Source organism: Streptomyces sp. NPDC055287 (assembly GCF_053646035.1).
This window is the reverse complement of record NZ_JBSHNE010000010.1, coordinates 1-115343: the sequence shown is the minus strand read 5'-3', so window position 1 is coordinate 115343 and position 115343 is coordinate 1. Positions and strand designations below refer to the sequence as shown.

93 protein-coding genes, 4 tRNA genes and 1 pseudogene (1 of these 98 running past the window's edge) are annotated in these 115343 nt (G+C 70.6%); 29 read left to right on the top strand and 69 right to left on the bottom strand.

The window, feature by feature from the left end; genetic code table 11:
- The 10 genes from ACWIHY_RS18080 to hrcA form a co-directional block, all read right to left on the bottom strand.
- Nucleotides 1-355, bottom strand: the 5' portion of a protein-coding gene (locus ACWIHY_RS18080; protein WP_454376758.1) for a carbohydrate kinase family protein. It extends 713 nt beyond the left edge of the window; the window shows 355 of its 1068 coding nt (coding positions 1-355); the start codon lies at nucleotides 353-355; the stop codon falls past the left edge of the window.
- Nucleotides 356-538: 183 nt separating this feature from the next.
- A complete protein-coding gene (locus tag ACWIHY_RS18075; RefSeq protein ID WP_454376621.1) occupies nucleotides 539-1840 on the bottom strand; it encodes an enolase C-terminal domain-like protein in 1302 nt (433 codons plus the stop codon).
- Nucleotides 1841-1959: 119 nt separating this feature from the next.
- Nucleotides 1960-2949 (bottom strand): adenosine deaminase, encoded by a 990-nt coding sequence (locus ACWIHY_RS18070; protein WP_454376620.1) that lies wholly within the window; start codon nucleotides 2947-2949, stop codon nucleotides 1960-1962.
- 15 nt (nucleotides 2950-2964) lie between these two features.
- Complete coding sequence (locus ACWIHY_RS18065) at nucleotides 2965-3870, bottom strand: ribonuclease Z (RefSeq protein WP_454376619.1); 906 nt, start codon at nucleotides 3868-3870, stop codon at nucleotides 2965-2967.
- A 9-nt stretch (nucleotides 3871-3879) separates the two neighbouring features.
- Nucleotides 3880-4239, bottom strand: coding sequence for a histidine triad nucleotide-binding protein (locus tag ACWIHY_RS18060; RefSeq protein ID WP_454376618.1), 360 nt, complete (start codon nucleotides 4237-4239; stop codon nucleotides 3880-3882).
- Between the two features lie 107 nt (nucleotides 4240-4346).
- Nucleotides 4347-4622, bottom strand: a complete 276-nt coding sequence (locus ACWIHY_RS18055; protein ID WP_454376617.1) for a hypothetical protein — start codon at nucleotides 4620-4622, stop codon at nucleotides 4347-4349.
- A gap of 398 nt (nucleotides 4623-5020) precedes the next feature.
- Entirely contained in the window at nucleotides 5021-5764 is a 744-nt protein-coding gene (locus ACWIHY_RS18050; protein WP_454376616.1) for a 16S rRNA (uracil(1498)-N(3))-methyltransferase, read from the bottom strand.
- Nucleotides 5761-6843, bottom strand: a complete 1083-nt coding sequence (locus ACWIHY_RS18045) for a nitronate monooxygenase (protein WP_454376615.1) — start codon at nucleotides 6841-6843, stop codon at nucleotides 5761-5763. Before ACWIHY_RS18045 ends, ACWIHY_RS18050 begins: the two co-directional genes overlap by 4 nt.
- 97 nt (nucleotides 6844-6940) lie before the next feature.
- Nucleotides 6941-8074, bottom strand: a complete 1134-nt coding sequence (gene dnaJ, locus ACWIHY_RS18040) for a molecular chaperone DnaJ (protein ID WP_454376614.1) — start codon at nucleotides 8072-8074, stop codon at nucleotides 6941-6943.
- Nucleotides 8075-9091: a heat-inducible transcriptional repressor HrcA gene (gene hrcA / locus ACWIHY_RS18035; RefSeq protein WP_069935334.1), complete on the bottom strand. Its 1017-nt coding sequence runs from the start codon at nucleotides 9089-9091 to the stop codon at nucleotides 8075-8077.
- Between the two features lie 198 nt (nucleotides 9092-9289).
- Between hrcA and ACWIHY_RS18030 the strand changes: the two genes are divergently transcribed.
- Nucleotides 9290-10018 carry an MBL fold metallo-hydrolase gene (locus ACWIHY_RS18030; RefSeq protein ID WP_454376613.1) on the top strand — a complete coding sequence of 243 codons (729 nt, stop codon included), beginning with the start codon at nucleotides 9290-9292 and terminating at the stop codon, nucleotides 10016-10018.
- Nucleotides 10019-10045: 27 nt separating this feature from the next.
- A complete protein-coding gene (locus ACWIHY_RS18025) occupies nucleotides 10046-10876 on the top strand; it encodes a DUF3097 domain-containing protein (RefSeq protein ID WP_454376612.1) in 831 nt (276 codons plus the stop codon).
- A gap of 199 nt (nucleotides 10877-11075) precedes the next feature.
- On the opposite strand, the gene hemW is transcribed toward ACWIHY_RS18025, so the two are convergent.
- From hemW to lepA, 4 genes are all read right to left on the bottom strand, one after another.
- Nucleotides 11076-12308, bottom strand: a complete 1233-nt coding sequence (gene hemW / locus ACWIHY_RS18020) for a radical SAM family heme chaperone HemW (RefSeq protein ID WP_454376611.1) — start codon at nucleotides 12306-12308, stop codon at nucleotides 11076-11078.
- Between the two features lie 22 nt (nucleotides 12309-12330).
- Nucleotides 12331-14325, bottom strand: a complete 1995-nt coding sequence (locus ACWIHY_RS18015; RefSeq protein ID WP_454376757.1) for a SpoIIE family protein phosphatase — start codon at nucleotides 14323-14325, stop codon at nucleotides 12331-12333.
- A 227-nt stretch (nucleotides 14326-14552) separates the two neighbouring features.
- Nucleotides 14553-16442, bottom strand: coding sequence for an AMP-dependent synthetase/ligase (locus ACWIHY_RS18010; protein ID WP_454376610.1), 1890 nt, complete (start codon nucleotides 16440-16442; stop codon nucleotides 14553-14555).
- Between the two features lie 242 nt (nucleotides 16443-16684).
- A complete protein-coding gene (gene lepA, locus ACWIHY_RS18005) occupies nucleotides 16685-18550 on the bottom strand; it encodes a translation elongation factor 4 (protein ID WP_454376609.1) in 1866 nt (621 codons plus the stop codon).
- Nucleotides 18551-18743: 193 nt separating this feature from the next.
- Between lepA and rpsT the strand changes: the two genes are divergently transcribed.
- On the top strand, nucleotides 18744-19010 hold the full coding sequence (rpsT, locus tag ACWIHY_RS18000; protein WP_454376608.1) for a 30S ribosomal protein S20: 267 nt from the start codon (nucleotides 18744-18746) through the stop codon (nucleotides 19008-19010).
- 272 nt (nucleotides 19011-19282) lie between these two features.
- Here the strand turns inward: rpsT and holA are convergent, their stop codons facing one another.
- Complete coding sequence (gene holA / locus ACWIHY_RS17995; RefSeq protein WP_454376607.1) at nucleotides 19283-20266, bottom strand: DNA polymerase III subunit delta; 984 nt, start codon at nucleotides 20264-20266, stop codon at nucleotides 19283-19285.
- 57 nt (nucleotides 20267-20323) lie between these two features.
- On the opposite strand from holA, the gene ACWIHY_RS17990 reads away from it, so the two are divergent.
- Together ACWIHY_RS17990 and ACWIHY_RS17985 are read left to right on the top strand one after the other, a co-directional pair.
- A complete protein-coding gene (locus ACWIHY_RS17990) occupies nucleotides 20324-20569 on the top strand; it encodes a hypothetical protein (RefSeq protein ID WP_454376606.1) in 246 nt (81 codons plus the stop codon).
- 61 nt (nucleotides 20570-20630) lie between these two features.
- Nucleotides 20631-21089, top strand: a complete 459-nt coding sequence (locus ACWIHY_RS17985) for a pyridoxamine 5'-phosphate oxidase family protein (RefSeq protein ID WP_454376605.1) — start codon at nucleotides 20631-20633, stop codon at nucleotides 21087-21089.
- 40 nt (nucleotides 21090-21129) lie between these two features.
- Here the strand turns inward: ACWIHY_RS17985 and ACWIHY_RS17980 are convergent, their stop codons facing one another.
- From ACWIHY_RS17980 to leuS, 5 genes are all read right to left on the bottom strand, one after another.
- The gene (locus ACWIHY_RS17980) at nucleotides 21130-23637 is read right to left on the bottom strand and encodes a ComEC/Rec2 family competence protein (protein ID WP_454376604.1); all 2508 of its coding nucleotides are present in this window, start codon (nucleotides 23635-23637) and stop codon (nucleotides 21130-21132) included.
- On the bottom strand, nucleotides 23634-24332 hold the full coding sequence (locus tag ACWIHY_RS17975) for a helix-hairpin-helix domain-containing protein (RefSeq protein WP_454376603.1): 699 nt from the start codon (nucleotides 24330-24332) through the stop codon (nucleotides 23634-23636). The genes ACWIHY_RS17980 and ACWIHY_RS17975 overlap by 4 nt, the downstream gene beginning before the upstream one ends.
- Before the next feature lie 808 nt (nucleotides 24333-25140).
- Nucleotides 25141-25986 carry a DegV family protein gene (locus tag ACWIHY_RS17970; protein ID WP_454376602.1) on the bottom strand — a complete coding sequence of 282 codons (846 nt, stop codon included), beginning with the start codon at nucleotides 25984-25986 and terminating at the stop codon, nucleotides 25141-25143.
- Between the two features lie 78 nt (nucleotides 25987-26064).
- Nucleotides 26065-26883 (bottom strand): hypothetical protein, encoded by an 819-nt coding sequence (locus tag ACWIHY_RS17965; RefSeq protein WP_454376601.1) that lies wholly within the window; start codon nucleotides 26881-26883, stop codon nucleotides 26065-26067.
- Nucleotides 26884-27026: 143 nt separating this feature from the next.
- Nucleotides 27027-29891 carry a leucine--tRNA ligase gene (gene leuS, locus ACWIHY_RS17960; protein WP_454376600.1) on the bottom strand — a complete coding sequence of 955 codons (2865 nt, stop codon included), beginning with the start codon at nucleotides 29889-29891 and terminating at the stop codon, nucleotides 27027-27029.
- Nucleotides 29892-30411: 520 nt separating this feature from the next.
- On the opposite strand from leuS, the gene ACWIHY_RS17955 reads away from it, so the two are divergent.
- Together ACWIHY_RS17955 and ACWIHY_RS17950 are read left to right on the top strand one after the other, a co-directional pair.
- Complete coding sequence (locus ACWIHY_RS17955; protein ID WP_454376599.1) at nucleotides 30412-31839, top strand: hypothetical protein; 1428 nt, start codon at nucleotides 30412-30414, stop codon at nucleotides 31837-31839.
- Nucleotides 31836-33413 (top strand): NADH-ubiquinone oxidoreductase-F iron-sulfur binding region domain-containing protein, encoded by a 1578-nt coding sequence (locus ACWIHY_RS17950; protein ID WP_454376598.1) that lies wholly within the window; start codon nucleotides 31836-31838, stop codon nucleotides 33411-33413. Before ACWIHY_RS17955 ends, ACWIHY_RS17950 begins: the two co-directional genes overlap by 4 nt.
- Before the next feature lie 55 nt (nucleotides 33414-33468).
- On the opposite strand, the gene ACWIHY_RS17945 is transcribed toward ACWIHY_RS17950, so the two are convergent.
- Nucleotides 33469-33541, bottom strand: a tRNA-Ala gene (locus ACWIHY_RS17945).
- Nucleotides 33542-33674: 133 nt separating this feature from the next.
- Here ACWIHY_RS17945 and ACWIHY_RS17940 point away from each other — a divergent pair.
- Complete coding sequence (locus ACWIHY_RS17940; protein WP_454376597.1) at nucleotides 33675-34877, top strand: glycosyltransferase 87 family protein; 1203 nt, start codon at nucleotides 33675-33677, stop codon at nucleotides 34875-34877.
- Here the strand turns inward: ACWIHY_RS17940 and ACWIHY_RS17935 are convergent.
- Entirely contained in the window at nucleotides 34846-35079 is a 234-nt protein-coding gene (locus ACWIHY_RS17935; RefSeq protein ID WP_454376596.1) for a hypothetical protein, read from the bottom strand. The two genes, ACWIHY_RS17940 and ACWIHY_RS17935, sit on opposite strands and share 32 nt — an antisense overlap.
- A 174-nt stretch (nucleotides 35080-35253) precedes the next feature.
- Nucleotides 35254-36717, bottom strand: coding sequence for an MFS transporter (locus ACWIHY_RS17930; RefSeq protein ID WP_454376595.1), 1464 nt, complete (start codon nucleotides 36715-36717; stop codon nucleotides 35254-35256).
- 102 nt (nucleotides 36718-36819) lie between these two features.
- Here ACWIHY_RS17930 and ACWIHY_RS17925 point away from each other — a divergent pair, with 102 nt between their 5' ends.
- On the top strand, nucleotides 36820-37707 hold the full coding sequence (locus ACWIHY_RS17925) for a helix-turn-helix transcriptional regulator (protein ID WP_454376594.1): 888 nt from the start codon (nucleotides 36820-36822) through the stop codon (nucleotides 37705-37707).
- 3 nt (nucleotides 37708-37710) lie between these two features.
- On the opposite strand, the gene ACWIHY_RS17920 is transcribed toward ACWIHY_RS17925, so the two are convergent.
- The 6 genes from ACWIHY_RS17920 to ACWIHY_RS17895 all read right to left on the bottom strand — a co-directional run bounded on the left by ACWIHY_RS17920 (nucleotide 37711) and on the right by ACWIHY_RS17895 (nucleotide 41549).
- A tRNA-Ala gene (locus ACWIHY_RS17920) sits at nucleotides 37711-37783 on the bottom strand.
- 69 nt (nucleotides 37784-37852) lie between these two features.
- Nucleotides 37853-38521 carry a histidine phosphatase family protein gene (locus ACWIHY_RS17915; RefSeq protein ID WP_454376756.1) on the bottom strand — a complete coding sequence of 223 codons (669 nt, stop codon included), beginning with the start codon at nucleotides 38519-38521 and terminating at the stop codon, nucleotides 37853-37855.
- Nucleotides 38518-38955 (bottom strand): ribosome silencing factor, encoded by a 438-nt coding sequence (gene rsfS / locus ACWIHY_RS17910; RefSeq protein ID WP_454376593.1) that lies wholly within the window; start codon nucleotides 38953-38955, stop codon nucleotides 38518-38520. Before rsfS ends, ACWIHY_RS17915 begins: the two co-directional genes overlap by 4 nt.
- A gap of 68 nt (nucleotides 38956-39023) precedes the next feature.
- Nucleotides 39024-40676 carry an LCP family protein gene (locus ACWIHY_RS17905; RefSeq protein WP_454376592.1) on the bottom strand — a complete coding sequence of 551 codons (1653 nt, stop codon included), beginning with the start codon at nucleotides 40674-40676 and terminating at the stop codon, nucleotides 39024-39026.
- Nucleotides 40677-40728: 52 nt separating this feature from the next.
- A complete protein-coding gene (nadD, locus tag ACWIHY_RS17900; protein WP_454376591.1) occupies nucleotides 40729-41343 on the bottom strand; it encodes a nicotinate-nucleotide adenylyltransferase in 615 nt (204 codons plus the stop codon).
- 38 nt (nucleotides 41344-41381) lie between these two features.
- Nucleotides 41382-41549, bottom strand: a complete 168-nt coding sequence (locus tag ACWIHY_RS17895; protein ID WP_454376590.1) for a hypothetical protein — start codon at nucleotides 41547-41549, stop codon at nucleotides 41382-41384.
- A 192-nt stretch (nucleotides 41550-41741) separates the two neighbouring features.
- On the opposite strand from ACWIHY_RS17895, the gene ACWIHY_RS17890 reads away from it, so the two are divergent.
- A complete protein-coding gene (locus ACWIHY_RS17890; RefSeq protein WP_454376589.1) occupies nucleotides 41742-42806 on the top strand; it encodes a M48 family metallopeptidase in 1065 nt (354 codons plus the stop codon).
- On the opposite strand, the gene ACWIHY_RS17885 is transcribed toward ACWIHY_RS17890, so the two are convergent.
- The 25 genes from ACWIHY_RS17885 to folC form a co-directional block, all read right to left on the bottom strand.
- Complete coding sequence (locus tag ACWIHY_RS17885; protein WP_454376588.1) at nucleotides 42803-43924, bottom strand: SCO2583 family membrane protein; 1122 nt, start codon at nucleotides 43922-43924, stop codon at nucleotides 42803-42805. The two genes, ACWIHY_RS17890 and ACWIHY_RS17885, sit on opposite strands and share 4 nt — an antisense overlap.
- A gap of 111 nt (nucleotides 43925-44035) precedes the next feature.
- Nucleotides 44036-44632 carry an SCO2584 family spore wall biosynthesis protein gene (locus ACWIHY_RS17880; protein ID WP_454376587.1) on the bottom strand — a complete coding sequence of 199 codons (597 nt, stop codon included), beginning with the start codon at nucleotides 44630-44632 and terminating at the stop codon, nucleotides 44036-44038.
- 77 nt (nucleotides 44633-44709) lie between these two features.
- Nucleotides 44710-46005, bottom strand: a complete 1296-nt coding sequence (locus tag ACWIHY_RS17875) for a glutamate-5-semialdehyde dehydrogenase (protein ID WP_454376586.1) — start codon at nucleotides 46003-46005, stop codon at nucleotides 44710-44712.
- A gap of 120 nt (nucleotides 46006-46125) precedes the next feature.
- Nucleotides 46126-46611, bottom strand: a complete 486-nt coding sequence (locus ACWIHY_RS17870; RefSeq protein ID WP_454376585.1) for a hypothetical protein — start codon at nucleotides 46609-46611, stop codon at nucleotides 46126-46128.
- Nucleotides 46612-46744: 133 nt separating this feature from the next.
- Complete coding sequence (gene proB / locus ACWIHY_RS17865; protein ID WP_454376584.1) at nucleotides 46745-47872, bottom strand: glutamate 5-kinase; 1128 nt, start codon at nucleotides 47870-47872, stop codon at nucleotides 46745-46747.
- Between the two features lie 248 nt (nucleotides 47873-48120).
- Entirely contained in the window at nucleotides 48121-49350 is a 1230-nt protein-coding gene (locus ACWIHY_RS17860; RefSeq protein WP_454376583.1) for a glycosyltransferase family 2 protein, read from the bottom strand.
- A 185-nt stretch (nucleotides 49351-49535) separates the two neighbouring features.
- The gene (locus tag ACWIHY_RS17855; RefSeq protein ID WP_454376582.1) at nucleotides 49536-51650 is read right to left on the bottom strand and encodes a hypothetical protein; all 2115 of its coding nucleotides are present in this window, start codon (nucleotides 51648-51650) and stop codon (nucleotides 49536-49538) included.
- A gap of 135 nt (nucleotides 51651-51785) precedes the next feature.
- Nucleotides 51786-53285, bottom strand: a complete 1500-nt coding sequence (locus ACWIHY_RS17850; protein WP_454376581.1) for a D-ribitol-5-phosphate cytidylyltransferase — start codon at nucleotides 53283-53285, stop codon at nucleotides 51786-51788.
- A gap of 228 nt (nucleotides 53286-53513) precedes the next feature.
- The gene (gene obgE, locus ACWIHY_RS17845) at nucleotides 53514-54947 is read right to left on the bottom strand and encodes a GTPase ObgE (RefSeq protein WP_454376580.1); all 1434 of its coding nucleotides are present in this window, start codon (nucleotides 54945-54947) and stop codon (nucleotides 53514-53516) included.
- 132 nt (nucleotides 54948-55079) lie between these two features.
- Nucleotides 55080-55337, bottom strand: a complete 258-nt coding sequence (gene rpmA / locus ACWIHY_RS17840) for a 50S ribosomal protein L27 (protein WP_069928781.1) — start codon at nucleotides 55335-55337, stop codon at nucleotides 55080-55082.
- 11 nt (nucleotides 55338-55348) lie between these two features.
- Complete coding sequence (rplU, locus tag ACWIHY_RS17835; RefSeq protein ID WP_028813461.1) at nucleotides 55349-55669, bottom strand: 50S ribosomal protein L21; 321 nt, start codon at nucleotides 55667-55669, stop codon at nucleotides 55349-55351.
- A gap of 260 nt (nucleotides 55670-55929) precedes the next feature.
- Nucleotides 55930-58734, bottom strand: coding sequence for a CDP-glycerol glycerophosphotransferase family protein (locus ACWIHY_RS17830; protein ID WP_454376579.1), 2805 nt, complete (start codon nucleotides 58732-58734; stop codon nucleotides 55930-55932).
- A gap of 168 nt (nucleotides 58735-58902) precedes the next feature.
- Complete coding sequence (locus ACWIHY_RS17825; protein ID WP_454376578.1) at nucleotides 58903-62946, bottom strand: Rne/Rng family ribonuclease; 4044 nt, start codon at nucleotides 62944-62946, stop codon at nucleotides 58903-58905.
- A gap of 230 nt (nucleotides 62947-63176) precedes the next feature.
- Nucleotides 63177-63959: a TIGR03936 family radical SAM-associated protein gene (locus tag ACWIHY_RS17820; RefSeq protein ID WP_454376577.1), complete on the bottom strand. Its 783-nt coding sequence runs from the start codon at nucleotides 63957-63959 to the stop codon at nucleotides 63177-63179.
- Nucleotides 63960-64089: 130 nt separating this feature from the next.
- On the bottom strand, nucleotides 64090-65358 hold the full coding sequence (locus ACWIHY_RS17815) for a hypothetical protein (RefSeq protein ID WP_454376576.1): 1269 nt from the start codon (nucleotides 65356-65358) through the stop codon (nucleotides 64090-64092).
- Between the two features lie 138 nt (nucleotides 65359-65496).
- Entirely contained in the window at nucleotides 65497-67422 is a 1926-nt protein-coding gene (locus ACWIHY_RS17810; protein WP_454376575.1) for a TIGR03960 family B12-binding radical SAM protein, read from the bottom strand.
- 51 nt (nucleotides 67423-67473) lie between these two features.
- Nucleotides 67474-69021 (bottom strand): CYTH and CHAD domain-containing protein, encoded by a 1548-nt coding sequence (locus ACWIHY_RS17805; RefSeq protein WP_454376574.1) that lies wholly within the window; start codon nucleotides 69019-69021, stop codon nucleotides 67474-67476.
- 39 nt (nucleotides 69022-69060) lie between these two features.
- Nucleotides 69061-70260 (bottom strand): rod shape-determining protein RodA, encoded by a 1200-nt coding sequence (gene rodA, locus ACWIHY_RS17800; RefSeq protein ID WP_454376573.1) that lies wholly within the window; start codon nucleotides 70258-70260, stop codon nucleotides 69061-69063.
- Nucleotides 70260-72428, bottom strand: coding sequence for a penicillin-binding protein 2 (gene mrdA, locus ACWIHY_RS17795; RefSeq protein WP_454376572.1), 2169 nt, complete (start codon nucleotides 72426-72428; stop codon nucleotides 70260-70262). Before mrdA ends, rodA begins: the two co-directional genes overlap by 1 nt.
- 37 nt (nucleotides 72429-72465) lie before the next feature.
- The gene (gene mreD / locus ACWIHY_RS17790; protein ID WP_454376571.1) at nucleotides 72466-73137 is read right to left on the bottom strand and encodes a rod shape-determining protein MreD; all 672 of its coding nucleotides are present in this window, start codon (nucleotides 73135-73137) and stop codon (nucleotides 72466-72468) included.
- A gap of 12 nt (nucleotides 73138-73149) precedes the next feature.
- A complete protein-coding gene (gene mreC / locus ACWIHY_RS17785; RefSeq protein ID WP_454376570.1) occupies nucleotides 73150-74103 on the bottom strand; it encodes a rod shape-determining protein MreC in 954 nt (317 codons plus the stop codon).
- A gap of 101 nt (nucleotides 74104-74204) precedes the next feature.
- Nucleotides 74205-75224: a rod shape-determining protein gene (locus ACWIHY_RS17780; protein WP_093800865.1), complete on the bottom strand. Its 1020-nt coding sequence runs from the start codon at nucleotides 75222-75224 to the stop codon at nucleotides 74205-74207.
- Nucleotides 75225-75512: 288 nt separating this feature from the next.
- A complete protein-coding gene (gene ndk / locus ACWIHY_RS17775) occupies nucleotides 75513-75926 on the bottom strand; it encodes a nucleoside-diphosphate kinase (protein WP_454376569.1) in 414 nt (137 codons plus the stop codon).
- Between the two features lie 91 nt (nucleotides 75927-76017).
- Nucleotides 76018-76380 carry a DUF4233 domain-containing protein gene (locus ACWIHY_RS17770; RefSeq protein ID WP_454376568.1) on the bottom strand — a complete coding sequence of 121 codons (363 nt, stop codon included), beginning with the start codon at nucleotides 76378-76380 and terminating at the stop codon, nucleotides 76018-76020.
- A 5-nt stretch (nucleotides 76381-76385) separates the two neighbouring features.
- Complete coding sequence (gene folC / locus ACWIHY_RS17765) at nucleotides 76386-77900, bottom strand: bifunctional tetrahydrofolate synthase/dihydrofolate synthase (protein WP_454376567.1); 1515 nt, start codon at nucleotides 77898-77900, stop codon at nucleotides 76386-76388.
- A gap of 130 nt (nucleotides 77901-78030) precedes the next feature.
- Between folC and mreB the strand changes: the two genes are divergently transcribed.
- Nucleotides 78031-79056: a rod shape-determining protein MreB gene (gene mreB, locus ACWIHY_RS17760; protein ID WP_454376566.1), complete on the top strand. Its 1026-nt coding sequence runs from the start codon at nucleotides 78031-78033 to the stop codon at nucleotides 79054-79056.
- Nucleotides 79057-79137: 81 nt separating this feature from the next.
- On the opposite strand, the gene ACWIHY_RS17755 is transcribed toward mreB, so the two are convergent.
- Nucleotides 79138-81762 carry a valine--tRNA ligase gene (locus ACWIHY_RS17755; protein ID WP_454376565.1) on the bottom strand — a complete coding sequence of 875 codons (2625 nt, stop codon included), beginning with the start codon at nucleotides 81760-81762 and terminating at the stop codon, nucleotides 79138-79140.
- 136 nt (nucleotides 81763-81898) lie between these two features.
- Here ACWIHY_RS17755 and ACWIHY_RS17750 point away from each other — a divergent pair, with 136 nt between their 5' ends.
- Entirely contained in the window at nucleotides 81899-82876 is a 978-nt protein-coding gene (locus tag ACWIHY_RS17750) for a hypothetical protein (protein WP_454376564.1), read from the top strand.
- 81 nt (nucleotides 82877-82957) lie between these two features.
- Here ACWIHY_RS17750 and clpX read toward each other — a convergent pair whose 3' ends face one another.
- The 5 genes from clpX to ACWIHY_RS17725 all read right to left on the bottom strand — a co-directional run bounded on the left by clpX (nucleotide 82958) and on the right by ACWIHY_RS17725 (nucleotide 87617).
- Nucleotides 82958-84253: an ATP-dependent Clp protease ATP-binding subunit ClpX gene (gene clpX / locus ACWIHY_RS17745; protein WP_069928765.1), complete on the bottom strand. Its 1296-nt coding sequence runs from the start codon at nucleotides 84251-84253 to the stop codon at nucleotides 82958-82960.
- A 148-nt stretch (nucleotides 84254-84401) separates the two neighbouring features.
- Nucleotides 84402-85073: an ATP-dependent Clp protease proteolytic subunit gene (locus ACWIHY_RS17740; RefSeq protein WP_285439341.1), complete on the bottom strand. Its 672-nt coding sequence runs from the start codon at nucleotides 85071-85073 to the stop codon at nucleotides 84402-84404.
- 42 nt (nucleotides 85074-85115) lie between these two features.
- On the bottom strand, nucleotides 85116-85721 hold the full coding sequence (locus ACWIHY_RS17735) for an ATP-dependent Clp protease proteolytic subunit (RefSeq protein ID WP_138894507.1): 606 nt from the start codon (nucleotides 85719-85721) through the stop codon (nucleotides 85116-85118).
- 249 nt (nucleotides 85722-85970) lie between these two features.
- Nucleotides 85971-87356, bottom strand: coding sequence for a trigger factor (gene tig / locus ACWIHY_RS17730; protein WP_454376563.1), 1386 nt, complete (start codon nucleotides 87354-87356; stop codon nucleotides 85971-85973).
- A gap of 184 nt (nucleotides 87357-87540) precedes the next feature.
- Nucleotides 87541-87617 (bottom strand) — tRNA-Pro (locus tag ACWIHY_RS17725).
- Between the two features lie 139 nt (nucleotides 87618-87756).
- On the opposite strand from ACWIHY_RS17725, the gene ACWIHY_RS17720 reads away from it, so the two are divergent.
- Nucleotides 87757-87830: transfer RNA gene (locus ACWIHY_RS17720), tRNA-Gly, on the top strand.
- 98 nt (nucleotides 87831-87928) lie between these two features.
- On the opposite strand, the gene ACWIHY_RS17715 is transcribed toward ACWIHY_RS17720, so the two are convergent.
- The gene (locus tag ACWIHY_RS17715; RefSeq protein WP_037649254.1) at nucleotides 87929-88123 is read right to left on the bottom strand and encodes a hypothetical protein; all 195 of its coding nucleotides are present in this window, start codon (nucleotides 88121-88123) and stop codon (nucleotides 87929-87931) included.
- Nucleotides 88124-88640: 517 nt separating this feature from the next.
- Here ACWIHY_RS17715 and ACWIHY_RS17710 point away from each other — a divergent pair.
- Nucleotides 88641-89825, top strand: coding sequence for an acyltransferase family protein (locus ACWIHY_RS17710; protein WP_454376562.1), 1185 nt, complete (start codon nucleotides 88641-88643; stop codon nucleotides 89823-89825).
- Here the strand turns inward: ACWIHY_RS17710 and ACWIHY_RS17705 are convergent.
- From ACWIHY_RS17705 to ACWIHY_RS17695, 3 genes are read right to left on the bottom strand one after another with little or no spacing between them, the layout of a single operon-like run.
- Complete coding sequence (locus ACWIHY_RS17705; protein WP_454376561.1) at nucleotides 89822-90283, bottom strand: HD domain-containing protein; 462 nt, start codon at nucleotides 90281-90283, stop codon at nucleotides 89822-89824. The two genes, ACWIHY_RS17710 and ACWIHY_RS17705, sit on opposite strands and share 4 nt — an antisense overlap.
- 42 nt (nucleotides 90284-90325) lie before the next feature.
- On the bottom strand, nucleotides 90326-90718 hold the full coding sequence (locus ACWIHY_RS17700) for a DUF6086 family protein (protein ID WP_454376560.1): 393 nt from the start codon (nucleotides 90716-90718) through the stop codon (nucleotides 90326-90328).
- A 45-nt stretch (nucleotides 90719-90763) separates the two neighbouring features.
- A complete protein-coding gene (locus ACWIHY_RS17695; protein ID WP_454376559.1) occupies nucleotides 90764-91582 on the bottom strand; it encodes an ABC transporter ATP-binding protein in 819 nt (272 codons plus the stop codon).
- 136 nt (nucleotides 91583-91718) lie between these two features.
- Here ACWIHY_RS17695 and ACWIHY_RS17690 point away from each other — a divergent pair.
- Nucleotides 91719-92101: pseudogene (locus tag ACWIHY_RS17690) on the top strand (cation:proton antiporter domain-containing protein); the annotation flags it as partial.
- 16 nt (nucleotides 92102-92117) lie between these two features.
- Here ACWIHY_RS17690 and ACWIHY_RS17685 read toward each other — a convergent pair.
- Nucleotides 92118-93263: a PP2C family protein-serine/threonine phosphatase gene (locus ACWIHY_RS17685; RefSeq protein WP_454376558.1), complete on the bottom strand. Its 1146-nt coding sequence runs from the start codon at nucleotides 93261-93263 to the stop codon at nucleotides 92118-92120.
- A 106-nt stretch (nucleotides 93264-93369) separates the two neighbouring features.
- On the opposite strand from ACWIHY_RS17685, the gene ACWIHY_RS17680 reads away from it, so the two are divergent.
- Entirely contained in the window at nucleotides 93370-94602 is a 1233-nt protein-coding gene (locus ACWIHY_RS17680) for a GNAT family N-acetyltransferase (RefSeq protein ID WP_454376557.1), read from the top strand.
- Between the two features lie 69 nt (nucleotides 94603-94671).
- On the opposite strand, the gene ACWIHY_RS17675 is transcribed toward ACWIHY_RS17680, so the two are convergent.
- Together ACWIHY_RS17675 and ACWIHY_RS17670 are read right to left on the bottom strand one after the other, a co-directional pair.
- The gene (locus ACWIHY_RS17675) at nucleotides 94672-95478 is read right to left on the bottom strand and encodes an Fpg/Nei family DNA glycosylase (protein ID WP_454376556.1); all 807 of its coding nucleotides are present in this window, start codon (nucleotides 95476-95478) and stop codon (nucleotides 94672-94674) included.
- 320 nt (nucleotides 95479-95798) lie between these two features.
- Entirely contained in the window at nucleotides 95799-96287 is a 489-nt protein-coding gene (locus tag ACWIHY_RS17670; protein WP_454376555.1) for a ribose-5-phosphate isomerase, read from the bottom strand.
- Between the two features lie 181 nt (nucleotides 96288-96468).
- On the opposite strand from ACWIHY_RS17670, the gene ACWIHY_RS17665 reads away from it, so the two are divergent.
- Nucleotides 96469-97947 (top strand): amino acid permease, encoded by a 1479-nt coding sequence (locus ACWIHY_RS17665; protein ID WP_454376554.1) that lies wholly within the window; start codon nucleotides 96469-96471, stop codon nucleotides 97945-97947.
- A gap of 79 nt (nucleotides 97948-98026) precedes the next feature.
- On the opposite strand, the gene ACWIHY_RS17660 is transcribed toward ACWIHY_RS17665, so the two are convergent.
- The gene (locus ACWIHY_RS17660) at nucleotides 98027-98629 is read right to left on the bottom strand and encodes a biotin transporter BioY (RefSeq protein WP_454376553.1); all 603 of its coding nucleotides are present in this window, start codon (nucleotides 98627-98629) and stop codon (nucleotides 98027-98029) included.
- 284 nt (nucleotides 98630-98913) lie between these two features.
- Here ACWIHY_RS17660 and ACWIHY_RS17655 point away from each other — a divergent pair, with 284 nt between their 5' ends.
- Entirely contained in the window at nucleotides 98914-100287 is a 1374-nt protein-coding gene (locus ACWIHY_RS17655) for an amino acid permease (protein WP_454376552.1), read from the top strand.
- Nucleotides 100288-100407: 120 nt separating this feature from the next.
- The gene (locus ACWIHY_RS17650) at nucleotides 100408-102042 is read left to right on the top strand and encodes an amino acid permease (RefSeq protein ID WP_454376551.1); all 1635 of its coding nucleotides are present in this window, start codon (nucleotides 100408-100410) and stop codon (nucleotides 102040-102042) included.
- Nucleotides 102043-102201: 159 nt separating this feature from the next.
- Here the strand turns inward: ACWIHY_RS17650 and ACWIHY_RS17645 are convergent, their stop codons facing one another.
- Nucleotides 102202-103704, bottom strand: coding sequence for an FGGY-family carbohydrate kinase (locus ACWIHY_RS17645; protein WP_454376550.1), 1503 nt, complete (start codon nucleotides 103702-103704; stop codon nucleotides 102202-102204).
- 148 nt (nucleotides 103705-103852) lie between these two features.
- Here ACWIHY_RS17645 and ACWIHY_RS17640 point away from each other — a divergent pair, with 148 nt between their 5' ends.
- From ACWIHY_RS17640 to ACWIHY_RS17595, 10 genes are all read left to right on the top strand, one after another.
- The gene (locus ACWIHY_RS17640; RefSeq protein WP_454376549.1) at nucleotides 103853-105271 is read left to right on the top strand and encodes an ABC transporter substrate-binding protein; all 1419 of its coding nucleotides are present in this window, start codon (nucleotides 103853-103855) and stop codon (nucleotides 105269-105271) included.
- 7 nt (nucleotides 105272-105278) lie between these two features.
- Nucleotides 105279-106238, top strand: coding sequence for a carbohydrate ABC transporter permease (locus ACWIHY_RS17635; protein WP_454376548.1), 960 nt, complete (start codon nucleotides 105279-105281; stop codon nucleotides 106236-106238).
- A complete protein-coding gene (locus ACWIHY_RS17630) occupies nucleotides 106235-107077 on the top strand; it encodes a carbohydrate ABC transporter permease (protein WP_454376547.1) in 843 nt (280 codons plus the stop codon). Before ACWIHY_RS17635 ends, ACWIHY_RS17630 begins: the two co-directional genes overlap by 4 nt.
- Complete coding sequence (locus ACWIHY_RS17625) at nucleotides 107077-108213, top strand: ABC transporter ATP-binding protein (RefSeq protein ID WP_454376546.1); 1137 nt, start codon at nucleotides 107077-107079, stop codon at nucleotides 108211-108213. Before ACWIHY_RS17630 ends, ACWIHY_RS17625 begins: the two co-directional genes overlap by 1 nt.
- Complete coding sequence (locus ACWIHY_RS17620; protein WP_454376545.1) at nucleotides 108210-109064, top strand: DeoR/GlpR family DNA-binding transcription regulator; 855 nt, start codon at nucleotides 108210-108212, stop codon at nucleotides 109062-109064. The genes ACWIHY_RS17625 and ACWIHY_RS17620 overlap by 4 nt, the downstream gene beginning before the upstream one ends.
- Complete coding sequence (locus tag ACWIHY_RS17615; protein WP_454376544.1) at nucleotides 109057-110148, top strand: ABC transporter ATP-binding protein; 1092 nt, start codon at nucleotides 109057-109059, stop codon at nucleotides 110146-110148. Before ACWIHY_RS17620 ends, ACWIHY_RS17615 begins: the two co-directional genes overlap by 8 nt.
- Entirely contained in the window at nucleotides 110145-111158 is a 1014-nt protein-coding gene (locus tag ACWIHY_RS17610; protein WP_454376543.1) for a 2-hydroxyacid dehydrogenase, read from the top strand. Before ACWIHY_RS17615 ends, ACWIHY_RS17610 begins: the two co-directional genes overlap by 4 nt.
- 52 nt (nucleotides 111159-111210) lie before the next feature.
- Nucleotides 111211-112659: an FGGY family carbohydrate kinase gene (locus tag ACWIHY_RS17605; protein WP_454376755.1), complete on the top strand. Its 1449-nt coding sequence runs from the start codon at nucleotides 111211-111213 to the stop codon at nucleotides 112657-112659.
- 430 nt (nucleotides 112660-113089) lie between these two features.
- A complete protein-coding gene (locus tag ACWIHY_RS17600; protein WP_454376542.1) occupies nucleotides 113090-114187 on the top strand; it encodes a glycerophosphodiester phosphodiesterase family protein in 1098 nt (365 codons plus the stop codon).
- A 96-nt stretch (nucleotides 114188-114283) separates the two neighbouring features.
- Nucleotides 114284-114925 (top strand): superoxide dismutase, encoded by a 642-nt coding sequence (locus tag ACWIHY_RS17595; RefSeq protein ID WP_454376541.1) that lies wholly within the window; start codon nucleotides 114284-114286, stop codon nucleotides 114923-114925.
- Nucleotides 114926-115343 lie beyond the last annotated feature (418 nt).

The window sequence follows — 115343 nt, the reverse complement described above, 5'->3', positions numbered from 1 at the left end:
ACACCATGGTCCGCTCGCCCTCGTACGCCATGGAGACGGTGACGGGCGAGTGCCAGCCGGGGACGGTGCGTGACATGGTCAGGTCGATGCCCTCGCCGTCGGCGAGCGCGTCCCAGCAGTACTCGCCGTAGTGGTCGTCGCCGAAGGCCGCGGCCAGTGACGTACGCAGGCCGAGGCGGGCCAGGGCGGTGGCCATGTTGGCCACGCCGCCGGGGCTGGAACCCATGCCCCGCGCCCAGGACTCGGTGCCGCGCACCGGGGCGCTGTCGAGGCCGGTGAAGATGATGTCGAGGAAGACCGTGCCGGTGAGGAAGACGTCGCAGCAGGGGCCGTCGGGGGCGCGGAGCCCGTCCAGCGGGTCGACGTGGGTCGGATCGCCCTGCTGACCGGTGCCGTCTTCGGCCGCTGACGTGGCCGCTGCGTACTTTCTCACCGTGCTCACCCTGCGCTCCTGTGGTGTGGTGCGGATTCAGGCCAGTGTGCCCGATACGCGCCCCCAGAGGCTCGCGGCGATACGACGGCGACTTCCGCCCCGGCCCTACCAGCGGGGCAGCGCGGGCGCGGTCCAGCTCTCGTGGCCCTCCGCCCGCCGCATCGCGGCGGCGTCGTCGCGGTCCCGCATCGCGCCGTACGCCGCCTCGTCGAGCCAGCGGCCGTGGAGCCGCTCCATGGCCTCGCGGTCCAGCTCGACGCCGAGCCCGGGGGCGTCGGAGACGGTCAGCCGGCCGCCGGTGAACGTGTGGCGCCGGGTGATGACGTCCTCGGTCTGCCACGGGTAGTGGCTGTCGCAGGAGTGGTCGAGGTGGGGGACGGTGGCGGCGACCTGGGTCATCGCGGCCAGGCTGATGCCCATGTGGGTGTTGGAGTGCATGGACAGGCCGACGCCGAAGGCCCGGCATACGGCGGCCAGTTCCCGGGTGGCCCGCAGCCCGCCCCAGTAGTGGTGATCGGAGAGGACGACCTGCACGGCGTCGGTGAGGAACGCCTCGCGGATCTCCGGAACGGTCGTCACGCACATGTTGGTGGCGAGCGGAACGTCCGTCCCGGCCGACACCTCCGCCATCGCGGCCGTCCCGGGCGCCGGGTCCTCCAGGTATTCGAGTACCCCTTGCAGCTCCCCCGCGACCTTCAGGGATGTCTCCGGCGTCCAGGCTCCGTTGGGATCGAGCCGCAGGGGCTGTCCCGGGAACGCTTCGGCGAGCGCCCGTACGGCGGCGATCTCCTGCCCGGGTTCGAAGACGCCGCCCTTGAGCTTGAACGAACGGAACCCGTGCTCGCGCGCGAACCGCCGCGCCTGCGCCACGATCCCCGGCGGGTCGAGCGCGGCCCCCCAGTCGTCGCTCTCGCCCGCGCCGCCGGGGTGCCGCTCCCAGCGGTAGAAGAGGTAAGCGCTGTACTCGACGTGGTCGCGCACCTTGCCGCCGAGGAGCACGTGCACGGGCTGCCCGTACACCTTCCCGAGCGCGTCCAGGCAGGCCACCTCGAAGGCGGAGACGACGGACAGCCGCAGCTTGTCCGCGGTCTGCGCGCCGCGCAGCCCGCCGACGTCGACGCCGTGCTCCACGCGCGCGTGGCCGACGCCGACCCGCTGCGCGAGCGTGAACAGTCCGTTCAGATCCGCGACCGAGTGACCGGGCAGCAGGTCGGCGTACGGGCGGGCCAGTTCCAGGTACTTCGTATCGCCGTACGTCTCACCGACGCCGGTGACGCCGTCCGCCGTGACCACTTCGACGACCAGTCGCGGGGTGTACGGCTGGTGTACGCCCTGGACGTTGAGGAGGGGTGGGTCGGAGATCAGGACGGGGGTCAGCCGGACGTCGGTGATGGTCAGGTCCGCCACAACTACTCATCTCCGTATGCAGACGGTGTCCACGTATGAGAATGCAGCGTAGAGAGGCGCCCGCACGGGCGTCAACGGGCCCGGCACGGGCGGAGTCGCGCGCGGCCCCGGAAGCCGGCTCAGAAGACGTAGGCGTCGACCTCGGCGAGGTACGCCTCCCTGCGCTTCTCGTCGTGATCGAGGAAGGCCGCGCGGAAGGAGTTGCGGGCCAGCTCACGCAGTTGCTCCTGGCCGAGGCCGAGCGCCTCGTGCACCGCGTGGAAGGTGTCGCCGACGTACCCGCCGAAATAGGCGGGGTCGTCGGAGTTGACGGTGACCAGCAGCCCGGCCTCCATCATCTCCCGCAGCGGGTGGTCCTCCAGGACGTCGATGGCGCGCAGCCGTACGTTCGACAGCGGGCACAGCGTCAACGGCACCCGGTCGCGCACGAGCCGCTTCACGAGCTCCGGGTCCTCCATGGAGCGCAGCCCGTGGTCGACGCGCTCGACGCCGAGGATGTCCAGCGCCTCCCAGATGTACGCCGGAGGGCCCTCCTCCCCCGCGTGCGCGACCTTCCGCAGCCCCAGGGCCTCGGCGGCCTCGTACACCGCACGGAACTTCGACGGCGGGTGCCCGACCTCCGCCGAGTCCAGGCCGACGGCCGCGATCCGGTGCAGATACGGCCTGGCGGCCTCCAGCGTCTCCAGCGCGGACTCGGCGGACTGGTCGCGCAGGAAGCACATGATCAGCTGCGTCGAGATCCCGTGCCGCTCCTCGCTCCGGTCCAGGGCGCGGGCCAGTCCTTCGACGACCGTGCCGATCCCGACTCCGCGCGCGGTGTGCGCCTGCGGGTCGAAGAAGATCTCGGCGTGCCGTACGCCCTGAGCAGCCGCCCGCGCCAGGTAGGCGTCGGCGAGCCGGTCGAAGTCGTCCTCGGTGCGCAGGACGGCCATCAGCGCGTAATACAGGTCGAGGAACGACTGGAGGTCGTCGAAGAGGTAGGCGCGGCGGAGCTCTTCGGTGGTGGAGTACGGCAGCACCACGGCGTTGCGCGCGGCGAGCTCGAAGGCCAGCTCGGGTTCGAGGGTGCCTTCGATGTGGAGGTGGAGTTCGGCCTTGGGGAGGTGCATGAGGGGTCTTCTCGTTCAGGGGCGCTTGGGGAGGGGGACTCGCAGCAGGTCGGCGGCGACGGTCAGCTCGCCGTCGAAACCGGCTGACCGCGCCTGGTGTTCGAAGACCTGAGGATCGCTGTAGCGCTGCGAGAAGTGGGTGAGGACCAGGTGGCGTACGCCGGCTTCCCGTGCGACGCGGGCGGCCTGGCCGGCCGTCAGATGGCCGTGCTCGGCGGCGAGCCGCACGTCCTCGTCGAGGAACGTCGACTCGATGACGAGCATGTCGCAGCCCTCCGCGAGGGCGTACACGCCGTCGCAGAGCCGGGTGTCCATGACGAACGCGAAACGCTGCCCGCGACGCTCCTCGCTGACCTGGCCGAGCGTGACATCGCCGAGCCGGCCGTCGCGCTGGATGCGGCCGACGTCGGGGCCCTTGATGCCGTGTTGGGCGAGCAGCGAGGGCAGCATGCGGCGCCCGTCCGGCTCGGTGAGCCGGTAGCCGTACGACTCGACGGGGTGCGACAGCCTGGCCGCGTCCAGGACGTACGAGCGACCGGTGGCCAGAGGCCCGTCGGCGGCGACCGGCGCTTCGGTCAGCCGGACCGTCTCGCGGTAGGCCGTGGCGTACCGCAGGCGGTCGAAGAAGCGCTGCCCGCTTGCCGGGTAGTGCGCGGTGACGGGGTGCGGGACGCGGTCGAGGTTGATGCGCTGGATCACTCCGGCGAGGCCGAGCGAGTGGTCACCGTGGAAGTGGGTGACGCAGATCCGGTTGATGTCGTGCGCGGCCACGCCCGCCCGCAGCATCTGGCGCTGGGTGCCCTCGCCGGGATCGAAGAGGATGCCCTCGCCGTCCCAGCGCAGGAGGTAGCCGTTGTGGTTGCGGTGCCGGGTGGGGACCTGGCTGGCGGTGCCGAGGACCACCAGCTCTCGTGCGGACACAGATCTTCCTTAGCCGGGGGGCCAGTTGAGGCCGCGGCCGCCCAGGACGTGGGCGTGCGCGTGGAAGACGGTCTGGCCGGCTCCGGAGCCGGTGTTGAAGACGACGCGGTAGCCGGTGCGGTCGACCTTCTCGTCGGCGGCGACGTTGCCCGCCTCGGTCAGCACGTCCGCGAGGATCTGCGGCTCGGCGGCGGCCAGCGCGGCGGCGTCCGCGTGGTGCGCCTTGGGGATGACCAGGACGTGCGTCGGAGCCTGGGGGTTGATATCGCGGAACGCGACGGTCGTGTCCGTCTCACGGATGACCGTAGCGGGCACCTCCCCCGCGGCGATCTTGCAGAACAGGCAGTCTGCCTGCGGTTGTCCCGTCATGGTCCTGGCCTCCTCGAATGCGGCTGGATCGGGATGTTCCGATACCGATCAAGTATGGCCGCATGCTATCCGCCGCCGTGACGGACGGGGCTGACGAGGTGTTGCCGTCACTTGGCGGGAGCGCAGGTGCACGTCGGGCCGGGGGCGACGGTGACGGTGGCCGTGACGGTCACGGTCGGGCGGCCGGGGCCGCTCGGCAGGGGCGGCGCCGGGTGTGTTCCGGGGTTGCCCGGTGCGGTCGGTGTGCGGGGTGTGCCAGGTGCGCCGGGCGTGCTCGGTGCGGCATGGCAGTCGCCGAGCACATCGGCCCGGAACACGGTCCTTCCGCCCGTCTCGGCCGTCAGGTCACCGCGCACGCACCGCCCGTAGCGCTCCTCGGTCACCTTGCCGTCGATACGGATCGCCTGCCCGTCCCTGGTCTCGCCCTCGCAGTCGACGGAGGCGACCGCGCGGCTCGGTCCGGTCGCCGTGGCCCGGCGGGTGTCGCTGGTTGCCCTGCCGGCCCCGGCCTCGCCGGGCTGTCGACGTACAGCTCATCCACCGTACGTCGATGCCCGCCCGTTCCAGGGCGCGGGTGCCGGCCCGATCGGTGGTCATGTCGACGGTCACCGCACTCAGCCCGTCGGCTCCCGGTTCGCAGGCCGGGATTCCCGCAACTGCCGCACCGGCGAGGCCGATCGCCACCAGGGTCCGCTCGATTGCCCCCACGAACGGCAGCCTCGCACCGCTCCCCCGCCCGAGAAAGAGGAGTTGCGGCCACGCTTGTCAGGACCGGCGGCTGTCAGGACCAGCGGCCGGTGCGGCCCAGCAGCAGCGCCGCCGCCGCGGTCCCGGCGGTCGACGTACGCAGCACACTGCTCCCCAGCCGGTACGGCTTCGCCCCGGCCTCCGCGAACACCGCCAACTCCTCGGGCGACACGCCTCCTTCCGGCCCGACCACCAGCACGACGGACCCCGTCACGGGGAGTCCGGCGGTGGCGAGCGCCCCGCTGCCCACGGACGCGTCCTCGTGCAGTACGGCAGCGAAGTCCGCCGTGGCCAGCAGCGCGCCCACCTGCTTCGTCGTCAGCGCCTCCCCCACCTCGGGGAAGCGCAGCCTGCGCGACTGCTTGCCCGCCTCACGGGCCGTGGCCCGCCACTTCGCGAGGGACTTCGCACCCCGGTCGCCGCGCCACTGCGTGATGCAGCGGGACGCCTGCCACGGCACGATGGCGTCGACGCCGGTCTCCGTCATCGTCTCGACGGCCACTTCGCCCCGGTCACCCTTGGGGAGCGCCTGTACGACGGTGATGCGCGGGGCCGGTTCCGGTTCGACGGTCACGTCCGTCACCTCGACGACGAGCCGGTCCTTGCCCTCGGCCGCCACCACGACGGCCGCCGCTCCTGTACCGAGCCCGTCCGTCAGGACGACGTGCTCCCCGGCGTTCAACCGCCGGACCGAGACGGCGTGCCGCCCCTCGGGGCCTTCGAGCACGTACGGGCCCTTCGCCGGTACGGCGTCGACGACGAACACCGGCGCCGTCATGCCGCACCGCCCGTGCCCCGCAGGTCGAGTGCCGCGCGCGCCGCGTCGGACTCGGCCGCCAGGACCTCGACCAGCTGCCCGGCCGGCATCTCGCGCGCCATCCGGTGCCCCTGCCCGGCCCACAGCGCCATGCCCTGGGCGTCGCCCGCCTTGGCGGCGGCCTTGCGCAGGCCGGAGGTGATGTGGTGCACCTGGGGATAGGCGGCCGGGGCGTACGGGCCGTGCTCGCGCATGAAGCGGTTGACGAGACCGCGGGCGGGACGTCCCGAGAACGCCCGGGTGAGCTCCGTGCGTACGAACAGCGGATTGGTCATGGCCTGCTTGTGCAGGACGTTCGCGCCGGACTCGGGGCACACCAGGAACGCCGTGCCGAGCTGCGCCGCGTCGGCGCCGAGCGCGAGGACCGCGGCGACCTGCGCGCCACGCATCAGGCCGCCCGCCGCGACGATCGGCAGCTGCACGGTCTCGCGCACCTGCGCGACGAGGGACAGCAGTCCGATGCCGGTGCCGTCGTTCTTGGGGTCGTCGCGATGCGTTCCCTGGTGGCCGCCGGCCTCGACGCCCTGGACGCACACGGCGTCGGCTCCGGTCCACTGGGCGATCTGTGCCTCTTCGGGCGTGGTGACGGTCACGACGGTCAGCGTGCCGGCCTTGGCGAAGGCGTCGAGGACGGGACGGGTGGGACAGCCGAAGGTGAAGGAGACGACGGGGACGGGGTCGTCGATGAGGATGGCCAGCTTGGCTTCGTAGCCGTCGTCGGCGCAGTTGTCGGGTTCACCGAGGGGGGTGTCGTACCAGTCGGCCTCGCCGGCGAGCTGATGCCGGTAGACCTCCACGGAGGCGGGGTCTGCCTGGCTCGGCTGCGGCATGAAGAGATTGACGCCGAACGGCCGGCCCGTCAGGCCCCGCAGCTGCTTGATCTCCTCGTACATGCCGTCCGCGGTCTTGTACCCGGCGGCAAGAAACCCGAGACCACCGGCTTCGCAGACAGCGGCGACGAGCTGAGGACAGGAGGCGCCACCCGCCATGGGGGCCTGCACGATCGGATAACGGCAAAGATCGGTCAGTGCGGAGGACATGAACGCATAGTTTCATGCCCTCCGCACTGCACCGAATCGAGGCTTCGGCCGTCGCGGAGGCGAGCGCCTCCAGGACCCCGGCCGGGCCCGCGAGCGCCTAGCGCCCGTTGAAAGCGTCCTTCAGGCGCGAGAACAACCCCTGCTGCCCCGGCTGGAACTGACCCGTCGGGCGTTCCTCGCCGCGCAGCTTCGCGAGCTGGCGCATCAGGTCTTCCTGCTGCGGGTCCAGCTTCGACGGAGTCAGCACCTCCACGTGCACGATCAGGTCGCCGCGACCGCCGCCCCGCAGGTGCGTGATGCCACGCCCGTGCAGCGGGATCGACTGCCCGGACTGCGTGCCCGGACGTACGTCGATCTCCTCGACCCCGTCGAGCGTCTCCAGCGGGCACTTCGTACCCAGTGCCGCCGCCGTCATCGGGATCGTGACCGTGCAGTGCAGGTCGTCTCCGCGCCGCTGGAACACCGCGTGCGGCAGCTCGTGGATCTCGACGTACAGGTCACCGGCCGGGCCGCCACCCGGGCCGACCTCGCCCTCGCCCGCGAGCTGGATCCGCGTGCCGTTGTCGACACCGGCCGGGATCTTGACCGTCAGCGTCCGGCGCGAGCGCACGCGCCCGTCACCGGCGCACTCCGGGCACGGAGTCGGTACGACCGTGCCGAAGCCCTGGCACTGCGGGCAGGGGCGCGAGGTCATGACCTGCCCCAGGAAGGACCGGGTGACCTGCGAGACCTCGCCGCGGCCGCGGCACATGTCACAGGTCTGGGCGGAGGTGCCGGGTGCGGCGCCCTCGCCCGAGCACGTCGTACACACGACGGCCGTGTCGACCTGGATGTCCTTCGTCGTGCCGAAGGCCGCCTCGTTGAGGTCGATCTCCAGCCGGATCATCGCGTCCTGGCCGCGCCGCGTCCGCGACCGCGGGCCGCGCTGCGACGCCGTACCGAAGAACGCGTCCATGATGTCCGAGAAGTTCCCGAAGCCGCCCTGGCCGAAGCCGCCGGCTCCGCCGCCCGCCTGCGAGAGGGGGTCGCCGCCGAGGTCGTAGACCTGCTTCTTCTGCGGGTCCGACAACACCTCGTACGCGGCGTTGATCTCCTTGAAGCGCTCTTGCGTCTTGGGATCGGGATTCACGTCCGGGTGGAGCTCACGCGCCAGCCGCCGGAATGCCTTCTTGATCTCATCCTGGGAAGCGTCGCGGCGTACGCCGAGTACGGCGTAGTAGTCGGTGGCCACTTACGACTCCGCCAGGATCTGTCCGACGTAACGTGCCACTGCGCGTACCGCTCCCATCGTTCCGGGGTAGTCCATGCGGGTCGGTCCGACCACGCCGAGTTTGGCGACTGCTTCGTCGCCCGAACCGTAGCCGACTGCGACGACGGACGTGGAGCTGAGCCCTTCATGGGCGTTCTCGTGCCCGATTCGTACGGTCATGCCTGAGTCCGTTGCCTCACCCAGCAGCTTGAGGAGCACGACCTGCTCCTCCAGTGCCTCCAGCACGGGCCGGATGGTGAGGGGGAAATCATGCCCGAAGCGGGTGAGATTGGCGGTGCCGCCGATCATCAGCCGCTCCTCGGTCTCCTCGACCAGAGTCTCCAGGAGGGTGGACAGGACCGTCGAAACGGTTCCTCGGTCCTCCTTGTCGAAGGATTCGGGGAGGTCCTGCACCAGCTGAGGCACGTCCGCGAAGCGGCGCCCCACGACCCGGCTGTTGAGCCGGGCACGCAGGTCCGCGAGGGACGTCTCACCGAAGGGCGCGGGGCAGTCGATCATGCGCTGCTCGACCCGTCCGGTGTCCGTGATGAGCACGAGCATCAGGCGGGCGGGGGCCAGTGAGAGAAGTTCCACATGCCGAACCGTCGACCGGGTCAGCGACGGGTACTGCACCACGGCGACCTGCCGGGTCAGCTGCGCGAGCAGCCGCACCGTACGGGCCACCACGTCGTCGAGGTCGACCGCACCGTCCATGAAGTTCTGGATGGCGCGGCGCTCGGGCGACGACAGGGGCTTGACGCCCGCGAGCTTGTCGACGAACAGGCGGTAGCCCTTGTCCGTCGGGATGCGGCCGGCACTCGTATGAGGCTGGGCGATGAAGCCCTCGTCCTCGAGGGCCGCCATGTCGTTGCGGACAGTGGCCGGCGAGACGCCGAGCTTGTGCCGCTCGGTGAGCGCCTTGGAGCCGACGGGCTCCTCGGTGCCCACATAGTCCTGAACGATGGCGCGCAGCACCTCGAGTCTGCGTTCGCTGAGCATCGCGCACCACCTCCAGCTGGTCGGTCGTTCGGTGTCTGCCTGGCACTCACTGCGGGCGAGTGCCAGCAGCCCCCGGCCCAGTGTACGGCGGGCAGGTACGCCCCTAGCAAGGGCGGCCGGTCACGTTGTCGCGCGAGTCACCGCGCGACGGCCCTGTTCAGCGGGCGGAAGCCCCGGGGATGGGTCTAGCGTCGCGGTATGGACGTCAGTTGGGAAGAGGCAGGCTGGGAGCGGCTCGCACCGGGGGTGGGGCGGCGGCGTATGCCCGTCTGGGACGCCACTGTGGGCCTGGTGGCGGGGGGCGACGGCGGCGCGCTGCTCGTCGACACAGGGGCGACTCTGCGCGAGGGCGCGGAGCTGCGGGCCCAGGCGCAGCGGCTGCTCGGTCCCGGCCGGAGAGTGACGCACATCGCCCTCACCCACCCACATTTCGATCATGTGCTGGGTACGGCGGCGTTCTCGGGCACCGAGGTGTACGGAGCGGTGGGAATCGACGACCTGCTGCGGCGGGACCGCGACGCGCTGCGGGACGACGCGGTGCGGCACGGGGTGGAACGGGGCGCGGCGGCGGAGGCGGCGGACGTGCTCGTCGCGCCGCACCACACGGTGTGCGGCGAGTGGACGCTGGACCTGGGCGGCCGTCAGGTGCTGCTCGCGAACGTCGGTCCCGGGCACAGCGGCCACGACCTGGCGGTGCTGGTGCCGGGCAGCCCCGAGGTCGTGTTCTGCGGCGACCTGGTGGAGGAGTCGGGTACGCCCCAGGCCGGCCCGGACGCCCACCCGTCCCACTGGCCGGCGGCCCTGGACCGGCTGCTCGCGCTGGGCGGCGAGAACGCGGCGTACGTGCCGGGGCACGGGGCGGTGGTGAACGCGGCGTATGTACGTGCGCAGCGCGACGCGTTGGCGGCGCGATTCGACGTGTCGTGACGTGGGCCCGGCGCTATCGTCGGCGGAATGCGCAGCCGACAGTACGGGCCGGACCTCACCCCGCCCTGGAAGAAGACCGCCCCTGTTCCCGAAGTCCCCGCCGAGGCCGATCTGGTCGTGGAGGAAGTCACCACCGGTTTCTGCGGTGCGGTGATCCGGTGCGAGAAGACGGCGCAGGGGCCGACGGTGACCCTGGAGGACCGCTTCGGGAAGCACCGGGTGTTCCCGATGGAACCGCGCGGCTTCCTGCTGGAGGGCCGCGTCGTGACCCTGGTACGTCCGTCCTCCGCCGCGGCGACGCGGCCCGCCCGTACGGCGTCGGGCTCGGTGGCCGTGCCGGGGGCGCGGGCGCGGGTCGCGCGGGCCGGACGGATCTACGTCGAGGGGCGCCACGACGCGGAGCTGGTCGAACGGGTGTGGGGTGACGATCTGCGCATCGAGGGCGTGGTCGTGGAGTACCTGGAAGGCATCGACGACCTGCCCGCGATCGTCGCGGACTTCGCCCCGGCGCCGGACGCGCGGCTGGGCGTGCTGGTCGACCACCTGGTCCCCGGTTCGAAGGAGTCCCGCATCGCGGCGCAGGTCACGGACGCGAGTGTGCTGGTCGTCGGACACCCGTACATCGACGTGTGGGAGGCGGTGAAGCCGTCCGCCGTGGGCATCCGGGCCTGGCCGAAGGTGCCGAGGGGGCAGGACTGGAAGACGGGCGTGTGCCGGGGGCTGGGCTGGCCGGAGAACACGGGGGCGGCGTGGCAGCGGATCCTGGGGTCGGTCCACTCGTACCGGGACCTGGAGCCCGCGCTGCTGGGGCGGGTGGAGGAACTGATCGATTTCGTCACGGCGCCGACCGGGGGGTGACGGCAGGCGGTACCGGGGCGGGTGCGAGGGCCCCGCAACGGGCGATTCCATCCCGTCCGGCGTTTGAGGACACGCCCGCTGGGCGTCGCGGGGGCTCGCCCCCGGTTCGGACAGGGGCGGGTGGGGGAACAGCACCGCCGCAGGCAACCGCACAGCGCCGCGCCCGCCCGTCGGCACCGCCCCGACCCGCACCGCCCGGTCAGTCCACCAGGTCCCGGACCACCGCGTCCGCCAGCAGCCGGCCCCGCAGCGTCAGCACCGCCCGCCCTCCCGCGAACGGCTCCGGCGCCAGCAGACCGTCCGCGAGCGCCCGCTCCGCCGCCGCGAGCCCCGCGGGGGCCAGCAGCGACAGCGGGCAGCCGTCCGCGAGGCGCAGCTCCAGCAGGATGCGCTCCACGCGCCGGTCCTCCGCCGGGAGCACCTCACGCCCGGCGCCCGGCGACCGTCCGTCCCCCAGCGCCTGCGCGTACGCGCCCGGGTGCTTGACGTTCCACCACCGGACCCCGCCGACATGGCTGTGGGCGCCGGGGCCCGCGCCCCACCAGTCCGCTCCGCGCCAGTACAGCTCGTTGTGCAGGCATCGCGCCGCGTCCGAAGTCGCCCAGTTCGACACTTCGTACCACTCGAAGCCCGCCGCCGAGAGCGCGGACTCCGTCATCAGGTACCGGTCGGCGTGTACGTCGTCGTCCGTCATCGGCACCTCGCCCCGCCGGATCCGCCGCGCCAGCTGCGTCCCCTCCTCCACGATCAGCGCGTACGCGCTGACGTGGTCGGGACCGGCGCCGATCGCCGCGTCAAGCGACGCCTGCCAGTCCGCGTCGGACTCACCCGGAGTGCCGTAGATGAGGTCGAGGTTGACGTGCTCGAAGCCCGCCGCCCGTGCCTCCGCGACACACGCCTCGGGCCGGCCGGGCGTGTGCGTACGGTCGAGGATCTTCAGTACGTGCTGCTTCGCGCTCTGCATGCCGAACGAGACCCTGTTGAAGCCACCGGCCCGCAGCTCCGCCAGATACTCCGGGTTCACCGACTCCGGATTCGCCTCCGTCGTGACCTCCGCGTCGTCCGCGAGCCCGAACTCGTCCCGGATCGCCCCCAGCATCCGTACGAGATCACCCGCCGCCAGCAGCGTCGGCGTACCGCCGCCCACGAAGACGGTCCGTACCGGACGGGGATCGTCGCCGAGCACCTTCCTCGCGAGGCGGACCTCCTCCACCAGCGTGTCCGCGTAGTTGTCGCGCGAGGCCAGCGCACCGCCCGAGCCGCGCAGCTCGGTCGCCGTGTAGGTGTTGAAGTCGCAGTAGCCGCAGCGCGTCGCGCAGTACGGAACGTGCAGGTAGAAGCCGAGCGGCCGCTCGGCCGCGCCGGCCAGGGCGTGCGGTGGCAGCGCCCCGTCTTCGGGCATGGGCTCACCGTCGGGCAGTACAGAAGGCATGCCCCCATTGTCACAGCTCCGGTCACATTGCCTGGAGGACCAGCAGTGCCACGTCGTCGTCGGGCGGTGTCGGCGAGAAATCGTGCACCTCGCGCATGATCCTCTCTGCGACACCCTGCGCGCTCAGCCCCACGCACCGCCCGAGCGCCGCCGCCAGCCCGTCGGCGTCGTCGAACATGCGCCGCCCGGAGCGCCGCTCGGTCACGCCGTCCGTGACGCACAGCAGGGTGTCGCCCGCCCGGAGGACGAAGGTCTCGCTCTCGTACGTCACGTCGTCGACGACGCCGAGCAGCATCTGGGAGACGGCGGCCGGCCGTACGCTCCCGTCGGGCCGGAGCACGAGCGGCAGCGGGTGCCCCGCGCAGGCGAGCGTGCACCGCACCCCGCCGCCGTCGTCGGGCGCGAGCGGCACCAGTTCGCCGTACAGGAGCGAGAGGAAGCGGGGCTGCGGCGCGGCGTCCAGCAGGCTGAGCGGTCCGGGGGGCCCGGCGGGGCCGTCGCCGGCTCCGGCCGAGACCACCGCCATCCTCGCGGTCGCCTCCGCCGCCTCCACCGCGTCGTCGAGCAGCAGCCCGTTGAGCCGCCCCAGTACCTCGCCGACCGCCCGGCCCTCGCGCGCGAGCAACCGCAGCCACGGTCGGACGAGGCCGGTGACGACCGCCGCTTCGGGGCCGTTGCCCTGGACGTCGCCGAGGGAGAAGGACCAGCTGCCTCGCGCGCCGGGGAAGACGTCGTAGAAGTCGCCGCCCGCGACGCCCTGCCCGCGCGGCTCGTAGACGAGGGCCTTGGCGACGCCGGGGATGTCGGCCATCTGACCCGGCAGCAGCGCCCGCTGGAGGACGTGGCTGATGGTGGCCTGGCGGGTGTACTGGCGGGCGGCGGCGACGGCCAGGGCGACCCGGCGTACGAAGTCCTCGATGAGGCCGGTCACCTCGTCGGGCATCCGCGTCAGCGCCGCCCGCCCCAGCATCAGCGTCCCGAGCCCGCGGCCGCCCGCGATCAGCCGGTACGCGACCGCGGCGCCGCCGGTGCCGTGAGTACCGTCTGCGCCCTCAGCTCCCTCGGCGCCCTCAGCCCGCTCCGTACCGTCGGCGCCTTCGCCGTCCGCCATTCCTGGCCACGGCACGGGCACGGGGCCGCCGCGCGCGGAGTCCGGCAGGACAGGCGGCTCCTTCTCGACGTGTCCGCGCAGGTCCTCGATGCTGGACTCGCGCTGGTGCCAGACGCGGGCCAGACGGGGCACCGCGCCCTCCTCCTCCAGCCACACCGCGCACCAGTCCGCCAGCCTCGGCACCAGAAGCTGCGCGGCGAGCGCCGCGATCATGTCCTCGTCGAACTGGCCCGTCAGCAGGTCGGACGCCTCGGCGAGGAAGGACAGCGCGCCCCGGTTGATCCAGTCGCTGTCGTACTCGCGCGCCGTCCGCCGGGGTACGGGCGCCAGAATCTCGGCGGCGCGCAGCCCGCGTTGCAGCGCCTGCTCGGCGCTGTCGGCCGGCCCGGCGGGCACGATCGGGTGTGCGCCCTCGATGGCGATCCGGGCCCAGACGGTCTTGAGGCCGGCGCGGTAGGTGACGCCCCAGCACGCGGAAAGGGCGGCGACCAGGTGCAGGCCGCGCCCGAACTCGTGGCCGCCCGCCGCTGACGATCCGCCGGGTTCGTTGCGGATGACGCGGGCGGGGTGGTGGTCGGAGACCTCGACGACGAGAGCGGCGGGGTCGTGCTCGGTCGCCTCCTCCAGGTGGCACACCAGCTCGACGTTGGTGCCCGCGTGGACGACGGCGTTGGTCACCAGCTCGTTGACGACGATGACGGCGTCGTCGGCGACACGGTCGGTGAAACCGTCGGCGGCCGGCAGGCCGAGCCCGGTCCATTCTGCGAGCGCGGCCCGGACGAAGCGCCGCGCGGCGGCCGGCGCGAGGGGGTTCCCGGGCAGGCTGGTCCAGGCGGCCGACTGCGCGTCAGGCAGACCGCCCGTCAGGTGCGTTGAGCGGAAGGTAGTCTTCCGCTGCCTCGGAATGGACCCCACTGTGCGGCTCCCCGTCGGTTCTCTGCTTACGCCGCTGGCGACATGGAACAGAGTGACAGACGGACGCCGCACATAAGCGCGGAGTGACCGAAGTGGCCATAACGAGTCCCGGGAGATGGGGAAGGCCCGGGGCCGGGAAGGCGCCGAGCGGGCGGAGCCACTGCCCGCACCGCCCGCACCGCCTCCCTACGCCTCGCGCCCTGCCCGCGCCTCGCGTCTCACGCCTCGCGCGATCCGGCGTACATCTCCTCGATGAGGTTCTTGTACTCGCGCTCGACGACCGGCCGCTTGAGCTTGAGGCTCGGCGTCAGCTCGCCGTGCTCGATGTCGAGGTCGCGCGGCAGCAGACGGAACTTCTTGATCGTCTGCCAGCGCTGCAGCCCCTCATTGAGCCGCTTGACGTAGCCCTCGATGAACTCCTCGGTCTTCTTGGACGCGACGACCTCGGCGTACGACTTGCCCCCCAGGCCGTTGTCCTTGGCCCAGCCCAGGATCGTGGGCTCGTCGAGCGCGATCAGGGCGGTGCAGTAGTTGCGGTCCGCGCCGTGCACCAGGATGTTGGAGACGAACGGGCACACCGCCTTGAACTGGCCCTCGACCTCGGCCGGCGCGATGTACTTGCCGCCCGACGTCTTGATGAGGTCCTTCTTGCGGTCCGTGATGCGCAGGTAGCCGTCGACGGACAGCTCGCCGATGTCCCCGGTGTGGAACCAGCCGTCCGGCTCCAGCACTTCCGCCGTCTTCTCGGGCAGCTGGTGGTAGCCCTGCATGATGCCCGGGCCGCGCAGCAGGATCTCGCCGTCGTCCGCGATGCGCACCTCGGTGCCGGGGAGCGGCTTGCCTACCGTGCCGGTGCGGTAGGCCTCGCCTGGGTTCACGAAGGAGGCGGCGCTGGACTCGGTCAGTCCGTAACCCTCCAGGATGTGGATGCCGGCGCCGGAGAAGAAGAAGCCGATGTCGGGCGCGAGCGCCGCCGAGCCGGAGACGCAGGCGCGCAGCCGGCCGCCGAAGGCCTCGCGGATCTTGGCGTACACGAGCGTGTCGGCGATCTTGTGCTTGGCGGTCAGCCCGAAGGGCGCGGAGGCCGTGCCCGTGCGGCGGAAGTTGTCCTGCGTGACCTTGGCGTACTCGCGGGCGACGTCGGCCGCCCACTGGAAGATCTTGTACTTCGCGCCGCCGCCGGCCCGCGCCTTGGCCGCGACACCGTTGTAGACCTTCTCGAAGATGCGCGGCACCGCGGCCATGTACGTCGGCTGGACCACCGGCAGATTCTCGATGATCTTGTCGACCCGGCCGTCCACGGCGGTGACGTGCCCTGCCTCGATCTGCCCGGAGGTCAGCACCTTGCCGAAGACGTGCGCGAGGGGCAGCCACAGGTACTGCACGTCTGTCGTGCTGATCAGACCGGTCGCCACCGTGGCCTTCGCCATGTACGACCAGCAGTCGTGCGGCAGCCGTACGCCCTTGGGGCGGCCCGTGGTGCCGGAGGTGTAGATCAGCGTCGCGAGCTGGTCGGAGGTGATGGCCTCCACGCGCTCGGTGACGGCCTGCGGGTGCTTCTCCAGGTACGCCGCCCCGCGCGCCTCAAGCTCGGCGAGCGTGAGCAGCCACCCCTCGGGGTCGTCCTCGGCCGGCTCGACGCCCGTGGCGTCGACGACGACGACGTGGGCGAGGTTCGGCAGATCAGAACGTCGCTCGCGCGCCTTGGCGAGCTGCGACGCGTCCTCCGCGATGAGCACCCGGCTCTCGGAGTCGGCCAGGATGTACGCGGACTCCTCGGCGTTGGTCGACGGGTAGACCGTCGTCGTCGCGGCGCCTGCGCACATGACGCCGAGGTCGGCGAGGATCCACTCGACCCGGGTGTTGGAGGCGAGCGCGACGCGCTCCTCGGGCTGTACGCCGAGGTCGATCAGGCCGGCGGCGATCGCGTACACGCGCTCGGCGGCCTGTCCCCAGCTCAAAGACTTCCAGGCGTCGGGCCCCTGCCCGGCGGCGGCCGGTACGGGGTACCGATAGGCCTCGGCATCGGGCGTGGCGGCCACGCGCTCAATGAAGAGGGTCGCCACCGACGACGGCCGGTTCTCGATCAAGGTCTGTGTGTCGCTCACGACGTCCTCCGGGCCTGCGGCATGCTGCACGACTGGCTGGTATTTAACTGGCGAGTAACCTTCGAGTGGTGATCAGAGTAAAGCGCGAGGGGCCGGGGCGTAAGGGGCTGCGGCGCGCGGCTTCATAACGGAACGGAACCGCTGGCCACGCCCGTCCCCTCACACGCGAAAGCGCCCGTCCGTGAGTACGGAGGGCGCTCTCGCATGCGGTTCTGTGCTGCCCCGTGGGCAGTCCGCCGCGGCTACTTCTTCTTGGCTCCGGAGTCGTCGCTGGACAGCACCGCGATGAAGGCCTCCTGCGGGACCTCCACGTTGCCGACCATCTTCATCCGCTTCTTGCCTTCCTTCTGCTTCTCCAGCAGCTTCCGCTTACGGGAGATGTCACCGCCGTAACACTTGGCGAGGACGTCCTTGCGGATGGCGCGGATGGTCTCGCGAGCGATGACGCGGGAGCCGATGGCGGCCTGAATGGGGATCTCGAAGGCCTGGCGCGGGATGAGCTCGCGCAGCTTGGCGACGAGCCGCACGCCGTACGCGTACGCCGCGTCCTTGTGCGTGACGGCGGAGAAGGCGTCGACCCGGTCGCCGTGCAGCAGGATGTCGACCTTGACGAGGGAGGAGGCCTGCTCGCCGGTGGGCTCGTAGTCCAGGGAGGCGTAACCGCGCGTCTTGGACTTCAGCTGGTCGAAGAAGTCGAAGACGATCTCCGCGAGCGGGAGGGTGTAGCGGATCTCGACGCGGTCCTCGGAGAGGTAGTCCATGCCCAGCAGCGTGCCGCGGCGGGTCTGGCAGAGCTCCATGATCGCGCCGATGAACTCGCTGGGGGCGAGGATCGTGGCCCGTACGACCGGCTCGTACACGTCCGAGATCTTGCCCTCGGGGAACTCGCTCGGGTTGGTGACCGTGTGCTCCTTGCCGTCCTCCATCACGACGCGGTAGACCACGTTGGGGGCGGTGGCGATCAGGTCGAGCCCGAACTCGCGCTCCAGGCGCTCACGGATCACGTCGAGGTGCAGCAGGCCGAGGAAGCCGACGCGGAAACCGAAGCCGAGCGCCGCGGAGGTCTCCGGCTCGTACACCAGCGCGGCGTCGTTGAGCTGGAGCTTGTCGAGCGCCTCACGCAGGTCGGGGTACTCCGAGCCGTCCAGCGGATACAGACCCGAGAAGACCATCGGCTTCGGGTCCTTGTAGCCGCCGAGGGCCTCGGTCGCGCCCTTGTGCAGGGAGGTGATCGTGTCACCGACCTTGGACTGACGGACGTCCTTCACGCCGGTGATGATGTAGCCGACCTCGCCGACGCCGATGCCGTCGGACGGCGTCATCTCCGGGGAGGAGACGCCGATCTCGAGGAGCTCGTGGGTGGCGTTGGTGGACATCATGCGGATGCGCTCGCGCTTGTTGAGCTGCCCGTCGATGACACGTACATAGGTGACGACGCCACGGTACGAGTCGTACACCGAGTCGAAGATCATCGCGCGGGCGGGCGCGTCCGCGGCGCCGACCGGGGCCGGGACGTCGCGCACCACGCGGTCGAGGAGCGCGTCCACGCCGAGGCCGGTCTTCGCCGAGACCTTCAGCACGTCCTCGGGCTGGCAGCCGATGAGGTTCGCCAGCTCCTCGGAGAACTTCTCCGGCTGGGCGGCCGGCAGGTCGATCTTGTTCAGTACCGGAACGATCGTGAGGTTGTTCTCCATCGCCAGGTAGAGGTTGGCGAGGGTCTGCGCCTCGATGCCCTGGGCGGCGTCCACGAGGAGCACCGTGCCCTCGCAGGCGGCGAGCGACCGCGAGACCTCGTACGTGAAGTCCACGTGTCCCGGCGTGTCGATCATGTTCAGGATGTGGGTGTTCCCCACGTCCGGGCCCTCGTTGGGCGCCCAGGGCAGCCGGACCGCCTGGGACTTGATCGTGATGCCGCGCTCGCGCTCGATGTCCATCCGGTCGAGATACTGAGCACGCATCTGCCGCTGGTCGACCACACCGGTCAGCTGGAGCATCCGGTCGGCGAGCGTGGACTTGCCGTGGTCGATGTGCGCGATGATGCAGAAGTTGCGGATCAGCGCCGGGTCGGTACGGCTCGGCTCGGGCACGTTGGTAGGAGTCGCGGGCACGCAGGGTCTCGTCTCGGGGCGATGTTGGATCGATACGTAGCTTCCATGGTCCCACGGACGGCGGCCGGGCCTCGGTTTGGGCCGCCCGGCGGGCCGCTGGTACGCTGAGCAGCTGTGTCTCACAACCCTCGGAGTAGCTCTCCGGCCGGCGGGACACTCATCGAAGATCCAACGAACCTGTAGAGGCTCTTTCGTGGCGAACATCAAGTCCCAGATCAAGCGGAACAAGACGAACGAGAAGGCGCGCCTGCGCAACAAGGCCGTCAAGTCCTCGCTCAAGACGTCGATCCGCAAGGCCCGCGAGGCTGTCACCGCTGGTGACCTCGAGAAGGCCACCGTGGCCGTCCGCGAGGCTTCCCGCAAGCTCGACAAGGCAGTCTCCAAGGGAGTCATTCACAAGAACGCCGCCGCCAACAAGAAGTCGGCGCTGGCGAACAAGGTTGCCTCCCTGCAGGGCTGAGCATTCGCTTGTACGACCCGCACGACCGCCGGTAGGGACTCAGCGGGCCCTCTCTTCCGCTCCTGATCCGGCAACCTCGCGCCGCACGCGGCCTGCGTTCGCCACGCGGGTGCGGCGCATCAAAGCTTTGACAGGCTTCAGGGCTTCACACGAAGGCCCCGGCCTCCGTCCTCCCCAGGACGGAGGCCGGGGCCTTCGCGCTGCTCGGGCCTGGCGGTGGTGGGTGGGGGCGGCGACTGCCTTGCGATGGCGGGCCGCGCGGCGGCGACCGCCTAGCGGTGGCGGGCCGCGCGGGCGACCGTGACGACCGCCTTCTCCAGCGCGTACTCCGGGTCGTCGCCACCGCCCTTGACGCCGGCGTCGGCCTCGGCGACGGCCCGCAGCGCGATCGCCACGCCGTCCGGTGTCCAGCCGCGCATCTGCTGCCGCACGCGGTCGATCTTCCAGGGCGGCATGCCGAGCTCACGGGCGAGGTCGGCGGGGCGGCCGCCGCGGGCGGAGGACAGCTTCCCGATGGCGCGCACGCCCTGGGCCAGGGCGCTGGTGATCAGGACGGGCGCCACGCCGGTGGACAGGGACCACCGCAGGGCCTCGAGCGCTTCGGCCGCCCGGCCCTCCACCGCGCGGTCGGCGACCGTGAAGCTGGAGGCCTCGGCGCGGCCCGTGTAGTACCGCCCGACGACGGCCTCGTCGATCGTCCCCTCGACGTCGGCGACGAGCTGGGAAACAGCGCTGGCCAGCTCGCGAAGGTCGCTGCCGATGGAGTCGACCAGGGCCTGGCACGCCTCGGGCGTCGCGGAGCGGCCCAGCGCGCGGAATTCCGACCGTACGAACGACAGGCGCTCGGCGGGCTTGGTCGTCTTGGGACAGGCGACCTCTCGGGCGCCGGCCTTGCGGGCGGCGTCGAGCAGCCCCTTGCCCTTGGCGCCACCCGCGTGGAGCAGTACGAGCGTGATCTCCTCGGCGGGGGCGTCGAGGTAGGCCTTCACGTCCTTGATCGTGTCGGCGGAGAGGTCGTGCGCGTTCCGGACGACGACGACCTTGCGCTCGGCGAAGAGCGAAGGACTGGTCAGCTCTGCGAGGGTGCCGGGCTGGAGCTGGTCGGGCGTGAGGTCGCGTACGTCGGTGTCGGCGTCGGCGGCGCGGGCGGCCGCCACCACCTGCTGCACGGCGCGGTCGAGCAGCAGGTCCTCCTGCCCCACGGCGAGGGTCAGGGGGGCGAGCGGATCGTCGGTCGAATTCTTCCTGGTGGCCATCGCGGTCCAGCATCCCATGAGCCACTGACAGTCCTTTCCGTGTTGGAGAATGGGCAGGTGAGCGATGTGAGACACGTACTGGTACTGCCCGACCGGGAAGCCGCCGAGGAGGTGGCCGTAGCCGTGTGCGAGCGCTTCGGAGCCGTCGAAGAGCCGCAGCTCGTACGGGATTCCCTGGCCGGTGAGGACGATGCCGAAGACGCACAGTGGCTGGTCGTGGTCGACGACCCGGGCGGGCGGCTCGACGACGATGCGCTGCACGCGCTGGCCGGCGAGTACGAGGGCTGGCTGGAACGGCCCTGACCTCCGGTCCTAGGTCGGTTGGCCGAGGCGCGCGGGGGTGAGCCGTCGGTAGCGTGCGGGCATGACGATCACGGAACCGGCGCGCAGCCGCGAGCAGCGCAAGCAGGACGTACTCGACCGCCTGGCGAAGGACGACGACATGTGGGTCGCCACGGCCTCGCCGGACGGTGAGCCGTGCCTGGTGCCGCTGTCGTTCGTCTGGGACAGCGGCACCCTCCTGATGTGCACGCGGCGGACGAACCCCACCGCACGGAACCTGACGCCTTCCGGGGAGGTGCGGGTCTCGCTCGGCCACACCAGGGACGTGGTGCTGATCGAGGGCACCGCCGAGGCCGTGGAGGGGACGGAGCTGGCGACGGAGGCGGCCGACGCCTTCACGACGAAGCTCAACGGCTGGGACCCGAGGAACCAGACATCCTGGTTGTACTTCCGCATCACGCCGCGAGCGGTGAAGACCTGGCGCGAGGAGAACGAACTGCCCGAACGCGAGCTGATGCGGGACGGCGCCTGGCTCGTGTGACCCGCACCCCGCTCGTGCGACGCACACCTGGCACACGCCCCTACAGGGCGTCCCGCCCCGCCGGCACCGCGCGCAGCCCTGGCCCGTCCCCCGTCACCGCGATCGCCCCGTCCGTGTCCGTGCGCAGCACCGTGGCCCCGCCCGTGCGCAGTGCGGTGAGCGTACGGGGCGAGGGGTGGCCGTACGAGTTGTCCCGGCCGCAGGAGACCAGGGCCAGCCGGGGGCGGGCGCGGGCGAGCAGGGCTGGGTCCTGGTACGCGGAGCCGTGGTGGGCGACCTTCAGGACGTCCACGGGACGGAGTGTCGGATGGGCCCTCAGCAGGGCTTGCTGCGCCGGTGGTTCGAGGTCTCCCAGAAGCAGCAGGGTGAGGGCTCCGGAGCGGACGAGGAGCGTGACGCTGGCGTCGTTGGGCCCCTCGGGGACCGGGACGGGGAAGGGCTGCGGCCACAGGGCCCGCCAGGACAGACTTCCGATCCGGCGCCGCTCCCCCGGTGCCGCCTCGAGCAGCGGCACGCGTGCGGCGGCCGCGGTCCTGCGGACGAACGCGCTCTGTTCCGGCGGTTCCTGCAGTGTCGTCGTCCGGATTTCGCCCACCGACCGGCCGCGCAGCACACCCGGCAGGCCTGCCACGTGGTCCGCGTGGAAGTGGGTGAGCAGGACCAGCGGGACGCGGGTGACGCCGAGCGCGCGCAGGCAGCGGTCGACGCGCTGCGGGTCCGGTCCGGCGTCCACGACGACGGCCGTTCCTTCGCCCGCCGCGAGGACGGAGGCGTCTCCCTGGCCGATGTCGCACATGGCGAACCTCCAGCCCGGCGGCGGCCATCCGGTGACGATCCGGGTGAGCGGCGCAGGCCGCAGGATCGCGAGCACCAGGAGGAGCGCGCAGGCCGCGCTCAGCCACGGGTGGCGCAGGAGCCGACGGGCCGCGAAGACGGCCACCACTGTCACTGCCGCCAGCAGCAGCCCGCCGCGCCAGCCGCCCGGCCAGTCGGCCTCCGCGCCGGGAAGCGCGGCCCCGGTGCGGGCGACGGAAGCGATCCACCCGGCCGGCCAGCCCGCACAGCGGGCCAGCAGCTCGGCGACGGGCATCGCCACCGGTGCCACGGCCAGGGCCGCGAAGCCGAGCACGGTCGCGGGGGCGACCGCGAACTCGGCGAGCAGGTTGCAGGGGATCGCCACCAGGCTCACCCTGGCCGCCATTATGGCGACGACCGGCGCGCACACCGCCTGGGCGGCGCCTGCCGCGGCCAGCACCTCCGCGAGCCTCGGCGGCACACCACGCCGTCGCAGCGCGGCGCTCCAGCGCGGGCCGATGGTGAGAAGGGCGCCCGTGGCCAGTACGGAGAGCAGGAATCCGTAACTGCGGGCCAGCCACGGGTCATACAGGACGAGGAGCAGGACGGCGGCTGCCAGGGCCGGAACGAGCTGCCTGCGGCGGCCCGTGCCGATCGCGAGCAGCGTGATGAGCCCGCAGGCCGCGGCCCGCAGCACGCTGGGCTCCGGTCTGCACACGACGACGAAGGCGAGCGTGAGCGCCCCGCCGAGCAGCGCGGTCGCCCGCAGGGGGATGCCGAGACGCGGGGCGAGCCCTCCGCGTTCGGCGCGCAGAGCCGTGCCGGGCGGTCCGATCAGCAGGACCAGGATGATCGTGAGATTGCTTCCGGATACGGCGAGAAGGTGGGTGAGGTCGGTGGCCTCGAATGCCTCCTGGAGCTCGGGCGGCACCCTCGATGTGTCGCCGACAACGAGCCCGGGCAACAGCGCCCTGGCGTCCGGGGACAGTCCGTCGGTCGCCTCGCGGAGTCCGGCCCTCAGACCACCGGCCGTGCGCTGCACGGCAGTCGGTGGCCGCACGGTCTTCGGGGAGTCGCCGTCCCGCACCCGCAGCGCCCCCGCGACGCGGTCACCACCGCCGCCGGTCGGCGGGGCGAGCCGCGCAGTGATCCGCAGCCCGGTGGACGGCAGCAGCCCCTGCCACCGGGCCGCCGCCGGGCCCCGGGCGGGTGCGATCACCAGGACCGGCGTACGGACGTCGGTCGTGATCCGGCCCCGCCCGGTGACGCGGGTGACGCGGGTGACGTCGGCGTTGAGCACGAGCGCCGTCGGCAGCGTGTGGTCGCCACGTACCCGGGGCCGGGTCGTGCGGGCGTCCGAGGTGACCGTCAGCTCCGCCGTGACGAGCGCGTACTGGTTCGCCAGACCGGGCACCGGGCCACGATGGACGTCGGCCGCGTGCAACCCGGCCGAGGTGGCCCCCGCCGCCGCACACAGCACCGCGGCGGCGACGGCCGTGACGCTCAGCCCGCGCCGGACCGAGGCCCCCCGCCTCTCCCGCAACGCCCGGACCACGAGCAGAGTGGCCGCCACGCCCACGCACACCACCGAGAACCAGGCCGTCCAGCGGCCCGATGCCCCCACCGCCACCGCGGCCGCACCCCACGCGGCCAGCGCGGGCGGCACCAGACGCAGATCCGAGGGCCCCTCCTGCCAGGGGTCGGAGGCGCCCAGCCGGTGCCCGGACGCGGCGTGAACCGCCGTGCGCGTCATGGCCGTACGAGCGGCTGGAGGTCCGCGAACCGGCGGTCGCCGATCCCCTTGACGTCACGGAGCTCTTCGACGGAGCGGAATCCGCCGTTCTCCGTGCGGTAATCGATGATGTGCTGCGCCAGTACGGGACCGACACCTGGCAGCGTCTCCAACTGCTCGGCGGTCGCGGTGTTCAGGCCCACCGGAGCCGCTGTCCCGCCGGACGCCCCCGTCGCGCCGCCGGATCCGGCAGCGGGTCCTGCGCCGGGTGGTGCGGGAACCCCGACGACCACCTGCTCGCCGTCCATGAGCAGGCGCGCGCGGTTGAGCCCGGCGGTGTCCGCTCCCGCCTTGACGCCGCCGGCGGCTCGCAGTGCGTCCGCGACCCGCGACCCGGCCGGCAGCCTCTGGAGGCCCGGCTGCCTTACCTTGCCGCTCACGTCGACGACGATGCGCCCCTCGACCGGCCCGGCGCCCGGCGCCGTACCCGTCTCACCGGTGGGCGTCGTCGGAGGCGGCCCCGTTGACGGTTCCGGTCGCGCCGCGGCCTGGCCCTCGCCGACGACTTGCGGCGGCTGTACGGGCTGTGGCCGCCCGGTCCAGAAATGCTGGGCGGCGAAGGCAGCGCCCATCACGAGCACGACGGCGAGCGCCGCCAGCGTCCTGGGTTCGAGGCCGCACCGCGCCTGCACCCAGACAGGCAACCGCTCTCGCACGGCCGACCGCACCCGCCCCAAGCCACCGCCGGGGCCCGGAGCACCGCCGTCCGTACCGCCCGCTTCGGGCAAGGGCGCGGGAACGTCCGGCTCCGGGCGATCTGCCCCGGTGACGCCCGCTCGAACGCCCCCACCAGCCGCGCGCGGCCCTTCCCCCCGCGGACGAACCCGGTTCGATCCCTGCACCAAGGCGGCCGGACTCGGCCGATCCGGGCCCGGATCGGGAGCGGCCAGAGGAACAGGAGCACGCAATGGGGCGGGAGCCCCAGGGCTCGGAGCCGGATCGGGAGCGGCCGGAGCTGAAGGAGCGGGAGCAGGAGCAGGAGCCGCCAGGTCGTCGGCGGGTAGCGGGCGCCGCCGTGGCACCGTCTCGAAGAGCGCCTCCGCGCGGCGGCGCAGTGCCAACGACGCGGCGGATTCGGGAACGCGACGGCGCAGGCGCCGCCCGCCACGGCCGTGCCCGGGGCGGACCCGGTCACCGGTCGGAAGAACCTCGGGAGGCCCGGTACCGGCAGGCCCGGTACCGGCAGGCCCAGTACCGGAAGGCCCAGTACCGGAAGGCCCGATGCCCGAAGACCGAGCACCGGAAGACCGAGCGCCGGCAATGGGAGCGCCGGTGGACCGGCGGGACCGGCCGTCGGAGGCCGGGGCGCGGCCCGGGCCACTGGTTGCGGAGTAGGAGCGTGAGCGTGATCGGAGAGCCATGTCACGAGACGGTAGGCACATCCACCCCTTCCCGCTGATCACGGTCAATTCCCGTGGAAAACCCACCGGTTGTGGATATCCCGGCCGTCCGTACGGGGGATTGTCAGTGGGGCGCGACCACAACGCCCAGCAGCCCCGGCCCCGTATGCGCGCCGATCACCGCACCCACCTCGCTGACATGCAACTCCGCCAGCCCGGTGAGCCGGACACGCAGCCGCTCCGCCAGCCGCTCCGCCCGCTCGGGAGCCGCGAGGTGGTGCACCGCGATGTCCACGCGGCGCGTGCCCGCCTGCTCGGCGACGATCTCCTCCAGACGCGCGATCGCCTTGGAGGCCGTACGTACCTTCTCCAGCATTTCGATGCGGCCGCCGTCCAGCTCCAGCAGCGGCTTCACGGCGAGCGCCGAGCCCAGCAGCGCCTGCGCGGCGCCGATGCGCCCGCCGCGGCGCAGGTAGTCCAGTGTGTCCACGTAGAAGTACGCCGACATGCCCGCCGCGCGCTTCTCCGCGGCGGCCACCGCCTCGTCGGCCGTACCGCCCGCGTCGGCGACCTCCGCCGCCGACAGCGCGCAGAAACCGAGGGCCATCGCGACCATCCCCGTGTCCACCACTCGGACCGGCACCGGGGCGCCCTGGGCGGCGAGCGCGGCCGCGTCGTACGTACCGGAGAACTCTGAGGACAGGTGCAGGGACACGATGTCGGTCGCGCCGGCCTCCGCCGCCGCGCGGTAAGCCGCGGCGAATACCTCGGGGCTCGGCCTCGACGTCGTCACCGACCGGCGTTTCTGCAGGGCGAGGGCCAGCGAGCGGGCGGAAATCTCGGTGCCCTCCTCAAGGGCACGATCGCCGATGACGACGGTCAGCGGCACCGCTGTGATGCCGTGCCGCTCCATCGTCTGCTGCGGCAGGTAGGCCGTTGAATCGGTGACGATCGCGACATGGCGGGACATGAGCGGGAGGTTACCCGGCGGGGGCGCCCGGCGGCAGTCCGGCCCCGCCCAATGACCCTCCCCGGCCACGTGACCGTGTCAGACAGTGCCCTCCGGGCGGGCCGTCTTCTGCCACGGGTACGTCGTCTGCGCGCGGGGATCACGCGCCGTGATCGCCTCGGGGCCGGCAGCCGCCCGGCGCGCCGTGTCGGCCTGCTCAGCCCGGTCCGCCTCGGCCCCGGCCGCCCCAGTGGCCCCCGCAGGCCCAGCAGTCCCGTCAGCCTTCCCTTCCGGCCACGTCTGCGCCGCGGTACCGCCGCCCGCGGCGTCCGCCGCCGGCCACGCGGACAAGGCGTCAGCACCCGGGCCCGTGGCCCAGTGCCGCAGCGCCCCCGACTCCACCTCGATCTGCGCGCTCAGCGACGCGAGATCGTCGTTCGCGAACTGCTGCGCCCGGTCCCGCGCCGCCCACCGCAGGGAGTCCGCCGCATGGGTCACCCGTTCCGTACGCTCCCGCAGGTCCGGCAGCCGCTCCGCGACCCGCGCCTTGTCCGGCTCGCGCTCCATCCGCTTCAGGTCGTCGTCCAGCTCGTGGCCGTGTGCGCTCAGCCGTTCGAACAGGCCGAGCGACTCCGACAGCGAGGCGTCGTCCGCGACGCCAGCGTTCAGCGCCTCCCGGGTGGCCCTCATCGACGTACGCAGCGAGAGCCTGAGCTGAGCCAGCTCGCCGGCGACGCCCACCTGCCCGAAGCTCTTCGCCCGCAGGGTGGTGTCCTCGACGGTGCGCCGCGCCTGCGTGATCTTCCGGTCAACGCCGCGCTTGGCCGCACCGATCGCCTTGACGCTCACGTACACCCCCGTGGCCACGAACGCCACGCAGAGCAGCGCCAGGATGAGGATCAGGGTGACGGCTTCCATGAGCGCCCCTCCGTTGTCGGTCCACTCGGTCGGTCCACTCGGCTCGCGTGGTCTCTCCACCGTAAACGGAACGGGCAGGCCAGGGGTTCCATCGGAACCCCCAACCTGCCCGTAGGGGAAAGCACCTATCCCGGCGCCCGGAGTTACGCCGGAACGATATTCACCAGCTTGGGCGCCCGCACGATCACCTTCCGGATCCCCGCGCCGCCCAGCGCCGCGACCACCGCGGGGTCGGCCAGCGCCAGCTTCTCCAGCTCCTCGTCGGTGATCGACGGGGAGATCTCCAGCCGCGCCTTGACCTTGCCCTTGACCTGCACCACGCAGGTCACGGTCTCGTCCACGACGTACGCCGGATCGGCGACCGGGAAGTCCTGGTGCACGACGGAGTCCGTGTGCCCCAGCTTGCGCCACAGCTCTTCGGCGATGTGCGGCGCCAGCGGCGCGATCAGCAGCACCAGCCGCTCGGCGACGGACCGCGACAGCGGGCCGCCGGCCTTCGTCAGGTGGTTGTTCAGCTCGGTGACCTTGGCGATGGCGGTGTTGAAGCGCATCCCCGCCATGTCCTGGCCGGCGCCGTCGATGGCCTTGTGCAGGGCACGCAGCGTGTCCTCGTCCGGCTCCGTGTCGACGACCGTGACCTCGCCCGTCGTCTCGTCGACGATGTTGCGCCACAGCCGCTGCAGCAGCCGGTACTGGCCCACCACCGCGCGCGTGTCCCACGGCCGCGACACGTCCAGCGGACCCATCGCCATCTCGTACAGCCGCAGCGTGTCCGCGCCGTACTCGGCGGAGATCTCGTCCGGAGTGACGGCGTTCTTCAGGGACTTGCCCATCTTGCCCAGGACGCGGCTGACCTTCTCGCCCTGGTACCAGTACGCGCCGTCGCGCTCCTCGACCTCGGCCGCAGGCACCGCGATGCCGCGCGAGTCCCGGTAGACGAAGGCCTGGATCATGCCCTGGTTGTACAGCTTGTGGAACGGCTCGGACGACGAGACGTGGCCCAGGTCGAACAGCACCTTGGACCAGAACCGCGCGTACAGCAGGTGCAGTACGGCGTGCTCGGCGCCGCCGACGTACAGGTCGACGCCGCCGTGCGGCATGCCCTCGCGCGGCCCCATCCAGTACTGCTCGATCTCGGGGTCGACCAGCTTCTCGCTGTTGTGCGGGTCCAGGTAGCGCAGCTCGTACCAGCAGGAACCGGCCCAGTTGGGCATGGTGTTGGTCTCGCGCCGGTACTTCTTCGGGCCGTCGCCCAGGTCCAGGGTGACGTTCACCCAGTCCTCATTGCGCGACAGCGGGGTCTCCGGCACGGTGTTCGCGTCGTCCGGGTCGAAGGTGCGCGGCGAGTAGTCCTCGACCTCCGGCAGCTCCAGCGGCAGCATCGACTCGGGCAGCGGGTGGGCCACGCCGTCCTCGTCGTAGACGATCGGAAAGGGCTCGCCCCAGTAACGCTGCCGGCTGAACAGCCAGTCGCGCAGCCGGTAGTTGACCGTGCCCTCGCCGATGCCGCGCGCGGCCAGCCACTCGGTGATCTTCGTCTTGGCCTCGACGACACCCAGCCCGTCCAGCGAGATGTCCTCGCCCGACGAGTTCACGGTCTTCGCGTCGTACGAGGCGAACGCGTCGTCCCACTCCGCCGGGTCCGTGCCGCGACCGTCCGAAGGCTCGACGACGCAGCGCATCGGCAGCTCGAAGGCGCGCGCGAACGCGAAGTCGCGGGAGTCGTGCGCCGGTACGGCCATGATCGCGCCGGTGCCGTAACCCATCAGCACGTAGTCGGCGATGAAGACGGGCACCTGGTCGCCGCTGACCGGGTTCACGGCGTACGCGCCGGTGAAGACGCCGGTCTTGTCCTTGGCCTCGGCCTGCCGCTCGACGTCCGACTTCGAGGCGGCCTGCTTGCGGTACGCCGCGACGGCGTCGGCCGGGGTGGCGTGACCGCCGGTCCACACGTCGTGCGTGCCCTCGGGCCAGGCGGCCGGGACGATCTTCTGGACCAGGTCGTGCTCGGGCGCCAGCACCATGTACGTCGCGCCGAACAGGGTGTCCTGACGCGTGGTGAAGACGGTGATCGCGTGATCGCCGACGGAGAAGTCGACGCGCGCGCCCTCACTGCGCCCGATCCAGTTGCGCTGCTGCAGCTTGATCGCCTCGGGCCAGTCCACGCCGTCCAGGTCGTCCAGCAGACGGTCCGAGTAGGCCGTGATGCGCATGTTCCACTGACGCAGCTTGGCCTTGAAGACGGGGAAGTTCCCGCGCTCGGAGCGGCCGTCGGCGGTGACTTCCTCGTTGGCCAGTACGGTGCCCAGGCCCGGCGCCCAGTTCACGGGCGCGTCGGAGGCGTATGCCAGGCGGTACCCGCTCAGGACGTCGGCGCGCTCGGCGGCGCTCAGCTCACCCCAGGGGCGTGCGTCCGGCGTCGCGCGCTCCCCGCTCTCGAACTGCGCCACCAGCTCGTCGATCGGCCGGGCGCGGTCCGCCTCCTTGTCGTACCAGGAGTTGAAGATCTGCAGGAAGATCCACTGGGTCCACTTGTAGTAGTCCGGGTCGATCGTCGCGATCGAGCGACGCTTGTCGTGGCCCAGGCCCAGCCGGCGCAGCTGCTGCTTCATGTTCGCCATGGCGGCCTCGGTCGACACCCGGGGGTGCGTGCCGGTGGCGACCGCGTGCTGCTCGGCGGGCAGGCCGAAGGCGTCGAAGCCCAGGGTGTGCAGGACGTTGTGGCCGGTCATGCGCTGGTAGCGGGCGAAGACGTCGGTGGCGATGTAGCCCAGCGGGTGGCCGACATGCAGTCCCGCACCCGAGGGGTACGGGAACATGTCCATGATGAACTTCTTGGGCTTGGCGGCCAGCGCCGGGTCGCCCGCCAGATCACCGCCGGGGTTCGGCGCCTCGTACGTACCCTCCGCGTCCCAGAAGTCCTGCCAGCGTGCCTCGATGTCAGCGGCCATCGCGGCCGTGTAGCGGTGCGGTGCTGCCACCTCGGCAGCAGTATTCGTCTCGCTCATGATCCTCAAAGCTCCATCGATCGTCTCTGCTCAGCGGCTGCGACATTCAGGCTGTGACGTTCAGCGAATGAAAAATCCCCTCGCACAGGAGGGGACGCCGCGCCGATTCCGACCGGATCTTTCATCCGTCGGGACTGATCAGCGCGGCTCGCTAAGCAGAAGGCGTACGGCACGCATGGCGCCAGGGTACCGCAGCGCCCGAGAGGGCCGCATCGAGCATCCGGACGGCGGACTCGGACACTCCCCGGTCGCCGGTCACCGCCACGAAGCCGGACTTGCCATAGGGGTTACTCCGCGTATCGGCCCTATCCGGGGCACCGATCGAGCAAGTTTTCCCACAGTCTCCGCGCTAAACCCTCAAACGGCGCACTACCTGGTAGGGGTCGACCTAGCATGCGGCAACGGGACCACTTTGCCGAACCATTCGGAGTCGCCCCCCATGAACCGTCGAAAAATAAGTTCCTCCCTCGCTTTCCCCTCATTGAGCCGCCCAGCACAAGGAGTCGTCACAGCCGTCGCGTTGATCCTCATACCGCTGATCGCCGTCGCGGGCAGCGACAGTCTGCGCGCCGCGCTCGACTTCACCACCGGAGTTCTCTCCCTGGTCTCCCTGACCGCCGCCGTCGCCTGGGGCCTCCTCGCGACCGACAGGCTGCTGCTGCGGCCGCGCCACCGCCTCCTCGCCCAGGGCATCCACCGCGCCACGGCGGTCGCCTCTCTCGGCTTCCTGCTACTGCACGTGACGGTCAAGGTCTCGCTGGGGCACGTCGCGCTCCTGGGAGCCCTGATCCCCTTCGGTCTCGGAGTCAGCGGTACGTCCGGCCTCATCGGATTCGGCTCGCTGGCCGGATTCCTCATGGTCGTCGCGGCCTCGACCGGCGCCCTGCGCAGCGCGTTCGCCACCCCGGGCCGAACAGCGGGCCGCTGGCGGTCGCTGCACATGGTCGCCTACCCGGCCTGGGGGTCGGCCCTGGTCCACGGCCTGTTCACCGGACGGCCCGCCGCGGGCTGGGTCGTCACGATGTACGCCCTGTCCCTCACGGCGGTCGTCGGCGCCCTCTCGCTGCGCCTGCTGCCTCCGCCGCTCAAGCGGACCGTCGCCGAGCGCCTGGTGGCGCTGGCCACCTCCGGGTCGCTGGCCGCTGCGCCGGAACCGGCCGTCCGCGACGCCGCGACCTCCCCGCTGCCGGGCGGCGGGTTCGCACCGCCGCCGGAGCCGCCAAGGGCGCAGCGCCGGCCCGAGCAGTTGTTCCGCGACGACGCGCAGGCCCAGCCGCGTCTCGCGGCTCCCGCCCCGCCCCTGTACGAGGCCGGACGCTCCGCCGAGGGTCTTCGCGCGGCGCCGGACACCGGCATATCGGCGGCGTACCGCGCCGTGTCGGCGTCGTCCGCCTCCGCACCCACCGAACAGATCCCCCTGGCGGAGCAGATCCCCATGACGGAGGAGATCCCCGTCCAGGCGGCGCCTCCGCCGCCCCGCTGGCCCACTCCGTCGCCCCCGCCGCCGGCTCAGGCCGTCCGCCCGCCCTACGACCCGGACCGCGCGGCGTACGGCCCGGGAGCGGTCCCCGCACCGGACCTTCCCGGGTACGGCCCCGACCCCGGAACGGACGTTTTCTGGAACGGCGAGGCGACCGCCGGAACCGACGCCCCTTGGAACGGCTCCAACGCCGGAGCCGAGGTTCCCTGGAACGGCCCGAACCCGGAAACCGACGTTCCCTGGAACGGCCCGAACTCCGGAGCCGACGTTCCCTGGAACAGCCCGAACCCGGAAACCGACGTTCCCTGGAACAGCCGTAACGGCGTACCCGACGCTCCGGCGTACGCCCCGGACGCCCCCACCGGAGCGCTCCCCCACCCCCTCGACGACACCGAGCCCGCGCCGGGTCCGCTCTACCGGCCCGCCGCCGGAGAGCCCTGGCACGCACCCGCAGGAGACCGACGTTGAACGTCCCCCTTCCCGACGTCCCCGAAGTACGCGTGGTCGGCCTTCCCCAGCTGACGACCGGCTTCGACCTGGTCGAGCGCCTCGACCTCGGCATGCACCTGAAGGTGCACGGCCCACTGGAGCCGATGGGCGGAGAGCGTCTGGCCGAACTCGCGGACTTCATCTCGCTGCGCGGCCGCGGCGGCGCCGGCTTCCCCTTCGGCAAGAAGCTGCGGGCGGTCGCGAAGGCCTCCATCCGGCGCGGGGTGCGGCCGGTGGTCGTCATCAACGGCAGCGAGGGCGAGCCCGCCTGCCGCAAGGACACCGTCCTGCTCAACCGCGCCCCGCACCTCGCGCTCGACGGCGCCCTGCTCGCCGCCGAGGCGCTCGGCGCCCGCACCCTGATCGTCGGCGTCACCCGGAACTCGACCGAAGCCTCCATACGCGCGGCTTTCGCCGAGCGGGGCCTGTCGGACCGGCGCGGCCAGCAGTTGCGCGCACGGATCGTACGCACCCCGGAGCGCATGGTCTCCGGTGAGGCGTCCTCCCTGATCCGTGCCGCGAACGGCGGCCCCGCGCTCCCGCCCGGACGCCGCGAGCGCGCCGCGGAGACGGGCGTGGGCGGCGCACCGACGCTGCTGTCGAACACGGAGACCTTCGCGCAACTGGCCGTCGCCGCCCGCATAGGCGCCCGCCGCTACGGCCACACCGGTCTGGAGAACGAGCCGGGCACGGTCATGCTCACCATCTCCGGCGCCGTCTCGCGCCCCATGGTCGTGGAGGTGCCCACCGGGGTGCCGCTGCGTTACGTCCTCCAGATGGCCGGCGCCCCGCCGCTCCCCCAGGGCGTGTTGACGGGCGGCTACCACGGCAACTGGATCGACGCGGTGGCCGCGCACGACGCCGTGATCTCCCGCGAGTCACTCGCCTCGTTCGGCGGCGCGCTGGGCGCGGGCGCGATCCTCCCGATCGGTCCCGAGACCTGCCCGCTCGGCGAGTCCCTGCGCGTCGCGAACTGGCTGGCCGCCGAGACGGCGGGCCAGTGCGGCCCCTGCCGCCTCGGCCTGCCCGCCGCCGCGGGCGGCCTTTCCGACGTACTCAACGGGGGTGGTCAGGCCGCCCTGGAGGCGCTGCGCGAGGTGACGCAGGCCGTGAAGGGCCGGGGTGCGTGCAAGCACCCCGACGGCTCGGTGCGCTTCTTCGTCTCCACCCTCAGCGCCTTCACGGACGACCTGGCGGCGCACGTTCTGGGCGGCGGCTGCGGCCGCGAGACGATGGGTGTACTGCCGCTGCCCGGCCCCGGTTACGAGGAAGAGGGCGTCCCGAGCGGCGAGAAGTTCGCGGTCGACTGGACGCTGTGCAAGGGCCACGGCCTGTGCGCGGACATCGTCCCCGAGCTGATCCGGCTCGGCCCGGACGGCTTCCCGGCGCTGGCGGACGCGCCGGTCCCGGTGCACCTGCGGGGACGTGCGCAGCGCGCCGTCCGCCGCTGCCCCGCCCTGGCACTGCGCCTCGAGGAGGAGGCTCCCGAGCGCCCCGCGCGGCCCGCGCTGCCGCCCGGCGGCCGGAAGGCACTGGGCAGCGGCAGAGGCTGAGCCGCCGGAAAAGGAAAGGTCCCCCGGTCGATTCGACCGGGGGACCTTCGTCCTGTGGAGCTAAGGAGAATTGAACTCCTGACCTCCTGCATGCCATGCAGGCGCTCTACCAACTGAGCTATAGCCCCTTGCGTTCTGCCGCTTCGCGGGTTTCCCCGGCGGCTCCGCCAACATTACACGGTCCCCCGGGCCCTCCACCAAATCCTTTGCCCGCACACCCGTTCTGTCCCCATACGCCCGGTACTGTCAGCCTGCGTGACCGTGACCGCGCAGACCGCAGCCGCCCGCCCCGCCCTCGCCCGGCGGCCGATAATCGTCGCCGCCTCGGTCTGCCTACTCTCCTTCGCGGCCTTCTGGGCCGCCCAGCGCGCCGCCAACGTCTCGCTGATCGACCTGATGGTCTACCGGGCCGAGGGCGAGACCGTCCGGGCAGGCCAGGACCTCTACGCGATGCGCGCCACCGAGGCGAACCTGCCGACCACCTATCCCCCTTTCGCCGCCCTTCTGTTCACCCCGCTGACTCTCCTCGGGGTGCCCGAGATGCGCACGCTCGCGACGGCCGGAAATCTCCTCCTGCTCGTCGCGCTGGTCCGGCTGTCCCTGCGGCTGGTGGGCCGCGAGAGCGCCACCGCCGTCCTGCTGACCGCCGCGTTCGCGGTCTGGTGCGAGCCGGTGTGGACGACGCTGCGGTACGGGCAGATCAATCTGCTGCTCGCGGCGGCGGTGCTGTGGGACTTCACCCGCCGTGACGGTCACCGGTGGGCCGGCGCGGGCATCGGCCTCGCCGCTGCGGTGAAGCTCACACCCGCGCTCTTCGCCGTCTTCCTCCTGGTCACCGGTCTCGTACGGGCACGGGGAGCCCTGGGCCGGACCCGCAACCTCTGGCTCCGGCAGGCCGGGACGGCGGCCGCGGTCTTCCTCGCGGCCACCGCGACGGCCGCGGCCGTCCTGCCGTACGACTCGCATCGCTACTGGACGCGGATGGTGTTCGAGGCGAGCCGGGTGGGCCACGCCGAGGACACCGCCAACCAGTCCCTGCGCGGCGTACTGGCCCGGCTGCTGCATGCCGGCGACCCGGGCCCGTGGTGGGCCGTCACCGCCGCCCTGGCGGCCGTGGCGGGCCTCGCCCTCGCGGTGGTCGCAGAACTGCGCGGCGAGCGGGCGGGGGCGGTGGTCGCGTGCGCGGTGACCGCACTCCTCGTCAGCCCCGTTTCCTGGTCGCACCACTGGGTGTGGTGCGTGCCCGTGGTGCTGTTCCTGGCCACGCGCGGCCGTACGGTGGCCGCGGTGGCCACGGCGGCGGTGTTCTGTTCGTACGCGCTGTGGTGGGTGCCGCACGGCCCGGGACGGCTCGAACTCGGTCAGAACTTGGGCCAGATGACGCTGTCGGCGCTCTATCCGCTCACGGCGCTCGCCGCGCTGTTCACCCTGTTCACGCTGTGGCGAACGAATAGAAGCGTTTGAGCGTGCAGTGCTCGTCGAGCAGCCGTCCGTAGATCGGCTCCCCTTCGAGTTCGCGGTACGTCTCGATGGGGTCGCCTTTTATGATCAGCGCCCGGGCGCATTCCTCACACCAGTACTGGTAGTCGGTGTTGACCGGTTCCATGTCCCTGACGATGGGCGTGCCACTGCCGCACCAGTCGCATTTCCGCCTGTGCGCGCCCATCACTCAGCTCCAGCTGTGGCGGCAGGCCGTGCACACGTACGCGATACCTCCGTTGTCGCTGCCGGGCAGACCACGGACCGCATCGAGGATGCTCGCGGGCATCGCGCTCTCCCTCCCCATCAGACCGTCGTCCCCCTCCGGCGGTCCGATTCTGCCATGGCTCCGCAAGGGGGGTCAGTGACGTGGGCGAAGGAGGCCCGCCGCCGCTCCGAAGATCGACGCCGCAGCCAGCGCAAGAGCGCATACCCACAGCGCATCCGCGTACGCATGCACCCCCGGCGCATTCAGCCGGTTCAGGAAAAGAGTGCCGAATGTCGCGACCCCGAGCAACTGACCCAGCTGCGTGACCGTGACGAGCAGCCCGCTGGCGTCCGCCGCGTCCTGTGGCCGTACGGTCGCGAGCGCGCCCGTGAGCGTCGGGCTGAAACCGAGTGCCAGGCCCGCGCCGACGCCCGCGAAGGCGGCGTACATCCCGGCCCCTCCACCGCCCCCGTCCCGGAACACCAGACCGACGGCCACCGATGACAGCCCGGCCAGCAGGAAACCACCGGGAACCAGCACCCCTTGCAGCCGGGCGGGCCAGCGCCGCCAGGTCAGCCCGACCACTCCGAAGACCACCGCGGTCGGTGCGAAGGTGAGCCCCGCGCGGAGGGCCGAATACCCGAGGCCGCCCTGCACGTGCAGGGTCAGCACGAACAGGAAGCCCGCGTTGACCGCCATCACCACGGCGATCCGCAGGGCCGCGAGCCCCATGCCCGGGATCCGCAGCACCCTCGGCGCGACCAGCGGCGCGCCCCCGCGTGCGGCCAGCCGTGATTCGAAGGCCAGGAAACCCGCGAACAGTGCCACCGAGGCCCCCAGGGACAGCCAGGACCACAGCGGCCAGTCCTGCTCCTGCCCGAGCACCAGCGGCACCGTGAAGAGCGTCACAGCGGCGGCGAGCAGCACCAGGCCCGGCAGGTCGAGACCGCGCGCGCGTTCCGGCTCACTGCGCCGGTCGCGCGGCAGCAGGCGCGCGCCGAGGAACAGCAGGGCGAGGCCGATCGGCACGTTCACCAGGAACACCGGGCGCCAGCTCGTACCGAACAGGTCGGCGCTGACCAGCACTCCGCCCGCCACCTGTCCTGCGGCGGCCCCGGTGGCGAGCACGGCCGAGTACGCACCCAGCGCACTCACCCGCGCCTCGCCCTCGAAGTTGCGCTGGATCAGGCTGAGCACCTGCGGGATCATCAGCGCCGCGCCCGCGCCCTGGACCAGCCGGAACGCGATCAACTGGCCGGGGCCGGCCGCCAGTCCGCAGGCGAGCGAGGCCACGGTGAACAGCGCGAGGCCGCCCAGGTAGGCGCGGCGGTGGCCGATCAGGTCGCCGAGTCTGGCACCGGTGATCAGCAGGACGGCGTACGCGATGGTGTATCCGGCGACGACCATCTGCAATCCGGCTCCGGACGCGTCGAGTTCGGTGCGGATGGTCGGGGCGGCGACGTTGACGATGAAGACGTCGAGCAGCGCCATGAACTGCGCGGCGAGCACGACCGCGAGCAACAGCCCCGGCCGCGCACGCACGGCCGGGAGGGCGATGTCAGTGGCAGGGCCTTTACTGGATACGGGACTTGGACCCGCAGGGGAGCTTGTCGTCATGGCGTCGAGCCTGACGCCGGTCCGGTACGGGTAACGAGAGCCCACTGATGCTGGTACTGACAGCACCTGGCAAGGGCCGGGCAGCGCGACGACCATGGGGGCATGACGACGATGACCACGGCTCAGCGGCGCAGACCGGAGCTGGCCGCCTTTCTGCGCGGCCGGCGGGCCCGGGTGACCCCCGAGGACGTCGGCATGCCACCGGGCCTGCGCCGCCGCACACCGGGGCTGCGCCGCGAGGAGGTCGCGCAGCTCTCCGGGGTGGGCGTCACCTGGTACACGTGGCTGGAGCAGGGCCGCCCGATCAACGCCTCGGCCCAGGTCCTGGACGCCGTCGCACGGACGCTCCGCCTCGACCAGCCGGAGCGGGAGCATCTCTACGATCTGGCGGAGGTGCCGTACGCCCCGGACCGCGAGGCGGACGTCCAGAGTGTCAGTCCGGAGATCCAGGGCATCATCGACGCGCTCTCGCCCCGCCCGGCCGTCGTCTACAACACGCGCTACGACATCCTGGCGACCAACGACGCCTACCGCGGCCTCTTCGGCATGCCCTCCACGCCGACGCCCGGGACCGCCGTACGCAACGCGCTGTGGACGCTGTTCACCGTGCCGGAGCCGTCCTGTCCGCTGGTCTTCCGCGAGGAGGAACTGCCCAGGATGGTGGCGCAGTTGCGCGGGGCGTACGGGCGGCATGTGGGCGAGCCGGTCTGGGAGACGTTCATCCGGCGTCTCTCCGCCGCCAGTCCGTACTTCGCCGGACTGTGGGAGAGCGGCGATGTCGTACCGCCGGGCCCGCACGTCAAGACCTTCCGTCACGAAGCGGTGGGTGAGCTACGGATGACGTCGGTGTCCCTGTCCATCAACGGAATGCCGGAATGCAGGATCGTCGCCTACACACCCAACGACGAGGAGAGCCGGCAGCAGATGGAATCCCTCAACCGGCACAACAAGAAATCCCGGCCCCTCCTGGAGGAGGAACCGGGATCCTGATTGTGGAGCTAAGGAGAATTGAACTCCTGACCTCCTGCATGCCATGCAGGCGCTCTACCAACTGAGCTATAGCCCCGCTGTTCTCCGCGCTGTGCGCTGCGAACAAGAAGAACTTTAGCCTGCGACCTGGGATAAGTGAAATCCGTCAGTCGTCGTCGCCGAGCACCGGTTCCGGGAGCGTCCCGGCGTTGTGCTCCAGCAGCCGCCAGCCGCGGGCGCCTTCGCCCAGCACCGACCAGCAGCAGTTGGAGAGACCGCCGAGGCCCTCCCAGTGGTACGACTCCAGACCCAGGAGCCGGCCGATGGTGGTGCGGATGGTGCCGCCGTGGCTGACGACGACCAGCGTGCCGTTCTCGGCCAGCTTGTCGGCGTGCGCGAGCACGACAGGAGCCGCCCGATCGGCGACCTCGGTCTCCAGCTCGCCACCACCGCGCCGCACCGGCTCGCCGCGCTTCCACGCCGCGTACTGCTCGCCGAACTGCCCGATGATCTCGTCGTGCGTCAGCCCCTGCCAGGCACCCGCGTACGTCTCGCGCAGCGCCGCGTCGTGCGTCACGTCGAGGCCCGTCAGAGCCGACAGCTCGGCGGCCGTGCCCGACGCCCGCTTGAGGTCGGACGCGATCATCGCGTCCGGCTTCAGGGAGGCGAGCAGCCTGGCGGCCCGGCGCGCCTGGGCGACGCCGGTCTCGGTCAGCTCGATGTCGGTGCTGCCCTGGAAACGGCGCTCCAGATTCCAGGCCGTCTGGCCGTGCCGCCACAGGACGATGCGGCGGCCCCGGCCCTTCTGGCCGGCGCCGGTGTCGCTGCTGTTCAGCTCAGGTCTCCGTCCACTTCACCGGCCGCACGCAGCTTGGCGTGCTCCTCGGCCAGGCCGCGCGTCTTGACGGCGTCCTCGGGCAGGGAGATCTCGGGGCAGTCCTTCCAGAGGCGCTCCAGAGCGTAGAAGACACGCTCCTCGCTGTGCTGGACGTGGACGACGATGTCGACGTAGTCCAGGAGCACCCAGCGGGCCTCGCGGTCGCCCTCACGACGGACCGGCTTGACGCCGAGGTCCTTGTTCAGCCGCTCCTCGATCTCGTCGACGATCGACTTGACCTGGCGGTCGTTGGGCGCCGAGGCGACCAGGAAGGCGTCCGTGATGGACAGCACATCGCTCACGTCGTAGGCGATGATGTCGTGCGCGAGCCGGTCGGCGGCCGCCTGAGCGGCGGCGTTGATGAGCTCGATGGAACGGTCAGTGGCGGTCACTAGCAGGCTTTCGTCGGCGGTCAGAGATACCCCCAGGGTCTCACGGACCGCCGACAGCCCCGACGGGATTACTTCACCTTGAAATCCTGGCCCAGTACGACCGTCACATCGGCGTTCGCGGCGGCCTTCCCCTTGCGCACCGCGCCCGCCGGCAGACCCAGTGTCTTCGCGACCTCTTCGGCCGTGGCCTTCTTGGCCGCCTCGCCGTAGCTGACCTGCGACGACGTGACCACCGCGGTGGCCTTGCCGGAGTCCACGAACGTGTAGCCGCCATTGACCAGCGCGATCCGAGCACCCTCCGTGGCGTCCGTGTCCCCGTGGGCGTTCCTGACGACGACCCGGACGGCCGCGCCCTGCTCCGGGCTGCTGGCCGTGCCGCCGAGGATGTCCTTCACCACACTGTCGGCGGCGGAGTCGCTCAGCCTGCCGTCGGGCTGGACCGGCAGCTGCGCCGTCTCGTAGGCGCCGCGCTTGGCGTGCTCGGCGAGCTTGGCGAGCGACGCACCGAGGTCCTTCTCCGGCAGCGACGGGTCGAGGATCTGCGCCAGCGTGCGGATGGTGGTGGTCGCGGCCTGCGGGTCGTCCGAGATCTTCTTCAGGACGCCCTGCATCACGTGGCCGAACCGCTGGAGCTGCTCGGCCTCGGCCTCGCCCGGCGCCCGGTAGGTGGCGTACGCGACGGCCATCCGGCCGCTCAGCGTCTGCTCCTTGCCCTGCCTCACCACGGGAGTCGCGCCCTTCTTGGTGTCGGGCACATCGGTGTCGGTGTCGATCTCGATGTTGCCGACCAGCTCGACGAGGTTCTCCAGGTAGGGGGTGTCGAGCCGCCAGGTGCCGCCGATCTTCGTCCCGAGTACGGAACCGATCGCCTCGCGCGTGCCTGCCGAACCGTCCTCGTCGACCGACTTGGCGAGCGTCGTCGTGATGCCGTCGTCGTTCGCGACGGAGAGCGCATTGGGGAGCAGCACAGTGGTGCCGCGTTCCGTCGTGGTGTTGTCCACGAGGAGCACGGTCGACGTGGCGCCCTTCGTGGTGTGCAGGTGCACCGCGATCACGTCGCGCTTCTGCGGCCCCGACGCGGCATCCGGAGCGTCCTTCTTCCCGGCGAGACCGGGCAGCATGCCCGCGTACCAGAGGTACCCGACACCGCCCGCGACGACGAGGGCCAGGGCGACGACCAGGGAGACCACGCGGTTGCGGCCCCGGCGCCTGGCCTCCTCACGGCGTTCGGTGCGGCTCTCGGTGAACTTCAGCCAGTCGATGACGTCTTCGGAGTTCTCGTCCGGCTCTTCGACGAAGGAGAACTGCTCGGTCGCGTACTCGTTCTTGGGACGGCGCTGCTCGGGCACGGGAACGGCCTCGCGGACCGGCTCCGGTTCCGGCGCGCGGGCCGGGGCAGGAGCAGGCGCGGGAGCGGGCGGGGGCGCGGCCTGTTGCGGAATCCACTGCTGCTGCTGAGCGGTGTCGACATACCCGTACTGCTGTTGCTGCTGTTGCTGCTCTTGTTGCTGCTGCGCGTACGGGTCGTACGCCGGCTGCTGCTGGGCGTAGGGGTCGTAGCCGTACCCCTGCTGCTGTTGCGCGTCGTACTGCTGCTGTTCCTGCTGCTGTGTCGCCTGCTGGTACACCGGCTGCCCGTACGCGTCGTAGCCGATGATCTCCGGCTGCCGGGCGTACGGATCCTGCGCGTACGGGTCGTACGGGTAGTGTCGGTCGTTCACCGGTGCCCCTCTCCCTGCTTGTCTGTGCTCCCCGTACGGCCGCGGAGACCGCTCAGTCGCGGTACAGCGCGCGCTTGTCGATGTAGCGGACCACACCGTCCGGAACGAGGTACCAGACAGGCTCGCCCGCCGCGACCCTCGCCCGGCAGTCGGTCGACGAGATCGCCAGGGCCGGAACCTCCACCAGGGACACACCGCCCTTGGGCAGCCCGTCGTCCGTCAGGTCGTGGCCGGGCCTGGTCACACCGATGAAGTGGGAGAGCGAGAACAGCTCCTCCGCGTCCCGCCAGGTGAGGATCTGGGCGAGCGCGTCGGCGCCGGTGATGAAGAACAGGTCCGCGTCGCTGTTCAGGTCGCGCAGGTCCCGCAGTGTGTCGATGGTGTACGTCGGACCGCCGCGGTCGATGTCGATCCGGCTCACCGAGAACTGCGGGTTGGACGCCGTCGCGATGACCGTCATCAGATAGCGGTCCTCGGCCGGGGAGACCTGCTTGTGGCTCTTCTGCCACGGCTGCCCGGTCGGTACGAACACCACCTCGTCGAGGTGGAACTGGGCGGCCACCTCACTGGCGGCCACCAGGTGTCCATGATGGATCGGATCGAACGTCCCGCCCATCACGCCGAGTCGGCGCTTGCCAGGACCGCTCGGCCTCTGCTGCTTTCCCATGCGTGCAGAGCCTACTGGCCCCGTCCCGCGGCCCTGCCTCAGCGGTCCCGATTGAAGCGCGTGGTGATCCACAGCAGCAGCAGGAGCGCCAGGAAGGCGCCGCCGCCGGTGAGGTACGGGTTGAGGGATTCGTGGTTCCCGCCGTGCTCGCCGCCCTCACCGGAGGCGAGGGTCACGAGGGAGACAGCGGTGCTGTGGAGGCTCATCTTCGGCAGGACCTATCGGGAGTCGGAGCGGAGACTTCGCGGACATCGTATGCGGGCGGTGCGGGCACGCTCACGCCGACTCAGTCGTTCACGCGTTGTCCGGCCCCGGGAACCGGCCGAGCGCGCCGCGCGTGAGCGCTTACGCTGAGGCTGTCCGGGGGACGGGAAACACTCGTAGACAGGGGGCCACACATGACCGACGGCAATCACGAGAACGTACCGAGCCGCAATCGCCGGCGCTTCCCGGGCATCTCGTCCCGGGCGTACGAACATCCGGCGGACCGCTCGGCCCTGGTGGCCCTGCGCAAGCTCACCGGCTTCGACACCGTGTTCAAGGCCCTCAGCGGGCTGCTTCCCGAGCGGAGCCTGCGGCTGCTCTTCCTGTCCGACTCGGTGCGGGTGAGCGAGGCCCAGTTCGCCCATCTGCACGCGATGCTGCTGGACGCCTGTTACATCCTGGACCTGCAGAAGGTCCCTCCGATGTACGTCACGCAGGACCCGAAGCCCAACGCCATGTGCATCGGTCTCGACGAGCCGATCATCGTGGTGACGACGGGCCTGGTCGAGCTGCTCGACGAGGAGGAGATGCGGGCGGTCGTCGGCCACGAGGTGGGCCACGCACTGTCCGGCCACTCCGTCTACCGCACGATCCTGCTCTTCCTCACGAGTCTGGCGCTCAAGGTCGCGTGGATCCCTCTCGGCAACATCGCGATCATGGCGATCGTGACGGCGCTGCGCGAGTGGTTCCGCAAGTCGGAGCTCTCCGCCGACCGTGCCGGTCTGCTGGTCGGCCAGGACCTCCAGGCGTCGATGCGCGGCCTGATGAAGATCGCCGGCGGCAATCACCTGCACGAGATGAACGTGGACGCGTTCCTGGAGCAGGCCGAGGAGTACGAGGCGGGGGGCGACCTGCGCGACTCCGTGCTGAAGATCCTCAACGTGCTGCCGCGCTCGCACCCGTTCACCACGGTGCGGGCCGCGGAGCTGAAGAAGTGGGCGGAGAGCCGCGACCACCAGCGGATCATGGACGGCCACTACCCGAAGCGCGACGAGGACGGCGACACCTCCGTCACGGACTCCTTCCGCGAGTCCGCGTCCCACTACGCCGACACGGTACGCACCAGCAAGGACCCGCTGATGAAGCTCGTGGGCGACATCGCGGGTGGCGCGGGCGACCTGGGCGGCAAGCTGCGGGACAGGTTCACCGGCGGCAGCGGCAGCACCAACGGAAGCAGCGGCGACACCGGCAAGAGCTAGCCGCCGCCCCGCGTGCTGGGCATCGCGCTCGGCGCGAGCGTCCCGCACAGGGCCGCCGTGGCCGGGCCCGTCGCGTACGGGTCCGTCCCGGCCGGCCCCTCGGACGAGGCGCGCTGCCCGGCCAGGACCGGCCGCAGGTGACTCACCGCGTCGGCCGAGCACGCCTGGGGCCCGGCCTGGACGTACGAGGCGAGCAGCTCGGCCCGGTGCATCCGCAGGTCGTCGCGGTCGAAGCGGAAGTGCAGCTCGCGGCGGACGGTGAACAGCGACGCGCCGTCCGCCCGCGCGTCCCCGGCCGAGGAACCCGCCGGGCGCAGCGCGTACACAAAGGTGTGGTCCGAGGTCACTTCGAGGCGGTCGGACTCGGTCTCCTCGACACGCAGGACGCCCTGTACGCGCGCCTGCGGGCCCACGACCGTCACCTTCGCCGGGTCGAAGCGGACCAGCCATCCCGTGGCCGCGTGCCTGCCGTCGTCGGCCGGGGCGTCGAAGCTGCGGTCGAACTGGGTCAGCTGGTCGGGGTCGAGCAGCGCGCGCACCGGCCGGACCGTGGAGCCTTTCAGTACGCCGGGGTCGAGGGACGACTCGACGAGGTAGTCCTTCGTGATGGTCAGCGCGGCCATCACCTGCCCCTCCGAGAAGTGGGTGGTGCGCCGCGCCGACGGCATGGTGATGCCCTCGGCGCCCGTCCGGAACTGCGCGGCCGGACTGCGCTCGAAGAGCTCGGCGGGCTCTCCGCCCGGCACCCGGCCCTCCGGAGCCAGCGGTATCACCGTCGTCCGAAGCAGCCCCGCGCGCGCGGCCGCCGGCGGCTGGTACGGATGGCGTACGCCCATGTAGATGGCCGTACCGAAGGCGATCGCGACCAGCAGGACGAGCACCAGCGCCTGCATGGGTCCGGCGCCCCTGCGGCGTTCCCCGCCCCGCGCCCGGCCCGACCACACGGGGCGGCTGCGCACGGCCCTCTCATGGTCGTCCATCCGCTCCTGGGCGGAGTACTCCTGGAGGCGGGCAGCCCGCACAAACGATTCGTCGAAGACGACGGACCGGTATTCGTCGTCGCTGCCGCCCGGGAGGCCCTCGGGGGCCCCCTCAGGTGGCTCTCCGTGCCCTGCCATACCTTCAGGGTAGGTCGGCGGAAGGGAACGTAAACGCCCTGGTGCGCGACAAGTTGTGACGACTTCCGACACGGAGCGTGATCGGCGGAGGTCCGGCCCCCTCGGGCCCGGTCAGGGCGCGCTGCGCGGAACCGCGGGCGCGGCGGGTGCGGAGTACTCGGCGGACGCTGAGGGGTCGGCCGGCCGCGGGTTGTCGCTCGTCGCGGGCAGCGGCACCTGGTCCTCCCGCCCTCCGGACGCCCCCCGGTAGACCGCGGTGAAGGCGAGCGCCACCATGCCGACGCCCATCAGCAGGGCCAGCATCCAGGCCACGGGCCGGTGCCAGCGCGCATGGCCCCGGTACGGCCGCAGGGCGCCGCCGTGCCGCCCGTACGGACCCGTGCCGTCGCCGTACTCGTCGTCGGCGTCCAGCGGCCCGTACGCGCCGTCGTGGCCGGGTTCCCGGACGCCGTACTCGGAGCCGTACCCGTCGTCGTAGAGGTCGTCGTCCGGGGAGAGCTTGCCGGCTCGCGCCCTGGCCGCCTCGGCCTCGGCGCGCGCCTGGGCGGCGGACAACAACCGCTCGACGGCGGTCGGTTCATGGATCTCGGCGGCCTGTACGAAGTCCTCGTCGAACACCACGGAGGCGAAGTCCTCGTCCGCGCCTCCGCGGTCGTCGTCGGGCTCCCAGCCGTCCTGGAACGGCTTGCCCCCCACGTCGTCCGGCACTCGTTCAGCCTAGACCTGGACGGTCGTTTTGGGCAGAGAACGTGCAAACCACGAGGCGTCGTGCCGACGGTTTTTCCTCAGCGCGTGTGGCCGTCGCCCGTCACGATGTACTTCGTCGAGGTCAGCTCGGGCAGACCCATCGGGCCGCGCGCGTGCAGCTTCTGCGTCGAGATCCCGATCTCGGCGCCGAAACCGAACTGACCGCCGTCCGTGAAGCGTGTGGACGCGTTCACCGCGACCGTGGTCGAGTCCACCAGCTGCGTGAAGCGCCGGGCAGCGGCCTGCGACGTCGTGACGATCGCCTCGGTGTGCCCCGAGGTCCAGCGGCGGATGTGGGTGACGGCCCCGTCCAGCGAGTCGACGACCGCGGCGGCGATGTCGTACGACAGGTACTCGGCCTCCCAGTCGTCCTCCGTGGCCGCCACGACGGCCGCCTTGGACCCCTCGGCGTACGGGAGCACCCGCTCGTCGCCGTGGACCGTGACGCCCGCCTCGGCGAGCGCGTCCAGGGCGCGCGGCAGGAAGGCGTCGGCGATGTCCTGGTGAACGAGGAGCGTCTCGGCCGCGTTGCAGACGCTGGGCCTCTGCGCCTTGGAGTTCACGAGGATGTCGACGGCCATGTCGATGTCCGCCTCGGAGTCGACGTAGACGTGGCAGTTGCCGGTGCCCGTCTCGATCACGGGGACGGTGGACTCCTCGACGACCGTACGGATCAGGGACGCGCCGCCGCGCGGGATCAGCACGTCGACCAGACCGCGGGCGCGCATCAGCTCGCGTACGGAATCGCGGGACTCCCCCGGCACGAGCTGCACGGCGTCGGCGGGCAGACCGGCCCCGGCGATCGCGTCGCGCAGGACGCCCACGAGGGCCGTGTTGGAGGCGTACGCCGACGAGGAGCCGCGCAGCAGCACCGCGTTGCCGGACTTCAGGCAGAGCGCCGCCGCGTCCACGGTGACGTTCGGCCGGGCCTCGTAGATGATCCCGACGACGCCGAGCGGCACACGTACCTGCCGCAGGTCGATGCCGTTGGGCAGGGTGGAGCCGCGTACGACCTCACCTACCGGGTCGGGCAGTCCCGCCACGTCCCGGACGTCGGACGCGATGGCGGCGACCCGCTCGGCGGTCAGCGTCAGCCGGTCGATGACCGTCTCGCTCGTGCCGGCGGCGCGGGCCTTGTCGACGTCCTTGCCGTTGGCCTCGACGATCTCGTCCGTACGGGCCAGCAGCGCGTCGGCGACGGCCAGCAGCGCGGCGTCCTTGACGGAGCGCGGGAGTGGCGCGATCGCGTCGGCGGCGGCGCGGGCCCGCCGGGCGGTCAGCGTGACGGGGGACGCGGCCGTGTCGGTACCGGCGAGAGGAGAGTGCGAGGTCATACCCGCAGGGTAATGCGCGTTCTGTGGGCATTCACCGGGTATCCCGCTCCCCGAGACGGGGACGCACCCGGAGCGGGCCCCCGGAGCGCCGGGACACGGCCGCCCCGACGGTCACGGCATTCAGTACGGATGCACACCGACCGGCGCCGCGGGCGGCGGGCCGTACCCCTCGGCGATCCGCAGGTGGTAAGTGTCGCGGTCGATGACCTCCAGGCCCACGATCTCCCACGGAGGCAGCTTCGAGGTCGACCGGTGCTCGCCCCACAGGCGCAGCGCGACGGCCGCGGCGTCGTGCAGGTCCCGCGCCTCTTCCCAGTACCGGATCTCCGCGTGATCGTTGGCGTACCTGCTGGTCAGCAGGAACGGATGGTCGTGGGCGAGCTGTTCGAGTCCTCGCCTGACCTCCTGCAGCGGCGCCTCGGCGCCCGAGACGCTGAGGGTGATGTGCCAGAGCCTCGACACCTCCCGCGTGCCGTGGGCCTCCTGGCCGGATGCCTGCCCCTGGTCCGGCTCCGGGGCGTCGTCGAAGTCCGCCCCCGCCCCGACACTGGTCAGGGCTCGCTCGGCCGTCCCTCGGGGCAGCGCCCCCGGACGCGCTCGTCTCACCGGCGGCCTCCTGTAATGCGTTGCTGTGCTGTACCCCGCGCTGTTTCCCCCGCAACAAAGTTGACCAGTCCTGGGCCTGGCGCGGGGCCGTTTTCGTGAAGGTCTCTGTCGCGAGGCGGGTCTTTCAGCCGTTTCAGGAGTGGAGAACCACCAGATCGTCCCTGTGTACGACCTCGCGCTCGTACGCCGGCCCGAGCTCCTTCGCCAGGTCACGGGTGGAGCGGCCGATCAGCTGCGGGATCTCCTTGGCGTCGTAGTTGACGAGTCCGCGCGCGACGGCGACACCCGCGGTGTCCCGCAGTTCGACCGGGTCGCCGGCGCTGAACTCGCCCTCGACGCGGGCGATTCCGGCGGGCAGCAGCGACGTACGCCGCTCGACCACGGCTCGTACCGCCCCGTCGTCGAGTACGAGCGCGCCCTGCGGCGTCGAGGCGTGGGCGAGCCACAGCAGCCGGTCGGCGCTGCGGCGGCCGGTGCGGTGGAAGTACGTGCCGGTGTCACGGCCGGCGAGGGCGTCGGCGGCGTGGATGGCGGAGGTGAGGACGACGGGGATGCCGGCGGCCGCGGCGATCCGCGCGGCCTCGACCTTGGTCACCATGCCGCCGGTGCCGACCCCGGCCTTGCCCGCGCTGCCGATGGAGACGTGGGCGATGTCGTCGGGGCCGCGCACCTCGTCGATGCGCGAGGTGCCGGGGAGGCTCGGGTCGCCGTCGTACAGCCCGTCCACGTCCGACAGGAGGACCAGCAGGTCGGCCCGTACGAGGTGGGCGACGAGGGCGGCGAGCCGGTCGTTGTCGCCGAAGCGGATCTCGTCCGTGGCTACGGTGTCGTTCTCGTTGACGACAGGGACCGCGCCCATGGCGAGGAGCTGGTCCAGCGTCCGGTAGGCGTTGCGGTAGTGCGCGCGGCGGCTGGTGTCGTCGGTGGTCAGCAGCACCTGGCCGACGCGCACGCCGTACCGCGCGAAGGAAGCGGTGTAGCGGGCCACCAGCAGGCCCTGGCCGACGCTCGCGGCGGCCTGCTGCCGCGCGAGGTCCTTGGGGCGGCGGGCGAGCCCCAGCGGCGCGAGTCCGGCGGCGATGGCGCCGCTCGACACGAGCACGATCTCCTTCTCGCCGCCGCTGCGCGTCTTGGCCAGTACGTCGACCAGCGCGTCGACCCGGTCCGCGTCCAGGCCTCCCGACGCGGTGGTGAGTGAGGAGGAGCCGACCTTCACAACGATCCTGCGGGCTTCTGCTGCGCCCTGCCTTGCCCCTGACACGTACAGACCCCACTCTTGATCGCCCGGTTCTCCCCGCAATGTACGTGAGCCGCTCCGGACGCCGCCTCCGCATTTCGCCCCGTGGACGGCCGGCCACGGCCGCCGTCACCGCACCGGTCACCACGCCGGTCACAGCGGCCGGCCATCCGCGCTCGACGCGGGCGGCACCGGCCCGGCACCGCCTCCGGCTCATCTCCGTTGCCACCACGGGGAGTCGGGAGATGATCCGGAGGCTGCGTGACTGCCCGTCAGGAGCGGACCGGGCGGCCCGCCACCGCGCCGCGCGCCATCCTGCGCAGCCTGCGCACCACGCGCCGCGCGAAGGACGGCTGGGGCCGGCCGGCCCGCGGCACGCTCACGCGCACCCCGCCGACCCACTCCGCGACCGTGACCGCGAACATCTCGTCGGGCACGCCCGCCTTCTTGTCCCGGAAGTGCGGGTACGCGAGGTACGGCTTGCCGGCCGAGCCCTTGCGGATCACCTCGGGAACCTCCTTCGCCTGGAGGAACTTCAGGTGCTCCTCCAGGAGATCGGCCCGCCCCTCGGCGACGTAATGCAAGCGCAGCCGCTCCGGAACCTTCAGCCGGCGGGCAACGCCGGGCGTCCAGTACTTGTCCGTGAGCGGCTGCGCGAGATCGAGCTTGTCCTGGCGGGTGGCGGTCTTCGCCTTCAGCCAGCGGTGGTCGAACTGCGGGAGTAACGTGATCACGAAGGGCCGGATCATCAACTCGTCGCGCTTCTCGCCCGGCGGGAAGAGGTCGGCGATCAGGTTCATCAGGGCCTTCGCCGAATCGAAGCGCATCGCGTAACTGCCGCTCTGCGTGATGTGCTTTCCGTCGTCTCGGCGCACGATGTAGAGACAGACGTAGTCGGCGATGATCGAAACCCCGGCGCTTCGCACATAAGCCTCAAGGGTGAAGCGTGCGTCCTCACCGGTGTACAGCTGCTGATCGAAGCGCATCCCGTGCTTCTCCAGCAGCTCGCGCCGGAAGAGCTTCTCCGCGCTGAGCGTGAATTTGATGTTGGAGGAGAAGAGATCCGTACGCTCCAGCGTGCGGCCGAACATCGACTTGGGCGCACCGCGCCCGACGCCCTCGATCTTGCCCAGCACGACGTCCGTGCCGTTGCGGTCGGCCATCGCGACCATGCGCTCCAGCGCCTCTTCGCCGAGGTAGTCGTCGGCGTCGAGGAAGAACACGTAACGGCCGCGGGCCATGTCGAGGCCTACGTTTCGGGGGCCGCTGGGTCCACCGGAATTCTCCTGGTGAACGACGCGCGTAGCGACCTTGCTCCTGGCTGCGAATTCGTCGAGATACGCTCCGGTCCCGTCGGTCGAGCCGTCATTGACAGCCACGATCTCTATACGGTCGGCACCCAGCGTCTGGGCTTCCACCGAGTCCAGGCAGGGGATCAGGTAAGGCATCGCCTCGTAGGCACCGATGATCACGGTTACATCGGGAATCTCGACTGCGGCCATGCCCGTCTCATTCTCTTTCATCGACATCCAAGACAGTCGGCACATGGGTGTGGGTTGTTCACCATCGTTACTTTTCCACGTGACGCTCGCCACATCCCACACGAAAGGCCCGGCAGGACGTCTCGAAAGACGCCCTGCCGGGCCTGATTCATATGTTTGTCTGGGTATCAACCAGCTGTCGGGGGTCAGCCCGCCACGGTCGAGTCGATTCCGGTGGCCTCCGGAGCGGAGTCGCTCGGGTCCGCGGCGACCTCGTCGCCGGTGCGCTGGGCCACCCCCTGGTTGCGGGCCCCGGACTTGGCCGCCAGGGCCCTTACGGCGTCGTTGAACTGCACGATGGACGCGGGCTCGTCGGGTCCCAGCAGGTACGCCTTCAGCTCGCGCCGTGCCTCCGCCAGCGGGTCGGCGCCCTCGCCGCCCGTGATGGCGGCGAGCAGCTCACCGAGCTGCTCCGCGTCGTTGTTGAGGATCACGGCGGCGCGTACGGCGGTGTTCTGCTGCTTGAACTCCTCGACCCCCAGCTCCGCGGAGTCGGTCACGGCGTACGGCTTGCCGCTCGCGATGAAGTCCGACACCACGCTGGAGATGTCGGAGACCATGCCGTCCGACTCGTTGAAGCAGTCGTACAGGCGCGGCTCGGCCCCGGTGATGACCCGGTGCTCCCACCAGCCGAAGGAGCGCCAGTACGCGTCGTTCCACTCGTCCCTCAGCTGCGCCAGCTCGGCCTCGCGTGCCAGGTCGGGCAGGGCGTCACGGGACGTCTCGGCCTCGTCCTTGCCGTTCTTGGCGCCGGCCTTGCCCTTGGCACCCAACTCGCCCAGCCGCGCGTCGATACGGGCCAGCTCGGCCTTGGCCGCGGCCTGCTCCGCCTGGAGCGCGGCGGCGTCCTTCGCCCAGCGGGGGTCGGTGGCACGGTCGGCGGCGGCCGCCTCCACCATGGCGGTGATCCGGGCGTGAACGGCCTTGGCCTGGGGGCTGCGCGTCCCGGTGAAGGGGTGCGGCTTGTAGAGCACCCGGACCGGCTGCTCGGCCTTCAGCAGGCGGCTGACGATGTTCTCGCCGGCCAGCAGGATCGAGGTGTTGCCCGGGCTGTCGTCCCAGCCCTCCCACGTGGGGGCGTACAGCACGGTGGGGACGGGATTCTTCGGCGTACCGCTCCAGGGCTGGATCGGGGCGAGCTGCGGGCGGCCCACCTCGACGATGTCCTCGTCGCGGACGCCGACGTCGGCGAGCGCGTAGCGGTCGCGGCCGGCCCGGCCCGCGCTCCACACCTCGTCGTACACCTTGCTGAACGGGTTGATGCTCGCGACCTTGTCGCTGTCGCCGTGCCCGATGAAGACGTGCTTCATGGTGGGCACGCGCAGCATGTGGATGTTCTTGCCGACGTTGGCGGCATAGAGCGCGACGCGGACTGTGGACAGGTCCATGTTCATCAGGTGGGTGGCGCTCGGGACGCAGATCACCGGCACGGACGTCGGGCCGAGCTGCGGCACGATGTGGCGCTCGCGCAGGACGATCAGCGGCCTGCCGTCGAGCTGCTTCATGGTGTCGAGCCACATGTTGACCTGGTACGCCGACTCCCGGGAGCCGGAGAAGTACAGGACCGTGGTGGGCCGGTAGTCGCCCAGCCAGGCGTCGATGCCCTCCAGGACCGTCTCCGCCGCCGGCACCCGACGGCCGCGCCGCGTGTACGGCAGCAGCGCCGCGACGTACGCGACGGCCAGCGTCAGGGTGAGCGCGAGGCCCGCGTAGCCGACGGCGTACGTTCCGCTCTGGACCGCGATCAGCACGCCCGCGACGGCGAAGACGTCGAGGTGCAGCATCTTCTCGGCGGACCGGTTCAGCAGCCGCTGGGGCGGGGCCGGCGGGATGTTCAGCATGCCGAGGTCGACGTTGCGGGTGACGACCGGCATCCGGCGGCGCAGGCGGATCAGCGTGACGAGTGCGCCGTGCGGGGCCTGGAGCGCGTAGAAGAGCAGCAGGGAGGCGATCGTCACGTAGAAGATCGTCTGCTCGGCCAGCTGCATGCGGGCCAGCAGCAGGATCAGCAGCAGCTGGCGCACCAGGAAGCGGATCGAAAGACCCGCCCGGACCTTGCCGAGACGGTTGATCAAGTAGCTGCCGCGCCGGTGCAGATGCCGGTCCGCGAGGTACGTCGCGGCGACGGCGGCCGCGAAGAACCAGAGGTTCGGGATCAGCGCGGCCAGCATGACGCACGGATACCCGAGGCCGATGACAGCGGCGGCGGCCAGTTCGGACCCGCTGCCCACGCGGGCCAGGCGGATGGCGGTCGAAATCACGAAGAACCTGCTCCAGATGGGTGCCGGTTATTGACGATGCAATGGAATTGTGAAGTCCGGTTTCACGAAGTCGGGCCTCTGTAAATCGCTGTATTGGCGACTACAGAGGCCCGAATTCTCAATTGTCAAGCAGTATTACACATCTTCCTGACGGTCAAGGACGGCCGCGAGAGCCTGCTCGAATCCCGACGCCTCGGACGCGCCACGGGTCGGGTCCACCTGCCGTACGTCGATGACGTGACCGGTGAGCTCCGAGAGCAGCACGTCGAGCGACGTACGCGCCACAGCCTCGGACGACAGCAGCGAGCCCGCGGGCTCGTCGCCGAACGCCTTGGTGCGCATCGGGGTCGCCGTACGCTCCGGGTTCACGCAGTTGACGCGCACGCCGTCGGCCGCCCACTCGTCCGCGAGGGCCTGGGTGAGATTCACCATGGCGGCCTTCGTGGAGGAGTAGAGGCTGTACTCGGCGCGACCGCGGGTGTAGCTGCTGGACGTGTAGAGCAGCAGCTGGCCCTTGGTCTCCGCGAGGTACTTGTGCGAGGCGCGGGCGATCTGCACGGGGGCCAGGTAGTTGACGTTCAGCGCTTCCTGGATGGTCGTGTTGTCCGTCTCGGCGAGCTTGCCGATGCGGAGCACGCCCGCCGTGTTGATCACGTAGTCGACGCGGCCGGTCTCCGAGTACGCCTTCGACAGGGCGTCGTCGACGTGCTCGGGGTTCTCGACGTGCGTACCGGTGGTGGAGCGGCCCAGTGCGTACACCTTGGCGCCGTACTGCTCGGCGAGGGTCGCGATGTCCGCCCCGATGCCGTACGAACCACCGAAGACGACCAGCGTCTTGCCGGCGAGAAGTTCGCGGTACGCGGCCTCGTCGGCCTGCTGCGGGGCGGCGGTGGAGGCGAGCTGGAACAGCTTGTCGGCGATGAAGACGTCGACCGGCTGCGTCACCTTCATGTTGTACTCGTCGCCCGCCACGACGTAGATCGGCACGTCCGGCAGGTACTTCAGGACCACCGAACAGTCGTCGGTGGCCTGGAAGTTGGGGTCTGTGGCCGCGACCTCGTACGCCTTGCGGATGGTCGACAGCTTGAAGGCCTGCGGGGTCTGGCCGCGGCGCAGCCGGGACCGGTCCGGGACCTCCGTGATGAACTCGCCGTCGCCACCGTGCGTACGCGTCACGATGATCGTGTCCGCGGACGGGATGGCCACGTCGACCGCCTCGTAGCGCTCCAGCGCGTCGACGCAGTCCTGGATCACGCGCTGTGACAGCAGGGGGCGCACCGCGTCGTGGAAGAGGACGTTGCGGTCCTCTCCCTCGGCGAGGCCTTCACCGAGCGCGGAGATGGCGCGCTCGGTGGTCTCGTTGCGCGTCGTACCGCCCTCGATGACCTTGGCGACCTTGGTGAGGCCGGCCTTCGCGACGATCTTCTCGACGTCGGGCACGTACCCCGGCGCCATGAGAACGATGATGTCGTCGATGCCCTCCGCCTGCTGGAAGATCGACAGCGTGTGCTCGATGACCGCCTTGCCCGCGATCTTCAGCAGCTGCTTGGGAATCGACAGACCCACGCGCTGACCGGTGCCACCGGCGAGCACGACTGCTGTGGTTCGTGGCTTGGCTATGGGCTGCACAGACACAGACGACCTACCTTGCGGGGGCTGGGAGACAACGCGATCGTCGCACTCTCCGTGACCGTCTCGCAAGGCGGCCGTCGCTCTGCCGACACCTGTGCGAAACCTGGACCGATTCTCAACCGCCGGGCGGGCTCACGTGTTTGAGCCCGCCCGGCGATCAATGAGACGTCCTGGAGGGCGTCGCGGTTCACACCCATGGGGTGAGTGATGCCACAGGGAGTGGCGGCCCGCCTAGAAGGGGTCGAACTCGTCGTACTCGCGCTGCGAGTCGTCGCGCTGCGCCTCACGGTCCTTACGGCGGGTCGCCGCCGGACGCGGGGCATCCAGACGGTGGTCCTCGCCACGGCGGCCGAGCATCTCCGCGCCCGCCATCATGGTCGGCTCCCAGTCGAAGACGACCGCGTTGTCCTCCGCGCCGATCGCCACCGCGTCACCCGCGCGGGCACCGGCCTTCATCAACTTGTCCTCGACGCCGAGGCGGCTGAGGCGGTCCGCGAGGTAGCCCACGGCCTCGTCGTTGCTGAAGTCGGTCTGGCGCACCCAGCGCTCCGGCTTCTCGCCGCGCACCCGGTAGACGCCGTCCTCCTCGGTGATCGTGAAGCCGGCGTCGTCGACGGCCTTCGGACGGATGACGACCCGGGTCGACTCCTCCTTGGGCTTCGCGGCGCGCGCCTTGGAGACGACCTCGGCCAGGGCGAAGGACAGCTCCTTGAGGCCGATGTGCGCGACCGCCGACACCTCGTAGACGCTGTAACCACGCGCCTCCAGGTCCGGGCGGATCATCTCCGCGAGGTCCTTGCCGTCCGGGATGTCGATCTTGTTGAGGACGACCACACGCGGCCGGTCGCCCAGACCGCCGTACTGCGCCAGCTCCGCCTCGATCACGTCGAGGTCGGTGAGCGGGTCACGGTCGGACTCGAGCGTCGCTGTGTCCAGTACGTGCACGAGCACCGAGCAGCGCTCGACGTGACGCAGGAACTCCAGGCCCAGGCCTCGGCCCTGGCTCGCGCCGGGGATCAGGCCCGGTACGTCGGCGATCGTGTAGACGGTCGAACCCGCCGTGACGACACCGAGGTTCGGTACGAGCGTGGTGAACGGGTAGTCCGCGATCTTCGGCTTGGCCGCGCTGAGTACGGAGATCAGCGAGGACTTGCCGGCGCTCGGGTAGCCGACCAGCGCCACATCGGCGACGGTCTTGAGCTCCAGGACGATGTCGCCGCCCTTGCCCGGCTCACCGAGCAGCGCGAAACCGGGCGCCTTGCGGCGGGCCGAGGCCAGCGCCGCGTTGCCGAGGCCGCCGCGGCCGCCTTCGCCGGCGACGTACGTGGTGCCGTGCCCGACCATGTCGGCGAGGACGTTGCCGTCCTTGTCGAGCACCACGGTGCCGTCGGGCACGGGCAGGATCAGGTCCTGTCCGTCCTTGCCGGAGCGGTTGTCACCGGCGCCGGGCTGGCCGTTCGTGGCCTTGCGGTGGGGGCTGTGGTGATAGTCCAGCAGGGTGGTCACGGACTGGTCGACAACGAGGGTGACGTCGCCGCCACGCCCGCCGTTGCCGCCGTCCGGGCCGCCGAGCGGCTTGAACTTCTCACGGTGTACGGAGGCGCAGCCGTGGCCTCCGTTACCCGCGGCGACATGCAGTTCGACGCGGTCCACGAAGGTGGTCATGGGTGGGTCCTCCAGTACATACGGAAATGTCTACATACGTAACACGCCAAGGGCGGCCGCGCTTCCCCGTCACCCGGGAAAGAGCGTCCGCCCTCGGAAAGTGCTGTGTGTATCGCTCGACGAAAGCCGGAATTACTCGGCGATCGGAACGATGTTCACAACCTTGCGGCCACGGTGCGTGCCGAACTCGACCGCGCCGGCGGCGAGTGCGAACAGCGTGTCGTCGCCGCCACGGCCGACGCCCGAGCCCGGGTGGAAGTGGGTGCCGCGCTGGCGAACCAGGATCTCACCGGCGTTGACGGCCTGACCGCCGAAGCGCTTCACGCCGAGCCGCTGGGCATTGGAGTCGCGACCGTTCCGAGTGGACGATGCGCCCTTCTTGTGTGCCATGTCTCAGTCCCTTACTTCGCAGCCGTGGGGATACCGGTGACCTTGATCGCCGTGTACTGCTGGCGGTGACCCTGGCGACGGCGGTAGCCGGTCTTGTTCTTGTACCGAAGGATGTCGATCTTGGCACCCTTGTGGTGGTCCACGACCTCGGCGGTGACCTTGATCCCGGCCAGGACCCACGGGTCGCTGGTGACGGAGTCGCCGTCGACAACGAGCAGGGTCGAGAGCTCGACCGTGTCGCCAACCTTGGCCGTGGGAATCTTGTCAACCTCAACGATGTCGTCGACAGCAACCTTGTGCTGGCGACCACCGCTGCGCACGATGGCGTACACGCTGATCTCTCTTTCGCTCGGGACGGGACCCCTGATGCCAGCCGCTCACACGGGCCGGGGGCCCGCGACGAGTCCGAATGGACGAGCGGCCTCTAACGGCTCCCCGAAGGAGGGCCGGAAGGGAGGTGCTCAGGAGATGGCGTGCACAAAAACACGCCGACGGTCAAGAGTACGGGCCGCCACAGGGAGGGTCAAACCGGGTCCGGCGGGTCACTCCCGGGGGCTGTCGCTCGCACGGGCCGCTCCCCCTCCCTCCACTCTCACTCCCCCGCGGCGATCTCCAGCATCCTGTCGACCACCCGGGCGGAGGCGAGGCCGTCGGAAGGCTCGCAGAAGTCCTTCACGAAGCGCGCGTACTTCTCCTTGTACCGCGCCGACACCGAGTCGATGTTCCTGATCGCGTCGACCAGGTCCTCCGAGGTCTTCAGCAGCGGCCCCGGCGCCCGCTCGGTGAAGTCGAAGTAGAAGCCGCGCAGTGTGTCCCGGTAGTGCTCCAGGTCGTACGTGAAGAACAGCATCGGCCGGCCCGAGTGCGCGAAGTCGAAGAGCACCGACGAGTAGTCCGTGATCAGTACGTCGGCGATCAGGTACAGATCCGCGATGTCCGGGTAGGCCGCCACGTCGTGGACGAAGCCCTGGCCGGCACCCGGAATGCTGTCCAGCACCTTGTTGTGCTTGCGGTAGAGAAACACGTGGTCGTGGCCCAGCGCCTTCTCGGCCGCGGTCAGGTCGACCTGCTGGTCGAGCTTGAACCGCTTGCCCTCGTAGCGCTGGTCGTCACGCCACGTCGGCGCGTACAGCACGACCTTCTTGCCGTCCGGGATGCCCAGCTGCTCGCGCACCCGCGCTGCCTTCTTGTCCCGTTCCTCCGCGCGGAAGATGTCGTTGCGCGGGTAGCCGGCCTCCAGCACCTCGCACTTGAGCTGGAAGGCGTGCGTCATGATCGGTGTGGTGAAGGCGTTCGGCGACACGAAGAGACTGAACTGCCGCGAGCGCTGCGGCAGGCTCGCGATGTACGCGAGGTTCGCCTTCGGGGTGCCCAGCAGGTCGGCACCGATGCGCTTGAGCGGCGTACCGTGCCACGTCTGTACGACGACCTGGCCCTCCCGACGCGTGAACCAGTCGTTGATGCCGACGTTGGTCACGACATACCGGCAGCGGGCCAGCGCCTCGTACCACTCCTCGCTGCCCCAGGCGACGCCGCGCACCCCGGCGGGAAGCACCGCCTGCTCGTCGGCGACCACCGCGATGTGCTCGACGTCCGTCCCCCGGCGTACGAGCTCCTGGTGGACCGCCCGGGGCGAGTCCGAGAACTGCTTGCCGCCGAAGCTGTTGTAGAGGACGGCCTCGCGCAGCGGAAGCCGCTGCTGCTCCGGGTAGTACGTGTCCCTCAGCTGCCGCTGCCGGTAACCGCCGCGGACCTGCCGGCTCAGCGCGGAGCCCGAGCGCAGGAAGAACCGGTCGAAGAAGCGGCGGTCCACGGTGTACTTGCGGTGCTGCCCCTTGTGCGCCATCGGCAGGGAGCCGACGAGGTCCGGGCGGATCGTCACCGGAATGTCGTTCGCGTGGTCCCATTCGGTCGCGACGCGGAAGGCGAAGTACCAGCGGCCGCCGCGCAGCGGAAGCGTTCCTTCGTACGTCGGCATCGCGTCCGGCGCGATGAGCGCGGAGAACCGGCCGTCGGCGACCTCGACGGGCAGCACCTTCTCCTCGTGCCGGGTGCCGTGCCGCAGGACGAGCCGCATCGGCTCGTCGGGCCCCTGAAAGGAGCCCTGGAGGGAGAGTTCCCCCCGTGCCGTCCAGCGCATCCGGTCGACGACCGGCTGCACCACCCTGGCCTGGAGGAAGAAGGTGCCCGCCCCGTCCGTGTGCGCGGCGAGCTCCCGGCCGCCGGCGAGCCGGTACGTACCGGTGCGCAGGGTCTGGGCGACGGTGGCGCGGCGGCTGGTGCCGTCGGCGAACACGATGCTGACGCGGGAGTTGTGCACATGCTTGGGGCGCACCCCGTCGACGGGAATGTCCGCGAAGGGGACGTACGCCGCGCTCCTGGCCCAGCCGTCGCCGTAACTGCCCTCGCGGTTCTCGAGCGGGTACAGGTGCTCGGCCGGCTTCCCGGCCGCCGCGTCGGGCGTCCCGGAGGCCGGGTGGGTCACCCGCAGCGCGACGGGCTTGCGGTCCGCGGTGGTCTTCGGGCTGCAGCGCACCGTCAGCTCCACACCGTCCCGTACGGCCCCGTGCGCCTCGACCTCGGCCGGAACCACGTCCACGCTCAGCTGGAAACGGTCTTCGCTGAAGCCCGCCACCACCCGCACACCGTCGTCGAAGACCTGCACCCGGCTGTGCCCGGCGCGGCCCGCGTCGCTCTTGCGCACGCGCCCGACGGAGAGACCGCCGGGCCTCGGTATGCCGATGCCGAGCGCCCAGGTGCCCGACTGCCAGCGCCCCCGGGAGCGCAGCCGCCTCGGGTCGATCGTGATCTCGAAGCCCGACCAGTCGTACGCGTGCAGGCCGCCCTTCGCCGACGTGGTCGCGCGCGGCTCAGGGACCGTCTTCAGCCTGAGCGCCACGCTGCCGCCGCCCCCCTCCTTCCGGAGCCCGGCGATCCGTACGGAACGCTTCCCGGTCGCGGCCGGGGCATTGGGCACGTACGCGAAACCGCGCAGGACCAGTCGGCCGTCCTGCCAGCGCATGTCGGTCAGCCTGCTGCGCACCGGCAGCTCGCGCCGTTGGAGGTTCCTCGCCAGGGGCGGCAGTGCGCCCAGGCCCACGCCGGGCAGTGTGATACGGGCCTTCCTGAGCCCCTTGACCTGGTAGACCCCGGGGTTCTGCCGCTCGTACCGAAGCACCTCGACCAGCTCGTCCGTGCGCCCCTGCGCGGCCAGGTGCCACTGGACCCGGCTGACCGGCGGGAGCTTCGCCACCGTCTTGGGGGCCGCCCGCGCCATGAACTCCCGTGCGGCGGTGAGGAATTCGGCGCGCTCTTGCGCCGAAGCCTCCGGGAAGTACTTCATGCTCCGGCTCAGTCGGTCGGAAAGCATGCCGGTGTCTGCGGGGCTGGACGCCATGGGTGACGGACCTTTCAAGGAAAACTGGAGGTAAACCCCAGGGAAAGAAATCGCAGACAAGACCTCTCAGGTCGGCAAAAGGTTGCATGAAGACAGCAATGTGGGCTGTCCCGGAATCTCCTTCCGGGACAGCCCACAGAGCTGTAGTGCGCGAGGTACGACCTGAGGTCAGTCCTCGGTGGGTGCCGAGACCGTCGACGGCGACTGCTGCTCCGCAGCCGAAGTCTTCTTCGAGGCCGACGCCTTCTTGGCCGTCGTCTTCTTGGCGGTCGTCTTCTTCGCGGCGGTCTTCTTGGCAGCCGTCGCCTTCTTCGCCGGGGCCTTCTTGGCGGCCGTCTTACGAGCCGTCTTCTTGGCCGGAGCCACGACCTCGGCCTCAGCCTCGGCCTCGGCGCCCTGTTCGGCCACCGGTGCCTCGACGACCAGTACGGCCGCCTCTTCGGCGCCCTTGGGCGATCCGGCCGGCGCGGACGCCTTACGGGTCGCACGACGGCGCGCACGCGGCGGAGCCGCGGCTGCGGGCTCCTCCGCCGGGGCCTCGGCCACGGGAGCCTCGGTCACCGGCTCGGCCGCCTTGGGCTCCTCGGCCTTCGGCTCCTGCGCCACGGGGGCGGGAGCGACGACCTGGACCTCCTCGGCCACGACCGGTTCGGCGGTCTTCGGCGCACCGGCCGGAGCGGTCGCCTTACGCGTCGCACGACGGCGCGTACGAACCGGGGCGGCTTCCTGCACAACGGGCTCGGGCTCGACCACGGGCTCGGGCTCGGGCACCGCGACGGCCGCGGGCTCCGGCTCCGGTGCGTACACCGGTTCCGCCGCCTTCGGCGCACCGGCCGGAGCCGTCGCCTTGCGCGACGCCCGACGGCGCGAACGGCCGCGTCCCGCAGCCGCCTCGGCCTCGGCGGGGCTGCTGTACAGGTCCTCGTCCGGTACGAACTCGGGCTCGGGCAGCGCGATCGGCGCGGCCACCTCTGCGGCGACCTCGGCCTCCGTCTCCACCTCGGTCTCGGCCTCGGCCCGCTCCACGTGCTCGTGCTCGGCCTCACCACCGCGGCCGCGCTTCTTCGCGCGCTTGCCGCCGCCACCGCCTCCGGCGGCGGTCGGCTGCTCCATGTGCACGATGACGCCGCGCCCGTTGCAGTGGACGCAGGTCTCGGAGAAGGACTCCAGCAGACCCTGGCCCACCCGCTTGCGGGTCATCTGGACCAGGCCCAGCGACGTGACCTCGGCGACCTGGTGCTTCGTACGGTCGCGTCCCAGGCATTCCAGCAGGCGCCGCAGCACCAGGTCGCGGTTCGACTCCAGGACCATGTCGATGAAGTCGATGACGACGATGCCGCCCAGGTCGCGCAGCCGCAGCTGGCGCACGATCTCCTCGGCCGCCTCCAGATTGTTCCTGGTCACGGTCTCTTCGAGGTTGCCGCCCTGACCGGTGAACTTGCCGGTGTTGACGTCGACGACGATCATCGCCTCGGTCTTGTCGATGACCAGCGAACCGCCGCTCGGCAGGTAGACCTTGCGGTCCAGCGCCTTCATCAGCTGCTCGTCGATCCGGTACGTCGCGAAGACGTCGACCTCCGACGTCCAGCGCGAGAGCCGGTCCGTCAGGTCCGGGGCGACGTGGTTGACGTAGCCGTGGATGGTCTGCCACGCCTCGTCACCACTGACGATCACCTTCGAGAAGTCCTCGTTGAAGATGTCGCGGACGACGCGGACGGTCATGTCCGGCTCGCCGTAGAGAAGCGTCGGACCGCTGGTCGCGCCGCTGCTCTTCGACTTCTTCTGGATGTCTTCCCACTGCTGCTGCAGACGCTCGACGTCACGGCGCAGCTCGTCCTCGCTCGCGCCCTCGGCGGCGGTGCGCACGATGACGCCCGCGTCCTCGGGAACGATCTTCTTGAGGATGGTCTTCAGACGCGCGCGCTCGGTGTCGGGCAGCTTGCGGCTGATGCCGGTCATCGAGCCCTCGGGCACGTAGACCAGGTAGCGGCCGGGCAGCGAGACCTGGCTGGTCAGGCGGGCGCCCTTGTGACCGATCGGGTCCTTCGTGACCTGCACGAGGACCGACTGGCCGGACTTGAGGGCGGTCTCGATGCGGCGGGGGCCGTGGCCCATGCCCAGCGCGTCGAAGTTCACCTCACCGGCGTACAGGACGGCGTTGCGGCCCTTGCCGATGTCGACGAAGGCGGCCTCCATCGACGGCAGTACGTTCTGGACCTTGCCCAGGTAGACGTTGCCGACGTACGAGGTCGACTGCTCCTTGTTGACGTAGTGCTCGACGAGGATGTTGTCCTCGAGCACGCCGATCTGGGTGCGGTCGCCGTTCTGGCGCACGACCATCACGCGCTCGACGGCCTCGCGGCGCGCCAGGAACTCGGCCTCGGTGATGATCGGGACGCGGCGGCGGCCCTGCTCACGGCCCTCGCGACGGCGCTGCTTCTTGGCCTCCATACGGGTCGAGCCCTTGATGGACTGGACCTCGTCGAAGCCGGTACCGGGCTCGCGCTCCGCTTCCTTCTTGCGCGGCTCGCGGACCTTGACGACCGTACGCTCGGGGTCGTCGACACCGTTCGCCTCGGTCTCCGGGCCCGCGTCACCGCTACGACGGCGACGGCGACGGCGACGACGGCTGGAGGCGGAACCCGCACCTGACTCGTCCTCCTCGTCCTCGGCGCGCTCCTCCTCCTCGGCCCGCTCAGCCGCGGCCTCGTCGGACGTGTCCTGCTCCTCGGCCTCCTCGGAGTCGGGCAGCTCGCCACGGCGACGGCGACGGCCACCGCGGCGACGGCGGCGCGCCCTGCGGTCCTCGGCCTCGTCGGACTCGTCCTGCGCCTCTTCGTCGCGCTCTTCCTCGACGGCCTCGGCGGGCTCCTGCGGCTGCGGCGCGGCCTCGACGGCGCGCTCGGGACGCTCGGCGCGCTCCGTGTGCTCGGTCCGCTCCGTGCGCTCGTCCTCGGCGGGCTCACCGCGGCGACGGCGACGGCGGCCGCGCGGTGCGGCCTGCGGGGCGGGAGGGGCCTCGATGGTGACGGTCTCCTCCGCCTCCTCTTCCTCCTCCACGTCCTCGATGTAGTCCGGCTCCGTCACCCGGGCGGCGGCGGCCGCGGCTGCCGTCTCGGGGGTCTGGAACATCGGCTCGGTGAAGACCGGTGCCTGGAACACGGCCACGGCGGGCCGCGTCGCACGGCGGCGCGAACGCGCCGGCTCCTCTGCGGGCTCTGCGGCTGCGGCCTTCGGCGCGGCGGCCTCGTCGGCAGCGGCCTCGTCGGCGGCCTTACGGCCGGCGCGACGGCGCGGCGTACGGCCACGCGGGGCTTCCTCGGCGGTCTCGGCGGCGACAGGCGCGGGCTCGGCGGCGGCAGCCGGAGCCTCTTCGGCTTCAGCTTCGGCCTCGGCCGGCTTCGGCGCACCGGCAGGCGCGGTCGCCTTACGGGTGGCACGACGACGGCTGCGCCCACGCGGCGCCTCTTCGGCGGCCTCGTCGGCTGCCGGGGCGGCAGGAGCGGCCTGGGCTTCGTCGGCGGCGGGAGCCGCAGGGGCCTCCACAGCGGCCTCGGCTTCGGCGGGCTTCGGCGCACCGGCAGGCGCGGTCGCCTTACGGGTGGCACGACGACGCGTACGGGCCGGCGGAGCGGCCTCCTCGACGGCGTCGGGCGAAACGGCGGCCTCGGGCTCGGGCGCGGCGACGGGCTCGGTCGCGGCCGGGACCTCGACGGCAGCCGGCTCCTCGGTCTTCGGCGCACCGGCCGGAGCCGTCGCCTTGCGCGTCGCACGGCGACGCGTACGGGCCGGCGGAGCGTCGGTGCTCTCCGCGGGCTCGGCGGGCTGCTCGGCAGGAGCCGCAGGGGTCTCCACAGCGGCCTCGGCCTCGGCGGGCTTCGGCGCACCGGCGGGCGCGGTCGCCTTGCGGGTGGCACGACGGCGCGTACGGGCCGGCGGAGCAGCCTCGGTGCTGTCCTCGGGCTGGGTGGGCTCGTTGGTGTCGTTCACGGCACCCTCTCCGGCCGGTATGGCCGGAGCCGCGGCCTCCGTGCTGGCGGCGGACTGCGCTACGGCCTTGTCGTCACCGGACGGCGGTCCGGCAGGACGCGAGGCCGCGCGGCGCCGGCGGCGCGGCGGCAGGGTGTCGCTGGGCGAGTGGTTGTTGTCGGTGTCCCCGGCGGTACGCGCGGTACCTGCCGAGGGCTCGGTGGAATCGTTCGGCTCAAGCATGCGGGCGGTTCTCCCGTCACGCTCCCGGGCGCCACACCTGGTTCCGGTCCGGTCCGGTCCGAGCGATGAGCGCGGTACCGCCGTCCGGGGCGCGGGCGCCGCACGGGAGCTGTTGTCTAGCTCGCCGGTTCCGTACGCGGTATACGCACGGCCTGGCGAAAGTCTTCTGGTCAGTGCGCGGCCCGACCCAGGTGGCTCCCGAGTACGAGGGCTGCGCTACAACGACCGCCCTACGCGGAACCTGCACCTTCCGGCGCCTTCGCGGCGGTCAGTCCGGCGGCCGTGGGTGGGGCGGCCGTGACTGCCTCGCGGTCGGGCGCGAGCGGGTCGGTCACCGTGCCGGACTCCTCGTCGAAGAGCCCCTGCGCCAGCCTGGTCACCGCTGCGGGGACCGGCGGCGCCAGGTCGGCCACAGCTCGGAGACCGGACAGGACGTCGTCGGGTCGTACGGCGGGTGTCAAGTGCCGAACAACCAGCCGCAGTATCGCACAGGGCTTGTCCTCCGGCCTATCGGACGGCGCGGTAACGGCCTGCAGGCCGACGACGGCACTGCGCGCGTCGAAGGACCGCATGCCGTTCTTGGTACGGCGCTGGACCTCGACGCTCTCAGCCGCGAGGAAGGCCTCGACGGCCTTCTCCGCGTCTTCGGGAGCGACGCCCTCGAGGCGCATCTCCCATACGGAGGCCTGCAACCGGTCGGCGAGACCCGACGTACGCGCTTCGACCGCGTCCGTGATGTCGAGTCCGTCCGGGAGCGACTCGTTGAGCAGCTCGCGCAGCTCGTCCGCGTCGCGGGTGGCGGTCAGTGCGATCTCCAGGTACTCGGCCTCGCTGCCCGTACCGGTGGGTGCGGCATTGGCGTACGAGACCTTCGGGTGCGGGGTGAAGCCGGCCGAGTACGCCATGGGTACGGCGGCGCGGCGCAGCGCCCGCTCGAAAGCGCGCTGGAAGTCACGGTGGCTGGTGAACCGGAGGCGGCCGCGCTTGGTGTAGCGCAGTCGGATGCGCTGCACCGCCGGTGCGGGCGGCGGGCCTTCGGGCTGTCGCTTGCCCAGTGGTTCTTCTCCTCGTGCGGGGCGGCGCGCTGTCCGCGCGTCACCCTTCCGGCGTGGGGATCGTCCCCCCCGCGTCCCGGCGGCCGGCTCACCCCTGCTCGGCTGTGCTTTTGCCAACCAGGGAGATCTCGGACGCGGGTGCCGCGCTGGGGGCGGTGGTCTTACTACCCAGAGTACGCGCAGGAGTCCGCACCGGTTCCACGGCCTCGGCCGGACCAGCGGCCGGGCCCGCGGCGGGCCAGGTGTCCGCCGGGCCTCCGACGAGCGCGCGCCACGCGTCGCGCCGAGCCTGGCGCACGGTCTCCCGCGCGGTCCGCAGCGCACCGCGCGCCGTCCGCCCCGCTTCGAGGGCCGCCGTCTTGACCGGAGCCCAGAGGGTGTCGCGCACCCAGTGCCCCACGGGCGTGCACACGCCGAGCCACACCCAGCGCACCGGCCGGCCCACGAGGTTCCACCCGAGCCATTTCAGGGCGCGCCCGACGGCCCGGGAGATGTACCCGGCGATGCGCCAGGCGTGCCCGGCAGCGGCGGCGACCTCCACGCCGACCGGGACCAGGACGGCGCGCCACACCCACGCGACGGGCCGCACCAGGAGTGTCATCACACACCACACGGCCCCCGCCCACAGCCCGCGCGCGAGCCCGAGGACCAGCCAGGCGATCCCCCGGCCCAGCGGAGCGAGCACGTACTGCCACAGCGCCACCCACGGCCAGACGAACAGCGCCTTGCCCACCCGGGCGAGCACGTGCCCGACCGGGGTGAGGACGTATGCGTACAGCCACACCAGCGGCACCACGACGAGCGTCCGCACCAACAGGCCCACCGCCGAGCCCACGGCACCCGCGGCGATCGCGACCGCGTGCCCGACGGCGCGCCCGAGCCGGGCGAGCCCGCGCCCGAAGCAGGCCAGGCCGTGCCCGAACCCGCGCGCCAGCCACGCCAGCCCGTGCCCGACCGGGGTCAGCACCTGCCGGTACAGCCACACCGCCGGCGCCACGATCCCGTACCGGACGAGCGGCACCACGACGTACTTCCACAGCAGCACCCACGGCATGACGAACACGGCGTGAGCGACGTACCCGAGCGCCTTCGCGACGGGGACGAGGACCTTGGCGTACAGCCACACCAGCGGTGTCACGACCAGCAGTCGCAAGACCGCGCCGAGCGCGCGGCCGACGGCCTTCCCGCACACGGTGAGCAGGTCCCACGCCATCCGCACGGGCACCACCAGGACCAGCACGACGATGCGCACCGGGATCCTGATGAAGGCAGTCAGACAGCCTTCCGCCTGCGGCGTCTCGCGCCGGGGCGCGGGCGGCTGCGACGCCGGCGGCTGAGGCTGCTTTTCGAAGTCCATGCAGGGAGAGACGCGTCAGCCCGCCGTCCGGATCCCCCGTCGTAGTCCGGTTGTCGATCCGTTACGCACGAAGGCCGTTACGCCTGAAGGCCCGGCCGGGGGCTTCCCCCGGCCGGGCCTTCAGGCAGTGCGCGGCTTCTACTTGACGACCGTCAGCGGCAGCAGCTTCTTGCCCGTCGGGCCGATCTGGATCTGCGTGTCCATCTGCGGGCAGACGCCGCAGTCGAAGCACGGGGTCCAGCGGCAGTCCTCGACCTCGGTCTCGTCGAGCGAGTCCTGCCAGTCCTCCCAGAGCCAGTCCTTGTCGAGACCGGAGTCCAGGTGGTCCCAGGGCAGGACCTCCTCGTACGTACGCTCACGCGTCGTGTACCAGTCGACGTCCACGCCGAAGTCCGGCAGCGTCTTCGCGGCGGCTTCCATCCAGCGGTCGTAACTGAAGTACTCGCGCCAGCCGTCGAAGCGCCCGCCGCCCTCGTAGACGGCGCGGATGACGGAGCCGATGCGCCGGTCGCCGCGCGAGAGGAGTCCCTCGACGATGCCGGGCTTGCCGTCGTGGTAGCGGAAGCCGATGGAACGGCCGTACTTCTTGTCGCCGCGGATCTTGTCGCGCAGCTTCTCGAGCCGCGCGTCGGTCTCCTCGGCGCTGAGCTGCGGCGCCCACTGGAACGGGGTGTGCGGCTTGGGCACGAACCCGCCGATGGAGACGGTGCAGCGGATGTCGTTCTGACCCGACACCTTGCGGCCCTCGGCGATGACCTTGACGGCCATGTCGCCGATCTGCAGGACGTCGTCGTCGGTCTCGGTGGGCAGGCCGCACATGAAGTACAGCTTCACCTGACGCCAGCCGTTGCCGTACGCCGTCGAGACCGTCCGGATGAGGTCCTCTTCCGAGACCATCTTGTTGATGACCTTGCGGATGCGCTCCGAACCGCCCTCGGGAGCGAAGGTCAGGCCGGACCTGCGGCCGTTCCTGGTCAGCTCGTTGGCGAGGTCGATGTTGAACGCGTCCACGCGGGTCGACGGCAGCGAAAGACCGATCTTGTCTTCCTCGTACCGGTCGGCGAGACCCTTCGCGACCTCGGCGATCTCGGTGTGGTCGGCGGAGGAGAGGGAGAGCAGGCCCACCTCCTCGAAGCCGGTCGCCTTGAGACCCTTCTCCACCATGTCGCCGATGCCGGTGATGCTTCGCTCCCGCACGGGGCGCGTGATCATGCCGGCCTGGCAGAAACGGCAGCCGCGGGTGCAGCCGCGGAAGATCTCGACGGACATCCGCTCGTGGACGGTCTCCGCGAGCGGGACCAGCGGCTGCTTCGGGTAGGGCCACTCGTCGAGGTCCATGACGGTGTGCTTGGACACGCGCCACGGCACGCCGGACCTGTTCGGTACGACGCGGCCGATGCGGCCGTCGGGCAGGTACTCGACGTCGTAGAACCGGGGAACGTACACGCCGCCGGTCTTGCTCAGCCGGAACAGCACCTCGTCACGCCCGCCGGGACGGCCCTCGGCCTTCCAGGCACGGACGATCTCGGTGATCTCCAGGACGGCCTGCTCGCCGTCGCCGATCACCGCGCAGTCGATGAAGTCCGCGATCGGCTCGGGGTTGAACGCGGCGTGCCCGCCCGCGAGGACGATCGGGTCGTCGAGCGTGCGGTCCTTGGACTCCAGCGGGATGCCCGCCAGGTCCAGGGCCGTCAGCATGTTCGTGTAGCCGAGCTCGGTGGAGAAGCTCAGCCCGAAGACGTCGAACGCCTTGACGGGCCGGTGCGCGTCCACCGTGAACTGCGGGACCTGGTGCTCGCGCATGAGCGCCTCGAGGTCCGGCCACACGCTGTAGGTGCGCTCGGCCAGGACCCCTTCGCGCTCGTTCAGCACCTCGTAAAGAATCATGACGCCCTGATTGGGCAGCCCGACCTCGTACGCGTCGGGGTACATGAGCGCCCACCGGACGTCCGTTGCGTCCCAGTCCTTGACGGTGGAGTTGAGTTCGCCGCCGACGTACTGGATCGGCTTCTGGACATGCGGGAGAAGCGCTTCCAGGCGTGGGAAGACCGACTCGACAGGCATCGTGTGTCTCTCATGAGCTGGCAGGGGGGACCATCAAGCGTACCCCGGCGCTCAGCCGCCCAGATCCTGCAGAAGTTTCCCGGCCGTCGCCCGCTTCCACACGCGCGGCAGCTCCCGTTCCCCGGCCTCGGCGCCGGCTTCCTCCCGCTCGTGCAGCAGGCCCCAGGTGAACGACGTCTCGCCCACCGCGTGGGCCTGGGCGCCCAGGGTCCGCAGCGTCTGCCGCGCCACCACGCTGTCCTGGTGCTCTCCCAGTACGGACTGGACGTCCTTCACCCGTTTCGAGAGCCGCTTGGCGGACTTGCCCAGGGCGGGCCGGGCCGCGTCGGCGGCGTAACGGGTGCGCTTGGCTGCCTTACGCGCGCTGTGCAGCGCTTGGTCCCGCTCGTCACCGGGGGGCAGCGCGAGAGCCGACTCCATGCGGTGGGCCAGTCGGCCGTAGTCCTTGAGGAGCACCTTCGGCAGGACGTCGGCGGCGGGCCGCGATGCGGCAGGGCGCAGCGGCGGATCGGCCAGCAGGGTGTGCAGGGCGGTGAGGAGGTCCAGGTGGCGCCGGCTGTCGAGCGCCGCGAGGGTCCTGGCGCGCGCGCTCGCACGGCCGGCCACGGACCAGATGCGCAGCCGTCCTCGCACCGGGCCGAGGAGAAGCGTGTCGGGTACGTCGTCGATCCGGGCCCGGAGCCTGGCGTCGAGCACCTCCTGGTCGCGGTCCACGCCCAGCTCCTGTGCCAGCCACCTGAGCTCCTCGGCGAGCGGGTCGGTGGCCGTCCGGTCCAGGACCTTGCGGTAGGTCCGGAAGGCACTGCGCAGCCGGCGGGTGGCCACGCGCATCTGGTGGACCGAGTCGGGGAGGTCGCGCCGCACGGCGGGGTCGTACGCCACCAGCGCGTCGTACTGCTTGCGCAGGTACGCGAGGACGTGGTCGCCCGCGGTCCGGGCGTCGCCGTCCGGCCCGCCCTTCTCCGGCCCGTCCCGCTCCGGCTTCTTCCACGACGGCGCCGTGTCCTCCAGGGCTCTGGCCAGCTTGGACGCCGATGCGGCGGGACGCAGGCCGGCCTTGCGGAGTTTCTTCCCGACCGCGTCGAGGAAGGCCGGGTCGCCCTCGTCGGCGAGCTCGACCTCGACCTCGGTCCATCGGGTGGTGGCGCCGGAGGCCGGGACGCCGGTCCGCTGCGCGGTGACGGTGTCGACGCTGACCTCGGCGAGCAGTTCGCCGCGGGCGTCGAGGAGGTGGCGTACGTCGCGCACGCTGCGCAGCCGTACGACGGGAACGACCCGCTCCTCGCGGGTCCGGGACCGCGTCAGGGCGGCCAGGGCGGGTGGCAGGTCGTCCGCGAGCGGGGCGCGGACCTCGTCCCGTACGTCAGGGGAGACGGGGAGCTTGAGGTGCCAGCCGGCGTCGTCGCCGCCGGTGCGCCGCCGCAGGGTGATGGAGTCGGCCGCGAGCCGCAGGTCCTCGGTGTCGTAGTAGACAGCGTCGAGCTCCGCGACGCCCTCGTCCCGTACGGACGAGACCCCGGCCACCTTGGTCAGGTCGGGCAGCCGGGTCTCGTCGGTGGCCTCGTACTTCCGCTCGATCTCGCGCTTGGTGTCCGCCATGAACCGAATCTAGTCGCGATTGCGGCTCGCGGGCAGGTCTCATGCCGTTATGGGCCGCTGCACCCTGATCGACTGGAGCAGTCCGATCGCCACCCAGACCGCGAACATCGACGATCCGCCGTACGACACGAACGGCAGCGGCAGTCCGGCCACCGGCATGATGCCGAGCGTCATCCCGATGTTCTCGAACGACTGGAAGGCGAACCAGGCGATGATGCCGCCGGCGACGATCGTGCCGTACAGCTCGGTCGTCTCGCGGGCGATGCGGCAGGCGCGCCACAGCACCACGCCGAGCAGCAGCAGGACAAGACCGGCGCCCAGGAAGCCGAGCTCCTCACCCGCCACGGTGAAGACGAAGTCGGTCTGCTGCTCGGGGACGAACTGCCCCGTGGTCTGGCTGCCCTTGAAGAGGCCGGTGCCGCTGAGGCCGCCGGAGCCGATCGCGATGCGCGCCTGGTTGGTGTTGTAGCCGACGCCCGCCGGGTCGAGTTCCGGGTTGGCAAACGCGGCGAAGCGGTTGATCTGGTACTCGTCGAGCACACCGAGCTGCCAGACGACGACGGCGCCGACGGCGCCGGTGCCGATGAGGCCGAGGACCCAGCGGTTGGACGCCCCGGAGGTGAGCAGCACCCCGAGGATGATCACCGCTATGACCATGACCGAGCCGAGGTCGGGCATCAGCATGATGACGACGATCGGTACGACGGCGAGGCACAGGGCCTTGACGACCGTGGGGTGGTCGGGATGCTCCTGATCGCCCGCGTCGACGCGGGCGGCGAGCAGCATCGCCATGATCAGAATGATCGTGATCTTGGTGAACTCGGAGGGCTGGAGGGAGAACCCGCCGCCGATCACGATCCACGCGTGCGCGCCGTTGATGGTCGCGCCGAGCGGCGTGAGGACGAGCAGGACCAGCACCACCGACAGGCCGTACAGCACCGGCACCGCGCCGCGCAGGGTGCGGTGCCCCAGCCAGATGGTGCCGACCATCAGGACGAGCCCGATGCCGGTGTTGAGGACGTGGCGCCAGAGGAAGTACTCGGGGTCGCCCTGGTTGAGCTGGTCGCGCGTGCGGGTCGCGGACCAGACGAGCAGCGCGCCGATGACGGACAGCGCGAGCGACGCCCAGAGCAGCGGCCAGTCGAGTCGGCGCACCACGGAATCGCGAGCGGTGAGCTTGGCGAGGGTGCCGCGCTCGGGCGCGTACCGCTGGACGGAGAAACCGTGCGGGCCGGCCATCAGTCGCCACTCCTGCCGATCGCGATCTGCTTGTCCGCAGCCGGATCCTTGGGCTTCTCGGGTACGTACGGCCTGATCTCCGGGGCATCGATGGAGCCGTCCGTGCCGATCTTCGGGAGCTCCTTCTGGGGCTTCGGCAGCAGGGCCTTCTTCGGGTTGATGTCGCCGTCGTCGCTGACTCCGTAGAGGGCGTCGTAGATGTTGCGGACGGCGGGGCCGGACGCGCCGGAGCCCGTACCACCCTGAGAGATCGTCATGACGATCGTGAACTCTTTGGTATAGGTCGCGAACCACGAGGTGGTCTGCTTGCCGTAGACCTGGGCGGTACCGGTCTTGGCATGCATCGGGATCTTGTCCTGCGGCCAGCCGCCGAACCGCCAGGCGGCGGTGCCGCCGGGCTCGACCACGGAGCGCAGGCCCTTGTCGAGGTCGCTGATGGTTTCCGCGTTGACCGGCAGCCTGCCGTGCGGCTTGGGCTTGATCTCCTCGATCTTCTTGCCGTCGGGGCTGATCACGGCCTTGCCGAGGGTGGGGTTGTAAAGGGTGCCGCCGTTGCTGATGGCGGAGTAGGCGGTGGCCAACTGGATGGGGGTGATGAGGACGTCGCCCTGGCCGATGGCGAAGTTGATGCTGTCGAAGGCCTTCAGCTGGTTGCCTTCGAGGCAGCTCTCGTAGGCGATCTGCTCGACGTAGCTGCCGCCCTTCTTGCCCTGCTTGCACCAGCTGTCCTTGTTGGCCGCCCAGAAGTTCTGCTTCCACTGGCGGTCGGGGATGCGGCCCTTGACCTCGTTCGGCAGGTCGATGCCGGTCTCATTGCCGAACCCGAAGTCGTGGGCGGTCCGGTAGAACCAGTCGTGGGCACCCTTCTTCGGCTTTATTCCGCCGTCACGCTGCCACTCTTCGTGGCCGAGACGGTAGAAGACGGTGTTGCAGGAGAACTTGAGGGCGTCGCCCAGCGAGATGGGGCCGTGCCCCTTGGACTCGAAGTTCGCGAAGCTCCGGTTGCCCATGCTGTAGGAGCTGCTGCAGTTGTAGCGGCCGTCGAAGGGGTAGCCGGCCCGTACGGCCGCGCTCGCCGACACCACCTTGAAGACCGAGCCGGCCGGCGCCTGGCCCTGGATGGCCCGGTTGAGCAGCGGGTAGTTGGAGCTCTTGTCCGTGAGCCGGGCGTACTCCTTGCCGGAGATGCCGCCGATCCAGGCGTTGGGGTCGTAGTCGGGCTGGGAGGCCATCGCGACGACGCGCCCGGTCTTGGACTCCATGACGACGACGGCGCCCGAGTCGGCCTCGTACTTGCGGCCGGTGATTTTGTCGGTCTCCTGCCGGACGGTTTTCATCGCCTGGTGGAGCTCGTGCTCGGCGACGGCCTGGACCCGGCCGTCGATGCTGGTGACGACGTTGGAGCCGGGCACCGTCGGATCGTTCTCCGACTCGCCCATGACGCGGCCGAGGTTGTCGACCTCGTAGCGCGTGACGCCTGCCTTGCCGCGCAGCTCCTTGTCGTACGTGCGCTCGAGTCCGGAGCGGCCGACCATGTCGGAGCGCAGGTACGGCGACGGGCCGTCCTTCGCCTTCTCGATCTCCTCGTCGGTGACGGGCGAAAGGTAGCCGAGGACCTGGGCGGTCCTGGCCTTGGCCGGGGCGGTGTAGCGGCGTACGGCCGTCGGCTCGGCGGTGATGCCGGGGAAGTCCTCGGCGCGCTCGCGGATCTGGAGGGCCTGCTTGGTGGTGGCCTCGTCGGTGACGGGGATCGGCTGGTAGGGCGAGCCGTTCCAGCAGGGCTGCGGCGTCTTGGAGTCGCAGAGCCTGACCTTGTCCGCGACTTCCTTGGGCTTCATGCCGAGTACGTCGGCGAGGCGGGCCAGTACGCCCTTGCCGTCGTCCTTCATCTTCATCAGCTCGGTGCGGCTGGCGGAGACGACGAGGCGGGTCTCGTTGTCGGCGAGCGGCACGCCGCGTGCGTCGAGGATCGAGCCGCGGACCGCGGGCTGGACGACCTGTTGGACGCCGTTGCCGGCGGCTTCGGCGGTGTACTCGTCGCCGTTGCGGATCTGGAGGTACCAGAGGCGGCCGCCGAGGGTGAGCAGGAGGGAGAAGACCAGGACCTGGATGATGATCAGCCGGATCTGGACCCGAGGGGTCCGTCCGGTCTCGGGAATGTTGCTCAAGTCGTCCCCTCCTCGGAGTCCCTGGTGCGAGCGGTGGTCACAGGCGCTTGACCCCCTTGATGCGGCCGGCCCGCGCCGCCCGCGAGCGAGCGGCCTTGACCCTCAGCCCGGCGCGCTGGCTGCCGATGCGCAGCCCGGTGCCGGAGGCAAGCCAGCCGCTGGCCACGTCGGCGCCGTTTTTGCCGCTCTGGCTGTCGGCGAGCGGGTCGTTGTCGGCGCGTCTGGCCAGCGCCATGACGACCGGCACGACGAACGGGGCGAGCAGCAGGTCGTACAGCGCGGAGGTGAGCAGCAGGTTCACGATGCCCACATGGCGGGCCGCCGTGTCGCCGACGAGGGCGCCCACTCCCGCGTACAGGAGGGTGGAGCCGATGGCGGCGACGACGACCGCGACCATCGGGGCGGTCGCGGACCTGAGCTGGCCGGTGTCCGGCTTCGCGAGTCCGGCGAGGTAGCCGATGACGCACAGGACGAGCGCGTAGCGGCCGGCCGCGTGGTCGGCGGGCGGGGCGAGGTCGGCGAGGAGGCCGGCACCGAACCCGATGAGGGCGCCGCTCGTGCTGCCGTACACGAAGGCGAGGCCGAGGACGGTCAGGAGCATCACGTCGGGTACGGCGCCGGGGAGTTGGAGCCGGGCGAGAACGGTGACCTGGACGACCAGGGCGACGACCACCAGCGTGGTGGAGAGCAGGATCCGGTTGAAGCGCATGAGGTTCAGCTCCTACTCGGTGCCGTCGGCGGCCACGGTGCCGTCGGCGGGAGGCCCGGAGGGGGTGACCGTGACGGTGACCGTGGGCGTGGGCCTGGGGCCCGCGGGCTTGGGCGGCAGGACCATGTCGCGCGGGTCCTTGCGCGGCGCCTGGACGACGACGCCGACGATGTCGAGCTTGGTGAAGCCGACGTACGGGCGGACGTAGACGGTACGGGTGAGGTCGCCGCCGGAGGGGTCGACGCGAACGACCCGGCCGACCGGGACGCCGGGCACGAACGGCTTGGCGGCCTCCGAGCCGAAGGTGACGAGCCGGTCGCCCGCCTTGACCTTGGCCTTGCCGTTGAGCATCTGTACGCGCAGCGCGCGGTCCCCCTGGCCGGTGGCGAAGCCGAGCTCGTCGGTCTTCTCCAGGCGGGTGCCGACGGTGAAGTCCGGGTCGTTGGCGAGCAGTACGGTCGCGGTGTTCGGTCCGACGGTGGTGACGCGGCCGACGAGTCCGTCGCCGTTGAGCACCGTCATGTCGCGCTTGATGCCGTCATTGCTGCCGGAGTCGATGGTGACGGTCCAGGAGAATCCCTGGGCCGCTCCTATCGCGATGACTTCGGCGCCCTTGATGCCGTACTGGCCGGCACCCGCCCGCTTGAGCATCTTGTCGAGCTGGCGTACGCCACTGCGGTTGCGGTCGTCGCTGCCGAGCTTCTGCTTGAGTGCGGCGTTCTCGCGCTCGAGGACGGTGAGGCGGTCGTGCCGCTCACCGGAGTCCCGAACGGCTCCCACGGCGTTGCCGATCGGGTCGACGGCTGCGGCGACCCCGTTCTCCACCGGTCCGAAGACGGTGGCGGCGGCCCGCCTGGCGCCGTCGACCGGCGAATCCTCGCCGCCACGGATGTCCACCGTGATCAGCGCGAATGCGATGGCGATCAGCAGCACCAGGAGCAGCCGACTCTCTCGTGTGTCCCTCACGTGCGGCGGCCGTGCCTTCCTCGTCGGAATTCTTGTGTCTGTATATCAACGATCCGCCGCACGAGAGGGAAGGCCTCGTACGGCGGATTCGTCAGGTCGGCTCATCTGCGGGGCTGGGCGTCCAGTACCTGCTGGAGTGCCTCGAACTCCTCGACGCACTTGCCCGCTCCGAGCGCGACGGAGTCGAGCGGGTCCTCGGCGATGTGGATGGGCATGCCGGTCTCCCGGCGCAGGCGCTCGTCGAGACCGCGCAGCAGGGCGCCGCCACCGGTGAGGACGATGCCGCGGTCCATGACGTCACCGGAGAGCTCGGGCGGGCACTTGTCGAGCGTCGTCTTCACGGCGTCGACGATGGCGTTGACCGGCTCCTCGATGGCCTTGCGGACCTCGGCCGCCGAGATGACGACGGTCTTCGGCAGCCCGGAGACGAGGTCACGGCCGCGGATCTCGGTGTGCTCGTCCTTCTCGAGGTCGAACGCCGAGCCGATCGTGATCTTGATCTGTTCGGCGGTGCGCTCACCGAGCAGGAGGGAGTACTCCTTCTTGATGTGCTGGATGATCGAGCTGTCCAGCTCGTCGCCGGCGACCCGGATCGACTGTGCCGTGACGATTCCTCCGAGCGAGATGACGGCGACCTCGGTGGTGCCGCCACCGATGTCCACGACCATGTTGCCAGTGGCCTCGTGGACGGGCAGGCCCGAGCCGATGGCCGCGGCCATGGGCTCCTCGATGATGTGCACCTGGCGTGCGCCGGCCTGTGTGGACGCCTCGATGACGGCACGTCGCTCGACGCCGGTGATGCCGGAGGGCACACAGACGACGACCCGGGGGCGAGCCAGGTAACGGCGCTTGTGGATCTTCAGGATGAAGTAGCGGAGCATCCGCTCGGTGATCTCGAAGTCGGCGATGACGCCGTCCTTCAGCGGCCGGACGGCAACGATGTTGCCCGGCGTCCGGCCGATCATCTTCTTCGCCTCGGAACCAACGGCGAGGATGCCGCCCGTGTTGGTGTTGATGGCGACGACGGAGGGCTCGTTGAGCACGATGCCTTTACCCCTGACGTACACCAGCGTGTTGGCGGTCCCGAGGTCGACAGCCATGTCACGGCCGATGAACGACATTGAGTTCCCCTTGTTCCCCATGAGGATGCGTCGGGCCTTCCCAAGTGGAGCGGTTGGCTTTTAGGACGGCGAAGTGGGTGGTGCGGGCGTGGAGGTTTCCATCGTAGTGCCGCCTGCACGGAAGCGGCGCGAGGGTCCTTCGCCATTGTGAGTGGAACACGTACCCGTCCCAGTAATGGTGACGTCGTGTCGGAGGGATGCGTTCCCCGCATCGTCCCGCATATGCCGGGGGGCGGCCGAATTACTTCGGTCGCCCCAGGCCATGACCTCTATTTGGCTGACGTTATGTCAGGAAATGCCGGGGAAAAAAAGCTTCAGCTCTCGCTCTGCGGACCCCTCGGAGTCCGAGGCGTGGATGAGATTCTCCCGGACGATGGTCCCGAAGTCGCCACGGATGGAGCCAGGAGCTGCCGCGATCGGGTCAGTCGGACCCGCCAACTGGCGTACACCCTCGATGACGCGCTCGCCTTCGACCACCAGCGCGACGACCGGACCGGAGGACATGAACTCGACCAGCGGCTCGTAGAAGGGGCGGCCCTTGTGCTCGCCGTAGTGCTGCTCCAGCGTCTCGTGGTCGAGGCTGCGCATCTCCAGCGCGGTGATCTTCCAGCCGGCCTTGCGCTCGATGCGGCCGACGACCTCGCCGATCAGCCCACGCCGGACCGCGTCCGGCTTGAGAAGGACGAGAGTGCGCTGAGTCATGTACGGCTCCTTGCGGGCATAGCGGATGCAATGCCCTGAGGCTACAAGGACACGCCGCAGGGACCGCACCCGGCACTGACGACAGCGGCCCCTACTGCGCCGGGGCCTGCGTCTCCTGCGCCTCCGCCTGCGCCGCCCAGCGCGCCTTGGCCTCGTCGATCTTGCGGCCGTAGTGGATCGACGCCCACCACAGGCCCGCGAAGACCACGCCGAGGAAGAACATCGCCGGGACCACGAAACCGCTCGCGATCAGCCCGATCTGGAGCGCCCAGCCGAGCTGCACACCACCCGGACGGCCGAGCATCCCGCAGAGCAGCACGGACAGCAGCATCGCGATGCCGCACACCGTCCAGACCGCGGTCGTCGACAGGTCGTCGGACTTCATCGCGACGAGGCCGGCGAAGGCCACCACGAAGAACTCACTGATCAGAGTGGACGCACAGAGCACACGCACGGGATTCAGCCCCTCCCCAGAAGCAGCCGGGCCTCGCCGACCGTGATCACGGAACCGGTCACCAGGACGCCACCGCCCGCGAACTCGCCCTCTTCCTCGGCGAGCGTGATGGCGGCCTCCAGCGCGTCGTCGAGACGCGGCTCGACCTGGACCCGGTCGTCGCCGAAGACCTCGACGGCGATGGCCGCCAACTCGTCGACGTCCATCGCGCGGGATGTGGAGTTACGGGTGACGACCACCTCGGCGAAGACCGGCTCGAAGGCTTCGAGCACGCCCCGCACATCCTTGTCGCCGCTCGTCCCCACGACCCCGATCAGCCGGCTGAAGCTGAACGCCTCGGTGACGGCCTCCGCCGCCGCCCGCGCGCCCGCCGGGTTGTGCGCCGCGTCCAGCACGACGGTGGGGCTGCGGCGTACGACCTCCAGGCGGCCCGGCGAGGTGACCGAGGCGAACGCCTTGCGGACCGTTTCGTTGTCCAGCGTGCGCGCGTGCTCCGCGCCGATCCCGAAGAACGCCTCCACGGCCGCCAGGGCCACCGCCGCGTTGTGTGCCTGGTGCGCGCCGTGCAGCGGAAGGAAGATCTCCTCGTACTCGCCGCCGAGTCCGCGCAGGGTGATGAGCTGGCCGCCGACCGCGACCTCGCGGGAGACGACACCGAACTCCATGCCCTCACGGGCCACCGTGGCGTCGACCTCGACGGCCTTCTTCAGCATCACCTGCGCCGCGTCGACCGGCTGCTGGGCCAGGATGACCGTGGCGCCCTGCTTGATGATCCCGGCCTTCTCGACCGCGATCTCACCGGGCGTGGCGCCGAGCCGGTCGGTGTGGTCCAGGTCGATGGGCGTGACGACGGCGACGGACGCGTCGATCACGTTCGTCGCGTCCCAGCTGCCGCCCATGCCGACCTCGACGACCGCCACATCGACGGGCGCGTCGGCGAACGCGGCGTACGCCATGCCCGTCAGCGTCTCGAAGAACGACAGGCGGTGCTCCTGCATGCCGTCGGTCATCTCGACGTACGGCTGGATGTCCTTGTACGTCTCGATGAAGCGCTCGGGGTCGATCGGGGAGCCGTCGAGGCTGATGCGCTCGGTGATCGACTGCACGTGCGGGCTGGTGTACCGCCCGGTGCGCAGCTCGAAGGCGCCGAACAGGGCCTCGATCATGCGGGCCGTACTGGTCTTGCCGTTGGTCCCGGTGATGTGGACCGAGGGGTACGCGCGCTGGGGCTCGCCCAGGACGTCCATCAGCGCGGCCATCCGGACCAGCGACGGGTCGAGCTTGGTCTCCGGCCAGCGGCCCAGGAGCTCCTGCTCGACGGCACGCAGCGCCTTGTCCACCTCCGGGTCCTGCGGGCGCCCGGCGGCGTCGTCGCCCTGGCGCGGGGTGCCTTGGGTGCGCAGGGTGCGGCTGCCTGCCTCGATCACCGCCAGGTCCGGGTCGCGGCCGGTCTCGGCCTCGACGATCTCTTCGAAGGCATCGGGGGTGTCGCTGTCATCGTGCGGGGGGAGCTGGCTCACGGGACCAGTCTACGGAGCACCGGAGACAGCGCCCCGCCAGGACCTGCGAGCCGCCCTTCGGACGCTCTGCGGCGGCGGATCCGGCGATGTCGTGCCAGCCTGGGGAAACCGCGATCGGAGGTTTCTCCAGATGGGTGACACGGCCAAGGACATCGGTATAGACCTGGGAACGGCGAACACCATCGTCTACGCCCGGGGCAAAGGCATCGTCCTCAACGAGCCTTCCGTGGTGGCAGTGCAGGCCAGGTCCGGCACGGCCCTCGCGGTCGGCCGCGAGGCCAGGGACACCATCGGCCGGACGCCGGGTTCGATCACGGCGATCCGCCCGCTCAAGGGCGGCGTGATCAGTGACTACGCGGCCGCCGAGGAAATGATCCGGCACTTCGTGCGCAAGGCCGTGCCCGGCCGCAAGCCCCGCACCCGAATGGTCCTGTGCGTACCGAGCGGAATTACTCCGGTCGAGCAGCGCGCGCTCGTCCAGGCGGCCGAGCGCGTGGGTGCCGGCACGGTGCATCTGGTCGACGAGCCGATGGCCGCGGCGATGGGCGCCGGGCTGCCGGTGTCCAAGGCGCACGGTTCGATGGTGGTCGACGTCGGTGGCGGCACCACCGAGGTCGCCGTGATCTCACTGGGCGGCATCGTCGCGGCGTGGTCGCTGCGTGTGGGCGGCGACCGGCTGGACGCGGCGATCGCCGACCATGTGCGCAAGGAGCACGGGCTGCTCATAGGGGAGCGGACGGCCGAGGCCGTGAAGCTCGCCATCGGCTCGGCATGGCCGGTGCCGGACGACCCGGACCTGGAACACCGCACGTTCCCCGTGGGCGGGCGGGAGAAGGCCCCCGGGGGGCTGCCGCACACCCTGGAGCTGAGCGCGGCCGAGGTGCGGGCGGCGCTCGACGAGTCGTGCGAAGCGATGGTGTCCGCCGTGAAGTCGACGCTGGAGGAGTGCCCGCCGGAGCTGGCCGACGACGTGATGGAGCACGGCATCGTGCTCACGGGCGGCGGGGCGCTGCTGCCGGGTCTGGACCTGCGGATCGCGGCGGGCGCCGGGATACCGGTGTTCGTGGCGGACGACCCGCTGGACTGCGTGGCGCTGGGAGCGGGCAAGTGCGTCGAGAACTTCGACGCGCTGGAGGAGTTCCTGGCCGACTGGTAGCAGCGGGCGCCTGTCCCGTACGTACGAGGAGGGCCCCCGCGCGGCTCGCGCGGGGGCCCTCCTCGGACGTCGTACCAGTCCCTACTTCTCCGGCAGGGCTCCGAGCTGCGCGGTGATGCGCTCGATGTCGGCCTCGGCCTTGGAGAGCCGCCCGCGGATCTTGTCGACGACGTTGTCCGGGGCCTTGGCCAGGAACGCCTCGTTCCCGAGCTTGCCGTTCGCCTGGGCCTTCTCCTTCTCTGCGGCCGCGAGGTCCTTCGCCAGGCGCTTGCGCTCCGCCTCGACGTCGATCGTGCCCGACAGGTCGAGCTCGACCCTGGCGCCCGCGACCGGCAGGGACGCGGTGGCGTGGAAGTCGTCACCGGCCGGCTGGAGGCGCAGCACCTGGCGGATGGCCGCCTCGTGCGGCGCCAGCGCCGTCCCGTCCAGGGCCAGCCGGGCGGGGACCTTCTGGCCGGACTGGAGGCCCTGATCGGAGCGGAACCGGCGGACCTCGGTGACGACCTGCTGGACGAACCCGATCTCCTTCTCCGCCTCGGCGTCGCGGAAGCCCGAGTCGTTGGGCCAGTCCGCGATGACGAGCGACTCCTTGCCGGTGAGCGTGGTCCACAGCGTCTCGGTGACGAAGGGGACGACCGGGTGGAGCAGGCGCAGCATGACGTCGAGGACCTCGCCCAGGACACGGGCGGAGACCTTGGCCGGCTCGCCGCCCGCGAAGAAGGTGGTCTTGGACAGCTCGACGTACCAGTCGAAGACCTCGTCCCACGCGAAGTGGAAGAGCGAGTCCGAGAGCTTCGCGAACTGGTAGTCCTCGTAGTACGCGTCGACCTCGGCCACGGTGGCGTTCAGTCGCGACAGGATCCACCGGTCGGTCGCCGACATCTGCTCGGCCGGGGGCAGTTCACCTTCGACCGTCGCGCCGTTCATCAGCGCGAAACGGGTGGCGTTCCAGATCTTGTTGGCGAAGTTGCGGGAGCCCTGGACCCAGTCCTCGCCGATCGGGACGTCGACGCCCGGGTTGGCGCCGCGCGCCAGGGTGAAGCGGACCGCGTCGGAGCCGTACTCGTCCATCCAGTCCAGCGGGTTGACCGCGTTGCCGAAGGACTTCGACATCTTCTTGCCGAACTGGTCGCGGACCATGCCGTGCAGGGCGATGGTGTGGAACGGCGGGGTGCCGTCCATCGCGTAGATGCCGAACATCATCATCCGGGCGACCCAGAAGAAGAGGATGTCGTAGCCCGTGACCAGGACCGAGTTCGGGTAGAACTTCTCGACGCTCGGGGTCTGTTCGGGCCAGCCGAGCGTGGAGAACGGCCACAGACCGGAGGAGAACCAGGTGTCCAGGACGTCGGTGTCCTGGTGCCAGCCGTCCCCGGTCGGCGCCTCGTCGTCGGGTCCGACGCAGACGACCTCGCCGTTCGGGCCGTACCAGACGGGGATCCGGTGACCCCACCACAGCTGACGCGAGATGCACCAGTCGTGGAGGTTGTCGACCCAGCCGAAGTAGCGGGGCTCCATCTCCTTCGGGTGGATCTTGACCCGCCCGTCGCGGACCGCGTCGCCGGCCTCCTTGGCCAGCGGGCCGACCTTGACCCACCACTGGAGGGACAGGCGCGGCTCGATGGTCGTCTTGCAGCGCGAGCAGTGCCCGACGGAGTGGACGTACGGACGCTTCTCGGCGACGATCCGGCCCTCGGCACGCAGGGCGGCGACGATGGCGCTGCGGGCCTCCAGCCGGTCGAGGCCCTGGAAGGGGCCGTGGGCGGTGATGACCGCACGCTCGTCCATGACGGCGAGGTTCGGCAGGTTGTGGCGCTGGCCGATCTCGAAGTCGTTCGGGTCGTGGGCGGGCGTCACCTTGACGGCGCCCGTGCCGAAAGCGGGGTCGACGTGCTCATCGGCGACGACCGGGATGCGGCGGCCGGTGAGCGGCAGCTCGATCTCGGTGCCGACGAGGTGCGCGTACCGCTCGTCGTCGGGGTGGACGGCGACGGCCGTGTCACCGAGCATCGTCTCGGCGCGGGTCGTCGCGACGACGATCTCGGCGTCCCCGGAGCCGTACCGGATGGAGACGAGCTCGCCGTCGTCGTCCTGGTACTCGACCTCGATGTCGGAGATGGCCGTCAGACAGCGCGGGCACCAGTTGATGATGCGCTCGGCGCGGTAGATCAGCTCGTCGTCGTACAGCTTCTTGAAGATCGTCTGGACGGCCCTGGACAGCCCCTCGTCCATGGTGAACCGCTCGCGCGACCACGCGACACCGTCACCGAGGCGCTTCATCTGCCCCGAGATCTGGCCGCCGGACTCGGCCTTCCACTGCCAGACGCGCTCGACGAACGCCTCGCGCCCCAGGTCGTGGCGGGACTTGCCCTCCTTGGCGAGCTCGCGCTCGACGACGTTCTGGGTGGCGATGCCGGCGTGGTCCATGCCCGGCTGCCACAGGGTCTCGTAACCCTGCATGCGCTTGCGGCGGGTGAGGGCGTCGATCAGCGTGTGCTCGAAGGCGTGCCCGAGGTGGAGCGATCCCGTGACGTTCGGCGGCGGGATGACGATGGTGTACGGCTCCTTGCCGCTCTTCTCGTCCGCTTCGAAGTAACCGCGTTCTACCCAGCGCTCGTACAGCTTCCCCTCTACCTCGGCCGGCGCGTACTGGGTCGGCAGTTCGGGGGCGGGGGCTGCTGGCTGCTGCTGAGAGTTCTCGGTCACGGGCTCAGTTTACGGGCGTCACAGCCCCGTACCGAAACCGGATTCTTGGTAACGGTGAGGGCCCCGCCGACCCGGGATGCCGGTGGTTCCGCCAGGATGTTCGTAACGCATAAGTATCTGGAGGGGAACCCAGTCCATGAGCTACAACCAGCCGGGTCCGTACGGCGGGCAGCAGCCCGGTCCTTACGGCCAGCAGCCGCCGCAAGGCCAGCCGAACCCGTACGGCCAGCAGCCCCCGCAGGGCCAGCCCGGCTACGGCTACCCCCAGCAGGCCCCGCCGCCCCAGGGTTACGGCTACCCGCAGCAAGGCCAGCAGCAGCCCCCGTACGGCCAGCAGCCTCCGTACGGCCAGCCCCAGCACCCGGGCCCCTACGGGCAGCAGCCCCAGTACCCGGGCGGCATGGTCCCGCCCCCGCCGGGCGCGCCGAAGAAGAAGACCGGCCTGATCGTGGGCGTGCTGGTCGTGGTGCTGGCTGTCATCGCGGGCGGCGTGTACTTCCTGACGCAGGGCGGGGGCGGCAACGGCGACGTCGCCGACGACACCAAGGGGTACAAGATCGTTCCCCCGGCAGTCGTGGGTGAGTTCAACAAGGCCCCGGGAAGCGGCAGCCCGTCCACCTTGCCCGAGAAGGAGAAGGCGAGGATCGAGGCCATCGGGGTCAAGGGCCCCCAGTCGACGAATGCCGCGTACAAGACCGGTGACGACCCCCTGAAGGGCCGCCAGTTGTCCTTCTTCGGCCTCTGGGGAGAGATCGCCGACCCGGAGCAGGCCCTCGACAACTACCTTGCGAGCGTCGCGAAGGGCGAAGGCATGGGCGCGGGTGTGCAGATCCAGGCCGCCGGAAGCGCCGAGTCGGTTGAGCCCGAAGGCTTCGAGGGCGCCCTCATGAAGTGCCAGAACTTCAAGATCACGAACCCGAACGGCGACGGCAGCCTCGCCAAGGGGCCCAAGGAGATGGAGTTCCCGGCCTGCGCCTGGGCCGACTACGGAACCCTGGGCGGTGGGAACCTCCTCGACATCGCCTCGCTCGCCGTCGGCGGAAAGGGCGCGTCCCAGGAAGAGCTCGCGGCCCTGACCGCCAAGCTCTACAACACGTCCCGCGCCAAGGCGTAGCCTGCACAGCACGCACCAAAGCGAAGGGGCGCCCGGCCAGTTGGACTGGCGGGGCGCCCCTTCGGCGTACGTACCGGACCGCTACGCGGACTTCTCGTGGCGGCCGTCGTTCTTGATGATGCGCGGCTCGCGCGGGACCAGTGTCGGGTTCACGTTGTTGTGGACCACGTCCGCCGTGATGACGACCCGGGCCACGTCCTTGCGGGACGGGACCTCGTACATCACCGACATCAGGACCTCCTCCATGATGGCGCGCAGACCGCGCGCGCCCGTCTGGCGGAGGATCGCCTGGTCCGCGATCGCTTCCAGCGCCTCGCGCTCGAACTCCAGCTCCACGCCGTCGAGTTCGAAGAGTCGCTCGTACTGCTTCACCAGCGCGTTGCGCGGCTCGACCAGGATCTGGAGGAGCGCCTCGCGGTCCAGGTTGTGGACCGAGGTCAGGACGGGGAGACGGCCGATGAACTCCGGGATCATCCCGAACTTCACCAGGTCCTCCGGCATGACCTCCTGGAACTGGTCGCTCGCCTCGATCTCCCGCTTCGAGCGGATCGTCGCACCGAAGCCGATGCCCTTCGCGCCCGCACGCGACTCGATGATCTTCTCGAGGCCGGCGAACGCGCCGCCCACGATGAAGAGCACGTTCGTCGTGTCGATCTGGATGAATTCCTGGTGCGGGTGCTTGCGGCCGCCCTGCGGCGGCACCGAGGCCGTCGTGCCCTCAAGGATCTTGAGGAGGGCCTGCTGGACACCTTCACCCGATACGTCGCGCGTGATCGACGGGTTCTCGCTCTTTCGGGCGACCTTGTCGATCTCGTCGATGTAGATGATCCCGGTCTCGGCCTTCTTGACGTCGTAGTCGGCCGCCTGGATCAGCTTCAGCAGGATGTTCTCGACGTCCTCGCCGACATACCCGGCTTCCGTCAGCGCCGTCGCGTCGGCAATCGCGAACGGGACGTTCAGCATGCGCGCGAGCGTCTGCGCCAGCAGCGTCTTGCCGGAGCCTGTCGGGCCCAGCAGGAGGATGTTGGACTTGGCCAGTTCGATCGCGTCGTCGCGGCCCGAGCCGCTGCCCGCGTTCTCGCCGGCCTGCACGCGCTTGTAGTGGTTGTAGACCGCCACCGAGAGCGCCTTCTTGGCGGGCTCCTGGCCGACTACGTACCCCTCGAGGAACTCGTAGATCTCCCGCGGCTTGGGGAGTTCCTCCCACCGCACCTCGGAGGTCTCTGCGAGCTCCTCCTCGATGATCTCGTTGCAGAGGTCGATGCACTCGTCGCAGATGTACACACCGGGTCCTGCGATGAGCTTCTTCACCTGCTTCTGGCTCTTGCCACAGAACGAGCACTTGAGCAGGTCGCCGCCATCACCGATGCGTGCCACGAGGTGCTTCCCCTTCGCCTGGGAGACGCCACGTTCAGCGTCTCCTGGTGCCTCATATCCGACGGTACCTTGCCTGGCCCCCCGTTCGGGCCCCCCTTGGCACGGTTCACATTGACGTGCACGGTGCCAAGGGGTGGGCTGTCACGCGTCAGGCGCCCACTGGCGCGTTCTTGCGGGTGGACACGATCTGGTCGATCAGACCGTACGCAAGAGAGTCCTCAGCGGTCAGGATCTTGTCGCGCTCGATGTCGTCGCGGATCTTCTCGATCGGCGTGGTGGAGTGCTTCGCGAGCATTTCCTCCAGCTGCGAGCGCATCCGGAGGATCTCCTGAGCGGCGATCTCCAGGTCGGAGAGCTGCTCGCGGCCCGTCTGCGAGGACGGCTGGTGGATCAGCACGCGCGCGTTCGGCAGCGCCATGCGCTTGCCCGGCGTGCCGGCGGCGAGCAGGACGGCGGCGGCGGAGGCCGCCTGGCCCATGCAGACCGTCTGGATGTCCGGCTTCACGAACTGCATCGTGTCGTAGATGGCCGTGAGGGCCGTGAACGAGCCGCCGGGGCTGTTGATGTAGATCGAGATGTCGCGGTCCGGGTCCATCGACTCCAGGCACAGCAGCTGCGCCATGACGTCGTTGGCCGAGGCGTCGTCGATCTGCACACCGAGGAAGATCACGCGCTCCTCGAAGAGCTTCGCGTACGGGTCGTACTCACGCACGCCCTGCGAGGTGCGCTCGACGAAGCGCGGCACGATGTAGCGGTTGTCCACCTGCGGGCCGGTGTAGAGGCCGCTCGCGGAGAAGTCGTTCATGTGGGTTTTCACCATCCTGGTGGCGTTCGGTGGGCTGGGGTGGCTCGGCTGCGGGGATCAGGCCCCGGTACCGCCGCCGCCCGGAACGCCCGAGGCGGAGCTGATGATCTCGTCGATGAGGCCGTACTCCACGGCTTCCTCCGCCGAGTACCAGCGGTCGCGGTCACCGTCACGGATGATCGTCTCGACGGTCTGGCCGGAGTGCCGGGCGGTGATCTCCGCCATGCGCTTCTTCGTACGCAGCAGCTGCTCGGCCTGGATCTTGATGTCCGAGGCGGTGCCCCCGAGGCCGGCCGAGCCCTGGTGCATCAGGATGTCGGTGTTGGGAAGCGCGAAGCGCTTGCCCGCGGTGCCACCGGTCAGCAGGAACTGGCCCATCGAGGCCGCGAGGCCCATGCCGATGGTGACGACGTCGTTCGGGATGTACTGCATGGTGTCGTAGACCGCCATGCCCGCCGTCACCGAGCCGCCGGGGCTGTTGATGTAGAGGTAAATGTCCTTGTCCGGATCGGCCGCAAGGAGGAGCAACTGCGCTGTGATCTTGTTGGCGATGTCATCGTCGACCTGCTGGCCGAGGAAGATGATCCGCTCGCCGAGCAGCCGGTTGTAGACCTGGTCGCCGAGGCCTCCACCGATGGACGGCTCACCCGCGGCGTACGGCATCAGATTCGTCACGTATACACCTGCTCGTCTCTGACGGCATCGGCCGTCTCAGCGTCTTCGTACCGGAGGGCGGGGACTCCCCACTCTCCTCTTCATGGACCCTAACGCGCAGGTAGGACAACGCCATCCCGCTTCCCGAACTGTTCGCTGGGAGCGCAAGGTAGGGGCCCGCAACTCCGTACGACGACGGGCCCGGACGCGTGATGCGTCCGGGCCCGTCGCAGCAGATCAGAGCGAAGCGGTCGAGGCTCAGGCCTCGGCGGGCTTCTCCTCGGTCTCGTCCGCGGACTCGGCCTCGGAGGACGCCTCGGCGGCCTCGTCCTCGTCGTCCTCGAGCTCGACGGCGTCACCGTTCGTGTCGGTGACCTTGGCGGCCTCGACGACGACAGCGAGCGCCTTGCCGCGGGCGACCTCGCCGACGAGCATCGGCACCTGGCCACCCTCGACGACGGCCTGAGCGAACTGGTCGGGGCTCATGCCGGAGGACTGCGCGCGCCGCATGAGGTGCTCGGTGAGCTCCTCCTGGTTGACGTTCAGCTTCTCCTTGTTGACGAGCTCGTCGAGGACGAACTGCGTCTTGATGCCCTTGACCGCCTGCTCGCGCAGCTCGGCGTCGAACTCCTCGGCCGTCTTGCCCTGGATCTCGAGGTACTTCTCGATGTCCAGGCCCATCTGGCCGAGCTGGTGGTGCTCCAGGTTGTGCTTGCGGGTCTTGACCTCGTCCTCGAGCAGCTTCTCGGGGATCGGGACCTCGACCAGCTCCAGCAGCTTCTCCAGGACACGCTCCTGGGCCTGCGTGGCCTGGTCGTACTGCTTCATGTTCTCGAGGCGCTTGCGGCTGTCGGCCTTGAGCTCGTCAAGTGTGTCGAACTCGCTGGCCATCTGCGCGAAGTCGTCGTCCAGCTCGGGCAGCTCGCGGGCGGCGACCGCGGTGACCTTGACGGTGACCTCGGCCTCCTTGCCCTCGGCGCTGCCGCCCTTGAGCGAGGAGGCGAAGGTGGCCTCGCCACCGGCCTCCAGGCCGGTCACGGCCTCGTCGATGCCGTCGAGGAGTTCGCCGGAACCGATGGTGTACGAGACACCCTCGGCCACGCCGTCCTCGAGGACCTCGCCGTCGACCTTGGCCTCGAGGTCGATCGTCACGACGTCACCGTCGGCGGCGGCGCGCTCGACCGGATTGGTGGAGGCGAAGCGCGCGCGCAGCTCCTCCACGGCCTTGTCGACGTCCTCGTCCTTGACCTCGACCGCGTCGACCTCGACCTCGATGCCGGAGTAGTCCGGGATCTCGATCGTCGGGCGGATGTCGACCTCGGCGGTGAAGGACAGCAGCTCGCCGTCCTTCAGCTCGGTGATGTCGACCTCGGGCTGGCCGAGAACGTTCAGCTCACCCTCGTTGACAGCCTCGGTGTAGAACTTCGGAAGGGCGTCGTTGACGGCCTCCTCCAGCACAGCACCACGGCCGAACCGCTGGTCGATGACTCGGTTCGGGATCTTGCCCTTACGGAAGCCCTTCACCGTGACCTGCTGGTTGATCTTCTTGTACGCCGCGTCGAGGCTGTCCTTGAGCTCCTCGAAGGGCACCTCAATGCTGAGCCGAACCCGGGTCGGGTTCAGGGTCTCCACGGCGCTCTTCACGGTTCGGTCTCCTTGGGGGCTGACTTCTGGGGTTCTGCTGGGCCGCGCGGGAGGCGGCTTCGCCGATCGAGCCCGGCACATCAGACACACGGGCACGAGTCTGCATAGTAACGGCAAGCAGGAAGACTCCCACAATGCGATCTTGGTCGGGACCGCGCGGGATCACGCATCTGGTGCTGGTGAATGGTCGGGGTGGCCGGATTCGAACCGACGACCTTCCGCTCCCAAAGCGGACGCGCTACCAAGCTGCGCCACACCCCGTCGGTGCGACACGTAGGGTACATGCCCGCGGACCGTACGGCCGCCGCTTTACGAGGGGCGCATCGGGTGTGCACCGACCGCCGGGAACCCGCTACGATGCTCTTCGTGCCGCGGTCACGTGACCCTGCGGTGCGTATGTGCGGGCGTAGCTCAATGGTAGAGCCCTAGTCTTCCAAACTAGCTACGCGGGTTCGATTCCCGTCGCCCGCTCCACGGCCTCCGGCCCGGCTTCGGTGATACGTCACCGAGCCGGGCCGGTGGCGTTTCCGGAGCCGTGCCTTCCATCTGCGCCGGCCGTCCGCGCCCGCCGCTCAGAAGCTGATCTGGTTGATGGTCTCCGCTATCGAATTCAGGAAGCGGTTGATCGAAGGCGCCATCCCGGTGGACGCGAGGAAGAAGCCGAACAGCACGGCCACCACCGCCGGTCCCGCCTTGATCGAGCCCCCGCGGATCAACACCACCAGGACGATCGCCAACAGAAGCACCACAGACAGTGAAATGGCCACAACTGATCACACCCTTGGTCGGTCCGCCTTGCCGGCCCGGGAGCGCACGGCCCAGCGCACTCCCGCAGGCACCATCGTGCCACCAACTCACCACTGGTGGTTGTCGGGTGACGCAACGTCGGCGACCGGTACGCGCCGTCGGGAGGCCCGGCGTACACCCCGGGGCGCGGGCGCCGCACATGCGCGCCGCGGAATTGATCTGCCCCGCACGCGAGTTAATAGGCATGATCGTTTCGCTATCCACACATCACGTTCGCAGGAAATTCGAATTGCGTGGACGCCCACACACCTGTGGCCGACAAAGACGTAATGAACAGGACATATCACCAGAGTCTCCCGCTGGCGGTATGCACCATTTAATCGGGATGAGTTACCCCATACGGGGGTGTAGATGTGAGCCGCGTCATAAACGGCCATCACTATGTCGACTTCCCTGTCCACGGGGTACTCGCATCAATTGGAGAGAGCTGAGAACAAGGTTTTACGAAATCGATCCGGCGACGCTAGGGTGCCTCAGATGTTTCACGCTCCGCACGGATATCAGAGGGCCCCGCTCCCCCCGGCCCGGGAGCAGGAGCCCGAAACACCGCCCGCCCGGACCGCCGCGACCACCGTCCCCGCCCCCGTCCCCGCCCCGGCCGCCGCCCCCGCACCGAAGCAGCGCGACGCGTTCTTCGACAACGCCAAGTACCTGGCGATCGTCTTCGTGGCGATGGCGCACATGTGGGAGCCCGTGATGGACGGCAGCCGCGCCACCCGCGCGCTGTACATGGTCGTCTACAGCTTCCACATGCCGGCCTTCATCATCATCTCCGGCTACTTCTCGCGCGGCTTCGACCTGAGCCCCAAGAAGATCCAGCGCCTGATCACCGGCGTCGCCGTGCCGTACGTGATCTTTGAGACCGCTTATACGCTGTTCAAGCGCTGGGCCGACGACCCCGACCAGTCCATCAGCCTGCTCGACCCCTGGTATCTCACCTGGTTCCTGATCGCCCTGTTCGTCTGGCGGCTGACGACACCGCTCTGGCAGTCCATCCGCCATCCCCTGCCGGTCGCGCTCGCCATCGCCGTACTCGCCTCCGTGACCCCCAACATCGGAGACGACCTCAACCTCCAGCGCGTACTGCAGTTCCTGCCGTACTTCGTGCTGGGTCTGCTGCTGAAGCCGGAGCACTTCCGGATGGTGCGCCGCCGCGAGGTCCGGCTGCTGGCCCTTCCCGTCGTGCTGTGCACGGTGCTCTTCGCGTACTGGGCCGCCCCCCGCATCGGGCTCGGGTGGTTCTACCACAGCAGCGCCTCGCAGCAGATCGGCGCTCCGTGGTGGGCCGGGGTCGTCATGACCTTCGCCCTCTTCGGCTGCTCGCTGGTCCTGACGGCCTGCTTCCTGGCCTGGGTTCCGGGCCGCACGATGTGGTTCACCGTGCTCGGAGCGGGCACGCTGGGCGGTTACCTGCTGCACGGCTTCCTGGTGAAGGGAGCGAGCTACGCGGAGCTGTTCGAGACGTACCCGTGGCTCGCCACTCCGCTCGGCGAGATCCTCGTGACCGTCGCGATCGCCGTCGCGGTCACGCTGCTGTGCACCCCGTTCGTGCGGCGGATGTTCCGCTGGGCGATGGAGCCGGAGATGAAGTGGGCGTTCCGCCGCGACCCGGTGGAAAACGCCAGGCAGCGCGAGCGCCGCTCTCTGGCCAAGGCCTCCTAGGGAGCAGCGGGCCCGGGTTCCAGTCCCAGGAGACGGTGTACCTCCGCGTATTTGAGCGTGAGCCGGACCCTGGTCGCCTCGTCGAGTACGGCGAGACGGCCGGGGTCCGCGTTGTGTGCGAGGTCCGCTTCCTTGACCAGGAGCGCGCCCGGTGTCGCGAGGATGCGCCGCGTGTACGCGCGCAGGTCCTCCCCCGGGCGCTTGGTCACCGCGAGCACCATGTCCTTGGTGGCCTGCGGCAGTTCGGCCGCCGCGAGCCAGTCCGCCGGCAGGGCGTCGTCCTCCACAGCGTCGTGCAGCCAGGCGGCGGCGATCTGGTCCTCGGAGCCGCCCCGCGTACGGACGCCCTCGGCGACGGCGGCGAGGTGCTCGGCGTACGGGCGGCCGGCCTTGTCGGTCTGCTTCGCGTGTGCGGCCCGGGCGACGGCCTCCACCTGGGCCAGGGTCAGATTCGGCATGGTCCGACTCTACGGATGCCGGTGCGGACGGTGTACGGCCCCTCAGTCGGGGAGCGACCAGGCGACGTCACGGGCCGCCTCCTCCAGGCGGCCGGCGGCGTACGCGCCCCAGGGCCGGTCCGCGGGCGGCGCTTCCAGGCCGGTGAGGCGGATGCCGCCGTGCCGGGCGAGGACGATCGCCGTGGGCAGGAAGCCGTCGAGCAGTGCGCCGCTCACCGGGTGACTGGTGCGCAGGCGCCGGTCCACCAGGGCGTTCACGAAGGCGCCGTACACCGGCAGGTCGATCTCGTACTCGTCGGCGGTTTCCGGGCCGATGCCGTGCGGCCGCCTGTCCAGGTACGGCACGAACGTGCCCGCCGCGGCGACGAAGAGCCGCGCCACTCGCGTGGCCGGGTTCCACAGCGTCCGGCCGTCCGCTTCGAAGTACTGGCTCATGAGTTGAGCGTATCCAGCGCGGGGGCGCGCCCAAGGCGTTTTCGATCAGGCGGCAACTCCCGCGTGGGCCGGGGCTGTCAGGGACGTCATGCGGGCGGCGATGCGCGCGGCGGAGGCACGGGGCAGGGTGTCGGCGATCTCGCCGTCGGCGAGGAAGAGGACGCGGTCCGCGTACGCGGCGGCCGCCGGGTCGTGGGTGACCATCACGACGGTGGCGCCAAGTCGGTCCACGGCGGCGCGCAGAAGTGCGAGGACCTCGGCTGTGGTCGTGGTGTCGAGGGCGCCGGTCGGCTCGTCGGCGAACACGACGTCGGGGCGGGTGACCAGGGCGCGGGCGATCGCGACGCGCTGCTGCTGGCCGCCGGAGAGCTCGCCGGGGCGGCGCGCCCCCTTGTCGCCGAGGCCGACCTGGGCGAGGACTTCGGCGGCGCGGCGGCGGTCGGGCCGCCCGCCGGCCAGTCGCACCGGCAGCAGGATGTTCTGCTCGACGGTGAGGGCGGGCAGCAGGTTGAACGCCTGGAAGACGAATCCGAGGCGGGAGCGGCGCAGGGCGGTGAGCTTGTTCTCGCTCATGCCGGAGATGTCGGTACCGCCGAGGTGTACCGATCCGGTGGTGGGGCGGTCGAGGCCCGCCGCGCACTGGAGGAACGTCGACTTGCCGGAGCCGGAAGGGCCCATGACGGCGGTGAAGCTGCCGCGCGGGAGGGTGAGGCTGATGCCGCGCAGGGCGTGGACGGCGGAGGAGCCGCGGCCGTACTGGCGGCGTACGTCGCGCAGTTCGACGGCCGCGTCGGTCCGGGGACCGGCCTGGCCGCCGGGGTCGGCGGTGCCGCTCTTCTCGGTCCTGTTCCTGCGCAGTGCCATGGTGGCCGCCCTCTCCGCTCGCGATTCCCGGCGTTCGTCTACGGCTCGAACCTACGGAGGACGAGAGGCGCGGACCATGACGGCTGCTGGCGGAAGCGACGTGGGGAAAACCCCCTTGGGGGTTGCGTCATCAACTGCCTTCGGCCTTTCGATCGACCCCGGTGACCTGCCGGTCGCACTGTGGCCCGTCCTGATCGCCGTCGCCGTGACGCTGGCGATGAATGCGGTGGCGGGGCTGGCGGCGCGCGTATTCACGGCTTCGGGGCGGGCCCCGCGGCGAACATCGAGACGACACTGCTGGCGCGCGGCGAGTTCGCCCTGGTCCTCGCCACGATGGCGGCGGGCGCGGGCCCGGACGAGCGGCTCTCGCCCTTCATCGCGGGATACGTGCTGCTGCTCGCGGTGCTGGGCCCGCTGGCCGCCGGGCGCTCCCACTGGCTGGCGAAGGTGCTGCCGGGCGGGCGGCGCGGCAACGGGAGCGGGCCCGACCATGAAGGCGGGCGTGAGCTGGTGAGCTGAGCGGCCGGCCGCGGCCTTACGCGTCGTGGCAGATCAGGAGGAGGGCACGGTCGTCGTTGACGTCCTTCGCCACCGCTTCGATCAGGTGCCAGGCCGCGCCCTCGAAGCCGCAGGACACATAGCGGTCGGCCTCGCCCGTCAGGCGGTCGATGCCTTCCGCGATGTCCCGGCCCGAGGCTTCCACCAGGCCGTCCGTGAACAGCATCAGGACGTCGCCGGGCGCCAGCGAGCCCTTGCACGAGTCGAACTGGGCACCGTCGTACACCCCGAGCAGCGGTCCCTCGCCGGACTTCTCCTCCCACCGGCCGCTTCCCGCGTGGAGCTGGAGTGCTGGGAGGTGGCCGGCCGACAGGAGTTCGTAGTCGCCGGAGTCCAGGTCCAGCACCAGGTGGATGGAGGTCGCGAAGCCCTCGTCCCAGTCCTGGCGCAGCAGGTAGCCGTTGGCGGCGGGGAGGAAGCCGTGGGGCGGGAGCGAGCCGAGCAGGCCGCCGAACGCCCCGGACAGGAGCAGCGCGCGCGAAGCCGCGTCCATCCCCTTTCCCGAAACGTCGGTGAGGACGACCTCCAGGGTGCGGCCGCCGTTGGTGCGGGCCGCGACCACGAAGTCGCCGGAGAAGGACTGGCCGCCCGCGGGCCGCAGCGCCATCTCGCTGTGCCAGCTCTTGGGGAGGCGGGGCAGCGCGCTCTGGACCCGGATGCGTTCGCGCAGGTCGAAGAGCATCGTGCCGCCGCGTCGCCAGGGGACGCCGACCCTGGCGCGGAACTGGGCGATGATCAGGCCGAAGAAGCCGCAGGCGGCGACCGTGAGGACCGTGCCGGGCGTGACCGTGGCCGGGCCCTGCGTATAGGGGCCGAGCACGATCGACTCGACGATCAGTCCGGTGGCGGCCGCGGCGTACAGACCGAGCAGGCTGGCCGGGCGCAGCAGCAGGCCACCGGCCACGATCGGCAGGACCAGCAGGGCCGGCGCGCACCAGACCGGTGACACGATCGTGCCGAGGACGATCGCCGGGACGGTCAGCAGCAGGCCCGCCAGGGCGATCCAGTCCGAGCCGTCGCCCCTGAAGTAGTCGACGCCGGATTTGCGCAGCGCGATCCGGGCCCGGTGCGCCGACTTGCGCGTCCGTGCCGAGAACGATTCGGTTCCCACTCCAGCTGCCATTGCGGTGGACCCTATCCATCCCTGCCGCTCCTCCGCAGGGGGACCCCTGTGACATTGTGTTCGAAATTGGGTCGCTCGAATGCCGGAGGCCTGGTAGGCATGGCATATGACCACCGAATTACGCGTGTTGCAGGCGAGCGAGTGGGACGACTGGCTCGAGGCGGTCGAACTCGCTTTCGGGGGCGTGGCGCAGAGCGCGGAGGAGCGGGACTTCGACCGCGCGGTGACCGATCCGGCCCGGAGCCTGGGCGTCTGGGACGGGGAGCAGTGCGTCGGCACGGCCAGCGCGTTTTCCTTCCGGCTGTCCGTTCCGGGCGGCGCACTGGTGCCGGCTGCCGGGGTGAGCCTGGTGAGCGTCGCGACGACGCACCGGCGGCGCGGGGTCCTGACCGAGATGATGCGACGCCAGCTCTATGACGTACGGGAATGGGGCGAGCCGCTCGCGCTGCTCACCGCGTCGGAGCCCGCGATCTACGGCCGCTTCGGGTACGGCGCCGCGACGCAGCAGCTGTCGGCCGAGATCGACACCGCGCGGGTGCGGCTGGAGGTGCCGGCGGGCACGGACGACGTACGGCTCAGGTTCGCGAAGCCGGCGGACGCGCGGGACGCCTGCGAGACGGTGTACGCGCGGAACGTACCGGACCGGCCCGGGATGCTCGCGCGCCGGCCGTACTGGGACCGGATGCCGCTGCTCGACCCGGAGAGCGATCGCGACGGTGCGTCGCCCCTGCGGTGCGTGCTGGCCGAGCGCGCGGGTGACGTGGTGGGGTACGCCCGTTTTCAGTTCAAGCCGGAGTGGAGATGGGCCGGCTCCGACGGCGCGGTCGTGCTGCGCGACCTGGAAGCGCTCGACCCGGCGGCGAACGCGGCGCTGTGGCGCTTCCTCTTCGACATCGACCTGACGTCGAAGATCCGGATGCGGAACCGGCCGGTGGACGACGCCTGGCAGCACCTTGTCTCCGACATCCGGCGGTGCGAAGTACGGCTGCGGGATTCGTTGTACGTGCGGCTGGTGGGGCTGGGGGCGGCGCTGGAGGCGCGTGCGTACCAGGCGCCGGTGGATGTGGTCTTCGAGGTGACGGACACGTTCTGCCCCTGGAACGAGGGGCGCTGGCGGCTCACCGGCGACGCCAAGGGGGGTGCGTCGTGCAAGCGTACGGACGAGGCCGCTGATCTCGAACTGTCCGTACGGGAGTTGGGTGCGGCGTACCTCGGCGGCGTCAGCCTCGCCTCGCTGGCGGCGGCGGGGCGGGTGCGGGAGCTGCGCCCGGGTGCGCTGGCGGAGACGTCCCTTGCCTTCGGCGCCACGGTCGCGCCGTGGCTTCCGCACGGGTTCTGATCTCCCCCGGACGCAGTGCCCCGTACCCCCGTCCGGGGGACGGGGTGTGGACCGGCACCTGCCCCACGGTCAACCCTGACAGCCCGGGCACCAGAAGAGGTTGCGGGCGGCGAGACCGGCGGTGCGGATCTCGCCGCCACAGATGTGGCAGGGCAGGTTCGCCCTGCGGTAGACGTAGACCTCGCCGCCGTGGTCGTCGACGCGTGGCGGCCGGCCCATCGCCTCGGGCATGTGCTCGGGGCGGACGGTGTCGATGCGGTTGTTGCGTACTCCCTCGCGCATGAGGACGGCCAGGTCCGCCCAGATCGCGTCCCACTCGCCGCGCGTGAGGTCCTTGCCCGCGCGGTACGGGTCGATGCCGTGCCGGAAGAGGACTTCGGCGCGGTAGACGTTGCCGACGCCCGCGACGACCTTCTGGTCCATGAGGAGCGCCGCGACGGTGGTGCGACTGCGGGAGATGCGCTGCCAGGCCCGGTCGGGGGCGGCGTCGGGGCGGAGCGGGTCCGGGCCCAGGCGGTCGTGTATCGCCTGCTTCTCGCCGTCGGTGATCAGGGCGCAGGTGGTGGGGCCGCGCAGGTCGGCGTAGTGGCCGGCGTTGAGGAGGCGGAGGCGGACCGTGTCGGTGGGCGGCGGGGCCGGGGTCGCTCCGAAGCCGAGCTTGCCGAAGAGGCCGAGGTGGATGTGGACCCAGCCGGTGTGCTCGAAGCCCAGGAACAGGTGCTTGCCGTGCGCGTCGGCGGTGGCGAGCAGCGTGCCGTCCAGGAGGGCCGCGCTGTCCGCGAACTTGCCCTGCGGGCTGGTGACGCGTACCGGGCCGCCGACGAAGCGGGCGCGGTGGTCGTCCGCGAGCCGGCGGATGGTGTGCCCCTCGGGCATGCGTCTGCGTCTCCTGCGGGTGTCGCGCGTTGCTGCTGGGCTGTGCGGAGGGCGGGTGCGGGGGCCTCGGGGTCGGTGCCGCGCCGTGGCGGCTCCTCAGGCGTCGAACGTTCGGGTACCGCGTTGTTCCGTTCGCGGTGGTTGCGTTCAACGCCCTGCGGGGGGCGCCCCGGCACGTCCCCTCCTGGCCCCGTGAGGAGCGGGCCGGGGGGCGTGCCCTGTCCTGCGAGTACCGCCCTGGCGCACCGTGGGGTGGTGGGCGTCGCTCCATCCCCGCACCGCGTGGCTTGTTCGGCGTCGCGGTGCGAGGGCGGGACGGGTTACGGCTGCTGCGGGTGGTGGGCCGGGATCGGGGGGAGGTCGCCGGTCTGCTCGTACGCGGCCAGCATGTCGATGCGGCGCTGGTGGCGCTCCTCGCCGGAGTACGGGGTGGCGAGGAAGATCTCCACGAACTTCGTCGCCTCCTCCTGCGTGTGCATCCGGCCGCCGATCGAGATGACGTTGGCGTCGTTGTGCTCACGGCCGAGCGCCGCCGTCTGCTCGCTCCAGGCCAGCGCGGCGCGTACGCCCTTGACCTTGTTCGCGGCGATCTGCTCGCCGTTGCCGGAGCCGCCGATGACGATGCCCAGGCTCTCCGGGTCCGCGGCGGCCTTCTCCGCGGCACGCAGGCAGAACGGCGGGTAGTCGTCCAGGGCGTCGTAGATGTGGGGGCCGCAGTCGACGGGCTCGTGCCCGTGGGCCTTCAGCCACTCGACGAGATGGTTCTTGAGTTCGTATCCGGCATGGTCGGAACCGAGGTACACGCGCATGTGACGAGTGTGGCACGGGGGCGCCCGGGTAGCTGTCGCCGGGGTGACCGTCGGGTGCGCGTCGGGGGACGTGCTGCGGATTTCGTACAACGATCCGGAATCGGGTCTTCCGTCCTGCGTCACTTCCCGCTTGAATGCCATGGCTCGTAACCCGAGTGCCCCAAGAAGCTAAGGATTGTGCATGAGCGCCCAGCCGACCCTTGCGAAGGCAGGCGGAAGCCCCGTAGAACCAGGGAATCCGCAGTCCTCCGACGGTCTCCAGGCCGGTCTCAAGAACCGCCATTTGTCCATGATTGCCATTGGCGGCGTCATCGGCGCCGGCCTCTTCGTGGGATCCAGCGGCGGCATCGCGGCCGCCGGTCCGGCGATCCTCCTGTCGTACACACTCGTCGGCGCCCTCGTCGTCTTCGTCATGCGGATGCTCGGCGAGATGGCCGCCGCGAACCCGACGTCCGGCTCCTTCTCGGCGTACGCGGACCGCGCGCTCGGGCGCTGGGCCGGGTTCTCCATCGGCTGGCTCTACTGGTTCTTCTGGGTCGTGGTGCTCGCCGTCGAGGCGACGGCCGGCGCGAAGATCCTCGAAGGGTGGATACCGGCCGTACCGCAGTGGGGCTGGGCGTTGATCGTGATGGTCGTGCTGACCGCCACGAACCTGGTGTCCGTCTCGTCGTACGGCGAGTTCGAGTTCTGGTTCGCGGGGATCAAGGTCGTCGCGATCGGCGGCTTCGTGATCATCGGCCTGCTGGCCGTCTTCGGCGTGCTGCCCGGCTCCGACAACCCGGGTACGGGATTCGCGCATCTGACGGACAGCGGCGGGTTCTTCCCGCACGGGCCCGGCGCGATCCTGACCGGTGTGCTGATGGTCGTCTTCTCGTTCATGGGCAGTGAGATCGTCACGCTGGCCGCCGGCGAGTCGTCGGACCCGCAGCGCGCCGTGACAAAGGCCACGAACAGCGTGATCTGGCGCATCGGCGTCTTCTACCTCGGTTCGATCTTCGTCGTGCTGACGCTTCTGCCGTGGAACGACAAGTCGATCCTGAAGGACGGCTCGTACGTCGCCGCTCTCAACTCGATCGGCATCCCGCACGCCGGTCAGATCATGAACGTCATCGTGCTGACGGCTGTGCTGTCGTGCCTGAACTCCGGGCTCTACACCGCCTCCCGCATGGCCTTCTCGCTCGGCCGGCGCGGTGACGCGCCGAAGGCGTTCGCCCGTACGAACAAGCAGGGTGTTCCCACGGCGGCGATCCTGTCGTCCGTCGCCTTCGGCTTCGTCGCGGTGTTCTTCAACTACAAGTGGCCCGACACGGTGTTCGCGTTCCTGCTGAACTCCTCGGGCGCGGTGGCGCTGTTCGTGTGGCTGGTCATCTGCTTCACGCAGCTGCGCATGCGCGGCATCATCCTGCGCGAGGCGCCGGAGAAGCTGATCGTGAAGATGTGGCTCTTCCCGTACCTGACGTGGGCGACTGCCGCGATGATCACCTTCGTGATCGTCTACATGGCGTTCGACGACGCGGCGCGCGAGCAGGTGCTGCTGTCGCTGCTGGTGGCGGCCGTGGTCGTGGCCATCGCGTTCGTACGCGAGAAGCTGCGGCGCGGCAAGGACGCCGCAGCCGACGCCGAGCACAGTGGCGTCGAGGACTCGGTCGGCTCGCTGTAGCTCCGAGCAGCCGGACATACGGAAGGGCCCGCACCTCGCCTACGAGGTGCGGGCCCTTCCGCGTCATGTACGAGCGGACTCAGCCGCGGTCGCCGATCAGCTTCCACGCCGTCGGCAGCGCGCCCATCGCCAGCGCGGCCTTCAGCGCGTCGCCGATCAGGAACGGGACCAGGCCCGCCGCCACGGCCGCGCCGAGCGACATACCGGTCGAGAAGGCGAGGTACGGCACGCCGACCGCGTAGATGACGGCCGAGCCCAGCACCATCGTGCCGGCGGTGCGCAGCACCGAGCGGTCGCCGCCCCGGCGGGCCAGCGCGCCCACCACGGTGGCGGCCAGCAGCATGCCGAGTACGTAACCGAAGGACGCGCCGCCCGCGCCCGAGGTACCGCCCGCGAACCACGGCACGCCGGCCATGCCGACCAGGGCGTACAGCGCGAGGGAGAGGAAGCCGCGGCGGGCGCCGACGGCCGTGCCGACGAGCAGTGCCGCGAAGGTCTGGCCGGTGACGGGGACCGGGGAGCCCGGGACCGGTACGGCGATCTGGGCCGCGATGCCGGTGAGCGCGGCGCCGCCGAGCACCAGGGCCGCGTCGCGGGCGAAGGCCCGGGCGGCGGTGGTGGTGGACGGCAGCAGGTCGGCGAGGACCGCTCCGGTGCGGGCGGGGGCGGCAGCAGTGCTCATCGGGACTCCGCGGAGGATGGGGGCGTGGACACAAAGGACCTCGTGACCGTAGCCCAGGGGCCAACGAGCGATCACCGTCAGCCGCCGACAAAGCGGAGGTTGGCGCAGTGGTGGGGTTCACACAAAGAGCGGACGGTAATCCCGTGATTGCGTGATGCTCGTCACTGAGGTCCGGGGCCCGGACGGCCGTTTTGCGGAGAAGGGGCGGGCTCGGCGAGACTGTAGGTTCCTGCCAAATGGCACGTGAGAAATTCCCTTGAACGTTTTCTAGAGCTGCGAGCGACATGCAAGACGCCACGGCCGAGCCCCTCGCCCACGGGCTCAAGCAGCGCCACCTGACCATGCTCGGCCTCGGCGGGGTGATCGGTGCCGGTCTGTTCGTCGGCTCCGGCGCCGGGATCGCGGTCGCGGGCCCCGGGATCGTCCTCTCGTACCTGATCGCGGGCGCGCTCGCCATGCTCGTCATGCGCATGCTCGGCGAGATGTCGGCGGCGATGCCCGCGTCCGGCTCGTTCTCGGTGCATGCCGAGCGGGCGCTCGGGCGGTGGGCGGGTTTCAGCGTGGGATGGCTGTACTGGTTCCTGCTGGTCGTGGTGCTGGCGGTGGAGGCGACGGCGGCGGCGCAGATCGCGCACGGCTGGGTGCCGGGCATCGCGCAGTGGGCCTGGGTGCTGATCTTCATGGTGGTGTTCACCTGCGCAAACCTCGCGGCCGTCAAGAACTTCGGCGAGTTCGAGTTCTGGTTCGCCGCGCTCAAGGTGGCGGCGATCGTGCTGTTCCTCGGGCTCGGGCTGCTGGCGATCTTCGGAGTGCTGCCGGACACGGAACCCGTCGGCCTCACCCACCTGACCGGTGAGGGCGGCTTCCTGCCGAACGGGTGGGACGGCGTCGTCTCGGGCGTGCTCACCGTGGTCTTCGCATTCGGCGGCCTGGAGGTCGTCACGATCGCCGCCGCCGAGACCGAGGACCCGGCCCGCAATGTCGCCCGTGCGGTACGGGCCGCCGTGTGGCGCATCCTCTTCTTCTACGTCGGGTCGATGCTGGTCATCGTGACCGTCCTGCCCTGGACCGCACAGAAGGCGGGGCTCAGCCCGTACGTCACCGTGCTGGACGCGATCGGCGTCCCGGCCGCCGGGCAGATCATGAACATCGTGGTGTTCGTCGCACTTCTGTCCGCGCTCAATGCCAATCTGTACGGGGCCTCGCGCATGGTCTTCTCGCTCGCGGAGCGCGGTGAGGCGCCGAAGGGGCTGCTCAAGGTGTCGGGAGGCGAGGGCGGTGGGGTTCCGCGCCGGGCCGTGCTGGCCTCGGTCGCCTTCGGGTTCGTCTCCGTACTCCTCAATCTCCTGTGGCCCGACACCGTCTTCCTCTACATGCTCAACGCCGTGGGCGCGGTGCTGCTGTTCGTCTGGGGGCTCATCGCCGCGTCGCAGCTGCGGCTGCGCCGGCGGATCGAGCGTGAGGCACCCGAGACACTGACGCTGAAGATGTGGGGCTTCCCCTGGCTCACCTGGGTCACGCTGGCCGGGCTCGGCGGCGTACTCCTTCTGATGCTCACCGATGACGCGGCGCGGCCGCAGTTGCTGTGGTCGGCCGGGGCGACCGGGGCGGTGTTGCTGGTGGCGATGGTGAGGGAGATGCGTGCGCGGCGTGCGTGAGTGTTCACAAGGTGTGAGCGTGGTGTCCGTATAGCGGTCAGGTGTTCCCCGTGAGCGGTGCGCGTACTCAGACTGTGGCGTCTGTTCCCCCCGGTCTCAGCTACTGAACAGGGCACACCCATGTCTCGGACTTCCGCGCCGGCGCCTGTCGAGGATGCCGGCGCCGCCGACACCGCCGACACTGTCGGCACTGTCGACAACAAGGTCGACTCGCCGCTCACGCACGGACTCAAGCAACGCCACCTGTCGATGATCGCCCTCGGCGGTGTCATCGGCGCGGGACTCTTCGTGGGGTCGGGCGCGGGTATCGCCGCCGCCGGTCCTTCGATCATCGTCGCGTACGCCATATCCGGTCTGCTGGTCATGCTCGTGATGCGCATGCTCGGCGAGATGTCGGCCGCCAATCCGGCCTCCGGTTCCTTCTCCGTACACGCGGAGCGCGCGATCGGGCCGTGGGCGGGCTTCACGGCCGGCTGGGCGTTCTGGTTCCTGCTCTGTGTGGCCGTCGGCCTCGAGGGCATCGGCGCCGCGAAGATCATGGTGGGCTGGTTCCCGGACTCGCCCGAGTGGGCGTGGGTCGCCCTCTTCATGCTGCTGTTCTGCTGCACGAACCTGGCGGCCGTGAAGAACTTCGGCGAGTTCGAGTTCTGGTTCGCCGCGCTCAAGGTCGGCGCGATCACCGTCTTCCTCGGCATCGGCGCCCTCGCGATCCTGGGCCTCCTGCCCGGCTCCGACACGCCCTCCCCCGGCGCGGAGAACCTCACGGGCATCGGCGGCTTCATGCCGAACGGCTCCGAGGGGCTCATCGTCGGACTGCTGGCCTCGGTTTTCGCGTACGGCGGCCTGGAGACGGTCACCATCGCGGCGGCCGAGTCCGAGCGTCCGGTCGAGGGTGTCGCCAAGGCCGTGCGTACGGCGATGTGGCGCATCGCGATCTTCTACATCGGGTCGATGGCGGTCATCGTCACGCTCGTACCGTGGAACGACAAGGCCGTCGTCGCGAAGGGTCCGTACGTCGCGACCCTCGACCACCTGGGGATCCCCGCCGCCGGTCAGATCATGAACGTGGTCGTGCTGATCGCCCTGCTGTCGGCGATGAACGCGAACGTCTACGGCGCCTCGCGCATGGCCTGCTCGCTGGTTTCGCGCCGTCAGGGCCCGAAGGCGCTCGGCGCGGTCTTCAGCGGTGTGCCGCGCATCGCCGTGCTGGTGTCCTCGGTGTTCGGCTTCGTGTGCGTGCTGCTGAGCTACTGGCGGCCGAACGACATCTTCCAGTGGCTGCTGAACATGATCGGCGCGCTGATCCTGGTCGTCTGGATCTTCATCGCCGTCTCGCAGCTGCTGCTGCGGCGCCGGACCGAGCGCGAGGCGCCGGAGAAGCTCGTCGTGAAGATGTGGTTCTACCCGGTCCTGACGTGGGTGGCGCTCGCGGGAATGGCGGCGGTCTTCGTCCTCATGGCGCGTGAGGAAGGGACGCGGCTGCAGCTGTACTGGAGCGGTGGGCTGACGCTGTTCCTGGCTGTGGTGGGGTTTGTCCTGCAGATGGTGCGGGAGCCGGAGGTGGTTGCCGGTGGCGGTGCCGGGGCGGCGGTGGCTTCGGTCTCCGATGCCGATGCCGACGTTGACGCCGAGGCGGGCCCGGTTTCTGTTGCCAAGGCAGACGCCGGTGACGAGCCCGAGGCCAGTGCCGAGGCCGAGGCCGAGGCCGAGGCCGAGGAGCCTGCCGGTGATGCGGGCGCGGGCAAGAGCGACTGAGCGAACCTTCGCTGTGTGAACGGACCCTCTGGCCTCGCGGCCAGGGGGTCCGCGCGTGCTTGCGGCTCTTTTTCCGGGGCTCCGCCCCAGGCCCCTGTCCTCAAACGCCGGACGGGCTGGATGTGCCCAAACGGGGAGGGCCCGCCGGTTTTCGTCCGGTCACTTCTCCAGTCTTGCCAGGGCGTGGGACGCCACCGGCTTCGGTAGCCAGCCTCGTTGTTCCAGTTCGTCGACCAGGCGGGCGTACGGGTCTGCGAACGCCGCCGTGCGGGACGGGCGGGGGTCCAGGACCTCCCGGATGCGGACCATGCCGTCCGCTGCCCCCGACAAGTCGTCCGCCTCCCCCGCCCCGTACGCCGCCAGTACCGCCATGCCCAGGGCCGGTTCGGTCTGTTCGGGGATGCGGGACGGGCGGCCCAGGATGTCGGTGCGCAGGCGGTTCCAGTACGCGCTGCGTGCCGCGCCGCCGGTGAACGTGAGGGGGCCGTCGACCGGTGCGCCCAGGTAGTGCAGGTAGTCCAGGCACAGGCGTTCCGCGTAGCCGATGCCCTGGAGCAGCGCTGCCCACCGGTCGCCCTCCGACGTACCGCCGCCGATGACGAAGGCGGTGGCGTCCGGGGCGCGGAAGGGGAAGCGCTCGCCCTGGGATGTGAGGGGGTAGGCCAGGCAGACGGACGGCTCGTGGCGGGCCGCCAGGCGGTCCAGACGGGCCGGGTCCGCGCCCGGGAACGCGGCAGTCAGGGCACCCGCGCCCACACTCGACGCGCCGCCCGGGAGCCAGTTGCCGTCCGGGGAGCGGTGGTTGTAGACGATGCCCGTGCTGTCGTGGACGGGGACGGCGGCTACACCCTTGAGGACGAGAGTGGTGCCGAGTACGGAGTTCCAGGAGCCGATGCGCAAGGCACCCGAGGCGATCTGGGCCGCGCAGCCGTCCGTCATACCGGCGACGACCAGGGTGCCGGTGGGGATGCCCGTCTCGGCCGACGCGGCCTCGGCGACGGTGCCCAGGCGGGTTCCGGGGCGTACGACGTCGGGGAAGAGGGTGGTCGGCAGGCCGAGGAGGGCGAGGGCCTCCTCGGGCCAGCTGGCGCGTTCCAGGTCGTAGCCGGTCTTCAGCGCGTGGCTGGAGTCGGTGGCGACCGGGCCGCCGGTGAGCCGTGCGGTCACCGCGTCGGCCTGGTGGGCGATGCGCACCGGGCGGCGCCCTGCCACGGTTCCGTCGCGGCGCCGGGCCAGCCAGAGTGCCTTCGGCAGGCCCCAGCTCGGCGGTACGCCCGCCTCGTCGGCCTCCGGTGCGGCGCGCCCGTCGTCGTACATCAGGCCGGGGGTGATCGGCCGGCCGTACGGGTCGGTGAGGAGGACCGTGCCCGAGGTGGAGCAGACCGCCAGCGCGCGGAGTCTGCGCGCCGGTACGCCGGTGAGCGCGGCCCGGGTCGCGGCGCAGACGGCCGCCCACCAGTCGCCGGGGTCCTGCTCGTGGCGCACACCGGTGCGCCGGCCCGTCAGCGGCGCCGAGCCACTGCCCAGCAGGTGTCCGCGGGTGGTCGCGACCACCGCCCGGACGCTCTGCGTACCGAGGTCGATGCCCAGCCATGCTGCGTCCTTGACGGACTTGTCGGACTCGTGGGACTGGTGGGACTCGTGAGACTCGTCGGACCGCACACGATCCTCCCGCGCGTATCGGCGCCGCCTGTGAACTTCTCACTGTGCACCGAGATATTCCGTTGCGCGAGGGATTGACGCCCAACTACCGCTGTTCCAAGCTCTGTTAACCAATCGACTGCACGTGTTGGCGGAGGTCGGGATGGACATGCGCGTACATGACCGGCGGCGGTTCCTCGCCCTCACGGCGGCCGCATCGGCCACCCCGCTGCTGAGCGCCTGCGGCGCCGGCTTCGGAAGCGACGAGAACAAGAACGGCGGCGGGTCGGCGGCCGACGACGTCACCGGCTCCTTCGACTGGAAGAAGGCGAAGGGCAAGACGGTCAAGGCGCTGCTGAACAAGCACCCTTACACCGATGCGCTGATCGCCGATCTCAAGTCGTTCACCGAGAAGACAGGCATCAAGGTCGAGTACGACGTCTTCCCCGAGGACAACTACTTCGACAAGCTCACCGTCGATCTGTCCAGCGGCCGTGCTTCGTACGACATCTTCATGCTCGGCGCCTACATGGTCTGGCAGTACGGGCCGCCGGGGTGGCTCGAGGACCTCGGCCCGTGGATGAGCAACTCCTCGGCGACCGGGGCCGAGTGGGACCAGAGCGACTTCTTCCCGAATCTCCTCCAGGCCGACCAGTGGTCGCTCAAGGCGGGTGCCCCGCTCGGACAGGGCGGGCAGTACGCGCTGCCGTGGGGCTGGGAGACGAACGTCGTCGCGTACAACACCGAGGTCTTCAAGAAGCTGGGGCTCAAACCGGCCGAGACGTTCGACGAACTGCGCGAGGTATCCGGCGCGATCAAGCGGAAGGCGCCGGGCGCCGGTTTCGACGGGATGTACGGCGTCGCGGTGCGCGGGTCGCGGAGCTGGGCGACGATCCACCCGGGCTTCATGACGATGTACTCGCGCTACGGGCTCAAGGACTTCACGGTCGACGGCGGGAAGATCAAGCCCGCGATGAACACCCCGGAGGCCGTCGCCTTCACCCAGGACTGGGCGGAGATGGTCAAGAAGGGCGGGCCGCCGTCCTGGACCTCGTACACCTGGTACCAGTGCTCCAGCGACCTCGGCGCGAAGAAGGCCGGGATGCTCTTCGACGCCGATACGGCCGCCTACTTCCAGGCGGTGAAGGGCGCCTCACCCGCCTCGGGGAAGATCGCCTTCCATCCGGGGCCGAAGGGGCCCGACGGGTCGCTCGCCACGAACATGTGGATCTGGTCGCTGGGCATGAACGCCAAGAGCAAGAACAAGCACGCGGCCTGGCTGTTCCTGCAGTGGGCGACCGGCAAGGAGCATCTGCGCAAGGCGGCGATCGAGGGCAACCACATCGACCCGGTCAGGAAGTCCGTCAGCCAGGACGCGGCGTACAAGGACAAGATGAAGGGGCTGGAAGGCTTCATCGAGACCTTCGAGACGGTCGTCGACGAGACGAAGATCCAGTTCACGCCGCAGGAGCAGTTCTTCGACGCGACGACGAGCTGGGCTGCATCGCTCCAGGAGATCTACGGCGGCAAGAACGCCACGTCGGTTCTGAACGGCCTGGCGAGCGACCTGGCTTCGAAGGTCGGGTGACAGCCCGATGTCCTCGTCCCTCAGCGAGACCGGCCACGGGGCGGCCTCGCGCGAGGGGGGCCGGCCGCCGGCGCGTGTGGTTCCGCGCTGGCGGCGGTCGCTGCGGCCGTACCTGCTGATCGTCCCCGCTCTGCTGCTCACCGGCGGGATCCTCTATCCCTTCGGACTCGGGCTGTACTACACGGTCTTCGACTTCGCTGCGAGCAAGCCCCAGCCGGACATGGTCGGGCTGGAGAACTACCGGCGGATCTTCAGCGAATCGTCCTTCTGGGACTCGGCCTGGGTGACGGTGCTGTACGCGGTGGGAGCGGCGGCCGTCGAGACCGTGCTCGGGGTGGGTGTGGCGCTGCTGCTGCACCGCTCGACGCGGGTCGGACGCGTACTGGAGAAGATCCTCATCCTGCCGCTGATGATCGCGCCCGTGATCGCCGCAATCATGTGGAAGCTGATGCTCCAGCCGAGCGTCGGTGTCATCAACTACCTGCTGAAGCCTTTCGGGATGGGTGGGGTGCAGTGGACGGACACCCCGTCCGGCGCGCTGCTGTCGTCGATCGCGGTGGACGTGTGGGTCTACACGCCGTTCGTGGCGATCCTTGCGCTGGCCGGACTGCGGTCGCTGCCCGTATCGCCGTTCGAGGCGGCGGCGGTGGACGGGGCCGGGTGGTGGTTCACGTTCCGGAAGCTGACGCTGCCGATGCTCTGGCCGTACGTCCTGGTGGCGGTGATCTTCCGGTTCATGGACTCGCTGAAGGTCTTCGACATCATTTACGCCCTGACCGAGGGCGGGCCCGGTGACTCGACCGTGGTGCTCCAGATCCGGGCGTACCTGGAGGCGATCCGCTTCCAGCGGTACTCGTTCGGGATCAGCTACATGATCGTGCTGTGGGCGGTGGTGTACCTGGTGACGATGGTGCTGGTGCGCTATCTCGGCGCGATCCAGAACCGGGCGGCGGAGGTGCCCAAGTGAGGCGCGACCTGAAAAACAGGCTGATCGCGATCGCCGCCGACGGGGCGCTGATCCTCTACTTCGTCTTCGCGCTCTTCCCGATCGCCTGGATGATCATTCTGTCGCTGAAGCCGGCGAACGAGCTGTTCAGTACGTACTTCTCGTTCACGCCCACCCTCGACTCGTACAGGACGGTCCTCGGGGCGGGGAACGACGAGGGAGTGCCGTTCCTGCGGTTCTTCGTCAACAGCCTGGTGGTGTCGCTGGGGGCCGTGGGGCTGTCTCTCGTGATCGGGCTGCCCGCCGCCTACGCGGCGGCAAGGTGGCGGTTCCGGGGCTCGGAGAATCTCATGTTCACGCTGTTGTCGTTCCGGTTCGCACCCGAACTCACCGTGATCATCCCGCTGTTCGTGCTCTACCAGAAGCTCGGGCTGTTCGACACGTACGTCGGCATGATCTGGGTGCTCCAGCTCGTCACACTGCCACTGATCGTCTGGATCATGCGCTCGTACTTCTCCGACCTCTCCCCCGAGCTGGAGCAGGCCGCGCTGCTCGACGGCTACACGAGGAAGCAGGCCTTCTTCAAAGTCGCGCTGCCGCTGGTCAAGCCGGGCATCGCCGCTGTGTCGCTGCTCGCCTTCATCTTCGCCTGGAACAACTTCGTCTTCCCGCTGATCCTGACGTCGTCCGAGGCCCAGACGGTCACGGTCGGCGCCCTCTCCTTCCTCGGCGGCGACCGCCCCAAGTACAACCTGACGGCGGCGGCCGCCCTGGTGTCGGTGATCCCGCCGCTGCTCCTGGCGCTCACCATCCAGCGGTATCTGGTGCGCGGGCTCTCCTTCGGGGCGGTGAAGTCCTGATGAGCTCCGCGATCTCGCTGCGCGGCATCCACACGTCGTACGGGAAGCACAAGGCGCTCGACGGTCTCGAACTCGACGTACGGGAGGGCGAGTTCTTCTGCCTGCTCGGGCCGTCCGGCGCCGGGAAGACCACGACCCTGAAGACCGTCGCGGGGCTGGAGCAGCCCCAGTCGGGAACGGTCTCGATCGACGGCACCGACATGACGGGAGTCGAGCCGTACGACCGGGGCGTCGCGATGTGCTTCGAGTCGTACGCCCTCTACCCGCACCGCAGCGCGTACGACAACCTCGCGTCCCCACTCCGCTCCCCCCGCTACAAGCTGCCCGCCGCCGAGGCGCGCGAGCGCGTCGGCGCCATCGCCGACCTCCTCGGCATCGGCGCGCTCCTGGAGCGCCCGGTGGGCCGGCTGTCCAACGGGCAGCGCCAGCGGGTCGCGCTCGGCCGGGTCCTGGTGCGGCCCGCCCGCGCGTTCCTCCTCGACGAGCCGCTGTCCCACCTCGACGCCAAGCTCCGCCAGGCGATGCGCGCCGAGCTCAAGGCCATCGGCGCGGTCCGGCGCACCACGACCCTGTACGTCACGCACGACTCGGTGGAGGCGCTGGCGCTCGGCGACCGCATCGGGGTGATCCGGGACGGCAGGATCGTCCAGACGGGTACGCGCGAGGAGATCTGGCACCAGCCGCACGACACCTTCGTCGCCCGCTCCTTCGGCAAGCCCCGCATCAATCTGCTGCCGGGGACCCTCACGGGCCACCGCACCTTCCTGTCCGCCGACCGTTTCTTCGAGATCCCGCTGACCTCGCCGGACGCACCGCCGGTACGGTCCGTCGTACCCGGCGCCGCCGTGCAGATCGGGGTGAGGCCGCGCGATCTGTCGCTGGGCTCCTCGGCCCTCGGGCCCGGCGGCATCGAGCTCATGGGCACCGTCTACATCACCGAAGTCCTCGGCCGCGCCACCGAGGTCACCGTACGGCTCGGCGCACAGCACCTGTCGCTGGTCGTGCCGCGCGCGGACGCCGCCGGGCTGCGGCCGGACGCACCGGTGAGGCTGACCGTACGGCCGGAGAACCTGCTGCTGTTCGGGGCGGACGGTGCGGACGGGACGGACCGGCCGGGGCGAAGGATCACCGCATGAGCGACGGCCGGCGGGAGCGCGGCCCCGCACCCCGGCAGGCGGCCATCGCCGAACGGGTCCTCGCGGCGGGCTCGGCGACCGCCGCCGAGCTGGCCGAGCGCTTCGACGTGAGCCTGATGACCATCCACCGCGACCTGGACGAGCTCGAACGCCAGGGGCTGGTACGGAAGTTCAGGGGCGGGGTGACCGCCCAGCCGTCCGGCGTCTTCGAGTCGAACGTCGCGTACCGGCTCAAGACGATGCGTGCGGAGAAGGCAGCGGTCGCCGAGTACGCGCTGACGCTGATCGAGCCGGGCATGGCGGTGATGCTGGACGACTCGACCTCGACGCTGGAGATAGCGCGCCGGCTCGGTCCCCGCTCCGTCACGCCGCTGACCGTCGTCACCAACTTCCTCGAAGCGCTGACTCTGCTGTCGGGCGAGCGCGGCATCCACCTGATGGCGCTCGGCGGCGACTACGATCCCCTGCACTCGTCGTTCCTGGGCGTCTCCTGCGTGGAAGCCGTCCAGCTCCTCCAGGTCGACATCTGCTTCACGTCGACGTCGGCCGTCTCCGGCGGCTTCGCCTACCACCAGGAGCAGCACATCGTCTCCGTCAAGCGGGCCATGCTCGACTCCGCCGCGAAGAACGTTCTGCTGCTCGACCACTCCAAGCTCGGCCGGGTCGCCCTGCACCGCCTCGCCCCGCTCTCCCGCTTCGACCTGGTACTGGTCGACGACGGGGCGTCGGCGGAGCTGCTGCGCGACCTCGACGAGCACAAGGTCCCGTACGAGGTGTGCCCGACGGCTGCGGCGGTCGCGGCCGCCACCGGGGCTGGGGACGCGGCGACGGGAGGCCCGAACCATGACTGAGCTGGCGCTGCGCGAGCTGTGCAAGACGTACGTCTCCCGGGGCCGCCCCCCGGTGGAGGCCGTACGGGGCATCGACCTGGAGCTGCGCTCCGGTGAGCTGCTCGGCCTGCTCGGCCCTTCCGGCTGCGGCAAGTCCACCACCCTGCGGATGATCGCGGGCCTGGAGTCGGTGACCGCCGGGGACATCCTCGTCGGCGGCGACTCGGTGGTGAGGATCCCCGCCCAGCAGCGCAACATCGGGGTCGCCTTCGAGAACTACGCGCTCTACCCGCCGCTCACCGTCGCCGACAACCTCGGTTTCGGGCTCGCGGCGCGCGGCAGGCCCCGCCGGGAAGTGGCTTCGCGCGTACGGGACATGGCCGAGCGGATCGGTCTGACGGAGCTGCTCGGCGCGCGTCCGGGCGGGCTGTCCAGCGGCCAGAAGCAACGGGTGGCCCTGGCGCGGGCGCTGATCCGCGAGCCGGACGTACTGCTGCTCGACGAGCCGCTCTCGCACCTGGACGCGGCGCAGCGCGACACGACACGGCGTGAACTCAAGCGCATCCAGCAGGACTTGGGGCACACCACCATCCTGGTCACGCACGACCAGGAAGAGGCGCTGTCGCTGGCCGACCGCATCGCCGTGATGAAGGACGGCGTCATCCAGCAGCTCGGCACGCCGTACGAGATCTACGACAGTCCGGCGAACCTCTTCGTGGCCGACTTCGTCGGGGAGCCCGCGATCAATCTGCTGCCCGGGGTCGTCGAGGCCGACGCGCGGGTGCGTCTCTCGGACAGCGTGCGGCTGGCCGTTCCGGTGCGCCTGGTGGTGGGGCGGGAGGTGGTCCTGGGGATCAGGCCGGAGGATCTGCGGTTCGCGGAGCCGGACGAGGACCCGCACGCCTCCGTAAGGGCGAGGGTCAGCGCGCACGAACCGCTCCTGGAGTCGGGTATCGCCACGCTCGCCCTCGACGCGGTGGCCGAGCCCCTCGTCGTACAGACCGGTCCCGAGGTGCGCCTCGACCGGGACGAAACCGTGCGGGTGACCGCGGACCCGCAGCTCACGCATGTCTTCGACGCCGAGACAGGAGAGGCTCTGCGATGAAAATCCTGGCAGCCGGTGACCACTTCGTCCTCAACTCACTGATCGGAGAGGCCGTGGACGCCGCCGTCACCGCGTCCCCCTTCGAGCTGACCGAACTCACCCTCCCCTGGCCGCTGGAACCCTTCACGAAAGTCGCCGAGGTCGACGAGGCGAGCGACTGCGAGGACGCGCTGATCGAGGCGCTTCGCGATGTCGAGGTGTGCGTGACGCAGATGGCGCCGTTCACGGAGCGCGTGCTGGAGGCGTCCCCCGCACTGCGGCTCGTCGTCGTCTGCCGCGGCGGCCCCGTCAACGTCAACGTGGAGGCGGCGCGGGCACGCGGTGTGCAGGTGTGCTTCGCGCCGGGCCGCAACGCGGCCGCCACCGCCGAGTTCACCGTCGGGATGATGCTGGCCGCGATGCGCCGCATCCCGGAGACCCACGACTCGCTGGCACGGCGCGGGGTCTGGGACGGCTCGTACTACACGTACGACCGGTGCGGGCCCGAACTGGAGGACACGCGGGTCGGGCTGATCGGTTACGGCGCGGTCGGCAGCCGGGTCGCCCGGGTGCTGTGCGCGTTCGGTGCGGAGGTGGAGGTGTACGACCCGTACGTGCGCGGCGATGTGCACGGCGTACGGGTCGCCTCGCTCGACGCGCTGCTGTCCCGGTCGCGGGTCGTCACCCTGCATGCGCGCCTCACGGACGAGACCCGCGGCCTGATCGGCGCGCGCGAGCTGGGCCTGCTGCCGCGCGGGGCCGTGCTGGTGAATGTGGCGCGGGGGCCGCTCGTCGACACGGACGCGCTGTGCGACGCGCTGGAGAGCGGCCGGTTGGCGGGGGCCGCGCTCGACACGTACGAACAGGAGCCGCTGCCGGCCGACGCGCGGCTGCGGGGCGTGCCCGGCGTGGTGCTGACGCCGCACCTGGGCGGGGCGAGCCGCCAGGTGGCGGAGAAAGCGGCGCGGATCGCGGCGGCCGAGGTGGCGCGGTACGCCGCCGGAAGCCCTCTGGCGCACTGCCTGACCTGATCTGTCGCGGGACTTGGCCTGTGACCTGACCTTGAGGAGGTCGCCCGGGATGTTGTACGTCGGAATCGATGTGGGCACGTCGATGGTGAAGGCGGCGGCCTTCGACGCGTCGGGACGGCAGGTCGCGGTCGAGTCCCGCCCCGTCGCGCTCGACATCCGCGGCGGCTTCGTCGAACAGGACATGGAGGAGGTGTATGCCGCGGTCGTGGAGGTCCTCGCGACACTGACGGCGGGGCTGCGGGGCCCGGTCGAGCTGGCCGGGCTCACGGGCCAGGGCGACGGGGTGTGGCTGGTGGACACCCAGGGGCGGCCGGTGCGGCCCGCCATCTCCTGGATGGACGGCCGGGCGGCCGAACTCCTCGACGAGTGGATGGCGTCGGACGTCTTCACCGCCGTCTTCCGGCGCACGGGCAGCGCGATGTTCCCGGGCTGCCCGGGTCCGGTGCTGGGGTGGCTGGACCGGCACGAACCGAAGGCGCTGGATGCGGCCGCCACGGCCCTGTACTGCAAGGACATGGTCTTCCAGCGTCTGACGGGGGTGCGGGCGACGGACGTCTCGGACGCGTCCATGCCGTTCCTTGACCCGCGGACCCGGACGTACGACGACGAGACCCTGACCCTGCTGGGCCTCGGCCACCGGCGCGGGCTGCTCGCCCCCGTCGCCGACCCCGTCGCGGTGGGCGAGACGCGTGGCCCCGGCCTGCCGGCCGGAACCCGGATCGCGGACGGCCCGTACGACCTGCCCGCGTGCGCGCTCGGCGCGGGAGTGACGCGGCCCGGGGACGGGCTGCTGATCATCGGCACCTGCCTGGCGTCGCTGGTCGCCACGGACGTACTCGACCTGGAGGGCGGCGAACCGGCCGGGCTCCACATCTCGACCGACCGGCAGGGCCAGTGGCTGCGGGCGATGCCGGCGATGGTGGGCACGGCGGCGCTGGACTGGGTGCTGAGGACGACGGGCGTGCGGCACGACGAGGTCGACACGCTGCTGGAGACGACACCGCTGGGGTCGAACGGGGTGCGGGTGCTGCCCTACTTCGCGCCGTCGGGCGAGCGCGCGCCGTTCGTGGAACCGAGGCTGCGGGCGGAGCTGACCGGCGTGTCGCTGGAGACGTCGAAGGGCGACCTGGTCCGGGCGACGTGCGAGGGCATCGCTTTCGCCGCCCGCCACTGCCTGGAGGCGGCGGGCCTCACCGGCGACCTGGCGGTGTGCGGCGGCGGGACGCGCTCCCCGGCCTGGCTGCGCCTGTTCGCCGACGTACTGGGCCGCCCGCTGCGTGTGGTCGAGGGCGAGGTGGGGGCGCGGGGCGCGGTGATGGCGGCGGCGGAGCGGTACGGCGTGGAACTGGACGTGCCGTCGTGGACCCGCCCGACGACGGTGGTCGAACCGGACGCGGGACGGGCGGAGCGGTACGAGGCGGCATACGCGGCGCACCTGGCCCGGTTGGCGGAGGCGCGGGGGCGGGCGCGGGGCGAGGCGGGAGGGGAAGCCGGACGGTGAGTTTCCCGTGCCCGGGCCTCCCGTGCCCGCGCCGGCCGTGTCCGCGCCGCCCGTCGCCCGTCGTACCCCTGGGTGGCTCCGCCAAGTGCTGGGGCGCGGCGGGGTGCCGCTGTACGGGAGACGGGGCGGCGGCGGCTGGCTGCCGAAGGCCCGGGGCTTCGGGGGCTTCCGGCCTCCGGGCCTCTGGGGCTCTGGGGCTCCGGGGCTCCGGGGCTCCGGGGCGGCCCCGCCTGGCACCGCGGGTTCGGAGGCGGGCCGGGCCGACGCGCCCCGCGGAGCCCGAGTGAACCTCGCGTGGCCTCCGACCGGCCACCGCGTGAAAGGGGGCCGTACGCGCCCCGGGACTGACACAAGGCGCCCTATCGTGCACTCGCCGCCCCCCAGGCCCCCCCAGCCCCCAGCCCCCAGCCCATCTTCCAGGGAGACTCGTATGCCCGCACAGCCGAGACGCCGATCCGTACTCCTCGCCGCCGGCGCCGCCACCGCCGCATCGGCCATCGCCGCAATGCCCGCCGGGAGCGCGGCGGCAGCCGATGAGCGGCCGCGGCGGCGCAAGGGGCCCGTGGTCATCGGGCACCGCGGCGCGGCGGGGTGGCGCCCCGAGCACACGGCCGCTTCGTACACCCACGCGGTCCAGAGCGGCGCCGACTGGATCGAGCCCGATCTCGTACCGACCAAGGACCACGTACTCGTCGTACGTCACGAGAACGAGATCTCCGGCACCACGGACGTCGCCAGGCACCCGGAGTTCGCGTCGCGCCGTACGACGAAGACGGTGGACGGCCGGTCCGTCACCGGGTGGTTCACCGAGGACTTCACGCTCGCCGAGCTGAAGACCCTGCGAGCCGTGGAGCGCCTGCCGCTGGTCAGGAACAGGAACACGGTCTTCGACGGCCGTCTGGAGGTCATGACCTTCCAGGAAGTCGTGGACCTGGCACGGAAGTTGTCGAAGCGGTACGGGCGCACGATCGCCGTGTTCCCGGAGACGAAGCACCCCACCTACTTCCGTTCGATCGGCCTCCCGCTCGAGCCGGAACTCATCCGCGTCATCCGGCGCAACCGGCTGGATGCCCACGAGTGCGTCGTCCAGTCCTTCGAGCCGTCGAGCCTGACGCGCATCGCGGAGGCCCGGCTGCGGCTGCCGCTGTGGCAGGCGCTGGGGACGACGGGCGGACCGTACGGCCACCCGGCGACATACAAGGAGATGATGACGCCGGCCGGTCTGGCCCGGATCGCGGAGTACGCCGACTGGATCGGCCCGGACAAGTCGTCGGTAGTGGCGCCTTCGCCGCTGCTGGCGGACGCGCACGCGGCGGGGCTGAAGGTCGGGGCGTACACCTTCCGCTGCGAGAACCAGTTCCTGCCCCTGGAGTTCCGCCGGGGCACCGCGCCCAACGACTTCGGTGACGTCTTCGGGGAGTACGCCCTGCACTACGGGCTCGGCGTCGACGCGGTGGTGACCGACTTCCCCGACCTCGCGGTGATCGCGAGGGACGCGGCTGCGTCGAGGGAGAGCGCCGGGTCCTAGGACCAACGGACGACCGGAGGCTGATCATCTCCAAGCCCTTCTGCTGCTAATCTGCACTTGCATATAGGTCGCAATAAGCAGTCGGAGGGCTCGGACATGGCCATGTACACACTTCCTGAACTTCCTTACGACTACGCGGCGCTCGAACCGGTCATCAACCCGCAGATCATCGAGCTGCACCACGACAAGCACCACGCGGCGTACGTGAAGGGGGCGAACGACACCCTCGAGCAGCTCGAAGAGGCGCGCGACAAGGAGTCGTGGGGTGCGATCAACGGGCTGGAGAAGAGCCTGGCGTTCCACCTCTCCGGCCACATCCTGCACTCCATTTACTGGCACAACATGACCGGCGACGGCGGCGGCGAGCCGCTGGAGAAGGACGGCGTCGGTGAGCTCGCGGACGCGATCTCCGAGTCCTTCGGCTCTTTCGACAAGTTCAAGGCCCAGCTCACCAAGGCCTCCGCGACGACCCAGGGCTCGGGCTGGGGTGTGCTCGCGTACGAGCCGGTGAGCGGCCGTCTGATCGTCGAGCAGATCTACGACCACCAGGGGAATGTCGGCCAGGGGTCGGTCCCGATCCTGGTCTTCGACGCCTGGGAGCACGCGTTCTACCTTCAGTACAAGAACCAGAAGGTGGACTTCATCGAGGCGATGTGGAAGGTCGTCAACTGGCAGGACGTGGCGAAGCGTTACGCCGCCGCGAAGGAGCGTGCGTACAACCTGCTGCTGGTGCCGTAGGGCACGCGCACACACGCAGGCACGCAACCGCACGCGCAGGCACGCACGCCAGGCACACGCTCAAACACAAGAACGTCCTGCTCGTGATCGTCTTCTCAACCTTCACTTGCAGGCAGATGAAACGGCCGGCCCCCGCGAGGACGTGACTCGCGGGGGCCGGCTGCGTTCGGGGTGGGTGGGGTGGAGGGTGGGCGGGGTGGAGGTCGGCGGGGAGCGGGGCTTCGGCGGTCCTGGGGCTGCGGTTGCTTCTGGCGTGGGGGCCGCCTTGGCTAAGGGTGGCGGCCCCGGGGGGAGCCCACGGGTCAAGCTCGGGGAGTGGTTGCTGGTGCGTTGCCGGACGGCGGGTGTGTGAGTGGGGCGCGCTCCGCTTCGGGGGCGGTGCGGCCCCTGGCTCAGCGGGTGCGGGAACGGTCGTTGG

Coding starts and splice junctions, on each gene's coding strand:
- ACWIHY_RS18070 (WP_454376620.1), bottom strand. CDS start 2,949: ATGCACCTCCCCAAGGCCGAACTCCACCTCCACATCGAAGGCACCCTC.
- ACWIHY_RS18060 (WP_454376618.1), bottom strand. CDS start 4,239: ATGACGGGACAACCGCAGGCAGACTGCCTGTTCTGCAAGATCGCCGCG.
- ACWIHY_RS18050 (WP_454376616.1), bottom strand. CDS start 5,764: ATGACGGCGCCGGTGTTCGTCGTCGACGCCGTACCGGCGAAGGGCCCG.
- ACWIHY_RS18045 (WP_454376615.1), bottom strand. CDS start 6,843: ATGTCCTCCGCACTGACCGATCTTTGCCGTTATCCGATCGTGCAGGCC.
- hrcA (WP_069935334.1), bottom strand. CDS start 9,091: ATGCTCAGCGAACGCAGACTCGAGGTGCTGCGCGCCATCGTTCAGGAC.
- ACWIHY_RS18030 (WP_454376613.1), top strand. CDS start 9,290: ATGGACGTCAGTTGGGAAGAGGCAGGCTGGGAGCGGCTCGCACCGGGG.
- ACWIHY_RS18025 (WP_454376612.1), top strand. CDS start 10,046: ATGCGCAGCCGACAGTACGGGCCGGACCTCACCCCGCCCTGGAAGAAG.
- hemW (WP_454376611.1), bottom strand. CDS start 12,308: ATGCCTTCTGTACTGCCCGACGGTGAGCCCATGCCCGAAGACGGGGCG.
- holA (WP_454376607.1), bottom strand. CDS start 20,266: ATGGCCACCAGGAAGAATTCGACCGACGATCCGCTCGCCCCCCTGACC.
- ACWIHY_RS17985 (WP_454376605.1), top strand. CDS start 20,631: ATGACGATCACGGAACCGGCGCGCAGCCGCGAGCAGCGCAAGCAGGAC.
- ACWIHY_RS17980 (WP_454376604.1), bottom strand. CDS start 23,637: ATGACGCGCACGGCGGTTCACGCCGCGTCCGGGCACCGGCTGGGCGCC.
- ACWIHY_RS17970 (WP_454376602.1), bottom strand. CDS start 25,986: ATGTCCCGCCATGTCGCGATCGTCACCGATTCAACGGCCTACCTGCCG.
- ACWIHY_RS17965 (WP_454376601.1), bottom strand. CDS start 26,883: ATGGAAGCCGTCACCCTGATCCTCATCCTGGCGCTGCTCTGCGTGGCG.
- leuS (WP_454376600.1), bottom strand. CDS start 29,891: ATGAGCGAGACGAATACTGCTGCCGAGGTGGCAGCACCGCACCGCTAC.
- ACWIHY_RS17935 (WP_454376596.1), bottom strand. CDS start 35,079: ATGGGCGCGCACAGGCGGAAATGCGACTGGTGCGGCAGTGGCACGCCC.
- ACWIHY_RS17930 (WP_454376595.1), bottom strand. CDS start 36,717: ATGACGACAAGCTCCCCTGCGGGTCCAAGTCCCGTATCCAGTAAAGGC.
- ACWIHY_RS17925 (WP_454376594.1), top strand. CDS start 36,820: ATGACGACGATGACCACGGCTCAGCGGCGCAGACCGGAGCTGGCCGCC.
- nadD (WP_454376591.1), bottom strand. CDS start 41,343: ATGGGAAAGCAGCAGAGGCCGAGCGGTCCTGGCAAGCGCCGACTCGGC.
- ACWIHY_RS17895 (WP_454376590.1), bottom strand. CDS start 41,549: ATGAGCCTCCACAGCACCGCTGTCTCCCTCGTGACCCTCGCCTCCGGT.
- ACWIHY_RS17890 (WP_454376589.1), top strand. CDS start 41,742: ATGACCGACGGCAATCACGAGAACGTACCGAGCCGCAATCGCCGGCGC.
- ACWIHY_RS17885 (WP_454376588.1), bottom strand. CDS start 43,924: ATGGCAGGGCACGGAGAGCCACCTGAGGGGGCCCCCGAGGGCCTCCCG.
- ACWIHY_RS17875 (WP_454376586.1), bottom strand. CDS start 46,005: ATGACCTCGCACTCTCCTCTCGCCGGTACCGACACGGCCGCGTCCCCC.
- ACWIHY_RS17860 (WP_454376583.1), bottom strand. CDS start 49,350: ATGGCCGCAGTCGAGATTCCCGATGTAACCGTGATCATCGGTGCCTAC.
- obgE (WP_454376580.1), bottom strand. CDS start 54,947: ATGACCACCTTCGTGGACCGCGTCGAACTGCATGTCGCCGCGGGTAAC.
- rpmA (WP_069928781.1), bottom strand. CDS start 55,337: ATGGCACACAAGAAGGGCGCATCGTCCACTCGGAACGGTCGCGACTCC.
- ACWIHY_RS17830 (WP_454376579.1), bottom strand. CDS start 58,734: ATGGCGTCCAGCCCCGCAGACACCGGCATGCTTTCCGACCGACTGAGC.
- ACWIHY_RS17825 (WP_454376578.1), bottom strand. CDS start 62,946: ATGCTTGAGCCGAACGATTCCACCGAGCCCTCGGCAGGTACCGCGCGT.
- ACWIHY_RS17815 (WP_454376576.1), bottom strand. CDS start 65,358: ATGGACTTCGAAAAGCAGCCTCAGCCGCCGGCGTCGCAGCCGCCCGCG.
- ACWIHY_RS17810 (WP_454376575.1), bottom strand. CDS start 67,422: ATGCCTGTCGAGTCGGTCTTCCCACGCCTGGAAGCGCTTCTCCCGCAT.
- ACWIHY_RS17805 (WP_454376574.1), bottom strand. CDS start 69,021: ATGGCGGACACCAAGCGCGAGATCGAGCGGAAGTACGAGGCCACCGAC.
- rodA (WP_454376573.1), bottom strand. CDS start 70,260: ATGGCCGGCCCGCACGGTTTCTCCGTCCAGCGGTACGCGCCCGAGCGC.
- mreD (WP_454376571.1), bottom strand. CDS start 73,137: ATGCGCTTCAACCGGATCCTGCTCTCCACCACGCTGGTGGTCGTCGCC.
- ACWIHY_RS17780 (WP_093800865.1), bottom strand. CDS start 75,224: ATGTCGTTCATCGGCCGTGACATGGCTGTCGACCTCGGGACCGCCAAC.
- ndk (WP_454376569.1), bottom strand. CDS start 75,926: ATGACTCAGCGCACTCTCGTCCTTCTCAAGCCGGACGCGGTCCGGCGT.
- mreB (WP_454376566.1), top strand. CDS start 78,031: ATGGGTGACACGGCCAAGGACATCGGTATAGACCTGGGAACGGCGAAC.
- ACWIHY_RS17750 (WP_454376564.1), top strand. CDS start 81,899: ATGAGCTACAACCAGCCGGGTCCGTACGGCGGGCAGCAGCCCGGTCCT.
- ACWIHY_RS17740 (WP_285439341.1), bottom strand. CDS start 85,073: ATGGTGAAAACCCACATGAACGACTTCTCCGCGAGCGGCCTCTACACC.
- ACWIHY_RS17735 (WP_138894507.1), bottom strand. CDS start 85,721: ATGCCGTACGCCGCGGGTGAGCCGTCCATCGGTGGAGGCCTCGGCGAC.
- ACWIHY_RS17710 (WP_454376562.1), top strand. CDS start 88,641: ATGTTTCACGCTCCGCACGGATATCAGAGGGCCCCGCTCCCCCCGGCC.
- ACWIHY_RS17705 (WP_454376561.1), bottom strand. CDS start 90,283: ATGCCGAATCTGACCCTGGCCCAGGTGGAGGCCGTCGCCCGGGCCGCA.
- ACWIHY_RS17700 (WP_454376560.1), bottom strand. CDS start 90,718: ATGAGCCAGTACTTCGAAGCGGACGGCCGGACGCTGTGGAACCCGGCC.
- ACWIHY_RS17695 (WP_454376559.1), bottom strand. CDS start 91,582: ATGGCACTGCGCAGGAACAGGACCGAGAAGAGCGGCACCGCCGACCCC.
- ACWIHY_RS17685 (WP_454376558.1), bottom strand. CDS start 93,263: ATGGCAGCTGGAGTGGGAACCGAATCGTTCTCGGCACGGACGCGCAAG.
- ACWIHY_RS17680 (WP_454376557.1), top strand. CDS start 93,370: ATGACCACCGAATTACGCGTGTTGCAGGCGAGCGAGTGGGACGACTGG.
- ACWIHY_RS17675 (WP_454376556.1), bottom strand. CDS start 95,478: ATGCCCGAGGGGCACACCATCCGCCGGCTCGCGGACGACCACCGCGCC.
- ACWIHY_RS17670 (WP_454376555.1), bottom strand. CDS start 96,287: ATGCGCGTGTACCTCGGTTCCGACCATGCCGGATACGAACTCAAGAAC.
- ACWIHY_RS17665 (WP_454376554.1), top strand. CDS start 96,469: ATGAGCGCCCAGCCGACCCTTGCGAAGGCAGGCGGAAGCCCCGTAGAA.
- ACWIHY_RS17660 (WP_454376553.1), bottom strand. CDS start 98,629: ATGAGCACTGCTGCCGCCCCCGCCCGCACCGGAGCGGTCCTCGCCGAC.
- ACWIHY_RS17655 (WP_454376552.1), top strand. CDS start 98,914: ATGCAAGACGCCACGGCCGAGCCCCTCGCCCACGGGCTCAAGCAGCGC.
- ACWIHY_RS17650 (WP_454376551.1), top strand. CDS start 100,408: ATGTCTCGGACTTCCGCGCCGGCGCCTGTCGAGGATGCCGGCGCCGCC.
- ACWIHY_RS17640 (WP_454376549.1), top strand. CDS start 103,853: ATGCGCGTACATGACCGGCGGCGGTTCCTCGCCCTCACGGCGGCCGCA.
- ACWIHY_RS17635 (WP_454376548.1), top strand. CDS start 105,279: ATGTCCTCGTCCCTCAGCGAGACCGGCCACGGGGCGGCCTCGCGCGAG.
- ACWIHY_RS17625 (WP_454376546.1), top strand. CDS start 107,077: ATGAGCTCCGCGATCTCGCTGCGCGGCATCCACACGTCGTACGGGAAG.
- ACWIHY_RS17620 (WP_454376545.1), top strand. CDS start 108,210: ATGAGCGACGGCCGGCGGGAGCGCGGCCCCGCACCCCGGCAGGCGGCC.
- ACWIHY_RS17615 (WP_454376544.1), top strand. CDS start 109,057: ATGACTGAGCTGGCGCTGCGCGAGCTGTGCAAGACGTACGTCTCCCGG.
- ACWIHY_RS17610 (WP_454376543.1), top strand. CDS start 110,145: ATGAAAATCCTGGCAGCCGGTGACCACTTCGTCCTCAACTCACTGATC.
- ACWIHY_RS17600 (WP_454376542.1), top strand. CDS start 113,090: ATGCCCGCACAGCCGAGACGCCGATCCGTACTCCTCGCCGCCGGCGCC.
- ACWIHY_RS17595 (WP_454376541.1), top strand. CDS start 114,284: ATGGCCATGTACACACTTCCTGAACTTCCTTACGACTACGCGGCGCTC.